The following is a 114,423-nucleotide window of genomic DNA, read 5'->3' as shown; positions in this document are numbered from 1 at the left end:
TGCGAGACAGGAAGGCGTCGCCCATCTCGATCTCGGTCACGTCACCTTCTGCACTTGCTTCGATGCCGTGGCGCTGCAGGTACTGCAGCATCTCGCGTACGAGCAGCTCCTGACCGTTGCCTTCGCCCCTGGGCCGGCACCAGTTGATCAGGGTGACCTTGGCCGCCTGCTGCAGCGCGGGCAGCGCGGCGCGAAGGGCAACGCCGGCCTCGCGCGATCCGTTCCAGGCCACCACGGCATGCCGGGTGGCACCCTCGAAGTTGCCTGCAAAGGGCACCATCAGGATGGGCCGGCCCAGTTCCATCAGCGTCCGCTGTGCCAGGTCGGCGCTTGTTGCGCCCGGGTCGTGCCGTCCATCGTGCTGGCCGAGGACGACCACGTCGCTCGTGCGGCCGTGCTGCACCACCGCGTCGATCGCCGTGCTGTCCACAAGACGCACCTCATGCGCAATTGCCTGCGCGCCCCCGATGTTCCTGTAGAACGCACGGGCGACGGCCTCCGCCCGCCGACGCAGGAACTCGGCCGACTCCGCGATGAAATCGACGTTGCGTCCGGCCAGGTCACTCGCGGGAATGACGCCGTCCTGCAGTCCGCTGGGCACCAGGCCCACCAGATGCGCCCCGTGGATGCGCGCCCATTGCGCCGCGAGCACCGTGCGTGCCTCGCAGCGCGGCGAGCTGTCCAGATGAACGAGGATGGTCTTGTAGCTCATGTCAGCGCACCAGCAGAACCGGCACGCCGCAGGCGGCCAGCACCTTGGTCGCGACCGACCCGAGGACAAGGTTCTTCAGTGCGTTGTGCCCGTGCGAACCCATCAGGACCATGTCGAAGTGCCCCTTCTCGGCCGCCTTGGCGATCTCGGCCGCCGGGCTGCCGATCCTGTGCTCGAAGCGAGCTTCGATACTGCGTGCCTTCATGAACTCGCGGATGGGATCGAGCACGATGCGCGCCTCGTCTTCGTAGTAGCCATGCACCAGGTCCGGGCCGGCGAACGCCGCCGCCCTGTGCGGCACCGGCATGACCGCATGGAAGACCGTGAAGTCGTTCCCGGGACCGAATGTCGTCTGGTGCTCGGCTATGTAGTCAAGCATTCGGCGGGTGTAGTCGCTGCCATCGACGGCAATGAGAATCTTCACGGCCTTGTCCTTTCAGTTCCTGTCGAACAGCTAGATGGTGGATGCCAGGCGCCCTGCCTGGCTTGCGCCAGATCAAGGTGCAGCCCGGCCGGGCCGGGGGCGCCCGGTCGCCGATGCGCCGGTATGGGCGTGCATGCGCGGATTGAAGCGCGGCGCGCCGCGAACTACCATCGCCGGCGTGAGCCAACCAGCCATCCACCTTGCGGTTCTCGACGACGAGGCCGACATCACCCAACTATTGGCAAGCTACCTCGGCGGCCAGGGCTTTCGCGTGAGCCAGGTGCACGGCGGCGCTGCCCTGCTGGAGCTGATGGCGGCCGATCCGCCGCAGCTGGTGCTGCTCGACCTCGGCCTGCCGGGCGAAGACGGCTTCGCCATCGCCCGCCAGTTGCGCGAGCACTGGCACTGCGGGCTGGTGATCGTCACCGGCCGCGGCGACTCGGTCGACAAGGTGGTGGGCCTGGAAGTCGGCGCCGACGACTACGTCACCAAGCCCTTCGACCTGCGCGAGCTGCTGGCGCGCATCAAGGCGGTGCTGCGCCGGCTCGCCCCCGCCACCGCCGTGGCCGCGCCGGCGCCTGCGCCTGCCACGAATGCCGTCCTGCGGTTCGACGGTTGGCGGCTCGACCCCGCGGCGCGGCGCCTCGTCGACGGCAACGCCAACGAGGTGGCGCTCACCAGCGGCGAGTTCGACCTGCTCTGCGCACTGGCCACCCATCCCGGCCGAGTGCTCTCGCGCGACTTCCTGCTCGGACACACGCGCGGGCGCGACGGCGGTCCCTTCGACCGGACCATCGACGTGCAGATCGGGCGCCTGCGCCGCAAGATCGAGCGCGACCCGAACAACCCGCAGATCATCAAGTCGGTGCGCGGTGCCGGGTACATCCTCGTGCCGAAAGTCGAGGCCTGCTGATGTCCGCCGGGCCATCGCTGCCGGGCCTGGAGGACGAAGCGGTATTCCGCTCGATCTTTGCCGCCTATCCCGATGCGCTGCTGCTGGTCGACGGCCAGGGCATCGTCCGCCTTGCCAATCCGATGGCACTTGAACTGCTCGGCTATCCGCTGCAGGAGCTGCAAGGCCTGCCTGTCGAGCAACTTGTGCCCGACACGATCAGGCCGCGCCACGCGGCCTACCGGCAGGCCTATGCCGCCGAACCCCGCCGCCGGCCCATGGGCACGCAGATGGACCTGGTGGCCCGCCGCCGGGACGGCAGCGAGGTCATGGTCGAGATCGCCCTCAGTCCTCTGGTCGAGCATGGCCTTCCCTACGTGGTCGCCGCCATCCGCAGCGTGGCCGAATACCCACGGGTGAAACAGGCGCTGCAGCGCGCACGCTACGCCGAGCACGTGGCCGAGTTCGGCCGCCTGGCGGTGGACGTTCCGGACATGGACATCCTCATGGCGAGAGCACCGGCGCTGGTAGCGCAGGCATTGCAGGTCGAGATGGCCAAGATCCTCATGCTCGAGCCCGGCGGCTCCTGGCTTCGCATCGCGGCCGGGGTAGGCCTGCTCCCCGGCGAAGCCATTGGCCACCGCCTGGCCATGGCCCCGGACTCGCCTGCCGCCCAAGTCGCGATGCGAGGCCGTCCGGTGGTCGTCAACGGCCACTCCCGCGACGGGGCCTTCGCCCTCGGAATCCCCTATCGCGATGCCGGCTTCCTGTGCGAGCTTTCGGTCCCGCTGTCCGACCGCGGCCGCACGCTCGGCGTGTTGACGGTGCGATCGCGCAACCCGCACCGCTTCGGCGAAGACGAAGTGCGCTTCCTGGAGGCGCTTTCGAACATATTGGCCACCGCCTTGCAGCGCAGCAGCAGCGAAGAGGCGCTCAAGCACGCGCAACGGCTCGAAACGGTAGGCCAGCTCACCGGCGGCGTGGCACACGACTTCAACAACCTGCTGACGGTCATCTCCGGCAACCTGCAGGTATTGGAGGATGCGCCGGTGCATGCGCATGACCCCCTGGTACGGCAGGTGGTGGGCGCGGCCTCGCGCGCCACCCGTCGAGCCGCCGAACTCACCGCCAAGCTGCTGGCATTTTCCAGGCGGCAGGTGCTGCAGCCCATGACGGTCGACACGCCGGCACTGCTGCACTCGCTGACCGACATGCTGCGCCGCACGCTCGACCAGCGCGTGACGATCACGCTCGACGCCCAGCCCGTGTATTGCCTGGCCGATCCGGGCCAACTCGAGTCGGCGCTGTTGAACATCGCCATCAACGCGCGCGACGCCATGCCCCAGGGCGGCAGCCTTGCCATCACCTGCCGCGCGGTGGATGCTCTCCCGCATGGGCCCGCGCCCGAAGGCCCGATCCCCCCGGCGGCACGGGGTTACGTGGCCATCGCGCTGGCCGACACCGGCATGGGCATGCCCGAGTCGGTCCGCGAGCGTGCCTTCGAGCCGTTCTTCACCACCAAGGAGGCCGGCCGTGGAACAGGCCTGGGCCTGTCCACCGTCTACGGTTTCGCCAGGCAATCGGGCGGAACGGTCGCGCTGGACAGCCGCCCCGGCGCCGGCACCACTGTGACCGTCTACCTTCCACGGGTCGAGCCGCCCACCGAGACCGCCACCGCGCCCGGGACCGAAAGCGCCCGCCAACTACCGCCTGGCCTGCGTGTGCTGCTCGTCGAGGACGACGGCGAAGTGCGGCAGGTGGTGGCGAATTTCCTGGGCTCGCTGGCGTGCCAGGTCGTCGCCTGCGCCAGTGCCGAGCAAGCGCTGGACGTTCTGGATTCCGACGCGCCAGTGGATCTCCTGCTCAGCGACGTCGTGCTGGGCGCCGGCATGGGCGGCACCGAACTGGCGGAAGTGGCCCGCGCCCAGTTGCCCGGGCTGCCGGTTCTTCTGATGTCCGGCTACTCCAGCGGGCTGCTCGACGGCGCCCATGAATGGGAACTGTTGCCCAAGCCCTATACGCGGGACGCGCTGCAGCAGGCCATGTTGCGGGCGCTTGCAGGCACCTAGTGAACGGCCGCCCCCAGCGGCGTGCTGCCCGACTGGATGAAACGGGTCAGCGCCTCGACCTGCGGAATGTGGATGTCGCGCCGCGCCTTGTCGGTAAAGCGGATTACGTCGCCGCGAGCGAGTCGCGACAGGGCGCGGCTGACCGATTCGAGCGTCATGCCAAGGTAGTTGCCGATCTCGGCGCGTGTCATGCGCAGCGTGAACTGGTCGGTACGCAGCCCGCGCTGGTCCAGGGCGTCGGCCCAGTAGCGCAGGAAAGCGGCCACCCGGGCATCGGCCGGCAAAGTGCACAGCGAGAGCAGGCAGTCATGGTCGCGCGTCAACGCCCGGCTCATGGCGGCGTGCAACGCCGACAGCAAGGCGGGCGTTTGCAGCCCCGCCCGCAGCAGGGCGTCGTAGCGTATCGCCCAGACTTCACCGGTGTCCATGGCCACCACGTCGCAGGCGTAGTGGCCGTCGGCAATGCCGCACAGGCCCATCCAGTCGCCCTTGAAGTGCAGCGCCACGACTTGTTCGCGTCCTTCGCCGGACAGGTTGACCTGCTTGAAGAAGCCCGAATTCACCACGTAGAGGCAGGCGAACTCCTGGCCCACCCGGTACACCGTGTCGCCGGCGTGCACCAGTCGCTTCGTGATCGGCACGGTCTGCCGGAGCAGCTCGAGCATGCCGGAAATGCTGCGAACATCGACGCCTTCGGGTGCGCTGGTCGGAATACCTTCGTTCATGGCTCGCTCCTGGTGGGGGGACTGGACGCAAGCGTAGGAAGGCACTGCAACACCCCGGCGACAGTTCCCCGGCCTTGGGTAACAGTGCGTCAATACTTTGTGACCGCAATGTGTCTTGGTGAGTGCCGCCTCGCTTGACGGCGATCAAGCGCTGCACACGGCGGCTCGCTAATGTGGCGGACGTGCTCTCCTTCCTTTCGTTCTCCGCGCTGCGACAGCCATCGCCCTGCGCGCCAGACGCGGACGCCATGCTGGGCTTGCTCGCGGCAGCGCGGCGCGTCCGCGCCGAGCTGCGCGTCCGCCCCTCCTACCAGCCATTGCGCGAGAAGAACCTGGCTGTGCTGATGAGCTGTCGTCCCGGGCCGGAATCAGCACTGCTCCAGGCAGCGGCAATCCAGCTCGGCGCCCGTGTGGCGCTGGTGACTTACGCCCACCGGGCCGACCCGCCCGAGCGCGCCATCGATTTCCTGGGCGACGCGCTGGGCCGGATGTACGACGCCATCGCCTGCGAGTGCCTGCCGCCACCGGTTCCGCTGCAGATTGCCCGCCGCGCCGGCGTTCCGGTCATGGTCGACCTGGGCAGCCAGGCGCATCAGGCGGCCATCCTGGCCGACGTCATGACATTGCTCGAGCATCCGCTGGCCGCGCATGCGCCGGCGTCGGTCAACCTGGTCGGCGGCGCCGGCAGCCCGCGCGCCGAGGCGTTCGCTGCGTCGGCGCGCGGCCTCGGTTTCGCCGTCCGGCCTGCCGACGCAGACGGCCGGTTTCCCAGCGAAGCCACATTCGAGGTCGACGCGACGAAGCCCGAACACTGGTCGCTGCGGGCCCGCGACGGCGTCCTCGATCAGGCACTGCGCGCCGACAATCACCTGCGCCTGGTCCAGGCGGTGCTGGTCGACGAGATGACCGGGTTGGGTGGCGGCTGGGCCTGAGCGGCCTGGCGTGGAAAGCCGGCGTCGCCCTGCCCGCGCCGGAGGCGAATTCATGCCGCATGCCCGTCAGCCGACGGCCGACGGCCGCGCCCAACCTGCCAGGCTGCCCATGCACCCGGCGCCGCCAGCGCAACAGCCCAGGCCGGCGGTACTGCCGCAAGCCCGAACAGCGCGCCCAGCGCCGGCACCCCGAGCAGCAGCGCGCCCACGGCACACACGCCCAGCAGCAGCGCATGAAACGCCCGGTTGTCGCGCGCATGGCCGCAAGCCCCGCGCCGGAACCACACCAGCAGCAGCAGGTTGCCCGCCACGATGGATGCCAGGCTGGCCAGGCGCAGGTGCTCCGGTTCCGCCCCCTGCCGCTGCAGCAGCCACTGAACCAGCGCGACGGCCAGGAATGCAACGCCGCCCAGCGCCACGGCGCGCAGCGCGGCGCCGCGGGTGAACAGGGTCTCGCCCGCCGCGCGCGGCGCCTGGCGCATGATGTCGTCGGGCGGTGGCTCCGCTTCGAAAACCAGCGAACAGGCGGGATCGATCAGCAGTTCCAGCAGCACCACATGCAGCGGCAGCAGCAAAGCCGGGCCGCCCAGCAACACCGGCATAAGCGCCACGCCGACGATCGGCACATGGACGGCGAAGAGGTATCCGAGCGCCTTGCGCAGGTTCACGAAGATGCGCCGCCCGGCACGCACGGCCTCCACCAGCGAGGCAAAGTTGTCGTCCAGCAGCACCAATGCCGCGGCCTCGCGCGCCACGTCGGTGCCGCGCTGGCCCATGGCAACGCCGATGTCGGCGGCGCGCAGGGCCGGCGCGTCGTTGACGCCGTCGCCGGTCATGGCGACGACCTCGCCGCTGGCCTGCAAGGCGTGCACGATGCGCAGCTTCTGCGCCGGATCCATGCGGGCAAAGACCGAGGTGCCGCGAAGGCTGGCACGCAGGGCCGCTTCATCCATGACGGCCAGCTGAGCCCCGGTCACCGGAGGGCCGCCGGAAAGTCCCGCGTGCCTGGCGATCGCCTCCGCGGTTTGCGGCGAATCCCCGGTGATCATGATCACGCGGACGCCGGCGCGGCGGCACTCTTCAACGGCCGCGGGCACCTGCTCGCGCAGCGGGTCCATGAACCCGAGCAGTCCCATCGCCTGCAGGCGCATCGGCGCAGGCAGCGCCCCATCCTCGCCCGGTGCCTGGGCAACCCCCCGGGCCACGGCCAGCACCCGCAGTCCCGTAGCGCTCCATTGCGCGGCCGTGTTCTCCAGTGCCCGCAAGAAGGACGGCTCCCCATCGCAGCGCGCCAATACCGCCTCCGGGGCGCCCTTGACGCACGCGGTCTGCGAGCCGCCCGCCCCATCTCGCCACCACCGGACCACGTAGGGCGCGCCGGCGCGCACGCCGCGCCGCGCGCCGGCGGAGCCTGCATCGGGCGGCGCCAGTCCTGCGTGCCGGGCCGCCTCGTACACCGCCCGGTCCATCGGCTCGACGCCCTCTGCCAGGCTGGCCTGCTGCGCCACCGACAGCAGTGCGCGATGCGCCGGCGACAAGGCCTCAGGCGTCCCGGGGTCGATGCCGGCCACGCCATCGTGCAGCGCCGTCAGCCGCATGCGGTTGTGGGTCAGCGTGCCCGTCTTGTCGACGCACAGCACGGTGATCGTGCCCAGGGCTTCGATGGCCTGCGGCCGGCGCGTGAGCACCTGCGCGCGCGCCAGGCGCCAGACGCCCAGTGCCAGCATCACGGTCCAGACCACCGCGAACTCCTCCGGAATCAAGGACATCGCCAAGGTCAGGCCCAGCAGCAGCCCGGCAGTCCATGAGCCTTCGCGCCAGGCGAACAGCGCCGCCGCGAAAAGGCAGGTGGCCATGGCCAGCACGGCCACGCGCTGCACCAGCCGGCGCAGGTCGTCCTGCAGCCGGCTCGGCCGCGGGCGCATCTGCGCCATTGCGCTGCCGATGCGCCCGAGCGCCGTGGCCGCGCCAGTGGCCGTCACCAGCGCAACGCCATCGCCCTGCACGACCAGGCTGCCTGCGTGCAGTCGCGCCGCGTCGGCGCAGTTGTCCGCCAGCTTGGCGACCGGCATGGACTCGCCGGTGAGTTGAGACTCGTCCACTTGCAGCGCATGGCCCGGCAGCAGGCGTGCGTCGGCCGCCAGCCGGTCTCCCTCATTGACCAGCAGGCGATCGCCCGGCACCAGCTCGCGGCTGGCCACCCTCAGGGCCCGGCCCGACCGCACCACCGTGCACCGTGGACTCGACAAGTCCTTCAGGGCCTCCAGCACGCGCTCGGTGCGCTGCTCCTGGAAGATCGACAGCGCCCCCACCAGCAGCACGGAAGCGAGCAGCATCGCGGCATCGCCGAGTTCGCCCAGGACCGCATAGACGGCCGCGGTGGCCAGCAACAGCAGGAACATCGGCTGCGTGAGCGCGTCCCAGCCGATGCGCCACAGCGGCTTGCGTCCGGCAGCCGGCAGCACGTTGGGACCGAAACTGCGCTGCCGCTGCGCAGCCTGCGCATCGCTCAGGCCATCGGCGCCGGGGTCCTCGACGGTGCCGGTCGGCGCGCTCGACGGGTTGGCAAGCCGGTTGAGCCGTTTCGACTCCTCGATGCTGTTGACGATTTCCACGCCCGCGCTCATGGTTGTGCACCGTCCGCTGTCCAGCCGCAACTCGTCCACTGAATGCCCATGATTTCTCCTTGCCGATCGCCAAGGATGGCCCCGTCATCCGTGGCCGGCTTGATCCAGCGCAAACCGCACTGGAAGCCGCACTCCTACAGTCCGTGCGCAGGCATGCATCTGCATCGCCCGCCGCGGCCCGCCTTCACCCGATCGAGGAGTTCTCCATGTCAGCCATGATGAAAGCCGCCGTCTTCGTCGAACGCCACAGGATCGAGCTTGCCGACAAGCCGGTTCCGGACGTGGGACCCAATGACGCGCTGGTGCGCATCACGACGACGACCATCTGCGGCACCGACGTGCACATACTGCGCGGCGAGTATCCGGTCGCCAGCGGCCTGACCATCGGGCACGAACCGGTCGGCGTGATCGAGAAGCTGGGCAGCGCCGTGCAGGGCTACGAGGAAGGCCAGCGCGTGGTTGCCGGCGCCATCTGCCCCAATTTCAACTCGTACGCGGCGCAGGACGGCGCACCCTCCCAGGACGGCAGCTATCTCGTGCCTTCGGGACGCTGCGGCTGCCACGGCTACAAGGCAACGGCCGGCTGGCGCTTCGGCAACCTGATCGACGGCACCCAGGCGGAGTACGTCCTGGTTCCCGATGCCCAAGCCAATCTGGCGCCGATCCCGGACGGGCTGACCGACGAGCAAGTGCTGATGTGCCCGGACATCATGTCCACCGGCTTCAAGGGCGCGGAGAACGCAAGAATCAGGATCGGCGACACCGTCGTTGTCTTCGCGCAAGGCCCGATCGGGCTGTGCGCAACCGCCGGCGCGCGCCTGCTCGGCGCCACCACGGTGATCGGCGTCGACGGCAACGAGCACCGGCTGGACATCGCCGCCAGGATGGGCGCCGACGTCACGCTGAACTTCAGGCAATGCGACGTGGTCGACGAAGTCATGAAGCTCACCGGCGGCCGGGGTGCGGACGCGGCCATCGAGGCGCTGGGCACGCAAGGCACGTTCGAGGCAGCACTGCGGGTGCTCAAGCCGGGGGGAACCTTGTCCAGCCTGGGCGTCTATTCCGAAGACCTGAGGATTCCGCTGTCGGCGTTCGCCGCCGGCCTGGGCGATCACCAGATCGCCACCGCCCTTTGTCCGGGTGGCAAGGAGCGCATGCGGCGGCTCATGAATGTGGTTGCCTCGGGCCGCGTGGACCTGGGCTTGCTGGTGACCCACCACTACCGGCTCGATGACATCGTCGCCGCCTACGACCTGTTCGCCAACCAGCGAGACGGCGTGCTGAAAGTGGCGATCAAGCCCTAGCGGGGCGCATTGCGCCGCGCTTGCCCGGCATGCCGGGCATCGTCATGCGGCGTTGCGCTTGACCGGCTTCTGCTCCGATTCGCGCAGCGCCGCGTCGATCAGCGCATCGGCCATCCAGAGCGCGGTCTTCTCGACCTCGCGGTCGCGCAGGCCCCAGATGTCCTTGAGGATCACGTAGGGCTCGATGCCGTAGACGACCGACAGGGCATGGTGCAGCCGGTCGCGAACCCCCGGCCGCATCAACGGCGCGAGCGGCTCGATGGCATGCTCGAGGATGCGCACGCGGTGCCCGCGCCGGTAGGGCTCCTCTTCGAGCAGGCCGGCGCGCTCCAGGCCCCACTGCTCCAGGGACAGCTGCGCGGCGGCGCGCAACTGCGCCTCGAATTCCTTGAAGCGCGGAAAGGTCTGCGCAAACAGCTCGTGCACCCGCTCGCGACCGTTGGGGTTGTCGGACGCCAGCTTGCGCACCGGGCCGAGCGAACTGTCGATCACCGCGGTGACCAGCGCGCTGCGGCTCGGAAAGTAGCGGTACGCGGTGGCCCGCGAGACCTTCGACCGTGCCGCGCATTCGGCAACGGACGGGATGTGGCCGCTTTCCCGGATGATGGCCATGGCCGTGTCGAGCAGCAGCCCGAAGGTGGCCGCGCGCACGCCGCGCTCGGGTGGTTTGGGGGGCTCGCTCAGCTTGTGTTTCAGTCTCGCCATCGGGTTTGTACGGAGCGCCAAAGCCCTCTGCATCTCTTGTGAATTTCGGATCCCGGGCCATATGATGCAGCCATCCCAGTTTGAGACGCAAGTCTCAAACCCGACTTCCGTATGACTTCCGAGACCTCGCGGCGGCTGGCGCAACGCAGCAAGACCGGCGGGGCGCCATGGAGACAAAGTCAATGCGTCTGGCCAGCTGGAATTGGGGTGGTCGCGATTACGTGGGCACGATCTCGCCGGATGGGCGGGAAGCCACGCCGCTGGGCGTGCGCGACGCATCGCGCGGCGTGCTGCCGCTGATCCAGGCGCTGGCGCAAGGCACGCCCCTGCCGCAGCCCTCGGGCACGCGGCTTCCGGTCGAAGTGGTCACGCTGCGCTCGCCGTTGCCGCGCCCCTTGCGCAGCCTGTTCTGCGTGGGGCGCAACTACCGCGCGCACGCGGCCGAGCTCGCCGGCACGGTGTTCCGCCAGGCCATGCCCGAAAGCGACCCCTGGCCCATCGTCTTCGGCAAGCTCGGCGAGTGCGTGATAGGCCCGCACGACGCGGTGCGCCTGCCATCGCCGGCCGTATCCGTGCAGATCGACTACGAATCGGAACTGGCCGTGGTGATCGGTCGCGGCGGCCGGGACATCCCGGCATCGCATGCGATGGACCATGTGTTCGGCTATTCCGTGCTCAACGACGTGACGGCGCGCGACGTGCAGATGCGCCACCAGCAATGGGACCTCGGCAAGAGCTTCGACACCTTCTGCCCGATGGGGCCGTGGATCGTCACCGCCGACGAGATGGACGGCCGCGCGACGCGCGTGCGCGGCTGGGTCAACGGTGCATTGCGGCAGGACGGCCTGACGCGAGACATGATCTTCGACATCCCCACCCTGATCGAGACGTGCTCGCGCGGCATCACGCTGCACCCGGGCGACGTGATCGCGACCGGCACGCCCTCGGGCGTCGGCATGGGGCTCGACCCGCCGCAGTGGCTCAGGTCCGGCGACGTGGTGCGGGTCGAGATCGACGGCATCGGCGCCATCGAGAACAGGTTCGAATCATGACGCTCCAGATCATCGATCGCATCGCGGTGGAGGATGAAGGCGAAGGCCCGGCCATCGTCTGCGTGCACGGCCTCGGCGGCAGCACCAACACCTTCACGCCGCTGATGGCCGCCATGGCACGCCACCGGGTGATCCGGGTGGACCTGCCCGGCAGCGGCCGCTCGCAGCGCGCCGAAGGCGACCTGACGATCGAGCGTTACGCCGCGACCATGCTCGACATCTGCGACCGGCTCGGCGTGGCGCGGGCGCACTGGGTCGGGCATTCGATGGGCAACATCGTGCTTCAGCACATCGCCGCGGACCATCCGAAGCGCGTGGCCGGCCTGGCGATGTTCGGCCCGCTCATCGCACCGCCGGATGCCGCACGCACGGCCATCACGGCGCGCGCCGCCAAGGCGCGCGAAGGCCCGGCCGGCATGCAGGAGATCACGCAGGCGCTGCTGCAGGCTTCCATCTCGGCCGACACGCGCGAGCGCATGCCGGTTGCCGTGGCCTACGTGCGCGAGAGCCTCATGCGGCAGGAGGGCGAGAACTACGCGCGCAGTTGCGAGGCGCTGGCCGCGGCACAGCCCGCCGCCATCGACCGGATCACCGCGCCGGTGCTGCTCGTCACCGGCGACGAGGACGGCGTGGCGCCGCCGCAGGCGGTGCGCGCCATGGCCGACAAGCTGCACCGGGCCGCCAGCACGCGGGTGGTGGTGTTCCCGCGCTGCGGGCACTGGACACCCATCGAACGGCCCGAGGAATGCCGGCGCGAGCTGCGCGAGTTCCTGCAGGCCCACGCGAGGAGCTGAACATGGCAGACGTGCTGTTCACCAACGTACGGATCTTCGACGGCGGCGGCGAGGCGCCCTTCACCGGCGACGTGCTGGTGCAAGGCAACCGGATCTCGCGCGTCGTCAAGACCGGGTACGGGCGCGGATCCACGCCCGTCAGCGGCGCGCAGGTCATCGACGGCGCCGGCGCCTTCCTGATGCCGGGCATGGTCGAGGCGCACACGCATTTCTCCTGGAACGACCAGCCCAGCCTCGACGCGATCCAGCGCATGCCGCCGGAAGAGCACATCCTGTGGTGCGCGGAGGTGGCCCGGCGCTACCTCGACATGGGCTGGACCAGCTGCGTCGGCGCCGCCACCGCCAAGCCGCGCCTGGACGTGGTGATCCGCAACGCCATCAACGACGGCACCATCGTCGGCCCGCGCTATCTGGCGGCGAGCCAGGAGATCACCGTTCCGGGCGGCCTGGGCGACACCACCCAGCCGCACCTGCCGCAGCCGGAGTTCGCCTTCGGCGCGATCGTCAGCGGCGCCGAGGAAATGCGCCGCTGCGTGCGCATGTTCTGCAAGTACGGCGTCGATTCCCTCAAGATCAACCTTTCGGGCGAATCCATCACCGGCATGCCGAGCGAGTCGAGCCAGTTCACCGCCGAGGAAGTGCGCGTCTGCGTCGAGGAAGCAAAGAACTGGGGCAAGCGCGTGGCGGCGCACGCGCGTTCGACCTGGGCGATCAAGCAATGCGTGACGCAGGGCATCGAGGTGATCTACCACGCCAGCTTCACCGACACCGAGGCGCTCGACATGCTCGAGGCGCACAAGACCGAGCATTTCATCGCGCCCGGGCTGGCCTGGCTGATCAACACCTGCCATCACGCCAGCCAATGGGGCCTGACGCCGGAGGTCACGCGCAAGATGGGCTACCACCGCGAACTCGAGGCGGCCGTGGAGAGCATGCGCGCGATGCGCAGGCGCGGCATCCGCATCCTCCCTGGCGGCGACTACGGCTTCGCGTGGACGCCGCACGGCACCAACGCCAAGGACCTGGAGTATTTCGTCAAGTACGTCGGCATGAGCACGATGGAGGCGCTGCTGTCGGCCACCGCCTGGGGCGGGCCGATGATGCGCATGGGCAAGGTGCTCGGCTACATCCGCGAGGGGTACCTGGCGGACATCCTGCTGATCGACGGCGACCCGCTGGCCGACATCACGGTGCTCCAGGACAAGTCGCGCATCCTGGCCGTGATGAAGGACGGCGAGTTCCATCGCGCGCCGCCGGTGCGGCGCCAGCAGATGACCCGGTGGGCGGCCTGACGTGGCGCACCCGCCTGTGCACAGGAGATGTCATGGCTGATGTCGTCTTCACCAACGTCCGCATCCTCGACGGCGCGGGCCAGAACCCCTACCCCGGCAGCGTGCTGGTGCGTGGCAACCGCATCCGGCAGGTCGGGCGCAGCACGGCGCCGATCTCGCCGGGCGGCGCGCAGGTCATCGACGGCGCGGGCGCCACGCTGATGCCCGGCATGTGCGAGGCCCACACGCACTTCTCCTGGAACGACGCGGCCACGCTGGCGGCCATCCAGACCATGCCGCTGGAGGAACACGTGCTGTGGTGCGCCAAGGTCGCCAGGCGCTACCTGCAGGCGGGTTTTACCTCGTGCGTCGGCGCCGCGTGCGCCAAGGCGCGGCTCGACGTGGTGATCCGCAACGCGATCAACGCCGGCCAGATCCCCGGCCCCCGCTACCTGGCCGCGAGCCAGGAGATCACCGTGCTCGGGGCCCTGGGCGACGAGACCCTGCCGCACCTGCCCTTCCCCGAGTTCAGCTTCGGCGTGAACGTCAGCGGCGCCGACGAGATGCGAAAGGCGGTGCGGCTGTTCCTGAAGTACGGCGTCGACTCGATCAAGCTCAACCTCTCGGGTGACAACTTCACGCCCCAGTCGCCCTCGGAGACCGCCTGGATGCTCGACGAGGAGGTCGCCGCCGCCATGCGCGAGGTCAAGATCCGGGGCAAGCGCGGCGTGGCGCACGCGCGTTCGTCCGAGAGCGTCAAGCAGGCGCTGCGCCATGGAATCGACCTCATCTACCACGCCAGCTTCGTCGACGAAGAGGCGCTGGACATGCTCGAGGCCGCGAAGGACCGCGTCTTCGTCGCGCCCGGCATCGCGATCCTGTACGCCATGCTGTACGAAGCCGAGCCTTGGGGCATCACCCACGCGATGGCCTGCGACATGGGCTACGAGACCGAGTGGGAGGCCGCCTGCGTGTCCCTGTCGAAAATGCACAAGCGCGGCATCCGCGTGCTGCCGGGCGGCGACTACGGCTTTGCCTTCACGCCGCACTGCCAGAACGCGCGCGACCTGGAGTTCTTCGTCAAGTACCTGGGATTCACGCCGATGGAGGCGATCCGCTGCACCACGCTGTATGGCGGGCAGGTCATGATGAAGCCGGACGAGCTCGGCGTCATCCGGGAAGGCTACCTGGCCGACATGCTGCTGGTCGACGGCGACCCGCTCGCCAACCTGTCGATCCTGCGCGACCCCAAGCGAATCCTGGCGGTGATGAAGGACGGCGAGTTCGCGAAGGCGCCCGAGATCGCGTCGCAGCGCCAATGGGAGCGTGCCGCGTGAGCAGGCGGGGGCTGGGGCTGTGGCTGCTGTTCGGCGTGCCGGTCGCCGTTTTCGTCGTGTGGGCGCTGTGGGACAACCACACGCTGTTCCTCAAGACCTTCCTCAACGGCCTCACGCTCGCGTCGCTGTACTTTCTCGTCGCGAGCGGCTTCACGCTGGTGTTCGGGCTGATGCGCAACGTCAACCTGGCGCACGGTTCGCTCTACCTGATCGGCGCCTATATCGGGTGGTACGTCGGCGAGCACACCGGCTCCTGGGTGCTGGCGGTGCTCGCGGGCTTCCTGGCCGCGGCCGTCCTGGGCCTGCTGATGCAGTTGCTGATCTTCCGCCACATGCAGGGGCAGGACCTGCGCCAGACGCTGGTGACGATCGGCCTGTCGATCGTCCTGGCCGACGTCGCGCTGTGGATCTGGGGCGCCGAGATCTACACGTTCGATCCGCCCGCGTGGATCTACGGCTCGACCACGCTGCCGCTGGTCAACAAGTTCCCGACGTACCGCCTCTTCGTGCTGGTCGCCTCGGTGGCGATCGGCGTCGGGCTGTGGCTGATGCTCGCCCGCACGCGCATCGGCATGATGATCCGCGCCGGCGTGGACGACCGGGGCATGCTCGCAGCATCCGGCGTCAACGTGCAGCGCGTGTTCGCGCTGACCTTCGCGATCGGCGCGGGCATGGCGGGGCTCGCCGGCGTGGTCGGCGGCACCGCGCTGTCCATCTCGCCGGGCGAAGACACGCGCTACCTCCTTGCATCGCTGGTGGTGGTCATCGTCGGCGGCATGGGCAGCGTGGTCGGCGCGGCCATCGGCGCGTTGCTGATCGGCCTGGCCGAGCAGTTCGGGCTGGCGTATGCGCCGACCTACAGCGTGGTGTTCACCTTCGTGATCATGGTCGTGGCGCTGGCCTTCAAGCCGCGCGGGCTGATGGGGAAGAACGCATGAGCGCGCGGACGGGTGGATGCGTGCGCGGCTTTCTTCCAGGGGCCGCCTCTTGAGCGCCGCGAAATGGCGCCGCGCCATGAACTCGCCGGGCGTGGCGACCGACCTGGCGCGTGCCGGCCGCGGCGCCGCAGCCGTGCCTGCCGCGGCCTTGCATCCGCCCGGCGCACCGGTGCAGGCGCCCGCGCCGGCCTGGTCGCGCACGCGCGCCTCGATCCGTGCCATCCGCTGGCGCCACGCGCTGGTGTTGGCCTTCGTGCTCGCCTACCCGTTCTTCGCGACGCCGTTCTTCACGTTCCAGATCGGGGCCCAGTCGCTCGCGCTCGGCCTGATCGCCCTGTCGCTGACCTTCCTCGGCGGCTATGGCGGCATGGTGTCGCTCGCACAGATGACCGTGGCCGGCTTCGCGGCCTACATGCTGGCGATCTTCGGCGCCAGCAGCAACGCGGCCATCAGCCTGGGCTGGCCGTGGTGGCTTGCGCTGGTCGTGGCCATCGGACTGGCGACGCTGGTGGCCGCCGGCATCGGCTGGCTGTCGGTGCGCACCGAGGGCATCTACACCATCATGATCACGCTGGCGGTCGGCGTGGCGTTCTTCTACCTCGCGCAGCAGAACTACACCGTCTTCAACGGCTTCCAGGGCTTCAGCAAGGTCTCGCCCCCGGTGCTCCTGGGCGTCGACCTGCGCGCGCCCATGCCCTTCTACTTCGTGGTGCTGGCCTGCTCGCTGGCGGGATACTTCTTCATCAAGCACCTGATCCGCGCACCGTTCGGCATCGCGCTGCAGGGCATCCGCGACAACCCGCGCCGCATGCAGGCGCTGGGCTTCGACGTGACGGCGCACCGGGTGGCCGCCTATGCCGTGGCGGGGTTCCTCGCGGCGGTCGGCGGCATTCTCATGGTCTGGTACAACAACCGCATCTCCCCGGGCACCGTGGGCATCGGCGCAATGATCAACATCCTCATCATTGCGGTGCTCGGCGGCATGCGGCACCCCATCGGTGCCTTCATCGGCGCGATCGTCTTCGTGCTGCTCCAGAACTTCGCCATCGACCTGGTCGACCGCGAACGCTTCAATCTCGTGATCGGCGGGGTCTTCCTCGCGATCGTGCTCTTCTCGCCCGATGGATTGCTCGGCCTGTGGCAGGCGCTGTGCAACCGCGTGGGCAACTCGATTTTCCCCAACCGCGGCGCTGGCCGCATTCATCGATGACAAGAAGGAGCGAGACATGAGCAGAGGCAATCGTTTGTCCGCACGCAGCATCGTGGCTGCGGCGGCGCTGGTGTCGATCGGCGGATTCGCGCATGCGCAGGAGGTCCTGAAGATCGGCCTGCTGGCTTCGCTGGAAGGGCCGTTCGCAGCCCCGGGCCAGGACGGCATGCGCGGCGCCGACCTGGCGCTCAAAGAAAAGAACGGGATGGCCGGCGGCAAGAAGATCGAGTTCGTCAAGGTCTCGTCGGACGCCACGCCCGACAAGGCCGTCAACTCCACGCGCAAGGCGGTGGAGCAGGACAAGGTGGCCATCATGATCGGCCCGCTGTCGGGCGACGAAGGCATCGCGGTCAAGAACTACGCCAAGACGCAGCCGAACGTCACCTTCGTCAACGGCTCTTCCGGCGCGCAGGCCGCCACCTGGGGCGACCCCGCGCCCAACTTCTACCGCTTCAACACCGAGGGCGCGCAGTGGATGGTCGGCCTGGGCGAGCACGTGCTGTCGAAGGGCTACAAGAAGACCTACCTGATCGCCGAGGACTACGGATTCCCGTACTCCCAGGTGCAGGGCTTCATGGCCAGCTACTGCGCCAAGGGCGGCAAGGTGGTCGACAAGGCGTGGGTTCCGCTGGGCACCAAGGACTACGCCTCGGTGATCGCCCGCATACCCAAGGACGTCGACGCGCTGGTCGTGGTGCTCGGCGGCGCCGACGCGGTCAACTTCCTGACGCAGTACGAGCAGGCCGGCGGCGACAAGCCCATGGTCGGCGGCTCCATCACGGTGGACCAGACGGTGCTGAACTACAAGGGCAAGCGGCGCGAGTCGCTGCTGGGCACCGCGTCGGCCGGCCCGATGGCCGATTCGATCGACACGCCCGAGTGGAAGAAGTTCGTGGCCGACTACAAGGCCAACTTCAAGGACGGCTTTCCCAGCCCGTCGCTGTTCGCCTATCTGTACTACATCAACACCAAGGCAACGCTGGATGCGCTCGACGTGGTGAAGGGCGACCTTTCGGACGGCCAGAAGGCCTACCGCGAGGCGCTGCAGAAGACCAACTTCAAGGGCCCGGCCGGCGACGTGAGGATCGACGCGAATCGCAACGGCGTCGGCACGACATACATCACCGAAGTGACCAAGGCGCCGGACGGCTCCTTCTACAACAAGGTGGTCAAGACCGTGCCCGACGTCACGCAGACGCTGGGCTTGCCGGAGGCGGAGTTCAGGAAGATGGGGCTCGGTACCCGGGACGTGCCCGACTGCAGGACCTGAAGGCATGGCGTCGGTCACCCCGCTTCGCCCGCGCGCGGCCACCGGTGCGCACGCGGCTGCGGCCGCGGCCGGCGCCGTGCAGCTGCTCTCGGGCGACGCGCTGCGGCTCGACGGGGTCACGCGGGCCTTCGGTGCGCTGCGGGCGGTCGACAACGTCTCGCTCACGGTCGCGGCCGGGCAGAAGTACGCCATCCTGGGCTCCAACGGTGCGGGGAAGACCACGCTGTTCAATGCGATCACGGGCGACTTTCCGCCGACGTCCGGCCGCATCCATTTCTTCGGCGAGGACATCACCCACCTGTCGCCGCAGGACCGCATCCGCAAGGGCATGCGGCGCACCTACCAGTCTTCGCTGCTGTTTCGCGAACTGACGGTGCGCGACAACCTGTTCCTGGCGGTGCGCGGCGTGTCCAGCGGGCGGTTCAGCTTCCTGCGCGCGCGCGCCGGCAGTGCCTCGGCGCAGGCCACCGGCGACCTGCTCGAGCGCACGCGGCTGACGCACATCGCCGACGAGCGCGTCGCCAACCTGGCGCACGGGCAGCAGCGCCAGCTGGAGATCGGCATGGCCCTGGCAGGCGCGCCGCGGCTCATCCTGTTCGACGAGCCCGCCGCGGGGCTGTCGCCGCACGAGCGGCGCGAACTGGTGGCGCTGCTGCGCTCCCTGCCGCCGCACATGAGCTTCGTGCTGATCGAGCACGACCTGGACATCGCGCTGCGCGTGGTCGACCGCGTCACGGTGATGCACAACGGCCGCGAGCTTCGCACCGGCACACCGGCCGAGATCGAAGGCGATGCGCAGGTGCAGGCGATCTACATGGGGAGCAAGCACTGATGGCCTGGTTCGGCGGCGAACGCGGCAAGAGTGCCGGCAGCGGACCGGTCTTGGCCGTCGACGGCCTCGACGTCTTCTACGGCCACGCCCATGCACTGCAGGGCGTTGGCCTGACGCTCGAGCGCGGAGTGCTCGGCATCGTCGGGCGCAACGGGATGGGCAAGACGACGCTGTGCAACGCGATCACGGGACTGGTGCCTGCCCGCGGCAGCGTCCGGCTCTGCGGCGAGGAAATCCTCGGCCTGGCGCCCAACGAGATCACCCGGCGCGGCATTGCCTACGTGCCGCAAGGCCGGCGCGTGTGGCCGTCGCTCTCGGTGGACGAGACGCTGCGCCTCGTCGCCGGCAAGCGGAGCGAGGTCGACCGCGTCTACGCCATGTTCCCGCGCCTGGCCGAGCGGCGCGGCAACGGGGGAGCCCAGTTGTCCGGCGGCGAGCAGCAGATGCTGGCGATCGGCCGCGCGCTGCTGCTCAACCCGCGCCTGCTGGTCATGGACGAGCCGACCGAAGGCCTGGCCCCGGTCATCGTCGAGCAGGTGGCGCAGGCGCTGCGCGACCTTGCCGCCGAAGGAAGCATCGCCGTGCTGCTGATCGAGCAGAACCTCGGCGTTGCCATCTCCGTGGCCGACCGCATCGGGCTGATGGTCAACGGACGCATCGCGCGGGAGATGCCGGCCGCGCAGCTCGCCGCCGACCAGGCGCTGCAAGAGCGGCTGCTGGGCGTTCGTTCCGGCGACGACGAAGAAGAATCCGAACCGGCGGCCGACGCGCGCGGCGCCGCGGACCCGCCGCCGCCCCAGGTCTTCACGGTCCGGCGCGCCCATGCGGACGGGGCCCCGTCCCTCGACGACCTGGCGCCCGGCACGGTGCGCGGCTTCACGCGCTGGAACGCCGGCAGCACCGCAGCGCCGGTCAGGGACATGGCGCGCCACGGCGGCGCGGCGCCGCAGCCGCCCGGACCGGTGGAGGATGCGCCCCAGGCCAGCGCGCCCAGGGTCTTCGAGTTCCCGGTGGCCTCCGGCACCGCCCGCTGCGCCTATGTCGCCGGCACCTTCGACACAAAGGGCCGCGAACTCGCGTTCCTGCGCCAGTGCCTGGAAAGGCTCGGCATGCGGGTCACCACGGTCGACCTGTCGACCTCCGGCAAGCCTTCGCCTGCGAGCGTGCATCCGCGCGAGGTCGCGCGGCATCACCCGCAGGGCGAATCGGCCGTCTTCGGCAGCGACCGCGGCGTCGCGATGGAGGCGATGGCGCAGGCCTTCGAGCGCTTCCTGCTCACCCGTCGCGATCTCGGCGGCATCATCTCGGCCGGCGGCTCCGGCGGGACCTCCATGGCCACGCAGGGCATGCGCGCCCTGCCCGTCGGCGTGCCGAAGATGATGGTGTCGACCATGGCCAGCGGCGACACGCGTCCCTACGTCGGGCCGAGCGACATCTGCATGATGTACTCGGTGACCGACGTGCAGGGCATCCACCGCATCAGCGAACTGGTGCTGGCCAATGCGGCGAACGCGCTCGCCGGAATGATCGCGCACCCGCCCGCCAGGTCAGGTGTTGCGCGCCCGGCCATCGGCCTGACCATGTTCGGCGTGACCACGCCGTGCGTGCAGGCCGTGACGAAGCGGCTGGAGGAAGACTGCGACTGCCTGGTCTTCCATGCCACCGGCGTCGGCGGCCAGTCGATGGAGAAGCTGGCCGATTCCGGGCTCATCGTCGGCGCCATCGACGTCTCGACCACGGAAATCGCCGACGAGATCGTCGGCGGCACGCTCTCGGCGGGGCCAACGCGGCTGGACGCCTTCGCCCGGCACGCCCTGCCCTACGTCGGCTCCTGCGGCGCGCTCGACATGGTGAACTTCGGCACCTGGGACTCGGTGCCCGAGCGCTTCAAGGGGCGCACGCTCTACCGCCACAACCCGAACGTCACGCTGATGCGCACGTCCGCCGACGAATGCCGGCGCATCGGCGAATTCATCGCCGGCAAGCTCAACGCGATGCGGGGGCCGGTGCGCTTTCTCATCCCCGAAGGCGGCGTCTCGGCCATCGACAGGCCCGGCCAGCCCTTCCATGACCCGCAGGCCGATCGCGCGCTGTTCGCCGCCATCGAGGCAGGCTTTCGCACCGGGCACGACCGCAAGCTGCAGCGCCTGCCGCTGCACATCAACGACGAGGCCTTCGCCGACGCGCTGGTCGTCGCATGGAAGGACGCAGCGTCCCGCCCCGCGGGCGGCATGCGGCAGGCCTGAACGACAAGACAAGGGAGAACCAACCACCATGCCGCGCATTGCACGCACCACGCTGCTCGAACGCTTCCGGGCCAAGATCGCCGCCGGCAGACCGATCATCGGCGGTGGCGCGGGCACGGGCCTGTCGGCCAAGTGCGAGGAAGCCGGCGGCATCGACCTGATCGTGATCTACAACTCGGGCCGCTACCGGATGGCCGGGCGCGGCTCGCTCGCGGGGCTGATGGCGTACGGCAACGCCAACGACATCGTGTGCGAGATGGCGCACGAGGTGCTGCCGGTGGTCAAGCGCACGCCGGTGCTGGCCGGCGTGAACGGCACCGACCCCTTCATGATCCCCGAGGAGTTCCTGCAGCGGCTCATCACGCTCGGCTTCTCGGGCATCCAGAACTTCCCGACCGTCGGCCTGATCGACGGCATCATGCGCGCCAACCTCGAGGAAACCGGCATGAGCTATGCGCTCGAGGTGGAGCTCATCGCGCGCGCCCACGCGCTGGACCTGCTGACGACGCCCTACGTCTTCAGCCCGGCCGAGGCCGCCGCCATGGCCGGCGCCGGCGCCGATATCGTGGTGTGCCACATGGGCCTGACCACCGGCGGCGAGATCGGCGCCGACACCGCCCTCAAGCTGCCCGACTGCGTCCCCCTCGTCAACGAATGGGCCGCGGCGGCGCGGGCCGTGAACCCCGAGGTGATCGTGCTGTGCCATGGCGGCCCGATCGCCACGCCGGCCGACGCGCAGTACATCCTGGCCAACTGCCCCGCCTGTGCCGGCTTCTACGGCGCGAGTTCGATGGAAAGGCTGCCCGCCGAGGTGGCCCTGACCGAAACGACCAGGCGCTTCGTCGAGATCACGCGGTAACGGAATCACTGGAGACGACACCTATGTCAGGCGCTCAATTCGGACAATTCATTCTCGTGCTGGTGGTGGTCGCGATCGTCGTCGCGATCGCGGTATGGCTGCTGCACTGGCTCTACCTGCGCAGCTCCAAGGAGCGGGCCTTCGTGCGCACGGGGCTCGGCGGCGAGAAGGTGGTGCTCGGCGGCGGCGCGTTCGTGCTGCCCATCGTGCACGACGTGATTCCCGTCAACATGAACACGCTGCGCCTCGAAGTCAGCCGCGGGCGCGACAAGGCGCTCATCACGCGCGACCGCATGCGCGTCGACGTGATCGCCGAGTTCTACGTCCGCGTGGCCACCAGCCAGGCGGCGGTCGCCGCGGCCGCGCAGACGCTGGGCCTGCGCACCCTGGAGCCCGAACAGCTCAAGGAACTGGTCGAAGGCAAGTTCGTCGACGCGTTGCGCACGGCGGCCGCCGAGATGACCATGGAGGAACTGCACGAGAAGCGCGGCGCCTACGTCAGGCGCGTGCGCGACGCAGTGGCCGAGGACCTGACCAAGAACGGGCTGGAACTCGAAGCCGCGTCGCTGACCCAGCTCGACCAGACCAGCATGGAGTTCTTCAACCCCAGCAACGCCTTCGACGCCGAGGGCCTGACGCGCCTGACCGAGCAGATCGAGCACCGCAAGAAGCAGCGCAACGACGTCGAGCAGGACACGTTGATCGCCATCCGGAACAAGAACCTCGAGGCCGAAAAGCTGTCGCTCGACATCGACCGGGAGAGCGAGCACGCGCGCCTGGCGCAGGAGCGCGAACTGGAAATGGCCCGCGCCCGCCAGCGCGCCGAGGTGTCGACCGAGCGGGCCCAGCGCGAACAGGAAGCCGAGAGCGCGCAGATCGTCGCCAGGCAGAGCATCGACACGGCGCGCATCCGCTCCGAGCAGACCCTCGAGGAAGGCCGCATCGGCAAGGAGCGCGCCATCCAGAGCGCGGAGATCGAGCGCCGCACCTCGCTCGAGCTGGCCGAGCAGCAGCGCGCGATCTCGGTCGCGCGCGAGAGCAAGGCCCAGAGCGAGGCGGTGGCCGAGGCGGAGGCCGCGCGCGCCCTCGCCGTCGCTGCCGAGGAGAAGGTCTTCACCGCCCGCGAAGTGGAGATGGCCGAGCGCAAGAAGGCCATCGAGCTCATTGCCGCGGCCCAGGCCGCCGAGCGTGACGCCCTGCGGCTGACGTCCTCGGCGCAGGCCGAGAGCGAAGCCAGCAGCGCGCGCGGCGCCGCCATCCGGGCCCAGGCCGAGGCGGATGCCGACGCCGAGAAGATCCGTTCGATGGCCATGCGCGTGCGCGCCGAGATCGAGGCCGATGCGGCGCGGATGATGAACGAAGCACACAACATGTTGACGCCGGAAGCCCGCATGTCGGCTCTGCGCATGAAGCTGGTGGAGAAGGCCGAGGCCATCATCCGCGAATCGGTGCGGCCGATGGAGCGCATCGACAGCATCAAGATCATGCATGTGGACGGGCTGGGCGGAACGCAGGGTGGCCAGGTCAACGGGGAAGGCGGCGGCTTCGCCGACGGGCTGGTCAACTCGGCATTGCGCTTTCGCGCGCAGGCGCCGCTGGTCGACCAGCTGCTGCGCGAGATCGGCATCGAGGGCGGCGACATCCAGCGCCTGGTCGGCGACGCCAGCGGCGCGCAGGCCACCCTGCCGGCCGGCGCAAAGAGGGAATGACGCGTGGTCAACGTCTATACGTCCAGTGTCATCGATGCCAGCGCCGACAACGTGTGGTCGCGCATCCGGGACTTCAACGGCCTGCCGCAGTGGCATCCGCTCATTGCCGACAGCCGGATCGAGAACGGCCAGCCGGCCGACCGCGTCGGGTGCATCCGCCACTTCCACCTCAAGGACGGCGGCATGATCCGCGAGCGGCTGCTGGCCTTGTCCGACTACGAATACAGCTGCACCTACGAGATTCTGGAAAGCCCGATGGGCGTGACGAACTACGTCGCCACACTCAAGCTCACGCCGGTGACCGACGGGGCGCGCTGCTTCGCGGAATGGAGCGCCGAATTCGAGTGCGAGCCGGGCCGCGAGCGCGAACTGACCGAGACGATCGGCAACGGCGTCTTCCAGGGCGGGTTCGACGCGTTGAAGCGGTCGTTGCGCTGATGCTGCACAAGCTCGTCCGCTCCACGGTCATCGACGCGCCGATCGAGCGCGTGTGGGCCGTGCTGCGCGACTTCAACAGCCACGACCGGTGGCACAGCGCCGTCGAGGCGAGCCGGATCGAAGGCAACGAGCGCAGCGACCAGGTCGGCTGCGTGCGCAGTTTCACGCTCAAGGACGGCCACCGCATCCGCGAACAGCTGCTGACGCTGGACGACGCCCAGCACAAGAGCACCTACTGCATCGTCGAGGCCACGCTGCCGTTGCAACGCTACGTGGCCACGGTGACGCTCAAGCCGGTGACCGACGGCAACCGCACCTTCTGGCATTGGGAGTCGAGCTTCGCCACCCCGGCGGGCATGGAACGCGAACTGCGCGATGCGGTGGCGAAGGGCGTCTACGAGGCCGGGTTCGAGGACCTTCGGCGTTATCTGCTGCAGGCGGGCGACCTGGGCGGCGCGTCCGGCGGCGCCATGCCGTCCGCCCTGCCCTTGCCGACCCGCCGCGTCGTTCTGGAAAGCTACGGCGGGCCGGAGGTGTTGCGCGCGGAGCACGTCGACGCTGCGCCGCCGCGCGCGGGCGAAGTCCGCCTGCGGCAGCGCGCCATCGGCATCAACTTCATCGACGTGTACCTGCGCCGCGGCTGGGTGCCGGGAATGCTGCCGGTGGCGCCGGACGCGCCAGGCGTGCCCGGCATGGAAGCGGCCGGCAGCGTGATCGACGCCGGGCCGGACGTCACCGGGTTCCTGGCCGGAGACCGCGTGGCCTACATCGGCCCCGTGCCCGGCGCGTATTGCGGCGTGCGCAGCGTGCCGGCCGAATGGCTGGTGCGCCTGCCGGCCGCGGTGGAGGACGAGGTGGCTGCCGCGCTGCTGCTCAAGGGCATCACGGCCGATTACCTCGTGCACGACCTGGGCCGGGTCCAGCCCGGCACGCGGCTGCTGGTGCACGCGGCGGCGGGCGGCGTCGGGCTGCTCGTCTGCCATTGGGCGCGCCGGCTCGGCGCCACGGTCGTGGGCACCGTGTCGAACGATGCCAAGGCGCGCGTGGCGCGCGAGCATGGTTGCGAACACGTCATCGTCACCCGGGACTACCGTTTTGCCGACGCAATGCAGCGCCTGTGCGGCGGCGCCGACGTGGTCATCGACGGGCTCGGCGACGCGGCCCGGGACGAGAACCTGGCCGCCCTCGCCCGGCGCGGCCACTGGATCAGCCTGGGCCAGGCCAGCGGCCCGTTGGCGCCGCTCGCGCCTGACGCACTGGTGGCCAAGTCGCTGAGCTTCTCGCGTCCGGTGGTGTTCGACTACGTCTCGTCGCAGGCCCAGGCGGCGCAGCGCGCGCAGCGGGTGTGGAATGCGCTGGCCGAGGGCGCGATCAGGCCGCCGCCCATCGAACGCTTTCCGCTCGACGCGGCGGCGCAGGCGCACGCCCGGCTGGAGTCGCGCACCACCACCGGCGCGCTCGTCCTGGTGCCCTGAACAAGCCCCGAAACGGAGACTGCACATGATCGTCGGCATGAACCACTTCACCATCACCGTGGAGGACGAGCAGAAAACCCTCGACTTCTACACCGGCCTGCTCGGCCTGAAGGTCGGGCACCGCCCGGACCTCGGCTTTCCCGGCGCCTGGCTTTACGGCAGCGGCCCGCAGGCGGTGCTGCACATGTACTTCGGACGCCCGGTGCCCGCGCAGCGCACCGGCGTCATCGACCACATGGCGTTCAGCGCGAAGGGCCTGCGCGAGGTCAAGGCGCGGTTCGACGCGAGCGGCACCCAGTACGAGCTGCGGCAGCAGGCCGGGGCCGGTACCTGGCAGCTTTTCTGCCTCGACCCGAACGGCGCGAAGGTGGAGCTCGATTTCGATCCGGACGAGCAGCCCTGACGGGAAGGCGCTCGCCGTTCACGCCGGGGCATTGCGGGCGCCCGCCACCGGTGGCGCCTCCGCCAGCGGTATGGACAGTTCCAGCACCGTGCCTTCGCCAGGGCTGCCATCGATGCGCAGCGTGCCGTTGCAGGCCCGAACCCGCTCGCGGATGCCCAGCAGTCCGAACGAACCGGACTTGCGCCGGTCGGCCATGGCGATTCCGCAGCCGTTGTCCCGGACCTGGAGCGACACGGCGCCACCTTCCACCGCCAGCCGCAGATGCACTGCGCTGGCGTGCGAATGCTTGGCGACATTGTTGAGCGCCTCTTGCGCGGCACGGAACACGCACAGGGCAACCGGCTGGTCGAAGGATCGGTCGTCCAATCCGGCGCCTGCTTCGAAGGTGCATTCGATGCCGGTCTGCCGGGCGTACTGGACAGCCATCGCTTCCAGTGCCGGCGTCAGGCCGAGGTCCTCGAGCATGGGCGGGCGCAGGTCGTTCACGATGCGGCGCGCCGAAGCGATCGCCTGTTCCGCGCGCCGGTCGATGCCGGCGAGCAGGGGCAGCAGATCGATGGCCTTGTCGACGCTCATTGCGGCGACCTGCAAGTCCATTCGTATCGCCGCCAGCGTCTGTTGAAGGTCGTCGTGAAGGTCGCGCGCGATGCGCTTTCGCTCCTCCTCCTGTACCTGCTCGCGCGTGGCAACCAGCTGTTGCAGGGCGAGGTGCGACGATTCGAGATCGGCCTGCACTTCCCGGATGGCGGTGACGTCCCGGGTCGTCACGATGGCACCGGCCGTACGTCCGCCGCCGGAGCGGATGGGCGCGAAGCTGTAGCTGCCGATACGTGACGCGCCGGTGTCGTTCTGGTAGATGCGGTACTCCACGTTCGTCGCCGACTCGCCACGCAATGCCATGGCCAGGGGGCGTTGGCTGGGTGGGGCGCGGCTTCCATCTGGCGCGAACATGTCCATCGCCTCCAGATGCTCGACAAGCGAACTGCCGCAGGCGGCACGCGCATAGCCGTGAAAGGCAGCGAACGCCTCGTTGTACTCGATGACGTTTCCCTCGCCGTCGGCGATGCATATGGCGTCGCCCATGCTGGCCAACGCAGCCTGCAGCTTGGATGCGCTGGCCTGGAGATCCTGTTCGGCCTGCTTGCGCTGCGAGATGTCGCGCAGTATCACGGTGTACATGGGACTGCCGGCGACGGCCGCGCGCGAGACCGATGCTTCGACCGCAAACGCCTTCCCGTCCCAGCGCAGGGCGACCGCTTCGCGTTGCAATTGGGACGGCGCTTCGTCGCCGTCGGCCTCGTGCCCCTGATGGCCCCGGGGCCACGCGGGCACGAAGCGGTCCAACGGGGCGCCGACCACCTGCTCCGGCTTGCATCGGAACATCGCGGCCGCGGCGGGATTGGCTTGCACGATGCGCCAATCCTCGTCGGCCGTCACGATGGCGTCGACCGTCGTCTCGAAGATGCCGCGGAAGCGGGCTTCGCCCAGGGCTTGCGCGTCCAGCATGTGGTTGAACTGACGCGCGACCGCCTTTATTTCCGGCGGGCCGGCGATGCGCGCACGAACCGAACGGTTGCCGCTGGCGATGGAAGCGGCCGTCTTTTCCAGATGCGCAATGGGATTGGCGACGGTCGCGCTCATGCGCCACCCGAGCATGAGCGCCAGAAGGCACAGCGCCGCGCCGATGGCGACGGTGCGCAGGACCGTGCCGCGGTACTCCGCCAGGACGGCATCGCGCGGCAGTCCGGCCACCACTTCCCAGCCCACTCCCGGCACAGTCGCGGAAGCCAGGAGTCTGGGGATGCCGTCGCGGCCGGTGCCCGCGACGAGTCGGTTGCGCGGCAGCGGCCACGGCGTGCCGCTGTCCTGTGCAGCCGTCGGCCGCGATCCGATGAATCTGGCCGGCTCGAGCGAGCGCAGCAGGATCGTGCGTTGCCGATCCAGCACCGTCACCACGGCGCCCGGGGGCGTGGCGTTCAGGAGCCTGTCGTTGAGCACGAGCAGATCGACGGCCAGCAGCAGCCATCCTTCGGTCGTTTCGTCTTCACCGCGTACCGGGTAGCTGAAGATGGCGAACTTGCCCTGGGTGCGCGCTTGCATGTACGAGCGCACCGCGAGTGCGTTGTCCTCCGCGCTCGAATCCAGGCTGGCCGCCGCTGGGCCCATCGCTGCCGCGGCGACATGGTCGCCGCCCGGGCAGATGGTCCTGCCCTGCGCATCGCGCACCTCGAGCCCGACCACGGCTGGGCTGACCCGCACGTACTCCACGGCCAACCGGTCGCATCGCAGCGGATCGAGGGCCTTGACCGCCGGCCGCACCGCCGCATGCGCCAGGGCGGACTCGAACTGGTCCAGTGCGCGCCGCAGATCCGCGGCCGTCCCGCTGGCGAGCATGCGCACCTTTTCATGCGCGGCGTCGTGCACCAGCGAAACCTCCTTCCAGACAAGCCACGCCAGGAACGCCAGCATGGGAAGCATGACGACGGCAACGCCCAGCGCGATGCGGGCGCGGATCGAAAGGCTTTCGAACCCTGAGTGCATGGGATTTACCGCCGCCTCGTGAAAAAACGGGCCGGACGACACAAGGATGCCTCAAAAGGGATCGGTTTTCTGGGCTTTCATTGATGAGGCGCATCTCGGCCTGCGATCGGAACGGGCAATATGGCTGCGGCCATCAATGGACACATCGCGGGGGCAAGACGTGAAGGTGCTGCTCGTTGACGACTCCTCGGCAATCCAGCAAAGCTTCGGGGCATTGATCGCCACCGCGCCTGGCGTCGAGGTGGTCGGCTTCGCGGTCGACGTGGCGTCCGCGCTGGAGGCTGTCGCGCAGCACCGGCCCGACCTCGTCGTCCTCGATGCCAGGCTGCGCGGACAGGACCGCGGCCTCGATGTCCTGCTGTTCGTCAGGCAGAACTACCCGGGTGTGAAGGTGATCATGTTCTCGCAGTACGCCTGGGCTTCCATGCGCGAGACTCACATGCAGGCCGGTGCCGTCGCCTACTTCGACAAGGCCATGGAGTTCCACCAGGCGCGCGACTATATCGCCGAGCTTTCCAGCGCCGCGGCCGCGCGGCCGCCCCCGGGCCTGTGAGCCCTTGCCGGTGCCCGCGTGCCTTGGGCATACCGCTGCAGTGCATCGAGGTCGCGGATATCCACGACGCGCTGCTCGACCTCGATCAGCCCTGCCTCGACCAGTGTGGCAAACGATCTGCTGATGGTCTCGTGGGCCACTCCGAGGTAGCTGCCGATGTCGCGACGGGTCATCTGCAGCCGAAGGGACCTGGCGGACTGCCCGCAGCTCGACATGCATTGCGACAGGTGCAACAGGAACCTGGCCAGCCGCACCTCGGAAGCGACCGCGGCGACCATGTCCGACAGCTGCGTCAAGTGCAGCATCGACTTGGCGACGGCCCGCATCATGCCTCTGTAGAACGAAGGCGATGAGCGTGACAGCGCGTAGAGGTCCGGCAATCCGACGGCGAACACGGTCGAATGCTCGAGCGCGACGGTTGCCATGACGTGATGGTCCGCCGACAGGGCGTCGCAGCCGAGCAGGTCGCCGCGGCGAAAGAAGCCGAACACCTGCTCGTAGCCATCCTCGGCCGTGCGAAAGACCTTGAAGGTGCCGGTGCACACGACATGGATGGAACTGGCCGGCGCCCCTTCCAGAAAGAGCAGTTCTCCAGCCCGGATGCGGCGGACCGCAGGCTGAAGCGTCGGCGCAGGCATGTCGGCGATGGAGACGCCGATCAGGTCGAGCATGGCCTGGAGGTCGGTGCGTTCGCACCGGTATGCGCCAGTACGCCGGCTGCCTGCCTCGGTCGTTGCGCCTTCCGTCTGAGCCTGGACCTGGACTTGGGGAACATTCATCGGGACTCTCCGCAACTGCGGCCATCACTGGCGTGGCGAGGAGGCAAGCATGCACGTGATGCATTCCTGGCAACAATCGGAATGCCCCGCGCCGCCTGCGTGCGGGTTTCCTCCTCGCCTCGGACATGCCCGACATGGCGCCTAGGATTATTCCTAGGCTGGACGATCCGCACCGCAGGCCGGTCGCCGCACTCCCGCCTTGTGGATTGGCCGTTTTGGCGCCATAGTGCGTGCCACTGCGGAGAATCCGAAGGCGCGCGATCGCGCCGGGTCCGAGGAGGTAACTTGTCTGCTGCCGAATTGTGCAGGCCGGCACTGCGCCTGCTTCTCGTCGACGACCACGCGATCGTCCGGGAAGGCCTGATTCGTGTGCTCGACCCGGTCGCGAACAACTGGTCCCTGACCGAGGCGGTGACGGGACACCGGGCGCTGGAGTTGCTGCGCGAGGCCGAGTTCGACCTTGCACTCGTCGACCTGTCCATGCCCGGGATGAACGGGCTCGAACTGGTGCGCCGCATCAAGACCGAGTTTCCCGGAGTGCACGTACTGGTGCTCAGCATGCACGCCGAGGAGCAGTACGCGCTGCGCGCCTTCAAGTCCGGCGCGGACGGCTATGTCACCAAGGACGCGGCCGCCACGGAACTCCTGCGCGCGGTGAGACGGGTGGCAGCAGGCCGCGCCTACGTCACCGAGGCACTGGCCGAAAGCGTGGTGCAACAGCTCAACGGAATGGCCCGCGCTCCAGGCCATGCGCATCTGACGGATCGCGAGCTGGATGTGCTGCAGCGCATCGCCGCCGGAGCGCGGGTCGTCGACATCGCGGACGCGCTCCATCTGTCGGTCAAGACGGTGAGCACGCACAAGACGCGCATCCAGGAAAAGCTGCAGGTCTCGGGTACCGCGGAACTGGTGCGGTACGCGCTCGAAAACCACATCGACGCGCCCTCCCCGCACCCCTAGCCGCTGGCGCGCTCCGGCCGCTACCCTTCCTTGCGCGTGACGACCTTGCCGGTGTCCCGCTGGAAAGCGTCAACGTAGTTGCGCGCCACGGCACGCACCGCGCGGCCGATCTTCTCGTAGACGTCTTCGTCCAGGTTGGCGAAGGATATGCGGGCCGACCAGTCGGGCGCCTCGAAGCCGCCGCCGTTGAGCAGCACGATCCCATGGTCCTCGGCCAGGCGAAAGACGATGTCCAGCGGATGGACGTTCACCTTGATCCAGTCGACCAGTTCCTCGGTGCCGTACTTGCGCAGCCAGAACTCCAGGTCGATGAGGCCGTAGTAGTTGTCGAACAGCGGATTCGGTTGCACGTCGATGCCCAGGCCCTCCAGCGTCAGCAGCGTGCGGCGGTGGCAGATCTCCATGCACGCCTTCTGGTAGTGCTTTTCCTCGTCCATGAGTTCGTACAGCGAGAAAAGACTCATCATGACCTGCTGCGGCAGCGACAGTCCCGCCGTGTGGTTGAGCGCCACGTCTCGGCTGTCGGCCACGATCCGGTCGATGAACTTGATCTCGCGCGGATGCGGCGTCAGGGTGCCGTAGCGCTTGTCCAGCTTCTCGAGCGTGGCGGCGTCGTGCTGGGCGATCTTCTCGTCGAAGATGTTGTCCTCGTGCACCGCGATCACGCCGAGGCGCCAGCCGGTGCAGCCGAAGTACTTGCTGTACGAGTACACGCCGATGGTATTGCGCGGATAGGCGCCCAGCAGCGAGCGAAAGCCCGGCACGAAGGTGCCGTACACGTCGTCGGTCAGCAGCAGCAGGTCCGGGCGCTTCTTGAGGATGTCCCCGATCTTGCCGATGACCTCCGGCGAGATCGCCATGGCGGACGGATTGCCCGGATTGACGATGAAGAAGGCCTTGATCTTCGGGTCGAGCAGCTTGTCGAGCTCGGCGTCGGTGAACTGGAAGCGGTTCTCCTGGGGCGCGTGAATGGGCACGATCTGCAGGTCGTAGTCCTCCAGGTGCGGCATCTCCAGGTAGGGCGTGAAGATCGGCACGCCGAGCGCGATGGTGTCGCCCGCATTGAGCAGGCGGTTGTTCTTCAGCGCCTTGAAGGTGTAGCACATGGCGGCGGTTCCGCCTTCGACCGCGTAGAGCTTGAACTCGCCCTTGGGGCGCGGCTCGCCCACCATGGCCCATTGCAGGTACTCGCGCACGATGATCTCGTTGTGATGCAGCATGCGGTCCGGCTCGGGATAGTGGTCGCCGATGATCGAGTCCACCAGTTCGCCGACGAAGGCATCCGGCTTGAAGCCGAACTTGTTCACCGCCCATGGCACCATGCGCGCCAGGAAGCTGGTGCCGGGCAGGTCCGGGTACCTGGCAAGCCAGGCCTTCAGCCGCTCGGCGCTGCCGTCCACGCGCGGAATGCCGCCGATGCCCGGCTCGACGTCCATCACCCGTCGGGTTTCCGTCACCGCGAAATGGCCGAGCGTGAAGAACGCCTCGCGCGCCTCGGTTGCCACCCAGTTGGGGTTTCCGCGCCCGGCATTGAGGTAGGTCAAGGCCGATTTCTTCGCGGCCTTGCTGGCCGCCTCCGCCAGGAAGTTCTTGATCTCGAACGGGCCGAGCGACTCGTAGTTGCGCAGGGTCATGATGTCCATTGCCTACTCCTTGCGTGGATGTGAACTGAAGGACCTGCAGCGGCCGGAGTGACGCGGCCGAGCGGATCAGCCGCCTGTGAGCTTCATCATCATGATGACGACGACGAGGCCCCAGATGGTCAGGAAGGTGTTGCCCACGGCATAGGGCATGCCGTAGCCGAGCGCGGGAATGTTGCTCCTGGCGGCGTCCTGCACCATGCCCAGCGCGGCGGTGGTGGTGCGGGCGCCGGCGCAGCAGCCCAGGAGGATCGCGGGGTCGAACTTGAAGACATGGCGCGCCACGAAGACGGCGATGAGCAGCGGAACCGACGTCGCCACCACGCCCCACAGGAACAGGCTCACGCCGAGCTTCTGCAATCCGCTGATGAAGTCGGGCCCGGCGTTGATGCCCACGATCGCAATGAAGACGTTGAGCCCGAGATTGTTGAGGACCCAGAGCGCCGGAGCCGGGATCTGTCCGAACTTCGGCTTGATGGTGCGGTAGTAACCCAGGAACAGACCGGCCAGCAGCGCACCGCCGGAGGTCGACAGGCTGATCGGCACCCCGCCCACCGTCACGCTCAGCACCCCGATCAGTCCGCCGACGAGGATGCCGGCGGACATGAAGGAGATGTCCGTCGCATCGGTCGGCCGGTCGGCGTAGCCCAGCACGTCCACGACCGCGTTCACATGGTGCAGCGCCCCACCGATACGCAGGACGTCGCCGCGCAGGATCTCCGTGCCGGGCAGCAGAGGAATATCGACCAGTTGGCGGGTGATCTTGGCCAGGTAGACGCCGCGCGCCGCCGGCAGTTCGGCCAACTCGGCGATCGTCTTGCCGTTGAGCGCCTTGCTGGTGACGAAGACGTCCACGACGGTGGCCGGCAGATCGAGCAGGTCGCGGTCCTCGACCTCCTCGAGGATGGACTCGACGTTCTCCACCAGCAGCTTGCGCGCTCCGGAGATGGCGACCAGATCGCCCGCCTGAAGCACGGCATCGGCATCGGCCGCGATGATCTCGCTGCCGCGCTTGATGCGCTCGAAGTACACCCGAACGCCGGGGAACGTGTCCTTGCAGCGCCTGCCGGCCAGTCCGCTGGCGTCTGTGATCCGGTAGCCACGCAGTTCGAACCGGCGATAGGCCGACAGGATGCCCGGCTGCGCAGCCTTGGCGCCGCCGCCCAGGCGCGCCTCGTAGTCCTTGCAGGCCTGGACCAGGTCGATGCCGAGCATCTTGGGCCCCAGCTTGGACAGCAGCAGTGCCGAGCCCACCGTGCCGAAGATGTAGGTGACGGCATAGCCCACCGGTATGGCGCCGAGCATGCTCTTGGCGACTTCTGGCGGCAGGCCCGACTTGTTGATCTGGTCGGTGGCGACGCCGATCGACGCCGAGATGGTCTGCGAGCCGGCATACAGCCCGACGGCGTATCCGACGTCCAGCCCCGCCACGTACGCGCAGGCGATCGGCACCACGAGGCAGGCGACCATCACGATCAGGGTGAAGGCGATCTGCTTGGGACCATCCTTGCCAAGCCCCGCGAAGAACTGTGGCCCGACGCCGTAACCCACCGCGAACAGGAAGAGCAGGAAGAACGCCGACTTGATCGGCCCGGGAATCGAAAGGCCCAGTTGCCCGATGACGACGCCGGCGATCAGGGTGGCAGTCACCGCGCCGAGATTGAAGCCGAAGAATTTCTTGGGCCCCAGCCAGAAACCGAACGCCAGCGCGGCGAACAGGCCCAGCTCGGGGTATTGCTTCAACGATTGCACGAGCCAATCCATCCTGGATCTCCTCTTCGTCGATGACGAACCTCCGAGTCGGCCGCGCAAGGGGCGCAACCGCCAGGGCGACCGGATTCTATGGCTCGCGATATCGGCGGCATGTTGATGAATATCAACCGGGCGCGCTTTGATGCTGGCCATACTGCCGATGCCCGAAGGCGGCCTCATGCCGCGCAGGGATCGGCTTTCACCCCATCGAAGGAGAAGCACATGGCTCAGCAGGCATCGACCGGCAAGGCATCCATGGTCGACTTCTTTCTCGGCTCCGAAGCCCGGCGCGATTCCTGGAGCCGCCTGCAGGCGGTCACGCAGTCGCAACTGCGCGGCGGCGGCACCAACGCGACCCTGGCGGCCGAAGTCCAGGCGCTGCTCGAGCAGCTCGAGCCGACGGAAAGCTACTGGGCCTATCCCGGCAGCGCCTTGATGCGCGCGCTGCGCGAACTGCTGTCGGCCGGCGACCTGACGGGCTTCGCGAATGCCGTGCATCGCATCAAGCTGTCGATCTTCTCGGGCTCGTATCGGCGCGACCCTGCGGCTTGGAACATCGAGGAAGAGGCCGAGGGCGACGTCGGCGAGCGGATCCCGCCCGGCCTGTCGTCCGATCCGGGCGGCCGACCCTACTTCGAAGTGCTGACCGTCTCGCCGGAAGCATCGCGTACCGCCGATATCCAGCGCGAGATGCGCAAGCTGCGCCGCACGGAGGATCCGTTCGTCTACGAGGTGGTGCAGACATTCAGCCTCGACGACGCGATCGTGGCCACCATCGTCAACTTCAACCTGCAGGCGGTGGTGATCTACGACGGATTTCGCCTGCGCTCGAAGCACCCCATGCCCAAGCTCGGCGACCTGGTCAAGCGCTTCGGCCAATTCGAGGAGGATGGTCTGCAGCACGACAACGGGCTGATGCTGGCCAGCTTCCTCAAGGCGATCCGCCCCGAGCTGGACATCTACCTGGTGACCGAGCGCAACGTCGAGGCGGTGGCCACCAGCGTCCAGGCGACGGCGCTAAGGCGCGTGTTCTACGAGGTCGAGGAACTGATGGAGATCCACCTGAGCATCCTCGGCGGTGTCGGCGACCGCTATCGCACGCCCTTCTTCGACAACCTCAAGAAGTATGCGGCGCGCCCCATCGGCACATTTCATGCCTTGCCGCTGGCGCGTGGCAAGTCGATCTTCAAGTCGAACTGGATCCGCGACATGGGACAGTTCTACGGCGCCAACCTGTTCCTGGCGGAATCCTCGGCGACCACCGGCGGCCTGGACAGCCTGCTCGACCCCGTGGGCAACATCAAGGAGGCGCAGGAACTCACGGCGCGTGCCTTCGGGGCCGACAAGGTCTTCTTCGCCACCAACGGCACGTCGACCTCGAACAAGATCGTCGTGCAGGCCCTGTGCAGGCCTGGCGACATCGTCCTGATCGACCGGAACTGCCACAAGTCGCACCACTACGGCCTGGTGCTCGCGGGCGCCCAGCCGCTGTACCTGGAAGCCTTTCCGATGGTCGAGTACTCGATGTACGGGGCCGTGCCGCTGCGCAGCATCAAGCAGGCGCTGCTCACGCTCAAGGCCGAAGGCAAGCTGCACCTGGCCCGCGTGCTGGACCTGACGAACTGCACCTTCGACGGCCACATGTACAACTGCCGGCGGGTGATGGAGGAATGCCTGGCCATCAAGCCGGACCTGATCTTCCTTTGGGACGAGGCCTGGTTCGCCTTTGCCCGCTTCTCTCCGTTCCACCGCAGGCGCACGGGCATGGGGGCAGCCCGGGCGCTGGAAGACCGGCTGCTGTCGCCGGAGTATCGCCAGGCGTACGAGCAGTGGAAGGCCTCGATGGAAGGCAAGGTCGCGGACGCGCTCGACCCGGCCGATGCTTCGCTGCTGGACAAGCGCCTCATGCCCGATCCCGACCTCGCGCGGATACGGGTCTACCAGACCAACTCCACCCACAAGTCCATGTCGGCCCTGCGCCAGGGCTCGATGATCCTCGTGCACGACCAGGATTTCGCCGAGGTGCAGGAGCAGTTCCACGAGGCCTTCTACACCCACACTTCCACCTCGCCCAACCAGCAGATCATCGCGTCGCTGGACGTGGCGCGACGCCAGATGGAGCTCGAAGGCTACGAACTGGTGATGCAGGCCATCGCCCTTTCCCTGGACTTGCGCCAGCAGGTCAACAACCATTCGCTGATCTCCAGGTACTTCCACATCCTGACGCCTGGAGAGATGGTGCCCAGGGCGTTCCGCGCTTCCGGCGTCGAGGAGTACGGGCGTCCTCATGCCGACTGGAGCGAGGTGCTCGCCGCCTGGGACGGCGACGAGTTTGCCCTCGACCCGACCCGCATCACCCTGGTCACGGGGCGCGCCGGGTACGACGGCACGGAATTCAAGGGCCTTCTGGCGGCCGACTACGACGTGCAGATCAACAAGACTTCGCGCAACTCGATCCTGGTGCAGATCAACATCAACAACACCCGCAGCGACATCGCGCACCTGCTGAAGGTGCTGGCGGACATTTCCCGCCAGGTGGACCGTCGCCTGCACGAAGGCGGCAAGGCCGTGCGCGCAGCCTTCGAGCAGCGGGTCAAGGCGCTGATGGAGGACGTGCCCGACCTGCCGAACTTCAGCCACTTCCACGACGCGTTCCGCGACGACGCGAAAAGCGGCACCACCGAGGGGCACATGCGCGCGGCGTTCTACACCGCGTATCGCGAGGAGGACTGCGAGCACGTCAAGCTCGATGCCGAGGCGATCGGCGAGCGCCTGCAGAAGGGCCCGCAGCTGGTGGCAGCGAACTTCGTGATCCCCTACCCGCCGGGCTTCCCGATCATGGTTCCCGGCCAGGTGATCGCGTCGGACACCATCGAGTTCATGCGCAAGCTCGACGTAAAGGAGATTCACGGGTACAACGCGGCCCTCGGCCTCAAGCTGCTCAAGCCGCAGGCGCTGGGCAGACGCAAGGGCCGGACCGGAACGCAGGAAGCCTGAAGTTCAACTACACGACGAGGAGCCCCCCATGCGGACACTGAAAGTGCTGGCCTTCACCGCCCTCGTTCTGAACGCGGCTGCCGCCGCGGCTCAGAACTCCCAGGTCACCAGGCCGGTCACGAGCAGCTCGGTCACGTTGTTCGGCATTGTCGACATCGGCTTGGCCTACGGCACCGGCACCGAGGCCAGCCGCACCCAGCTGGCGAGCGGACGCACGTCGGCATCGCGGTGGGGCGTGCGCGGTTTCGAGGACCTGGGCGGCGGCCTTGCCGCAGGCTTCTGGCTCGAAGCCGGCCTGAACGCCGACGACGGCACCGGCGGCACCACATCGACCAACAACCAGCCCAGCGGCACCACCAGTGCCCTGTTCAACCGCCGGTCCACGGTCAGTCTGATCAGCAACTGGGGCGAATTGCGGCTCGGCCGCGACTTCACGTCGATCTTTCGCAACCGTGACGACGTCGATCCGTTCACGACCAGCGGCGTCGGCGCCAACCTTGCCGACGCGCTGACGATTGCCGGCACGACGGCGACGCGGGCATCGAACATGGTCGCCTATTTCCTGCCGTCGAACCTGGGCGGCTTCTTCGGCGAAGCGCAGTATTTCATGGGCGAGAACGTCGACGTGTCCAATGTGCCGAGCCCGGACGACGGCGACGGCTTCGCGGGGCGCCTGGGCTGGGCCGGCGGCGGGTTTGCCGTGGCCGTGGCCGGCAGCCGCACCCAGTACGGCCAGAGCGCGACCACGGGCGACATCGAGGTGGTCAACGTCGGGGCCTCGTACGACTTCCAGTTCATGAAGATCAGTGCCGGCTACTACCACGACGAGATCAAGCAGATCTCGCCGGTGACCGCCACGGGCTATCTGGTCGGCGCCGTGTTCCCCATCGGGCCCGGCCAACTGAAGTTCTCGTTCTCGTCCTACGGCACCGACGAGCCGGACGACCCGCGCGGCGACAAGGCCGCGGTGGGCTACGTGTACAACCTGTCCAAGCGCACCTCGGTGTACGGAACCTACGCCTACCTGCACAACAGCGGCGGTGCATCGTTCACGCTCAACGGCGCCCTCACTGCGCCCGACCGGCATTCGGCGGGCTTCGACCTCGGCATCAAGCACATCTTCTAGGCGTGCCATGGACTGGCTGACGCCCATCTTCGAGAAGAACCCGGAGGTTCCGGTGTTCCTGGCCATCGGCCTGGGCTACTGGATCGGCAAGTTCAAGATCGGGGGTGTCGGCTTCGGCCCCGTCACCGGCTCGCTGCTGGCCGGCGTGCTGATCGGCAACTTCTGGCATGTGCCGGTGTCGGACACTGCTAAGTCGCTGCTTTTCCTGCTGTTCATGTACGGCATCGGCTTTTCCGCCGGGCCGGGCTTCGTGCGGGGGGTCCGGGACGGCGGCTGGCGCTGGGTGGCATTGGCCTTCTTCATGCCGGCCGTGGGGTTGCTCACCGCCTTCGCAATGGCCAGGCTGCTGTCGCTGGAGCTCGGCTACGCGGCCGGCCTGATGTCTGGCGCGCTGACCGAATCGCCGGTGATCGGCACCGCCAGCGAGGCGATCCGCTCGCTGCCGATCGCGGAAGCCGAGAAATCCCGCCTGATCGCGCAGATTCCGGTGGCGGACGCGCTGACCTACGTCTTCGGCACTTTCGGCGTCATCTTCTTCTGCGCGAACGTCGGGCCGTGGCTGCTGCGCATCGACATGAAGGCCGAGGCTCTCGAGCTGGAAAAGGAAATGGGATTCGAACGGCACAGTCCGGGCATTGCCTCGGCGTGGCGCATGTTCGAGCTTCGTGCCTACGAGATCGGGGCCGGCTCGGGCGTCATCGACAAGACGATCGCCCAGGTCGAGGCCGCCGTGTCGGACGAGCGGATCTTCATCGAACGCTTGCGCCGCGGCGGCCAGGTCATCGAGACCACCCCCGCCCTGGTGCTGGCCGAGGGCGACGTGGTCGCCGTCATCGGGCATCACGCCTCGCTGATCCGCGCGATCGGCGAGCGCAACCGCGAGGTGTTCGACCGCGAGCTGCTCGACGTGCCCGCCGCCACCTTCGACATCGTCCTGCGCAACCGGGACCTGGCCAATCGCCCGTTGCAGGAGATCCGCGACGAGGCGCCCGATGTCCGCGGCGTCTACGTGAAGGCGCTGCGCCGTGGCACCGAGCAGATTCCCGTCATGCCTGGCACCCGGCTGCTGGTGGGCGACGTCCTCACGGTGCACGGGCTCGAGCCGGCGGTGCGCCGCGTCAGCCCGCTGCTCGGCGACGTGCTCCAGACAGGCGGGAACACGAGCTACCTGGCGCTGGGCCTGGCCATCTTTGCCGGGGCCGTGCTCGGCATCGTCGTGGCGTTTCCCGCCGGTGGCGTCCACGTAGCCCTGGGCACCAGCGTGGCGACCCTGCTGGTCGGGCTGGCCATGGGCTGGCGCAATTCGATCCACCCGAACTTCGGCGCGCTGCCCGCGGATGCGGCCGACCTGATGAAGTCCATCGGCCTGGCCGCCTTCGTCGCGATGATCGGCCTCAAGGCCGGACCGGTGTTCGTCCAGGCGCTCAAGGACATCGGCCTGACCGTGTTCCTGGCCGGGATCGTGGTGACGCTCGTGCCGCTCGTCACCGGGCTGCTGCTGGGTCGCTACGTGCTCGGGCTCAATCCGCTGCTGCTGCTCGGTGCACTCGCCGGCGCGCAGACCATGACGGCCGGGCTGGCGGCGGTGCAGGAGCGTTCCCAGAGCCCCGTCGCGGTCATCGGTTATTCGAGCACCGTCGCCTTCGGCCACGTGCTGCTGTCCATCGGCGGCACGGTACTGGTCTGGATGCTTGCCTGAGGCCTTTCAATGAACGTCTACCGCTCTGCCCATTCGCCAATGCTGCCCTGCGCGGCGGCGCTCGCGCTGCTGCTCGGCGGCTGCGCCTACCCGGTGCCGGTGGCGGTACAGCCGGCGACCGTCACGACGACCACCACGACCACCTCGCAGCGCGGCGTGCCGCCACCGGCACCCCAGTCCACCGCGCCGGCGGCGGACGGCACGTTCAGCCAGGCCCAGATCGACCAGATGATGGCGCCGATCGCGCTGTACCCGGACTCGCTTCTGTCGCAGGTGCTGATGGCGTCCACCTATCCGGCCGACGTGGCGGACGCGGCCAGGTGGTCCAAGGCCCACGCCGACCAGAGCGGCGACGCCGCGGTCCGGGCCGTCGAGAGCCAGCCCTGGGATCCGAGCGTGAAGTCGCTGGTGGCATTCCCGCAGGTGCTGCAGACCATGGGCGACAAGCCGGACTGGGTGCAGAACCTGGGCGACGCCTTCCTTGCCTCGTCGAAGGACGTGCTCGATTCCGCCCAGCGGCTGCGGGCGCGGGCACGCGAGAGCGGCAACCTCAAGACCACCGAGCAGCAGACCGTCACGGTGCAGCAGCAGGCCATCACCATCGAGCCCGCCAATCCGCAGACGGTCTACGTGCCCACCTACAACCCGACCGTGGTGTACGGCACGTGGCCGTACCCGGCCTACCCGCCGTACTACTGGTATCCGCCGTCGATGTACTACCCGGGCTACTACCCCGGCGCGGCGCTGGCCACCGGCATCGCATTCGGCGTCGGCGTGGCCGCCACGGCGGCGCTGTGGGGCGGCTGCAACTGGGGCGGCGGCGACGTCAACATCAACGTCAACCGCTACAACAGCCTCAACACCAACCGCCAGCTCAACGCGGGCCAGAACCGGTTCCAGCACAACGCCCAGAACCGGCGCGGCGTGCCCTACCGCGACAGCCGCAGCCAGCAGCAGTTCGGCAAGAACGTGCCGGGAGCGGAGAACCGCGCAGACTTCCGCGGCCGCGACGCCCAGCGCCAGCAGGCGCAGTCGGCCCTGCAGCAGCGCGGCATGGATCCTGGTGCGGGCCGCGAGCAACTGCGCAACGACCCAGGCGCACGCCAGCGGGCCGATGCTGCCGCGCGCGGCCAGGGCGGACTTGGCGGCAACGACGGGCGAGCGCGTGTCGACTCGCGCGGCGGCGGCACCGCCGGCGACAGCGCGTTGCGGGGCGCCGGCAACGCCGGCCAGGCGCGCCAGCAGATGGACCGGGGCACTGCCAGCCGGCAGTCGATGTCGCAGCATTCGGGCAGCCGCGGCAGCTACGGCGGCGGCGGCTTCAGCGGCGGCGGCCGCGCAGGTGGCGGGCGCGCCGGCGGTGGCGGACGCGGTGGACGCCGGTAGACAGGAAGCACACCATGCACATCAACCAACTTTCCTGCCGCGTACGCCGTACCGCCACGGTCGCGCTGCTGACAGTCGCGGCCCTTTGCGTGCCAGCGCTCGCGCCGGCGCAGCAGGCCTATTCCAGCCCCGAGGCGGCTGCGCAGGCCTTCCACGACGCCATCGCCCGCGACGACGCGGGCGCACTGCGCACGGTGCTGGGCGCCGACTGGAAGCACTTCGTGCAGACCGACGAGATCGGTCGCAGCGAACTGCTCGCGTTCCTGGCCGCATGGGATGCGTCCCACAAGATCGTGCCCAAGGGCGCGAATACGGCGGAGCTTGCGGTAGGCGAAGGCGGCTGGACCCTGCCCATCCCGCTGGTCAGCCAGGGCGGCAGCTGGCGCTTCGACACCAGGGCCGGCGCCGACGAGATGCTCACCCGCCGCATCGGGCGCAACGAGCTGGCGGCCATGCAGGCGGTGCTCGCCTACTACGACGCCCAGAAGGAATACGCGCTGCGCGACCGCGACGGCGATGGCGTGCTGTCCTATGCACGCAAGTTCGTCAGCGCGCCAGGCCAGCATGACGGCCTGTACTGGCCAGACGACGTCCAGGGCCAGAGCCCGCTCGGGCCGGCCTTCGGCGGCATCAAGCCCGGCGAGGGATACCACGGCTACCACTTCAGGATCCTCGAGGCCCAGGGGCCGAACGCCCCCGGCGGCGCCTACGACTACGTCATCGGCGCACGCATGCGCAGCGGCTTCGCACTGGTGGCCTGGCCGATACGCTACGGCCAGACCGGCGTCACCAGCTTCATGGTGAGCCACGACGGCGTGCTCTACCAGAAGGACCTGGGCCCCCGCAGCGACGCCGAGGCACGCGCCATGCGCACCTTCGACCCCGATGCGAGCTGGGCGAAAGTGAACGCGCCCTGAGTCGGGACCGCGTCGGCCCGCCTCAGGACACCTCGACCACCACCGCCGCACCCATGTCCCCGGCGGCGCAGCCGGTGAACAGGCCGACGCCGCCGCCCTGCATGGCCAGGGCGTTCGCCAGCTCGGCAATAGCGCGCAGGCCGGTCGGCGCCTGGGGATGGCCATAGATCAGGCTGCAGCCGAGCGGGTTCATGCGCTCGAGCGCAAACCCCGTCTCGCGATGCAGCCACAGGTCGTTGACGGCGAACGGGTTGTGCGTGGTGATGGTCTTCAGGTCGGCCACGCCCTTGCCGGCATCGGCCAGCGCCCGGGCCGCGGCCAGCGCCGGTGCCTTGGGCATGCGGCCCTTCTCGGCGCGCGCGAAGGCCGCAGAGAGCAGGCGCACGACCGGCTGGCCGGCGGCCAGGCCGATGGCCTTGTCCCTGCTGGTGAGCACGGCGCCGGCCGAGCCGTCGGCCGGATGGGTCTGCGAGCCCGGGGTGATGACGCCGTCCGGCCGCGCCGGGGCGAGCCTGGCGAGGCCGGCCGCGCTGTACTCGCTGATCCCCTCGTCGGCTGCCAGCACGGTTTTCGACTTGCGTGTCTCGATGACGATGGGACGCAGGTAGCGCTTCTGTGCGGCGCGGTCGTCCTTGAGCGCATCCTGGTATTGGCCGTAGCGCAGCAGCGTGAGTTCGTCGCACTGCGCGCGCGTGAAGCCGCCGTCCACCGCCGTGCATTCGGCGGTGTAGAGCATCGACTCGCGCGTCCACGGATCGGCTGCGAACGAATCGAGCACCCAGTGCGTGGTCTGCGGCGCGCCGCCCATCGCGGCGCTGCGCGGAAACACCAGCAGCGGGCCGTTGCTGGTGCGATCGGCCGTGACGACCACCTGCGTCTCGCCCTCGCCCAGCTGCGACGCGGCGGCGGCACTGACCAGGCAGGCCACGGCGGTGGCGCAGGCCTGCGCGATGGCGGGCCCGCCGATGCCGGTCATGCCCAGTTGCGCCGCCACCCACGGCGGGGCATAGAAGCTGCCGGACTGCGGGATGGTGGTTCCGAACACGATCTGCCCGGCGTCCTTCGGGTCGAACCCGCCGCCCGCGAGCGCGTCGCGGGTGACCTGCACGGCCACGTCGAGCGCCGAGATGTCGGCGGCGGCGCCCTGCCAGCGGATGAACGGCGAGCTCCACAGCAGCGGGAGCGGGATGAAGGCATTGTCGAAGCGCATGAAGAAGTTCTCCTGGTTCAGAGCATGACCACGCGCGGGTCAGGCGAATCGGCGTAAAGGGCTTCGACGTCCGCCGCGCGGCGGGCGAGCACCGCGCGCTGGTTCACGTAGCCCTTGTCGGTGATCTCGCCGGCATCCATGGCCGGCGCGTCCTCCAGCACCAGCACGCGGCCGGGGCTCTGGGAGCTGCCGCCGCCGCCCTCGCGCAGCGCCGCCAGCGCGCTGCGCACGTGGCCGAGCACCTGCGCGCGTTCGCACTGACGGCCTTGCGGCGACAGGAACAGCAGCAGGCCGAGGTCGGCGCGATCGTGTCCGGTCACCACCGCGTCGGCGACGTACGGCGACATGGCGCTGACCGCGCGCAGGCGGACGGTGCCCACCGACACCCAGGTGCCGCTGGTGAGCTTGAAATCCTCGGCCACGCGTCCGTCGAAGGCGATGCCCTTGGCCGGATCGTCGGGGTCGACCAGCTTGCCGGCGTCGCCGATGCGATAGAAGCCCTGCTCGTCGAAGGCCGCCGCGGTCAGCTCGGGCGCGCGCCGGTAGCCGGCGAAGACCTGCGGCCCCTTGACCCGCAATTCGAGCTTCTCGCCGTTGGGCACGAACTTCACTTCCGAGCCCGGCAGCGGCAGGCCGATGCAGCCGGCGCGCTCGATTTCCCAGTGCACCGTGGTGATCGCCGGCGCCGTCTCGGTCGCCCCCCATGCGCAGGTGAACCACAGCGGCTGGTCGCGCACGCCCGCGGCCACTTTCTGGAGCCGCTGCCACGTGCTCTGCGGCAAGGCGGCGCCGGCGTAGAACAGGCCGTCCAGGCGGGCGAAGACATCGGCGGCCGCCTGTGGGTCGCTTTCCAGGTAGGGCAGCAGCATGTCGAAGCCGCGCGGCACGTTGAAATGGAAGTTGGGCTGGATCTCGCGCAGGTTCGCCAGCGTCTTCTCGATCAGCCCCGGCGCGGGCCGCCCTTCATCGATGTACAGCGCGCCGCCGTGCGCCAGCGCCATGTTGAAGTTGTGGTTGGCGCCGAAGGTGTGGCTCCATGGCAGCCATTCCACCAGCACCAGCGGCTCGCGCTCGAGGAACGGCCAGACCTGGGCGATCTGCTGCTGGTTGGCGCACAGCATCCGGTGCGTGTTGACCACCACCTTCGGATGGCCCGTCGAGCCGCTCGTCAACAGGTACTTGGCCTCCGTCTGCGGCGTCACCGCGGCGGCCAGGCGCTCGACCATCGGCCCTTCCCTGCCGGCCGCGAGCGACTCGAACGTGCGTGCGTCGGGCAACTGGCCGGCATTGCGGCTGAAGTACAACGGGGCGCTTCCCTTCCACAGGGCGAGCGCCTCGCCGTACACGCCCGCGTCCGACGCGTACACCAGGCCCGGCTCCAGCATGTCCAGGATGCCGTGCAGCTTGCTCCAGTCGCGGGTCATGCGGGTGTAGGCGCTGGAGACGGTGCAGCTCACCCGCCCGATGTACAGCGCCGCGAGCGACAGCAAGGCATGGTCGATGCCGTTGTCCGAGACGATGACGACCGGCCGGTCCGCCGGCAGGTCGGCGGAGATGAGGCCCTGGGCGATCCTGCCAACCCGTTGCCGCACCTGCTGGTAACTCAGGCGAAGCCACTCGCCGTCGCTGCCGCGCTCGGCCAGGAACACGGCGTCCGGCGTGGCGATGGCCCAGTCGTCGAGCCAGTCGCCGACGCATCGGCTGCAGGCCTGCAAGGGGTCTTCGCTTCGCAGCACGAAGGCGCCGCCGGCAAGATCCTGGCGAATGACGCGAGGGGGTGCGAGCGAATCGCCGCGGCTGGAAAGAATGGGAGTGCGCATGGGAAACGAGAAGCGGACCAGGTGCCGCGCCCGGTCCGGCGCGACCACCATCCATACAGTTGTGTATTGATGAGTTTAGGGTCGCCGCTCGGGATTGACGCTAGGGTTTCCCCGCCCTCGGGACGTCAGTGCGGGATGGCGGGCGCTAGCGGCCGGCCAGCAGGGTTTCGGCGACGAAGCGTTGCCGCCGTTGCTTGTCGTCGGTGCTGCCCTGGTTGTGGAACAAGGATTCCGACTGCATGTAGCAATAGAGCACGAAGGCGCGCGACTTCGCGTCGGGCTCGGCGAAGCCCAGCTCGCCGAAACACTCCTGCAGGTACACGAGGCGCTTGGCGTCCACCGCGTCGACGACCCTGCGCGCCATTTCGTCGCGCCGGGCCCAGGCGCGGATCGCCAGCTCGACCGATGCCCCCTTGAGCGCCGCGCGGCCGTGGAACGGCAGCTCCACCAGCTCGCGGATGAGGTCTTCGGCTTGCACGCCCTGCTTGCGGTAGCGGGCGATGATCTGTTCGGTCTGCGCATCCTGCCAGCTCAGCAGGACGCGGTTGAGCAGGTCTTCGCGGTCCTTGAAGTGCCAGTAGAAGCTGCCGCGCGTGACCTCCATGATCTTCGCCAGCACGTCCACGCGCACGGCGTCGATGCTGCGGTGGATCAGCAGTTCGGTGGCCGCGCGGATCCAGTCATTGGGCGTGAGCTGCACACGCTCGGCACTCGGGGATCGCGCGGTTTTCTTCGCGGGCGTCGTCTTTTCGGAGGCGCGGGCAGACCGGTTCGTAAGCATGGGAAGTCATGGTATCGGAACCGGTGCGGGTTCTACGTGGGCAGCGCCGGCCATCCCCACCACGACGGCAGCAGCGCCTGGATGGACGCCTCGCGGTAGCGGTCGTCCAGGAACACCAGCGTGCCGCGGTCCTGCTCGGTGCGGATCACGCGTCCGGCGGCCTGCGCCACTTTCTGCAGGCCCGGATAGAGGTAGGCATAGGCATAGCCGTCGCCGAAGCGCTCTTCCATGCGCTGGCGGATCTGCTCGTTCAGGGCGTCCGGCACGGGAATGCCCAGGCCGGCGATGAACACGCCCACGAGCCGGTCGCCCGGCAGGTCGATGCCTTCGCCGAAGGCGCCGCCGAGCACCGCCACGCCGATGCCTCGCCCTGCCGGCGCTAAGCGGTCGAGGAACGCCTGGCGCTGCCTCGCGTCCATGCCCGGCGCCTGGGTCCAGACCGGAATGTCCGGATGCCCTCGGCCGAGCGCGGACGACAACGCCTCGGCATAGGCAAGGCTTCCCACGAAGACGAGGTAGTTGCCCGGACGCGCGCGGTAGTGCGACGCGACTTCCTGCACCAGCCGCGGCAACGCCTGCGCGCGGTGCCGCGCCCGCCCGGAAAGCCGCGCGGCGACGCGCACCTGCAGCTGGTCCGCATGGAACGGAGAAGGCACGTCCAGGGTCAGCGTCGCCTGGGCGAGCCCGAGCGTGTCGCGGTAGAACTCGAACGGCGAGAGCGTGGCCGAGAAGCCCACGCTGGCGTGCGCGGCCGCCCAGCGGCGGCGCAGGTGCGCAGCGGGCACCAGGTTGTGCAGGGCCAGCACGCCGTGGCCGGCACCCGCAGCGGCGCCCGAGATTTCGAGCAGCGAGTCTCGATCGAAGGTCTCGATCAGGCGGTCGAGCTGCAGCAGCTCGAAGAAGCTGGCCAGCAGCGGGCTGCCGGTGCCGGCCGCGGGCTGCTCCGCCAGGTGCTCGGACATCGCGGTCACCGCCTGGCGCACGGCCTGCGCCAGCCTTTGCGGCACCTCGTGCCGGAACCGGCCGCCCTGCTCCGAGCCGGAGGGCGCGGGCGCCGTCTGCGCAGCGGCGTCCCGGCTTGCGGCGTGCCAGGCGCGCCGCACGTTGCGCAGCGCACCGGCGACCGCCGGCGGGGCGATGGCCAGCGCATCGTCGAGCGCCTTGCCGTCGACCGCGCAGGAATACATCGCGCGCCCGCGGTCGACCAGGTTGTGCACCTCGTCCACCAGCACCGCAACGCGCCACCCGTCCTCCTGCGCCATGGCGAACAGCAGCGCATGGGTGTCGAAATAGTGGTTGTAGTCGGCCACCACCACGTCGGCCCACCGCACCATCTCCTGCGCCAGGAAGTACGGGCAGACGGCGGCGCGCTGCGCGATGCGCGCGGTTGCCGCACGGTCGAGCCACTGTACTTCGGCCGCCTCGCTGCGTGCCGCCGGCAGGCGGTCGAAGAAGCCGCGCGCCAACGGGCAGTCGTCGCCGTGGCAGGCGCGGCCGGGATGGACGCATTCGCGCTCGCGCGCCGACAACTCGACCACCCGCAGCTCGGGCGCGCCGGCCTGCAGGCGCTGCAGCGCCTGAAGCGCCACGGCGCGGCCGGGGGTCTTGGCCGTCAGGTAGAAGATCTTGTCGAGCCGCGCCGGCGTGCGTGCCTTGAGCGCCGGGTAGATCGAGGCGATGGTCTTGCCGATGCCGGTGGGCGCCTGCGCCAGCACCGGCCGGCCGTCGCGCACGGCCTGGTAGACGGACGCGGCAAAGGCGCGCTGGCCGGGGCGGAACTGCGGCTGCGGAAACTTCAGGGCCTGCAGGCCGGCGTCCAACGCGGCGTGGCGGCGCCGCTCGCGCTCGGCCCAGCCGGCATAGGTGCGGCACAGCGCGTCGGCATGCAGCGCGAGCTCCTGCGCGGTGAACCGCGCCTCGACCACCGTCTCCTCGTCGGTCTCGATATTCAGGTAAACGATGGCGATGGACAGCGCCACGAGGCTGCGCAACTCGCACAGCATGGCGCCGTAGACCTTGGCCTGTGCCCAATGCAGGGCGCGCTGGTTCTCGCGCATGCGCGCCAGCGGCCCGCGGTGCGTCTTGATCTCGTCGAGCCGGCAGGCCGCCGCGTCGAAGCCGTCGGCGCGGCCGCGCACCAGCAGCCCGTGGCGGCTCAGGCGAAGCGCAATCTCGCTCTCGTAGCCGGCTCCGCGGCTGGCCTGCAGCATGCGGTGCCCCTCCGCGCCCTGCTGCGCCGTCGGCGCCGGCGTGAAGCGCAGATCCAGATCGCCCGAACGTGCGGCGAACGCGCACAGGGCCCGCACGGAGACGCTGAACGCCGTGTCGGGCCCGGGGTTCACGGCAGGCGGCGGGCTGGGGGAATCGGTCACGCGGCTACTCTACCCGCCAGGGCCCCGCCGCAGCGCTCACTGCGCGTCCAGATACGCCTTCAGCCGCTCGCGCAGCGTGCTGGCCAGCGCCTCCAGCCGGTTTCCGATGCGGTACGACGGCCCGGCCACCAGCAGGGCGAAGCGGCGGTCGGCCAGCTCGAACGGCAATGCCACGCCGCCCAGGTCCGGCGTGAATTCGGCGTTGCCCTCGAACCAGCCCCGCGCCCTCGAACGCTCGATCTCCGCCTCGACCTCGGCGGGCGTCAGCAAGGTGGTGGCGGTGTGCGGCTCGAAGGTGGCCTTCTTCAGCACCGCGGCGCGCTCGTCGGCGCTCATCTGCGACAGCAGCGCGCGTCCGGTGGCCGTCACGTGCAAGGGCACCCGCTTGCCCACCGGCGCGGCGTAGCGCACGGAGTTGGGCGACTCCACGGTCTCGACGAACAGCGCATGGGCGCCGCTCGCGGCGGCGAGCACGGCGGTCTCGCCGGTTTCCTCGACCAGGCTCTCGAGCAAGGCGCGCATGTCCCGCGGGATCGGCTGCGCCGCCTCGATCCGGTTGACCAGCGAGGCCCAGATCGGCGCGGGGTAGTACCCGGCCTTGGCCTTGGGCTCGTACAGGAAGCCGCGGCTCGTGAGCGTGCCCAGCAGGTTGAAGGTGCTGGAGCGAGGCCATCCGAAGTGCCGGGCGATCTCGGCCAGGCTCGCCGGCCTCTGGTGGGTGGCGAAGAACTCGAGCAGGTCCAAAACGTAGGCGGCTTGTTTGACGTTCACGATGAATGGTTCCGGGACATGGCGCCGAACGGCGCGCGCACATTAAACCGCGGCCGCGGCGCCACGGCCCGCTCAGGGAAGTCCCCAGGCTGCGATTCGTTGTCTATTTGTTCCTGTGCAAGTATGCTTTGTTCATGCACAGGAATGAAACTCCGGCCGCGCCCGGCGCTGCCGAGGAAGGGTCCGGTCCGCTGGCGGGCCTGAAGGTCGTGGACATGACATCCGTCCTCATGGGCCCGTTCGCATCGCAGATGCTGGGTGACATGGGCGCGGACGTGATCAAGGTGGAGGCGCCGCGCGGCGACCTGGTGCGCCAGATCGGGCCGGCGCGCCACGAGGACATGGGCCCGGTCTTCCTCAACGCCAACCGCAACAAGCGCAGCGTGGTGCTGGACCTGAAGAACCCCGACGGCCTGGCCGCGCTCAAGCGCATGCTCGAGGATGCGGACGTCCTCATGTACAACGTGCGCCCGCAGGCCATGGCGCGGCTGGGCCTGGCCTACGAGGACGTCGCGCGGCTCAACCCCCGCATCGTCTACGCCGGCCTGTTCGGCTTCGGGCAGAACGGGCCGTATGCCGCGCGCCCGGCCTATGACGACCTGATCCAGGGCGCGTCGACCCTGCCGCACCTGATCGCCCGCGCCTCCGGCGGGATTCCGCGCTACGTGCCGACCGCCATGGCCGATCGCATCGTCGGCCTGACCGGCGTGAGCGCCATCCTGGCAACGCTGCAGGCGCGCACGCGCACCGGGCGCGGCGACCGGGTCGACATTCCGATGTTCGAGACCATGGTGGCCTTCGTGCTGGGCGACCACATGGGCGGCCTGACCTTCGAGCCCGCGCTCGACGAAGGCGGCTATGCCCGGCAACTGTCGCCGGAACGCCGGCCCTACCAGACCCGGGACGGCTACATCTGCGCGCTGGTCTACACCGACAAGCAGTGGCAGGGCTTCCTGCGCGAGATCGGCCGCGAGTCGCTCATGCGCGAGGACGACCGCTTCGCCACCTATGGCGCCCGCTCGCGCCACATCGACCATGTCTATGGCGTGCTGGCCGGAATATTCCAGGAGCGCTCGACGGCCGAATGGATGGCGCTGCTCGAGCGCGCCGACGTGCCGTTCATGCCCATGCACAGCCTGCGCAGCGTGCTGGACGATCCGCACCTGGCGGCCACGGGCTTTTTCTCGACCGTCGAGCATCCCAGCGAGGGGCCCATCCGGACGATGCGCATGCCGGTCACCTGGGCCCACTTCAAGCCGCGCGCGCCGAGGCCCGCGCCCGGCCTGGGCGAGCACACCCGCGCCATCCTCGGCGAGCTCGGCTACGGCCCCGCGCAGGTCGAGGCCATGCTTGCAGCCGGTGCCGCCAGCGCGCCACCCGTGACTGCGGCGGCAGGGAGCGAGCAATGAGGCTGACTGACGAGGTGATCTTCGAGGTGGTGGACGGCGCGATCGCCGTCGTCACCATCGACCGGCCGGCGCAGCGCAACGCCATCAATGCGGGCGTGATCGAGGGCCTGCGCCAGGCGTGGCTGCGGCTGGAAGCCGACGACGCCCTGCGCGTGGGCATCCTCACCGCCAGCGGCGACAAGGCCTTCTGCGCCGGCATGGACCTCAAGGCCGCTGCCGCCATGGGGCTCGCCGTGCCGCCGCGCGACATGTTCCCGGTGCTGCAGGACGTGGTGCAGATCTCCAAGCCGACCATCGCCGCGGTCAACGGCGTGGCACTGGCCGGCGGCTGGCTGTTCGCGCAGATGTGCGACCTGTGCATCGCGGCCGAGCACGCCAGCTTCGGCATCACCGAGGCCAAGGTCGGCCGCGGCATGCCTTGGGCCGCCCCGCTCATCCGCATGCTGCCGCAGCGCATCATGATGGAGGTGCTGCTGACCGCGCGCCCCATCTCCGCGCAGCGCGCCCTCGCCCTGGGCTACGTCAACGACGTGGTACCGCTGGCCGACCTGCGCGAACGCGCGCTCGACATGGCGCGCGGCATTGCCGCCAACGCGCCGTTGACCGTCAAGGCCGCGCGCGAACTGGTCTACCTCTCGGCAGAAATGGGCCGCTCGGCGGCGCTGCGTGCCGCCCATCACCTGTTCGAGAGCGTCTACCTCAGCGAGGACGCGCAGGAAGGGCCGCGCGCATTCGCCGAAAAGCGTTCGCCGGTCTGGCAGGGCCGCTGACGCGGCAGGCCGCCCATCCACATCGCCGCCCTTGCACACCATGAACTTCGAACTCAGCAACGAACACCAGTCGATCCGCGAGGCCGTGCAGGACCTGTGCACGCGCTTTCCCGAAAGCTACTGGCTCGAGCGCGACGCCGACGGCGTCTTTCCGCACGACTTCTACCGCGCCATGGGCGACGCCGGCTGGCTCGGCACCGCCATACCCGAGGCCTACGGCGGCTCCGGCCTGGGCGTGCAGGAAGCGGCGGTGATGATGCAGGCCGTCGCCGAGACCGGTGCCTGCCTGAGCGGCTGCTCGAGCATCCACATCAACGTCTTCGGGCTGATGCCGGTCGCGGTGTTCGGCACCGAGGAACAGAAGCAGCGCATGCTGCCGCCGATCGCCCGCGGCGAGGTCAAGGCGTGCTTCGGCGTGACCGAGCCCAACACGGGCCTGAACACGACCATGCTCAAGACGCGCGCGGTGCGCCACGGCGACAAGTACGTTGTGCACGGCCAGAAGGTCTGGATCTCGACCGCGCAGGTGGCCGACAAGATCCTGCTGCTCGCGCGCACCACGCCGCTGGAAGACCTGCCCCCGGGCCGGCGTTCGGCCGGCCTGACGCTGTTCTACACCGACCTCGACCGCTCCCGCGTGGACGTGCGCCTGATCGAGAAGATGGGCCGCAAGTGCGTCGATTCGAACGAACTGTTCATCGACGGGCTGGAGATTCCCGTGGCCGACCGCATCGGCGAGGAAGGGCAAGGCTTCAAGTACATCCTGCACGGCATGAACCCCGAGCGCGTGCTGCTCGCCGCAGAAGCCGTCGGCGTGGGGCGGATCGCGCTGCGCAAGGCGACCGACTATGCACGCGAGCGGGTCGTGTTCGACCGCCCCATCGGCCAGAACCAGGCGATCCAGCACCCGCTGGCCGAAAGCTGGATCGAGCTGGAGGCGGCGCACCTGCTGACCATGAAGGCCGCCTGGCTGTGCGACAACGGCGGCGATTCCGGCGCCGCCGCCAATGCCGCGAAGTACTTCGCCGCCGAGGCCGGGTTCCGCGCCTGCGAGCGCGCCGTGCTTACACACGGCGGCATGGGCTACTCCAAGGAGTTCCATGTCGAGCGCTACCTGCGCGAAATCATGATCCCGCGCATCGCGCCGGTAAGCCGGGAACTGATCCTCAGCCACATCGCCGAGCGCGTGCTGCAGCTGCCCAAGTCGTACTGACCGCGCGGCCGCCAGGCCGCGCACCCGTCACGTTCCCGGTCGCCACATCCATCAAAGCAAAGGAGACTTCCCATGAACACGATTTACCGCACCTCCCGCCGGCGCCTGTTGTCGCTCGCCCTGTGCGCCGGCATCGCCGCGCCCCTGAGCGTCCACGCGCAGGACTGGCCGACCAAGCCGGTGCGCATCGTCGTGCCGGCCGGCCCCGGCGGCAGCGCGGACCCGCTCGCCCGCCTGGTCGCGGAGGAACTGGGCAAGTCGCTCAAGCAATCCTTCGTGGTGGAGAACCGGCCCGGTGCCAACGGCAACGTCGGCGCCGCCTCTGTGGTCAAGTCCACGGCCGACGGCTACACGCTGCTGTTCGGCTGGACCGGAACGCTGGTGCCGGCCATCACCCTGTACCACGCCAAGCCCTACCATCCGCAGCGCGACCTGGACCCGATCGTGCTCATCGGCTCGGTGCCCAACGTGGTCGTCGTCGATCCCTCGCTGGGCGTGAAGTCGCTGGCCGAGCTCACGGCCTATGCCAAGAGCCATCCGGGCCAGCTCAACTTCGGCTCCACCGGCTCGGGCAGCTCGTACCACTTGTCGGGCGAGCTCTACAAGAAGACGATGGGCGTGTCGATGCTGCACATTCCCTACAACTCCCCGGGCGCGGTCTTCACGGACCTGGTGGGCGGGCGGCTGCAGGTCGCCTTCCCCGGCACCGCCGCGGCCGCGCCGCTGGTCAAGGACGGTCGCCTGCGCGCCGTGGCCGTGATGGCCGACAAGCGCTCGCCCATGATGCCGGACGTGCCGACCACCAGCGAGCTCGGCTTCCCGGCGCTCGTGTCCGACACCTGGTTCGGCCTGCTCGCGCCCAAGGGCACGCCGGCGGAGATCCGCCAGAAGATCAACCAGGCGGTCAACGCGGCGCTCAAGGATCCTCAATTCAACGAGCGCCTGATCGCGCTGGGCTTCCAGCCGCTGGGCGGCAGCGCGGACGCCTTCGCCTCGGCGCTGGCCTCCGACATCGAGAAGTGGGGCGAGGTGGTCAGGTTCTCCGGCGCCAAGATCGACTGATACCCGCCATGCATCTCGCCCGACTCTTCCAGCGCAGCGTCCACAAGTTCGCCGACCGCCCGGCACTCGTGCGGGGAATGGGCGACGCCCTGCCCTACCGTGCGCTGGCGCGGCGCGTGCACGCGCTGGCGCGCCACCTGCGCGACGATCTCGGGCTGCAGGCCGGCGATCGCGTGTGCCTGGCCATGAAGAACTGCGAGGAATATGCCGAGGCCATGCTGGCCATCTGGCACGCGCGCCTGTGCGCGGTGCCGGTCAACAGCAAGCTGCACGCCGCCGAGGTGCGGTTCATCCTGCAGGACGCGGGTGCCCGCGTGTGCCTGGCGCACGGCGAGTTCCTGCGCGAACTGGCGGCGGCCGATGCGCACGCCACGGACGTCCAGTGGATCGACGTCGCGGACGCGCCCTGGCAGGCGGCACGGCATGCCGACGCGCCGGCCGAGGCCGAAGCGGCGGCCCGGGGCGCCGACGACGAGCCGGCCTGGCTCTTCTACACCAGCGGCACCACCGGCCGCCCCAAGGGCGTCGTCCTCACGCACGCGAACCTGGTGCACATGGCGCTCAACTTCCACGCGGACATGCTGGCGGTCGGCGCTGACGACGCAATCGTCCACGTGGCGCCGCTGTCGCACGGCAGCGGCCTCTACGCCATTCCCTACTGGATGCATGGCGGGTTGCAGGTCATTCCCGAAAGCGGCGGCTTCGACGAGGCCGAGCTGGCCGCGCTGCTGCGCCATCACCGCAACGCCAGCCTGTTCGCCGCCCCGACCATCATCACGCGCATGGTGCGCCACCAGGCCGCGCATCCCGGCCCGCTGCCTGGCCTGCGCTGCTTGCTGGCCGGCGGCGCGCCGTTCTACGCGCAGGACATCAAGGCAGCGGTTGCCTGCTTCGGGCCGCGCATCGCGCAGATGTACGGCCAGGGCGAGACCCCCATGACCATCTCGGCACTGCCCGCCGACTTCATCGCCAGGGCGGTCGCGCAGGACGACCAGGCCATGCTGTCGTCGGTTGGTTTCGCGCAGAGCACGGTCGAGATCGACATCCTCGGCGACGACGGCGCACGCCTGCCGGTCGGGGCGATCGGCGAGATCGTCGTGCGCAGCCCCACGGTGATGGCCGGATACTGGAACAACCCTGCGGCCAGCGCCGGCACCCTGCGCGGCGGCGCCCTCTGGACCGGCGACGTCGGCCTGGTCGACGAGCGCGGCCTCCTGCACCTGAAGGACCGGTCCAAGGACGTCATCATCAGCGGCGGCAGCAACATCTACCCGCGCGAGGTGGAAGACGTGCTGCTCGCCCACCCGGGCGTGCGAGAGGCGGCAGTCATCGGTGCGCCGGACGCCGAATGGGGCGAGGTCGTGGTGGCGATCGTGGTGGCCGACGGCCCGGTGACCGAAACCTCGCTCGATGCCCACTGCCTGGCTTCGATCGCGCGCTTCAAACGGCCCAAGCGCTATGCCTTCGTCGACGCGCTGCCCAAGAACCCGACCGGCAAGGTGCTGAAGGCGCAGCTGCGGGCCCGCCACGGCGGCGCCTCCTCCTGAGCGACTGCGGCCCGCGCGCCCGCGCCGCCGTCTTCAGGTCATGCTGGCCACGCCCGCCGTGCGCCCCAGCGCTTCGCCCGCCTCCTCGCACAGCGCCGCGATGTCGCCGGCGCCCGGCGCCACGCCGAAGACATAGTGGTCCGGCCGCACCAGTGCCGCCACGCATTCGTGCCGGCGCAACCAGCCGGTGGCCACGCCTTCGGCATCGTCGGCGTCGGTCAGCGCGACGATGGCCAGGCCCTCCATCGGGTCGACCGGCTGCCATGCAACGTCCGGCGCAAGCACCAGGCGCCAGCCATGGCCGGCCACTTCATCCATGCGCCGGCGCTGCCCGTCCGCGCCGGCCAGCCAGGGCTGCGGGAACAGGCTGCCGCGCCCCGCGCGGGCCTTGCCGGATAGCAACCCCTCCTCGAGGCGGGGCAGGATGTCCTGGCGCGGCGTGTCGGGCACGACGCCGCCACAGTCGCGCAGCAGTTGCGCGTCGCGCGCGCGCGCCTTGTCCGGGTCGCGCTCGCAGATGACCGCGCCCACCGCCTTGATCCGCCGCGTGAGTTCGCGTACGTGCGCCTGGCGCTCGGTGCCGTAGCTGTCGAGCAATGCCTGCGCGGCCGCGCCCTGCACCTCGCCCGCAAGCACCGCCGCGAGCTTCCAGGACAGGTTGGCGACGTCGCGGATGCCCTGGCACATGCCCTGCCCCAGGAACGGCGGCTGCATGTGCGCCGCGTCGCCGGCCAGGAACACGCGCCCCTGCCGCCACTGCCGGGCCACCAGCGCATGGAAGCGATAGCTCGCCTGGCGCCACAGCTCGCCATCCTGCGGCGACAGCCAGCGCGACAGCAGCTTCCAGGTGGCATCGGCCGTGGCCAGGTGCGCCGGGTCCTCGCCCGGCAGGATGGAGATCTCCCAGCGGCGATGGTTGCCCGGGCCGATCACCATCGTGCACGGCCGCTGCGGCTCGCAGTACTGCACGCTCACCTTCGGCAGCCTGGCCAGGCCGCGCTCGTTCACCCGCACGTCGACCACGAGCCAGGGCTCGTCGAAGTCCAGGTCTTCCATGCCGATGCCCAGCTGCGTGCGCACGCCGCTGGCGCCGCCGTCGCAGGCGATGGCATAGCGCGCGCGCACCACGCGGCTGTCGCCGCACGGCCCGTCGACGCGCAGCGATACGCCCCGGTCGTCCGGCACGATCTCGCGCATCTCCACGCCCAGCGCCACCGTGACGTCGGGCAGCCGCGCGACCCGTGCGCGCAGCGCCCGCTCGACCGGCGGCTGCGTGAACACGATCGACGGCGTGTAGCCCTGCGGGTGGGGCGGCGCCACCATGGTCATGCGCCGGATGAGCTGCCCGTCCACCCCGTAGTACTCGGAATTGGTGAACGGCTCGGTGAACGGCTCGATGTCCTGCACCACGCCGATCTGCTGGAACACCCGCATGATCTCGTGGTCCAGCGCGATGGCGCGCGGGATCTGGTAGACGTCCGGCAGGCGCTCGCACACGTAGACCTTCAGGCCGCGCTGCCCCAGCAGCGCGGCGGCGACCTGCCCCGCCGGCCCGTAGCCGACGATGGCCACGTCGTAGAGGGTGTCGTCCGCGCTGCTCACGCCGCCTCGTTCGCGATCGGGTTGGACAGCAGGCCCACGCGCTCGATGTCGATCTCGATCGTGTCGCCCGCCTTCATCCACACCGGCGGCGTGCGTGCCTGGCCCACGCCCGCGGGCGTGCCCATCACGATCACGTCGCCCGGCTCCAGCGTCAACACCTCGGCCAGAAGCGCGATGGTCTCGGCCACGCTGAAGATCATGTCGTCGGTGTTCGCGTCCTGCATCACCTGGCCGTTCAGGCGGCTCTGGATGCGCAGGCCGGTGGCGCCCGGCGCCAGCTCGTCGGCGGTAACCAGCACCGGGCCGAAGCCGCCGGTGCGATCGAAGTTCTTGCCGATGGTCCATTGCGGCGTGCGCTTCTGGTAGTCGCGCACGCTCATGTCGTTGAAGCAGGCGTAGCCGAACACGTGGCCGAGCGCGTCGGCCTGCGTCGTGTGGCGCGGCACGGCCGTGCCGATCACGACCGCCAGTTCTGCCTCGTAGTCGAAGCGGCTCGACACCCGCGGCAGCCAGCCGGCCTCGCCGTGCGCCACCAGCGACGACGCCGCGCGAAAGAAGAACCAGGGGTAGTCCGGCTTCTCGCGGCCGCCCTCCTTGGCATGGTCGTAGTAGTTCAGGCCCAGGCAGATGATCTTGCCCGGCTCGGGCACCAGCGGCGCCAGCTTCGTGCCGTCCAGCGCCTGGCGCTTGCCGGCCTGGATCGCGCGGCGGCCCGCCGCCTGCAAATCGGCGCCGGCGCGCAGCGCCGCGCGCATGTCCGCCGGCACCTGCGCGTCGGCGTCGTTCAGGTCGATCAGGTCGCCGCCGTCGACGACAGCCAGGCGCGGGGCGCCTTGGCGCAGGTAGGTGGTGAACTTCATGTCGGGATGCTCCGTTCTCGTGAATCAGGGTTGGGGTGCGAAGAAGACGCGCCGCTGCGCCTCCTTCAGCGTGGCGTCGGGCGCGGGCGAGATGCCCCACTGGTCCACGCGGCCGGGCGGCCACTTCCAGTGCTCGGGCCCGTGCGAGGCGTAGCTGTCGTCGATCTGCTCGACCTCGGCCGTGTACTCGATGACCACGCCGAAGGGGTCGATGAAGTAGTTGAAGAGGTTGTTGCCGGGGCCGTGGCGGCCGGGGCCCCAGCGGATCGGGAAGCCCGCGTCCTTCATGCGGCCGCCGCCGCGCATGACCGACTCGAAGTCGGGCATGAGGAACGCGATGTGGTTGAGCGCATCGTTGTCCGAGATGCCGATGGCGATGGTGTGGTGGTCGCCCGCGCAGTTCATGAAGGCCATGATCCCGGTGCGATCGGCCAGCCGGAAACCCAGCGCCTGCTCCAGGAAGGCCTGCGTCTCGTCGACCGCATGGCTGTTGAGCACCACGTGCGTCAGGCGGATCGGCCGGTCCCGGGCCGGCGGCGCGTCCGTCCGGCGCTCGTCGCCATGCACCACCTGGAACACGCGCCCATGCGGGTCCTTGAACTTCATGCCGACGCCGCCGGCGGGGTCGCGCGTGAGCGGATGCGGCGCCGCGAGCAGCGTGGCCCCGGTGCCGGCCAGGTTGGAGGCGATGGCGTCGAGCGCTTCCCGGCTGCGGGCGCGCAGCGTTACCTGGCGCACCTGCGGCAGCTCGCCGCCCTGGTGCAGTGCCAGCAGGTAGGCGTCGCCGCCGGTGCCGCGCAGGTACAGCACGCCGTCGCCGCGGTGCGCCACCTCGAGCTGCCAGGTGCCGGTGTAGAACGCCTCGGCGCGGGCCAGGTCGGGCACATGCAGGGCCACGCTGCGCAGGCCCTCGATCCATGGAGAACTCATGGTGTCGTCTCTTTCGTCGTCAGGCCGAGGAAACGCCCGGCGTTGCGGTACACGAGCGCGGCCGCCGTGTCGGCGTCGAAGCCGGCGGCCTCGATGCGCTGCACCGGCGTGCGGTCGTGGAAGTTGAACGGGTAGTCGGTGCCGACCATGAGCTGGTCCGCGCCGAAGGACGCCACCAGGTGGCGCAGTGTGGCCGTGTCGAACACCAGCGTGTCGTAGAACAGCCGCCGGGCCTGGTCGGCCGGGGCGACGTCGATGCTTTCCTTGAGCGCGGGGAATACCGCCCATCCCTGCTGCAGCCGCGGCAGCAGAGAGGCCAGCGTGCCGCCGCCGTGGCTGAACGCGATGCGCAGGCGCGGCCGGCGCCCGATCAGCCCGCCGGTGATGACCGACGCGGCGGCCAGCCCGACGTCGCCGGGGTAGCCCAGCACCTGCTGCAGCGGCGCCGGGCCGACCAGCCGGTCCATGCCGGCCGGGCGCAGCGCGTGCACGAACACCGCCGCGCCAAGCGCCTCGCAGGCCTCGAAGAACGGGTCGAACCGCGGCGCGCCGATCGGCACGCCATTGATGTTGCTGCCGACCTCCACGCCGGCGAAGCCCAGCGTCCCGACGACGTATTCCAGCTCGGCAACGGCAAGGTCGAGGTCCTGCAGCGGTACCGCGCCGAGCGCGGCGATGCGCCCGCCGCCTTCGTCCACCATCGCCGCCATCACGTCGTTGGTGTAGCGCAGCAGCTGGTGCGCATCGGCGGCGTCCATCCAGTACGACAGCAGCTCGGGCATTGGAGAGATCACCTGCAGGTCCAGCCCCATGCCAGGCAGGTCCTGCAGGCGGCGGGTGGTGCTCCAGCAGGCGTCGGACACGGTGCGGTACACCTTGCCCGAGATCATCACGTGCCGGTGGCAGGCATGCGCGGGCGCCATCGACGGCCATTCGGGCGGCAGCCGGGCGCCCAGGTGGCGCGGAAAGTTCTCGGGCACGACGTGCGAGTGCACGTCGATGCCGCCGCAGCCGTGGCAGACGCTGGCGTGCATGCGCGGCTTACTCCGGATGGATGTCCAGCTGCCTGACCAGCGCGGCCCAGCGCTCGCGCTCGCCGCGCATGAACGACTCGAACTCCGGCACGCTCATGCGCGGCTCGGGCTGCGAGCCCAGGGTCTGCAGGCGCTGCGCCACCTCGGGCTGCTGCAGCACGGCCTCCAGGTCGCGGTTCACGCGGGCGATCACGTCCGACGGCGTGCCGGCCGGTGCGAACAGGCCGTTCCATCCGGCGTACTCGAAGCCGGGGAAGGTCTCCGACAACGAGGGCACGTCGGGCATGGACGCCTGGCGCTTGCCGGTGCTCACCGCCAGTGCGCGCACCTGCCCGGCCTGCAGGTAGGCGGTCAGCGCCGCGTCGGGCAGGCACACCAGCTGCACGCGCCCGCCGAGCACGTCCTGCATGGCGTCGGTCGCCTTGGTGTAGGGCACCTGCGACAACTGCACGCCTGCCATCTTGGCGACGCTGTCGGCCAGCATGCCCGAGAAGGTCTTGGGGCCCTCGGTGGCGATGGTGATGCTCCCCGGCTGCGCCTTGGCCAACGCCAGCGCGCCCTTGAGGTCCCTGGCCGGGAAGCCGGCCGCTGCCGCAATGACGAACGGGCTGCGGCCGACCAGGCGCACCGGCGCGAAGTCCTTCGCCGGGTCGTAGGGCAGCGTCTTGAAGGTGAAGACGTTGGTCACCATCGCGGCAGTGGTGGCGTAGTAGAAGGTGTAGCCGTCCGGCGCGGCGCGGGCGGCGGCCTGTGCGCCGATCACGTTCTGGCCGCCCGGCTTGTTGTCGATGACGACCGGCTGGCCCCAGCCGCGCGCGAGCTGTTCGCCGACGTAGCGGGCCAGGATGTCCGGCCCGGAGCCCGCCGGCTGCGAAAGAATGAACCTGACCGGGCGCTGCGGCCATTGCGGCTGCGCGCGCAGCAGGGAACTGCCGGCCAGGGGGAACAACATCGCCGCCCGGGCGAAGTCTCTGCGCTGCATGGGGTGTCTCCTTCGTTCTTGGAGCCTGCATGCTAGGAACGGCATCGCCATTTGAACAGTCGATGACATGGATACATAGAATCCATGCCATGGATATTCGTTCGGTCGATCTCAACCTGCTGGTGCTGTTCGATGCGATGGCGCGGCTGCGCAGCGTCAGCCGCGCGGCGGAGGCGATCGGCCTGAGCCAGCCGGCCACCAGCGCCGCCCTGGCGCGGCTGCGCGCCGTCTTCGACGACGCCCTGTTCGTGCGCGCCGGCGCGCAGATGGAGCCGACGCCGCGCGCGCAGGCGCTGGCGCCGGCGGTGCAGCGGGTGGTTCAGGCGATCCAGTCCGAAATCCTCCAGCCGGCAGGCTTCGATCCGGCCCGGGCCGAGCGCAGCTTCACGCTGCTGATGCCCGACATCGGCGAGGTGGCCTTCCTGCCCGGCGTGCTGCGCCGCCTGCGCCAGGAGGCGCCGCAGGTCCGGCTGCGCGCGCTGTCGATGCCGCGCACGGCGGCGGCGCAGGCGCTCGAAGCCGGGGACGCCGAACTGGCGGTCGGCTTCTTCCCCGACCTGCAGAAGGCGGGCTACTTCCGCCAGGCGCTGTTTCGCACGTCCTACACCTGCATCGCGTGCGTGCGCAACGAGGCCGCGCCTTCGCGCATGACGGCACGGCAGTACCTGGCCGCCCGGCACATCCTGGTGCGACCCGACGGGCGTGCCCACATGCTCGACAGCTTCCTGGAGGCCAAGGGCTGGCACCGCCACGTGACGCTGGAGCTGTCGCACTTCATGAGCCTGCTGTCGCTGCTGCCCGGCAGCGACCTCCTCGCGACGGTGCCCGACGACATCGCCACGGTGGTGCAGCGGCACATCCCGGTCAAGACGATCGAGCTGCCCTTCAAGCCGCCGCAGCTGCAGGTGCAGCAGTACTGGCACCGGCGCATGCAGAACGACGCGTCCAACCGCTGGTTGCGCGGCATCTTCTACGAGGTGAACCGACGCGAGGCCAACGCACGCCTGCCCGACTGGCAGGCCGCCTGAGCCGCGGCGGGTGTGTCGTCAGCCGTGCGCCAGGCCGGCGGCCTGCACGCCGGCGATGCAGATGGCCTCGTCCTCGTCGCCGGTGCCGCCGCTGGCTCCGACCGCGCCGAGCAGCCCGCCGGCGGCGTCGCGAATGACCACCGCCCCGGTCTGCGGCAGGAACTTTCCGTCGGCGGTGGCGGCGAGCGCGACGAAGAAGTTCGGGTTGTCCTTGGCGCGCTCGGCCAGCTTGCGGCTGGCCACGCCCATGCCCACGGCGCCCCAGGCCTTGGCGCGTGCGACGTCGAAGCGGAACATGCTGGCGCCGTCCTCGCTGGCGAACGCCTTGAGGTTGCCGGCCGCGTCGAGCACGGCGATGCCCATGGGCTGGTAGCCGGATTCCTTCGATTTCTTCAGGGCGGCTTCGATGATGGTCTGGGCTTGCTGCAGGGTCAGGCTGGGCATGTGTGGTTCCTGTACTCGTGTCTGGTCGTGTCGTCGTTCAATGGTCGCCTTCGGAGCCGGCCAGCGCCTCGAAACCGTAGCGGTTCATGCTGCCGAAGGCGGGCATGGCCGGGTGCGGCACGAAACGGGTCTGGCAGTCGAGCACGGCCGGCAGCCCCGAGGACAGCGCGCGCCGCATCGCCGGTGCGACCTCGGCCGCCGACGTCACGCGCTCGCCGTGGCAGCCGAACCCGCGCGCGATGGCCGCGTAGTCCGTCCCGTCGAGCGCAGTGCCCAGCTCGAAGCCGAGCGCGCGGCGCTGCCCGGCGCGGATGATGCCCCAGGCGGCGTTGTTGTGCACGATGCTCAGCACCGGCAGGCGGTAGCGCCGCGCGGTGTCCAGTTCGTTCAGGGTGAAGCCGAAGGAGCCGTCCCCCGTGACGAGGGCGACGGTGCGGCCGGGCTGCTGCGCCTGCAGCGCAATGGCGTACGGCAGCCCGAAGCCCAGGTGGCTCATGCCGGGCTCGTGAAAGCGCGTACGCACCGCGTGCACCGGCGTCAGGTCGTTGCTCCAGAAGGAGGTGTGACCGCCATCGAACACCGCCAGCGCATCGGCAGGCAGCGCCTGGCCGATGGCGCGGGCCAGGGCCGCCGGGTGCATTGCCTCGCCTTGCGCACCCTCCTCGCCCGATGCGGCCAGCCGCGCCTCGTACGTCGCACGCGCCTGCCGCAGCCCGGGCAGCCAGTCGCGCTCGACGGCCTGGCCGAGGCCGTCGTCGCAGGCCTCGATCAACGCGTCCAGCGCGGCCCGGGCATCGGCCTGCAACCCGACCTCGTGCAAGGCCGGATGGCCCAGCGCCGACGGATCGACGTTGATGCTGACCAGCCGGGCGCCGCGGCACAGCGGACCGCCCTCGTCCCACATCCATGACGACCAGCGGCAGCCCAGCGCCAGCACCAGGTCGGCACCCTCGAACGCCCGGCGCACCGGCTCGCCGGCGATCAGCCCGCCGTGCCCGATGAAATGCGCGCTGTCCGAGGCCACCACGCCCAACGCCATCTGCGTCGGCACGACCGGCACGCCCCAGCGCTGCGCCAGCGCCTGCACGCGGTCCTGCGCGCCGCTCGCCACCACGCCGCCGCCGGCGACGATCACCGGCCGCCGCGCCGCGCGCAGGAGCGCCGCGGCGCGCTGCAATTCGTCCGCGTCCGGACGCACGCGTCCCAGGGCGCGATAGCGCGCCGGCGGCACTGCCAGCGCCGCATCGTCGAACGGGCACGGCTGGGCGAGCACGTCCTGCGGAATGTCCAGGTGCACCGGCCCCGGGCGGCCGCCCAGCGCCTCGCGGAAGGCCCGCCGTACCAACTCGGGCAGGCGCCGGGCGTCGTGCACGACCGCGTTCCACTTGGTGATCGGGCGCGTCACGGCCACCGTGTCCAGGTCCATGAACATGCCGCTGTGCGGGTAGCTGGCCGCGCGGTGCTGGTTGGTGGTGATGGCCACCAGCGGCAGGTTGTTGTTGAAAGCCACGCCCAGCCCGGACGCAAGATTGAGCCCGCCCGGCCCCATCTCGCCCAGGGCCACCGCGATCTGCCCCGAGCCGGCGAATGCGGCGGCGGCCATCATCGGCCCCGCGGCCTCGTGGCGCAGGCCCAGAAAGCGCAGTTGCTCGTGCTGCGAGATGGCCTGCAGCAGCGGCCCCAGCTTGCCCCCGACGATGCCGTACACGTCGCGCACCTGCTCGGCCAGCAGCAGCCGCACCAGCGCCTGCGCCCCGTTCATGCTCGATGCCGTCACGTTCTATTCCTCGGCGGTGAAGTTGGCCGCCTTGGCGATGCCGGCCCATCGCTGCTTGTCGGCGCGCACCATGGCCGCGAACTCCTCCGGGCTCTGGTGCATCGGCTGCAGCCCCGATTGCGCCAGCGCCTCGATGAAAGCGGGCTCCTGCAGGCCCTCGCGCACCAGCGCGTTGAGGCGCTGCACGGTCGCGGCGGGCGTGCGCGCGGGCAGGAACCAGCCCAGCCACTCCTGCACGACGATGTCCGCGAAGCCCTGCTCGGCGAAGGTGGGCACGTCGGGCAGGAATGGCGACCGCTGCGCGCTCGACACCGCCAGGCCGCGCAGCCTGCCGGCGCGCACGTGCGGCATCACCTCCCCGAGCACGCTGATGCTCACCGGGATCTGGCCGCCGAGCACGTCGTTGAGCAGTGGCGCCCCGCCGCGGTAGGCCACGGCGGTCAGTTCGGTGCCACCGGCCTTCTGCAGCATCATGCCCACGAAGTGCAGCGCCGAGCCGGCGGCCGGTACGCCGTAGCTGGCCTGCTGCGGGTTCGCCCGGGCCCACTTCAGGTAGTCGGCCACGGTCCTGACGTCGGCCGGCAGGCCGGGCCCGGCGGTGAGCACGAAGGCGTAGTTCACCGTGGTGGTCACCGGCGCGAAGTCCGCCAGCGGGTCGTAGTTCAGCTTCCTGTACGTGTTCGGGTAGAGCGTCATGGGCGAGCTGGGAATCTGCAGGATGGTCAGCCCGTCGGGCGCGGCGCGCTTGACGTATTCGACCGCGATGCGTCCGCCCGCCCCCGTCTTCGCCTCCACCACGAGACTGGTCGCGTACTTGCCGCGCAGCTTCTCGGCCAGGGGCCGGGCAACGTGGTCGCCCATGCCGCCGGCCGGAAACCCCGAGACGATCGACGCATTGCCGTCGAGTTGCGCGAGCGCGGCGCGAAGCGGCGCCAGCGCGGCCAGGCCGGCGGCGGCCTGCAGGAGATGAAGGAGCTGTCTGCGTTGCATGGCTTGTCTCGTGGGCATCGCGCCCTTGGTGTTGTCGTGGCCTGCATCGTCGGGCGACCCGGTGTTGCCGGGAATGGACAAATCGCACCCCGGCATGTAGTTTTCCGGCATCGCCTGCATTCGTCCCCATCGCGTGAAGTCCGCTACCCCGCCGCTGCTGCTCGTCCCGTACAAGGAGGTTCGCCATGAACAGCCGGACGACTGCCTGCACTACGAAGCGGTGGCGGTGCGTGGGCGCGAGATGAACTGGACGATTCCGGCGCACCGGCACCAGGGACTGCACCAGATCCAGCTTCTCGAGCGCGGCCGCATCAGCGGCACGGTGGACGGCCGCCCGGTGCAGGCGCAGGCGCCGGCGGTCCTGCTCATCGCACCCGGCTCGGTCCATGCCTTCCGGCATTCGCGCGATGCGGCAGGCCACCAGGCGACCATTCCCAGCGCCACGCTCGAGCAGTTGCTGGCCGGCACGCAGCTGGTGGCTTCCGGCCTGGGCCAGTCCTTCGTGCTGGCCGACCTGTCACCCGAAGACGCGGCCGAGTGCAGCGGCCTGTTCGAGATGCTCGCGCGCGAGTTTCGCGGCGCCGGCCCGGGCCGGGTGCCGGCACTGCTGGCCATCGCGACGCTGCTGGCGGTGCTGCTGCTGCGCCTGCACGGCGAGCAGGCCCGCAAGGCCCAGGCGCCCGGCGCGCGCGACGCGCTGGTGCAACGCTTCCGGGCGCTGGCCGAGGAGCATTTCAAGGCGCAGCGCCAACTGGGCTTCTATGCGCAGGCGCTGGGCGTCACGCCGGACCACCTCAGCCGCAGCTGCCGCAGCGCGACCAGCCAGTCGGCGTTGCAGCTGCTGCACGAGCGGCTGATGCTGGAGGCGCGCCGGCTGCTGGCCTACACGCCGATGCCGGTGCAGAAGGTGTCCGAGGCCATCGGCTACGAAGACCCGGCCTACTTCAGCAAGTTCTTCACCCGCGCCACCGGCCATTCGCCCACGCAGTACCGTGCGCTGGCAGCGCGGGGCGTGAAGGCGCCGCGCTAGACCTTCTTCGCGGCCGCGCTCTGTTCGCGAAACGCCGCCTCGCCCGCGTCCGAGATCTTCACCCACGTCTTGTCGGGCGGCGCATCGGGCACGTAGCTGTCGTGCCAGTTCCACCACTTGTAGGTCGGCGTCTGCGGATAGCCTTCAGGCGAGTCTTCCCAGATTTCCTGCCGGCCCAGCGGCGTGATGTCGAGGTAGTTCCAGGTCCCGCCCATCTGCTCGTCGCCGCGGTTGTTGAGGAAGTAGGTGCGAAACACCTTGTCACCATCGCGGAAGAAGACGTTCGTGCCGTGCCACTCGTCCACGCCGAAATCGGCGTCGAAGCTGTCGGTCAGCGTGAACCAGGGCATCTGCCAGCCCATGTGCGCCTTCAGGCGGTCAATGTCCGCCTGGGGCGCGCGCGAGACGAACACGAGCGTCGTGTCGCGGGCGTTCAGGTGCGCCACGTGGGCGACCTGGTCGGCCACCATGGAGCAGCCGCGGCAGGCGTGCTCGGGCCAGCCGAAGACGCCCGGCTCGAAGAACGCGCGGTACACGATGAGCTGGCGGCGGCCGTCGAACAGCCCGGGCAGGTCGACCCTGCCTGCGGGGCCTTCGAATGCATAGGCCTTGTCGACCGCCATCCACGGCATGCGCCGCCGTTCGGCCGCCAGGGCGTCGCGGGCGCGGGTGTTGGACTTTTCCTTGACCAGCAGCCGCTGGTGCGCCGCCTCCCATGCCTGGGGCGACACGACGGGCGGGGTGTGCATCGCGGCGCGCCCGCCTTCCTGACTGTTCTCTGCCGAATGGGCCATGACTCGGATCTCCTGTGTTGATGCGCCGGACGGCGCGTTGCGTCTGGGGACAGTTTGTCGCCCACAAGCGCACACAGGGGAGTAACAAGTTTGGCGGCATTCGGGGGCGTGCGGCCCAAATGCCTGCCCGGCCCGGCCCGGCCCCGGTCAGTTGACCGTGGCGGCCAGCTTCTTGAGCGACTGCGCTTCGCCCTCGTAGATCCTGCGGGCGTAGTCGGTGTAGGTGGCGTGGTCCATGTACTGCAGCGAGAGGCCCAGCTTCTTCATGGTCGACTGGAACTCGGGGTCCTTGTAGGTGTCCGAGATCACCGACTCGAGCTTCTTGACCACCGCCGGGTCCATGCCCTTGGGTCCGGCAAAGCCGACCGGCGAGGTGTGGACCACCGGGTAGCCCAGCTCCGACAGCGTGGGCACGTCGGGCATTTCGTCGGTCCGCTTGTCGCCCAGCGAGGCCAGCACGCGCAGCTGGCCCGCCTGCACGTACGGCAGCACCGTGCTGGCGCTGACGATCACCTGGATGTGGTTGCCCAGCAGCGCCGAGATGGCGTCCGCGTCACCCTTGTACGGAATGTGGGTCCAGTCGGCCTGCGCCTTGTCGCCCAGCTGCGCCATGGCGATGTGCTGGCTGCTGTAGGCGCCCGGCGTGCCGTAGCTGACGGGGCCCTTCTTGTCCTTCGCGTACTTGACCAGGTCGGCCAGCGAGTTCCAGGGCGACTTGGCGTTGACCACGATGTAGTAGTTGAAGCCCACCATGCTGCCCAGGTAGGTGAGGTCCTTCATCGGGTCGTATTGCGTGCCCATGATGTGCGGCATGCGGAAGACGCCGATCGGCGTCATGGTGATGGTGTAGCCGGCCGGATCGGTGTTGAGCATCTGCACCGCGCCCAGCGTGCCGTTGGCACCGGTCTTGTTCTCGATCACGATGCTCTGGCCAAGCCGCTTGCTGGCGAGCTCGGCGAAGGTGCGCCCGAACTGGTCGGTCACGCCGCCGGGCGAATAGGGAACGATCAGCTTGACCGGCCTTGTGGGATAGTCCGCGGCCGCGGCGGCCTGGGCCCCGAGCAGTAGGCCGACGGCCGAAAGAGCGGCTGCGATTTTCTTGAACATCTTCAGTCTCCATGTGTGCCGGCGCTGCACGCGCCGGCGTTGCTTCAAAACGATTCCAGGCCCGGCTCAGCCGCGGACCTGCCCCCTGCATTCGCCGAATCCGATCGAGGCGAATCCCTCGCGCCGGCATGTGCCGCGCAGGACGACCTCGTCGCCGTCCTCGAGGAACGAGCGCACTTCTCCGTTGGGCAGCTGCACCGGCCGCTTGCCGCCGTGGGTCATCTCCAGCAGGCAGCCGCACTCCCGCCCTTCGGGCATCGAGATCGTCCCGGTGCCGATGAGGTCGCCGGGGCGCAGGTTGCAGCCGCCGGCGGTGTGGTGCGCCACCATCTGCGCCGGTGTCCACCACAACGCGCTGGCGTCGCCGTGCGACAGGCGGTGCGGCGCCAGGCCGGCTTCGCGCATGCGGCGGGTCGACAGGTGCACTTCGAGCGCGATCGACAGGCCGCCGCAGGCGGCGTCGTCGGCGTCGTCCAGGTAGGCCAGCGGGCGCGGGTCCGAGGCATCGCGCGGCATCCGCGCGGCGCGGAACGGCGCCATCGCATCGCTGGTGACGACCCAGGGCGAGACGCTGGTCATGAAGTTCTTCCCCAGGAACGGGCCGAGCGGCGCCGATTCCCAGGCCTGGATGTCGCGCGCGGACCAGTCGTTGAGCAGCCCGAAGCCGGCCACGTGCTGCGCGGCCTGCGCGATGTCGATGCGGGTGGCCAGCGGGTTGCCGGGGCCGACCCAGATCGCCAGTTCCAGCTCGTAGTCCAGGCGCGCCGTCGGCTGGAACCGGCCCTGCGGGCCGCCGTCGCCGTCCACCCTCACCTGTCCGCTCGGCCGATGCACCGGCACGCCCGAAGGCATCAGCGTCGACGCGCGGCCGTGGTAGGCCACCGGCAGATGCTTGTAGTTGGGCTGCAGCGGCTGCTCGGGCCGGAAGATCACGCCGCAGTTGTACGCGTGGTGGATGCCGGCGTAGTAGTCGGTGTAGTCGCCCACCTGGGCCGGCAGCAGCATCCGGCAGTCCTCCTGCGCATGCAGGATGACGCCGCGGTGGCGCTGCGCGATGGCGCCGGTATGCGAGCCGGCCTCCAGCAGGCGCGACAGGTCGACGCGCAAGGTACGCCGCTGCGCCGCGTCCAGCGCCATCCAGGCATTGAGCGTCTCGCCGGTCACGGCCCGGGCCGTCCGGGTGTCGACGTCGGGCAGCAGGCCGGCCGACAGGGCCGCGGCCACGTCCAGCACCTGGTCGCCGATCGCGCAGCCGATCCGCGCGGATGCGCCCGTCGCGAACACGCCCATCGGCAGGTTCTGGATCGGGAACTGCGCATGGCCGTGCGCGGATTCGACCCAGGACGCCAGGGCGGCGCCATGGGTGCGGTCGATGTGCGTGGTCATGTCCATGGCACTACAGCGCGGTGGTGCCGCCGTCCATGGTCCAGGCGGCGCCGCGCACTTCCTGCGCGTCGTCCGAGCACAGGAACGCCACCATGCCGGCCAGCTGGCCGGTCTTGACGAAGCGGCCCGAAGGCTGCCGGAGGCTGATCAGGTCGCGCGTCGCGGTCTCGATATCGGTGCCGTCGCGCTCGGCCTTGGCCTCCACCTGCCGCTGGACCAGCGCGGTGTGCGCCCAGCCCGGGCAGATCGCGTTGCAGGTGATGTCGGTCGTGGCCGTCTCGATCGCCACCGACTTGGTCATGCCGATCAGGCCGTGCTTGGTCGCGTTGTAGGCCACCTTGCCCGCGCGTCCGCGCAGGCCGCTGATCGAGGCCACGTTGACGATGCGGCCCCAGCCGCGTGCGCGCATCAGCGGCAGTGTAAGGCGGATGGTGTGGAAGCTCGCGGACAGGTTCACCGCCAGCATGTCGTTCCAGGTGTCCACGGGAAACTGCTCGATCGTGCTGGTGTGCTGCATGCCGGCGTTGTTCACCAGGATGTCGATCGAGCCGGTGAATTCGCCGGCGGCGCGGATCAGGCCCTCGATCTGGACCGGATCGCGCAGGTCGGCCCGCAGGTAGTGCGCCTGCACGCCATGCTGCGCGGCGATGTCGGCGCATACGCGAGCGCCCTCCTCGTGGGGCACGATGCCGTTGATCACGATGCGAGCACCGTCCTGCGCCAGCCGCTGGGCGATGGCCAGGCCGATGCCGCTGTTGCCGCCCGTGACGAGGGCCAGTTTGTCTTTCAGGGGCGCCATGAGTTCCTAGTCTGCTGCGCGGGAATTGCGCGATGGAGGCAAATCCTAGGGGGGCGCTTTCATACCGTCCAATACCAATTGGACCGCCGATTTATACTGAATCGGTCTTAATCAAGCGCCAGGCCCCATGGAACTCAAGCACCTGCGCAGCTTCGTGACGGTCGCGCAGGAGCAGAGCTTCACGCGCGCGGCGCTGCGGCTGCACATCGCCCAGCCGCCGCTGAGCCAGCGCATCCGCCAACTCGAGGAAGAACTGGGCGCGCAGCTGTTCCTTCGCAGCACGCGCAAGGTCGAGCTCAGCGCGGCCGGGCAGGCCTACTACGCCGCCGTCGCCCCGCTGCTCGGGCAACTGGACCAGGCCGCCGAGGCCTGCCGCCGCGCCGCCCGGGGCGAAAGCGGCATCCTGCGGGTCGGCTACAGCGGGCGGGCCAGCCAGCGCCTGCTGCCGCGCCTGATGATGGAATTCAGGCGGCGCTTTCCCGACGTGGTGCTCGACCTCGTCGGGCCGCACCCGACCGGCACGCTGCGCGCCCGGCTGCTCGAGCGGCAGCTCGACCTGGCCCTGTGCTTCCTGCCCATTGCAGACAAGGAGATCCGCACCCACGGCATGGCGGTCACCGAGTTCTCGCTGGTGCTGCCGGCCACGCATCGCCTGGCAGCGCGCAAGCGCGTCGACCTGTCCGAGCTGGCGCACGAGCCTTTCGTGGGCTACCCGTCCAACCAGGGCTTTCACCTGCGCCGGGCGATGGACGACGAATGCCTGCGCGCGGGCTTCGATCCGAACGTGGTGCGCGAGAGCGAAACCTCGCAGGTGCTGCTGTGCCTGGTGGCCGCGGGCACGGGCGTTTCCATCGTGCCCAGCGAGCTGCAGCAGCAGGAGCCGATCGCCGGCATCGTCTTCAAGTCGCTCGGGCCCAAGGCCTGCCGGCTGCATCACGGCCTGGCCTGGCTCGACGGCAATCACAACCCGGCGCTGAGAAACCTGTTGTCGCTGGAATTCCTCCAGGGCGCCGGCGACCGGCCAGCCGGCGGCTAGCGCGGTCCGGCCGTGCGCCTCACTGGAACTTCGGCGCCCGCTTCTCGATGAACGCCGTCACCGCTTCGCGGTGGTCGGCCGTCTTGTGCGCGATGGCCTGGTAGCCGGCCGACAGCTCCAGCAGCGACTCGAGGCTGGCATGCTCGCCTTCGCGCAAGAGGCGCTTGGTCATGCGCATGACCACGCCCGGGTTGGCGGCGATCTTCGCCGCGAGCGCGCGCGCCTGCGGCAGCAGCTGGTCGGCCGGCACCACCCGGCTGACCAGGCCGCAGGCCAGCGCCTCCCGGGCGTCGATGGCCTCGCCGGTGAAGGCCATCTCCGCCGCCTTGGCGCGGCCCACGGCGCGCGGCAGCAGCCAGGCGCCGCCGTCACCCGGCACGATGCCCACGCGCACGAAGCTTTCCGCGAACGTCGCGTTCTCGGCGGCGATGCGGATGTCGCACATGCAGGTCAGGTCCAGACCGGCGCCGATGGCCGGCCCGTTGACGGCGCAGATCACCGGCACGTCGAGCTGGTGCATCGCGCGCGGGATGCGCTGGATGCCCTGGCGGTACTCCTCGCGGATGACGTCGGGCGTGAGCGCGTCGTCGAAGAACCGGCGCATGTCCTTGACGTTGCCGCCGGAGCTGAAGATGGGCCCTTCGCCGGTCAGGATGACCACCTTGACCGAGGCGTCGCGGCGGATCTGGTCGCAGACCTCGACGAACTCCTCGACCGCGGTGTTGCCGGTCAGCGCGTTGCGCGTCTCGGGCTGGCTCATGGTCAGGGTGAGGATGGCGCCGTCGCGCTGGATGTTCAGGAATGGCATGTCTGTGTCTCTCTATGCGGTGATGTCTTCGGTGACGTCGGTGGTGGTGCGCAGCAGGTCGAGCGTCAGGCCTCGGTGCTGGTCGACCAGCACCCGGCCGGCCACGTCATGCCACCAGGATTCGGAGCCCGCGGTCTGGCGCCAGGCGTGCAGGCGGCGGGTGAGCAGTTGCAGGTCGTATTCCTCGGTGAACCCGATGGCGCCGTGAATGGCGTGGCCGGCCTCGGCCACCGCCAGCGCGGCGACGCTGCAGCGCGCCTTGGCGACGGCCACGCGCAGGCGGTCGGGGAACAGCCCGTCGCCTGCGCAGCCCAGCTGCGCCGCCATGCGGGCGGCGAAGGCATGCTCGCTCATCACCGCCAGCTGGTGCTGGATCGCCTGGAACTTGCCGATCGGGCGGCCGAACTGGTTGCGCTCGTTCGCGTACTGCAGCGTGCGCTGGAACACGTCCATCAGGGCGCCGGCGAGTTGCGCGGCCGTCAGGCAGGCCTGCAGTGTGCGAAGGTCCAGCCCGGCCGGCAGCGCGATCGCCGGCGACGGCGCCGCCGCCACCTGGGCGGCGTCCCAATCCAGGCTGGCGTCCAGGCAGAAGGCGGCCGCCCCGGTCCGCGCCTGCGCCACCGGCAGCAGGTGCCAGCCGCCCTCGCGCTGCACCAGCACCGAATCGGCCACGCGGCCCAGGCGCACGGCCGGGCAGCGCAGCCCGCCGTCGGGCTGCAGCGTCCCCTCGGCCAGCGCGATCGGACCCGCGGGGCGGTCGGTGCCGGCGCCGGCGAGCAGCGCCCGCGCGACCATCGTCTCGGCCAGCGGTACCGGCATCGCATGTGCGCCGCACAGCTCCCACAGGCCGAACACCTGCGCCAGCGCCAGGCCGACGCCGCCGTCGTCCTCGGGCACCAGCGCATCTGCGAAGCCGCCCTGCTCCAGGTAGTCCCACAGCGCCTGCGACGAGCCGCCGGCCTCGATGGCGCGCACCACCTGCGGCGTGCATTGGTCGCGCAGCAGCTGGCGCGCCGCGTCTGCAAACAGATCGTCTTGCATCCGTGTTCCCTTCTTCAGCGCAGCCCGAGGCCGCGCGCAATCATGCCGCGCAGGATGTCGCGGGTGCCCCCGCGCAGCGAGAACGAGGGCGCGACCTCGGTCACGTAGGCCAGCGTGCGCAGCAGCTCCAGCGGCACCTCGCCGGCGTCGCGCGAGAACAGGTCGTCGGCAATGGCCGCCGGGATGAACTGCTCGAGCGTGGTGCCCAGTTCCTTGACCAGCGCGGCCTCGACGATGGGGCTTTCGCCGCGGGTGAGCTTTTCCTGCACCGACACCGACATCGCCCGAAGCGGCGCCAGCTCGGTGAAGATGCGCCCGGCCAGCCGCAGCGCGCTTTCGCTGCGGCCCTGCGGCGTACGCACCCAAGCCAGCCATTCGTCGAACAGCACGATGCTGGAGAACAGGCGTTCGGGCCCGCTGCGTTCGAACGCCAGCTCCGCGGTCACCTGCTCCCAGCCCTGGCCTTCGCGGCCGATCAGCGCGTCGGGCGCCAGCCGCACGTTGTCGAAGAAGACCTCGCAGAAATGGCTGTCGCCGGACAGGTCGGTGATCGGTCGCACCGTCACGCCCGGCAGCGACAGATCGACGATCACCTGCGACAGGCCCTTGTGCCGGTCTTCGGCCGCGCCGGAGGTACGCACCAGCGCGATCATGTAGTGGCAGTGGTGCGCGTTGGTGGTCCAGATCTTCTGGCCTTTGAGCACGAAGCCCTCGGCGTCGGGCACCGCGCGCGTCTTCACGCTCGCCAGGTCCGACCCGGCGTTGGGCTCGCTCATGCCGATGCAGAAGAACGCCTCGCCGCGGCAGATGCGCGGCAGGTAGAACTGCTTCTGCGCCTCGGTGCCGTACTTGAGGATCAGCGGTCCGCTCTGGCGGTCGGCGATCCAGTGCGAACCGACCGGCGCGCCGCAGGCGAGGAATTCCTCGACCAGCACGTAGCGGGCGAAGGCGCTGCGGCCGGCGCCGCCGTATTGCGGCGGCAAGGTCACGCCGATCCAGCCGCGCGCGCCGAGGCGGCGGCTGAACTCGGTGCTGTAGCCGCCCCACGAGCGGGCGCGCACGTGCGGCGGCAGCGCCTGCACCGCGTCGGCCAGGAAAGCGCGCACTTCGGCGCGCAGCGCCTCGTCCTCGGCCGGAATGCGCGAGAGCGCGAGGGTGTTCAGGGTACTCATCCCAGGACTCCTTGGCGGGTCAGTTCTTCAATGGCGTCTGCCGACATGCCGAGCCGGTCGCGCAGCACGTCGGTGTTGTGCTGGCCCAGTTGCGGCGGGCCGGCGCGGTACTGCACCGGCGTGTCCGACAGGCGGATCGGGTTGGCCACCAGCGGGACGCGGCCGGCCTGCGGATGGTCCATGCTGATCTGCATGCCGCGTGCGCGCACCTGCTCGTCGGCGAACACGTCGGCCACGGTGTTGATCGGGCCACACGGCACGGCATGCTGCTCCAGCAGCGCGATCCACTCGCGCGTGCTGCGCTGCACGGTCAGCTCGCGCAGCAGGCCCACCAGCACCTCGCGGTGCGCCAGGCGCGCGGCGTTGGTCGCGAAGCGTTCGTCGGTGGCCCACTCGGGGCGACCGGCCGCCTGGCAGAAACGCGCGAACTGCCCGTCGTTGCCCACGGCCAGGATCATGTGGCCGTCGGACGTCGGGAAGTCCTGGTAAGGCACGGTGTTGGGGTGTGCGTTGCCCATGCGCTGCGGCACGTTGCCGCCATACAGGTAGTTCATGCCCTGGTTGGCCAGGCAGGCCACCTGGACGTCGAGCAGTGCCAGGTCGATGTGCTGGCCGCGGCCGGTGTCTTCGCGCGCCTGCAGGGCGGCCAGGATGGCGGTGCTCGCGTACAGGCCGGTCAGGATGTCGGCCAGCGCCACGCCCACTTTGGCGGGGCCGCCGCCGGGCGTGCCGTCGGGCTGGCCGGTGATGCTCATGAGCCCGCCCATGCCCTGGATCAGGAAGTCGTAGCCGGCGCGGTGCGCATACGGACCGGTCTGGCCGAAGCCGGTGATCGAGCAGTACACCAGGCGCGGATTGAGCGCCGACAGGCTCTCGTAGTCGAGCCCGTAGGCAGCCAGCCCGCCGGACTTGAAGTTCTCGATCACCACGTCGCTGCCCGCCGCCAGGGCGCGCACCACCGCCTGCCCCGCCGGCCGCGTGAAGTCGATGGTGACCGACTGCTTGTTGCGGTTGGCGCACATGTAGTAGGCGGATTCGCCGGTGGGCTGGCCCTGGACGTCGGTGACGAAGGGCGGGCCCCAGGCGCGGGTGTCGTCGCCGTGGCCCGGGCGCTCGACCTTGATGACCTCGGCGCCGAGGTCGCCCAGCGTCTGGCCGGCCCACGGGCCGGCGAGCACGCGCGACAGGTCGAGCACCTTCACCCGGCTCAACGCGCCGGGCGGCATCGCGGTAGGCGCCCCGGCCAATGGGCTCATGTGGAAACCTCCGCGCTGCGCGCTGCGGTGCGAGCCATCTTCGGAGCGGCCGGGCGATGGCTCATTGCTGCGGCACCTTGGCCTGGACGACGATGCGCTTCCACAGCGCGATCTCGTTCTTCTGGAACTCGCGCATCTGCGCCGGGCCGCCGGTCATCGGGGTGGCGCCCAGCCGCTCGTAGAAGGCGCGGGTCTCGTCCATCTTCGAGATGGCGGTGAACAGCTCGGCCAGCTTCGCCGTCTCCGCGGCGGGCGTCTTGCTGCTGACCATGGCGCCGACCCAGGTGTAGGCCTCGAAGCCCGGCAGGCCGGCCTCGGCGGCGGTGGGCACGTCGGGCGAGGTGGCCACGCGCTTGTCCGCCGCCACGGCCAGCACCTTGACGCGGCCGCCCTTGGCCAGTTCCTGCACCGCGGTCACCTCGGCGAACGCGTAGTCCACCGTGCCCGCGGCCACCGCGGTGGTGGTTTCGCCGGCGCCCTTGAAGGGCACGTGCACGGTCTGCACCTTCGCCGCGTCGTTGAGCAACTCGCCCATGAGCTGGTAGCCGGCCGAGCCGGCGCCGAAGTTCACCTTGCCGGGGTTGGCGCGGGCATAGGTCAGCAGGCCCTGAAGATCCTTGTACGGCGCGTCGGGGCCGACCACCAGCATGGCGGGCGAGCGCATCATCATCGTCAGCGGCGAGAAGTCGGCCGCGGGGTCGTACGGCAGTTCCTTGAACAGCGCCGCGTTGACCGCCAGCGTGGAGTTGCTGCCGATGAAGACGGTGTAGCCGTCGGCCGGCGCCGAGAGCACCTGGCGCACCGCCAGGAAGCCGTTGCCGCCCGGCTTGTTTTCCACCACGACCGCCTGGCCCGTCAGGTCCTGCAGCCGCTTGGCGAAGAATCGGGCCGAGGTGTCGGTGCCGCTGCCGGGGCCGAACGGCACGATGAAACGGATGGTTCTCGACGGAAAGCCGTCGGCCGCCTGCGCGGCGGTCGTGAAAAGGCTGCCGAGCGCCAGCAGGCCGGCGCCGGCCAGGGCGCCCAGGGTGGTTCTGCGCGTATGCATGTTTGCTTGTCTCCGGTTGTGTGCGTCCCGCTGGGCAGGACTCGCGGCGACTGTATGGAGCAGGTCCGATGCTGTCCAATATTGAAAAGCGCATGGCTGATACGCGTTGAATATCAGACCAGCCTGCGCTAGCGCCGACGGCGAGAACCTCGATCGGCCCGCTGGCGTCTCGCCCTAACGAGCAACTCGCCGCCTGGACCCCTTTGCTTCACAACTAAGTCACAGTTTTGCGACAGTGGTGAAAACTCCGATTCAGAAATGAGTACGTATGGGTTACGCTTTCTTACATCGCTTGGAGGAGTCAAGTCGCATGAACATCTATCCCACCCGTAGCCAGGCCGAGGGCGTCGCCCGTGCCTTCAGCAAGAGCGCCAGTTGCACCATCGTGCTGTACAAGACGCCGGACGAAAAGTACGTTACCGCCCGGCCGAACGAGCACGTCAAGGGCACCATCGACACCGTGTTCCGCGACGGCTATGTCGTTCCTTCCCTCCTGAGTGCCTCGAGCGTCAAGCGCACCGAATCTCCCGCCCGCGCATGAAGTAGCCCGCCGCCGGACACGCCAAGGCGCGTGCTCTCGCGGACTGCCCCCTCCCTTCCCGCCCGGGACCGGAGGGTTTTTTCTGGCCGCATGCCGGCTGCGCGTTCTCTGAATCGCGACCCGCAGGCGCTTCCGTGACAAATGGCGCGCCGGTGTAGTTCAAAGGGTTTCACTTTACGGACTTGATTGTGTTTATTTGTAAACTTACGCGCTAAAACGTAAGTTCCAAATAAACATGAGCCAAGCCAACCGCCGCACCCCCCCTTCCTCGCAGGCCCACCCGGGCACCGCCAACGCACAGCCCCGTTGGGCCGCCACGCCGGTTCGCCTGGCATGTATCGCGCTCTTGCTTGGCGCCGCCGCCGCCCAGTCCCGGGCCGCATGCACCACCGCTGCCGGGGCGATCACCTGCAGCGCGGACACGGTGCAGACCACCCGCGTGGGCAACGGCAGCGCGACCGCTGCGGTCACGCTCGACGTGCTGGCCGATGCGGTCGTGGACGTCGGCAATGCCACCGCCATCAGCCTTGGCGACGATTCCACGCTGCACCTGCACGGCGGCGCGCTGGTGCAGAACAACGGCAGCAGTGCCAACGGCACGTACGGCACCGGCCCGAACACTATCGAATTCAACAACAACAACACGCTGACCATCGACGCCGGTGCGAGCGTGATCTCGCGCGGCTCATCGGGCCAGGGCGAAGCGATCAACCCGATCGGCAGCGGCAACACCATCCGCAACAGCGGACTGATCGAGGGGGCCGGCGGCGCCACCTCGGCGATCTGGTTCCAGGCGGGCAGCGGCAGCAACACCGTCATCAACGAGGCGGGCGGCGTGATCCGCTCGCAGAACGGCACCGGTCCCGTCCTGGGTGTGAACGGCACCATGGCGATCGACCTCACGAACCGCGGCACGCTCGCCGGGTCGGTCACTTTCGCGAACGGCGACGACACCCTGCGCATTGGCACCGGCGCGAGCATCAGCGGTGCGGTGCGCGGCGGCGGCGGCACCAACGCACTGGTGCTGCTGGGCGAAGGCACCGACACCTTCGCCAATGCTCGCGACATCAGCGGCTTCCAGAGCCTGGAGAAGCAGGAAGGCGGCAGCTGGACGTTCCAGAAGGACCTGTCGGCGGTCGGCATCGGCGCGATCGCGGTGCGCGACGGCACGCTCGTGCTCGACACCGACGCCAGCGCCTTCACCGGCCCGGTGACCGTCCATGGCGGCACGCTGCAGGTGGACGCGGCGCGCGCTCCGCAGGCCATCGAAGACAACGGCCTGGTGCGCTTTTCGCAAACGGCAAGCGGCAGCTACGGCGGCAGCCTGACCGGCAGCGGCGGCATGGAGCTGGCCGGCGGCGGCGCGCTCGTGCTGACCAGCGACCAGGGCTTCACCGGCGCCACCACCATCGCCGCGGGCACGCTGCAACTGGGCAATGGCGGCACGGCCGGCAGCGTGGCCGGCGACATCGTCGACCACGGCATGCTGCGCATCGACCGCAGCGACACCTTCACCCTGGCTGGCGCCATCAGCGGCACCGGCGCGCTGGTGCAGGCCGGCAGCGGCACCACCGTGCTGTCGGCAGACAACACCTATGCCGGGACGACCACCATCGCTCAGGGCGCCCTGCAACTGGGCAAGGGCGGCACCGCCGGCAGCGTGGCCGGCGACATCGTCGACAACGCCGTGCTGGCCATCGACCGCAGCGACACTTTCACGCTGCCGGGCGCCATCAGCGGCAGCGGCAGCCTGCGCCATCTGGGCAGCGGCACCACCGTGCTGACCGGCGACAGCAGCTATGCCGGCGGCACGACCATCGCCGCCGGCACGCTGCAGCTGGGCGACGGCGGCAACACCGGCAGCATCGCCGGCGACATCGTCAACGACGGCGTGCTGGCCATCCGCCGCGCCAACGACCTCGTGCTCGGCCAGGTGGTGAGCGGCAACGGCAGCCTGGTGCAGGCCGGCAGCGGCACGACCACGCTCGCGGGACACAACACCTATGGCGGCAGCACGTCGGTCGACGCCGGCGTGCTGCGCGCCGGTGCCGCCGGCAGCCTCAGCGCTCGCTCGGCCCACGTGGTGGCTGCCGGCGCCACGCTGGACCTGGCGGGTCACAGCCAGACCGTCGCCGCGCTGGACAACGGCGGCACCGTCTCCCTGCTCGGCGCCGCCCCGGGCACCACGCTGACGGTGACCGGCGCCTTCGTCGGCCGCGGCGGCGTGCTGCGCATGGGCACCGCGCTGGGCGACAGCGCCAGCGCGACCGATGCGCTGGTGCTGGACGGACCCGGCGCCAAGGCCAGCGGGAGCACCACGCTGTCGATCACCAACCTCGGCGGCCTGGGTGCGCTGACCAGCGGCAACGGCATCGCCGTGGTCCGGGGCATCAACGGCGCCGACACCACCGCTCAGACCACGCGCGACGCGTTCGCGCTTGCCGGTGGCCACGTGGACGCCGGCGCGTACGAGTACCACTTGTATGCCGCAGATGCGACCGGCGCCGGCGAGGACTGGTACCTGCGTTCCACCGCCGTCGTGACCGCGCCGCCGCCCGCTCCTCCCGCTCCTCCCGCTCCTCCCGCTCCTCCGGCTCCTCCGGCACCTGCCCCGTCGCCGTCACCCGCATCCGCGCCCAGTGGCCCGACCACCGTGAAGCTCGAAGCGCCCTCGAGCGCGAGCGCGCCCGCCCCGGCTGCCGTCGCGCTGCCGACGTATCGCGCAGAGGTGCCGCTCCATTCCGCGCTGCCGCAACTGCTGCGCCAGGCGGACGTGGCCATGCTGTCGAACCTGCACCAGCGAATGGGCGACGAGAACGCGCAGCCGGCCGCAAACAACGACGGCGCACGCCGCGTCTGGGGCCGGTTGCTGGGCAACCGCACGGAGCTGCAGCAAGCCACGGCTGTCGCGCCCGACGTCAGCGCCGACATGACGGGGCTGCAAGTAGGCGTCGACCTGCTGGCCGCCGCCGGTTGGAATGCTGGGTTGTATTTCGGACAGTTGCGCAGCGATGCGGACGTCGACGGCCTCTATGGCATCAACGGCACCCTCGGCATGGCCGGCCGCGCCGGCCAGCTTCGCGTGAATACCCAGTACCTTGGCGGCTACGCAACGTACGCCAATGCCGCGGGCCAGTATGTGGACCTCGTGCTGCAGCAGGGCTGGCAGGACATTTCGGCGAGCACGTCAGCCGCCCGCGCTGGCGTCGACGGAAGGAGCATCACGGCGTCTGTCGAAGCCGGCCAGCGGTTTGCATTGGGCAGCGGCTGGGGCCTGGAACCGCAGGCCCAGCTGATCTACAACCGCCAGCGCATCGACGACGCCGCGATCAGCGGCGCCATCGTGCAGCAGGACAGCGCCAACGCCGTCATCGGCCGTCTCGGTGTCCGCCTGACCGGTGACGTCACCACCGGCATCGGCCGGCTCCAGCCTTATGCGCGTGTGAATTGGTGGCATGGCTTCTCCGGATCCGACCAGACGCGCTTCGTCGGTCCGGCCGGCAGCACGACGATGTCCAGCCCGGTCGGCTACGACTCCCTGGAAACGGCCGCAGGCCTGACGCTGGCGCTGTCGCCCTCGACAAGCCTGTACGGCGAGATCGGCCGGCTGTTCCACACCGGAAGCGGCGACGCGAAGGTCGCCACCACGGTGCAAGGTTCAGTCGGCGTCAAGATTCGCTTCTGAGCGGCGCGCCCGCGCGTGAACGGCGTCAGCGTGCGGCCTTTGCCGCCTTGGCGCTGTTGCGCAGGTTGCGGATCTGGTCGTGGTTGCGCTTGGCGCCATCGGCCTGCTCCTGGACGACGGCACGCACGTCCGCCGGCAGATCTTCCTTGAGCGCCTTGCGGTAGCGTGCCACCGCGGCGTCTTCACCGCGCTCGCATTCCTCGAGCATCGAGACCGCGCCGTCGGCGCCCACGGCGCCCTTGACGTGAACCCAGCCGCGGTGCATGGCGCCGGTGGCCGTGCCGCCGTCCGCCGGCTTGCCACCGTACGCGACGATCAGCCGCTCCAGTTGGCTGGCCGCACGCTGGCAGCCCTGGGCGCGGTCGGTGAAGACCTTCTTGAGATTCGGCTCGCCTTCGATTTCATCGGCGCAGGTCCGGAAGCCGTATTCGCCATCGCGGCAGTTCTCGAGAAGATCGTTGAGCACGTCGACGACGTCCTCGTTAGAGATGGCGGCAGCCGATCCCGGCGCGAATTCCGGTTGGACCGGATCGACTCCGGCGGTAACGGCGGAAGAGGCATACGGTTTGCGATCGTCCATGGTCATGGCACTCCTTTTCTTTCGATTCGATTGACGAGGTTCCACCTTAGGGCTGCGCCGCGCCGTGGACCGTCGGCGCCGGCACGGGCATGGCGTAGGTCGACCGCGTCCGACGGGCAAGCTCTCTCCTACGCGCGGCGGCCGTCGCGCCCCGCCTGCGCAGGACGGTCCTACATGGCCTCGTGCCGACGGATGACAGCGCGCCGCCGCGTCGCCATCGCTTAATGGCGCGACAAGGTAACCCAGGGTTCCAGCCATGAACACGCAAGACCGCAAGCCTTCCGGCGCGCCTGATCCCGCCGCCAACGACACGCAGCCCGAACTCGACCGCCAGGCGCGCGACAAGGCGGCCATGGGAAAGGCGCCGCGTCGGCCGGAGCCGAACGTGCCGGTGCGCAACTACCAGGAAGGCGCATCCATCGGACGCTCGGCCCGCTCGCGCGCCGGCGGCGCCGCGGGACAGCTCACGCCGAAGGACTGAGCACGGCATGACCACCTGCATCACGACCACCGCCGCCCGGGCACGCCGTCCGCTGTCCGTCGGCGCCTGCTGCGCCCTGGCGGCCGCCGTGCTGTGCGGCTGCATGGAAACTGCGCGCCTGCCGCTGGAAGCGGGCATCGGTCCCAACCCCGAACTGCCCCCGCCTGACAAGAACCTGGTGCCGACCGTCAAGGTGGCCAAGGCGGTCGGGTGGTCCGAGGGCCGCAAGCCGCAAGCCGCCAACGGCCTGCAGGTACAGCCGTTTGCCGAGGGACTGGACCATCCGCGCTGGCTGCTGGTTCTGCCCAATGGCGACGTGCTCGTGGCCGAGACGAATGCACCGCCGAAGGAGCCGTCCGGCATCCGCGGCAGGATCATGAGCGCGGTGCAGAAGCGCGCCGGCGCAGGCACGCCCAGCGCGAACCGCATCACACTGCTGCGCGACGCGGATGGCGACGGCCGGGCCGAGGTCAAGACGCCGTTCCTCGAAGGGCTCAACTCGCCTTTCGGCATGGCAATGGTCGGGCAGGAACTGTTCGTCGCCAACACCGACGCCGTCATGCGATTCGCGTACGCCGAAGGCGAGACCAGCATCGGCACGCCGGGCCAGAAGCTGGCGGACCTGCCAGCCGGAGAGATCAATCACCACTGGACCAAGTCGCTCATCGCCAGTCCGGACGGCAGCAAGCTCTACGCGACCGTCGGCTCCAACAGCAACGTGGGCGAGAACGGGCTCGAGGCCGAACAGGGCCGCGCCGCCATCTGGGAGATCGACCGGACCACGGGCGAGAAGCGCCTGTTCGCCACCGGCCTGCGCAACCCCAACGGCATGGCCTGGGAGCCGCGCGGCAACGTGCTGTGGACCGTCGTGAACGAGCGCGACGAGATCGGCAGCGACCTCGTGCCCGACTACCTCACATCGGTGCGCCGCGACGGCTTCTACGGCTGGCCGTTCAGCTACTACGGCGGCAACGTCGACACCCGCGTGGAAGGCCAGAAGCCCGAACTGGTGGCCAAGGCGCTGATTCCTGACTATGCGCTGGGCGCGCACACCGCGTCGCTCGGCCTGGCCTGGTCGGACGGTCGCGGGCTGCCGTCGCAATATTCGTCGGGCGTGTTCATCGGCCAGCACGGCTCGTGGAACCGCCGCCCGCCGAGCGGCTACCGGGTGATCTACGTTCCTTTCCAGGACGGCAAGCCACAGGGTCGGCCGATCGAAGTGCTGACCGGCTTTCTCAATGACGACGGAGAGGCTCAGGGCCGCCCGGTCGGCGTCGCGCTCGACGGCAAGGGCGGGTTGCTGGTCGCCGACGACGTGGGCAACACCATCTGGCGCGTGAGCGCCGCGCAGTGATGAGCGGCATGCCTCCAGCCCTGGCCCTGTCCGGCACCCTGCGCCGCGTCAGCGACGACGAGCCCGGCCTGCGTCGCGCGCGCCGCGGCCGGCGTTTCGTCTACCTCGACGCGCGCGGGCGAATGGTGCGCAGCGAACCGGTGCTGGCCCGCATCCGCGCGCTGGCGATACCGCCGGCCTATGTGGACGTGTGGGTCTGCGCCAGTGCCGACGGCCATCTGCAGGCGACCGGGCGCGATGCGCGCGGCCGCAAGCAATACCGCTACCACCCCTTGTGGCAGGCCGAGCGGAGCCAGCAGAAGTTCGGCGCGCTGATGAGCTTCGGCCGCCTGTTGCCGACGCTGCGCCGCAAGGTGCAGCGCGAGCTGTGCGCCGACGGTGAACCCACGCGCGAGCGGGTGACCGCGGCACTGGTGCGGCTGATCGACAGCACCGGCATGCGGATCGGCAACGTCGAGTACGCGCGCGACAACGGCAGCTTCGGCGTGAGCACGCTGCAGTGCTCGCATGCGCGCATCACGCGCGACTCCATCCATTTCAACTTCGTCGGCAAGAGCGGCGTGCGGCACATGCTGCAGGTCGAAGACCCGTGCCTGGCGCGGGTGGTGCGCCGTTGCGCCGCATTGCCCGGACGTGCGCTGTTCCAGTATGTCGATGCCGCGGGCCGGCGCCGGCGCATCTCGTCGAACGACATCAACGCGTGGCTGTGCGAGCAAGGCGGGCCCGAGATCACGGCAAAGGTGTTCCGCACGTGGCGCGCCAGCGTCGCCGCGCTCGAACTGCTGCTCGACCCGCACGGACCGGCGCCCCGCGAGGTGGTGCGCACCGTCGCCGCCCAACTGGGCAACACGCCGGCCGTCTGCCGCAAGTCCTACATCGCGCCGGCCGTCATGGCATTGATCGAGGCCGCGCCCGAGGCAGCCACGCTGCGCGCGGAGCCGTGGGCCGCGCGCCCGCCGGCATGCCGCGGACTGCGGCTGGGCGAACGGCAACTGCTGGCCCTGCTCGAAGCCGAGGCTCGCGGCGGCCGCGTCCTGCCGGCGTAATGCTTCAGCGCCGCAACGAGGAACCATCGAATGACCGACATGTCCACCGCGCCCGAGGGCGCCCGCCTGGCCGGGCCCGCGACCGAGGTGCCGCCCCCGATGCCGGTACCACCCATGCCGGGCACCGACGTCCCGGGCATCGAGGTGCCGCCCGGGGCGCCGGCGCCGTCGCCGCCGTTGCCCGAGCCGGAGCCCGCACCGATCGACGATCCGCCGGTCCACACGCCCCCGGTCCGCGAGCCGCCCGGCGCGCCGCCGCCTGCACGGGCGCGCTGACTGCGCCGAGGGTTTCAGGCGCAGTCGTCCTACAGCGGGCCGGCCGCGCGCTCCTAGTCTAGGAACTGTGTCTTCAAAGACTCCGCGCCAGCGCCCGGCGGATTGCCGGTGGGCGCGTATCCCCACGAACGAGAGTCCAACATGCCCCCGATCTGCCCTTCCCTTTCGCTCTCGCGGCGCGAACTGCTGATTGCCACGGGTGCTTCCGCGGCGGCCAGCGCCGCGTGGTCCGCTACCGATACCAGCACCACCGGCGCCGTCGCGCCAGCGGGAGGCGCCGGTGTCGCGCCGCCGTCCGGCACCGTCAAGCTCACCGTCAATGGCCAGCAGCACAGTCTGACGCTCGACAACCGCACCACCTTGCTCGACGCGCTGCGCGAGCATCTGCATCTGACCGGCACCAAGAAAGGGTGCGACCACGGCCAGTGCGGCGCGTGCACCGTGCTGGTCGACGAGCGTCGCATCAATTCCTGCCTGACCCTCGCGGTGATGCACGAGGGCGCCAACGTCACCACCATCGAGGGGCTGGGAAGTCCCGGCCACCTGCATCCGTTGCAGGCGGCCTTCGTGCGGCACGACGGGTTCCAGTGCGGCTACTGCACGCCGGGGCAGATCTGCTCGGCGGTCGGCGCCATCGAGGAAGTGCGGCGCGGGATCCCCAGCCACGTCACGGCCGACCTGACCGCACAGCCATTGCTCAGCCCCGAAGAACTGCGCGAGCGAATGAGCGGCAACATCTGCCGGTGCGGCGCGTACTCGAACATCGCCGAGGCAATCACCGAGGTGGCCGGCCGGCGCAGCGGGAGCACCTCATGAAAGCCTTCAGTTACGAACGGGCCAGCACGCCCGAGGCAGCGGCGGCGGCCGCAGTGCAGCATCCCCAGGCTCGCTTCATCGCCGGCGGCACCAACCTGCTCGACCTGATGAAGTTGCAGATCGAGCAGCCGGGGCACCTGATCGACGTCAACGGGCTCAAGCTGGACCGCGTCGAGCCGACGCCCGAAGGCGGGCTGCGCATCGGCGCGCTGGTGCGCAACACCGACCTGGCCGGACACGAGCGCGTGCGCAGCAGCTACGCCGTGCTGTCGCGCGCATTGCTGGCGGGCGCCTCGGGACAGTTGCGCAACAAGGCGACCACCGCCGGCAACCTCCTGCAGCGCACCCGCTGCCCCTACTTCTACGACACCGACATGGCCTGCAACAAGCGCGCGCCGGGCAGCGGCTGCTCGGCCATCGGCGGCATGACGCGCCAGCTGGCGGTGATCGGCGGCAGCGAGGCCTGCATCGCCACCCACCCGAGCGACATGGCGGTGGCGATGCGCGTACTCGACGCCACGGTGGAGACCGTCAAGGCAGGCGGCGCGCAGCGGCGCATCCCGATCGCCGACTTCTACCGGCTGCCGGGTCAGACGCCGCACCTCGAGAACAACCTCGAGCGCGGCGAGCTGATCACCGCCGTCACCCTGCCCAGCCCGCCCGGCGGCAGGCACGTCTACCGCAAGGTGCGCGACCGCGCGTCGTATGCCTTCGCCCTGGTCTCGGTGGCGGCGATCGTCCAGCCCGACGGCAGCGGCCGCGTGGCGCTCGGCGGCGTGGCGCCACAGCCCTGGCGCGTGGAAGCCGCGGAGGCGCAACTGCCGCGCGGCGCCAAGGCCGCTGCCGACGCCGTGCTCGCCGGCGCCAGGCCGACGGCGGACAACGGATTCAAGCTGACACTGGCGGAGCGCACCATCGCTGCCGCCCTGGCCGAAGGGAAGGTACGCACATGAAATTCGATCAACCCGCCACGCAGAACCCGATCGACCGGCTGCGCGTCGTCGGGCAACCGGTCGATCGGATCGACGGCGCGCGCAAGGTCGGCGGCGTCGCCGGTTATGCCTACGAACGGCACGACATCGCGGCCCGGCCGGCCTACGGCTGGATCATCGGCGCGGGCGTGGCGCGCGGGCGCATCGAGTCGATGGACCTGGCCGCCGCCAAGGCCGCGCCCGGCGTGCTGGCCATCGTCACGGCAGACAACGCCGGCCCGCTCGGCAAGGGCGACAAGAACACGGTCAAGCTGCTCGGTGGCCCGGAGATCGACCACTATCACCAGGCCATTGCCGTGGTGGTGGCCGAGACCTTCGAGCAGGCGCGGGCGGCCGCGCAGCTGGTGCGCGTGCGGTACGCCGCCAGCAGCGGCAGCTTCGACCTGGAGGCCCAGCGCGACAACGCACCGGTACCCAAGGACGACGGCATGGGCAGCCCTGGCGCCACGCGCGTCGGTGACTTCGACGGCGCCTTCGCCGCCGCGCCGGTGCAGCTCGACGCCACCTACCACACGCCGGACCAGTCGCATTGCATGATGGAGCCGCACGCCACGCTGGCCGTATGGCAGGGCGATCGGCTGACGGTCTGGACCGCCAACCAGATGATCGACTGGAGCACCACCGACCTGGCCAAGACGCTCGGATTGCCCAAGGAGCGGGTGCGGCTGGTCTCGCCGTTCATCGGCGGCGGCTTCGGCGGCAAGCTGTTCCTGCGCGCCGACGCGCTGATGGCCGCGCTCGGCGCGCGCGCCGCAGGCCGCCCGGTCAAGGTGGCGCTGCAGCGGCCGCTGATGCCCAACAACACCACGCACCGGCCGGCCACGCTCCAGCGTGTGCGCATCGGCGCCGGGCGCGACGGGCGCATCACCGCCATCGCCCACGAAAGCTGGTCGGGCGACCAGCCCGGCGGCGGGCCCGAGACGGCGGTCAACCAGACCCGCCTGCTCTACGCCGGCGCCAACCGGCTGACCGCGCTGCGGCTGGCCGAACTGCATCTGCCCGAAGGCAACGCAATGCGCGCGCCGGGCGAGGCGCCCGGCATGATGGCCCTGGAAATGGCGATGGACGAGATGGCCGAGAAGCTCGGCATCGACCCGATCGAGTTCCGCGCGCTCAACGACACCCAGGTCGACCCGGAGCATCCGCAGCGGCGGTTCTCGCAGCGCCAGCTGATCGCCTGCATGCGAATGGGCGCCGAGCAGTTCGGCTGGGCGCGGCGCAGTCCCCGGCCGGCGCAGGCGCGCGAGGGCCGCTGGCTGGTCGGCATGGGCATGGCGGCGGCGTTCCGCAACAACCTGACCATGAAGTCCGCCGCGCGCGTTCGGCTTGACGGGCGCGGCACCGTGACGGTCGAGACCGACATGACCGACATCGGCACCGGCAGCTACACCATCATCGGCCAGACCGCGGCCGAGATGATGGGCGTGGGCCTGGACAAGGTGTCGGTGCGGCTGGGGGATTCGGCGCTGCCCGTCTCTTGCGGTTCGGGCGGCCAGTGGGGCGGCAACAATGCGACCGCCGGCGTGTACGCGGCATGCATGGCGCTGCGCGAGCAGGTGGCGCGCAAGCTCGGCCTCGACCCGCAGGCCGCGGTGTTCGCAGACGGGCGCGTCGGCGCACCGGGCGGCAACACCGTGCCGCTGGGCCAGGCCGCGCGCGAGTCCGAACTGGTGGCCGAGGACGGCATCGAATACGGCGACCTGGCCAAGACCTTCCAGCAATCGACCTTCGGCGCGCACTTCGCCGAGGTGGGCGTGGACATGCACACCGCGGAAATCCGGGTGCGCCGCATGCTGGCCGTGTGCGCGGCAGGCCGCATCCTCAATCCGAAGACGGCGCGCAGCCAGGTGATCGGCGCCATGACCATGGGCGTGGGCGCGGCGCTCATGGAGGAACTGGTGGTCGACAAGCGCTACGGGTTCTTCGTCAACCACGACCTGGCCAGCTACGAGGTGCCGGTGCATGCGGACATCCCGCACCAGGACGTCGTGTTCCTCGACGAGGTCGACCCGACCTCCTCGCCCATGAAGGCCAAGGGCGTCGGCGAACTCGGCATCTGCGGCGCGGCCGCGGCAGTGGCCAACGCCGTCTACAACGCCACCGGCGTGCGGGTGCGCGACTATCCGGTCACGCTGGACAAGCTGCTGGCACGGATGCCGGACGCGGCGTGAACCCCTGATCCGACCGCCTCGGCCAAGGCTGTCCACCGCGACAGTCTTGGCCGACTGCGTTCATGTTGACCATTCCTCATTATTTCGAGTATTCTCGAATAATGGAATCAAACAAAGTCGTTCAGGCATTGGCCGCGTTGGCGCATCCATTGCGACTCGATGTATTTCGAGCGCTCGTGGTAGCGGGAGACGGCGGGCTGACGCCCGGCGTCATGCAGCAGGCGTTGGGCGTCCCGCCCGCCACGCTCTCGTTCCATCTGAAGGAGTTGACGAGCTCGGGCCTGGTCACGCAGGAGCGCGCCAGCCGCCACCTCATCTACCGGGCCGCCTACGACAACATGAACGCCCTGCTTGGCTATCTCACCGACAACTGCTGCCAAGGCGCGGCCTGCGCGGTCACCGGATGCGCGGCATGACCACCAACGTATTGATCCTGTGCACTCACAACTCCGCGCGCAGCGTGCTCGCCGAAGGGATGCTCAACCATTGGGCCGGCCGCCTCGGCAAGGATGTGCGCGCCTATAGCGCCGGCAGCGCCCCCAGCGGGCGCGTCAATCCCTTGGCGGTCGAAACCCTGCAGGCCGCGGGGGTCGGCACACAGGGTTGCCGCAGCAAGAGCTGGGACGAGTTCGCCAGCGCCACTGCGCCGCGGATGCGCGTCGTCATCACCGTCTGCGACAGCGCAGCCGCGGAACAATGCCCGTACTGGCCCGGAAGCCCGGTCAAGGTCCACTGGGGTTATCCGGACCCATCCAACGCCCCAGAACCGGAAAGGGCCGCAGCATTCGAACTGACGCGACAGGCCGTCGGCTACCGGATGCTGCAGCTGTTGGCATTGCCAATGTCCGAGTTGGACGATCCGCAACTTCAGGCGGCGCTGCACGCCATATCGGCGAGCTAGCGTTCGATGAGCACTTCCTCCAACGTCGCGTCATCGTCGCCGCCGACTGCCGCCATCGGCCTCTTCGAGCGCTACCTGACCGTGTGGGTCGCCTCATGCATCGCCGTCGGCATCGCCCTGGGCCGGCTGCTGCCGGAGTTCTTCCAGTCCGTCGCCAGACTCGAGGTGGCCAAGGTGAACGTTCCCGTGGGCCTGCTCATCTGGCTCATGATCGTTCCGATGCTGCTGAAGATCGACTTTCGCGCGCTCGGGCAGGTCACCTCGCACTGGCGCGGCATCGGCGTCACGCTTTTCGTCAACTGGGCGGTCAAGCCGTTCTCGATGGCGCTCCTCGGGTGGATCTTCATCCGGCACGTATTCGCGCCATACCTTCCGGCAGATCAGCTCGACAGCTATGTGGCGGGCCTCATCCTGCTGGCAGCGGCGCCCTGCACTGCCATGGTGTTCGTATGGAGCCAGCTGTGCCGGGGTGACCCGTACTTCACGCTGTCGCAGGTGGCGCTGAACGACGCCATCATGGTCATCGCGTTCGCGCCGGTCGTGGCCATGCTCCTGGGCCTTTCCTCCATCGCGGTTCCCTGGGGCACGCTGGTGGTGTCGGTCGGTCTCTACATCGTCGTGCCGGTCATCATCGCGCAACTCGCTCGCAGGGCGCTCCTGCGTCGCGGCGCCGCGCACCTCGAAACCGCGCTCGCCAGGCTTGCGCCGCTTTCCATCGCCGCGCTGCTGCTGACGCTGGTCCTGCTGTTCGCTTTCCAGGGAGAAGCCATCCTGGCCCAACCGATCGTCATTGCGCTTCTGGCAATGCCCATCCTCATTCAGGTGATCGTCAACTCCGGACTGGCCTACGTGCTCAACCGCCGGCTTGGCGTCAAGCACTGCGTTGCCGGGCCATCCGCGCTCATCGGCGCAAGCAATTTCTTTGAGCTGGCCGTGGCCACGGCCATCGGCCTGTTCGGCTTCCAGTCCGGCGCGGCGCTCGCAACGGTCGTCGGGGTACTCATCGAGGTGCCGGTGATGCTCGCCGTGGTTTCGGTCGTGAACCGATCGCGGAACTGGTATGAAGCCGGACAAACCCCAACCTGACCGCGACATGGCGCCGAACACACCCCTCCCAGACTCCTCGGCGTTTCCCGCCCTCGACGCCGCGCTGTTCGACGTCCCGGCGCCCGAACGCCTGGGCGTGCATGAACCTTCCCCGCACAAGCCGCGCTTCCTGATGCTCTACGGCTCGCTGCGCGAGCGCTCGTACAGCCGGCTGGTGACGTTCGAGGCGGCGCGACTGCTCGAAGCGATGGGCGGCGAGGTCAAGGTGTTCGACCCCGCGGGCCTGCCCTTGCCCGACAGCGCGCCGGACACGCACCCCAAGGTTCAGGAACTGCGTGACCTCGCGCGCTGGGCCGAAGGCATGGTGTGGACTTCGCCGGAACGCCACGGCGCGATGACCGGCATCATGAAGGCGCAGATCGACTGGATTCCGCTGGCCCTGGGCGCCGTGCGGCCCACGCAGGGCAAGACGCTCGCGGTGATGCAGGTCTCGGGCGGCTCGCAGTCTTTCAACGCCGTCAACCAGCTGCGTGTGCTCGGCCGCTGGATGCGCATGATCACCATTCCGAACCAGTCCTCGGTGGCCAAGGCGTACCAGGAGTTCGACGAAGCCGGGCGCATGAAGCCGTCGAGCTACTACGACCGCATCGTCGACGTGATGGAGGAGCTGCTCAAGTTCACGCTGCTCACGCGCGGCGTCAGCGGCTACCTGGTCGACCGGTACAGCGAACGCAAGGAAAGCGCGGCGGCGCTGTCCGGCAGGGTCGACCAGCAGTCGATCTGAGCCGTGGCCCCGCCCGGCGGCCCCGTGGCGGCCCGGCGAGCCGGCACGTCAGGACGCCGCCGCGCTGGTGGGTGCCGGCACGGCATCGACGGCCGGCGCGGCGCCCGCGGCCGGCTGGACGCTGTAGCGCAGCCGGCGCCCTTCGCGGCGCAGCCGCAGCCCGCGGTACTTGACCATGTAGCGCAAGCCGATCAGCGCCGAGCCGAGCCCGGCCGCCGCGGCCACGCCGAGCGCCCAGCGCGGGCCGAAGGTGTCGGCCACCCAGCCCACCACCGGCGCGCCCACCGGCGTGCTGCCCAGCAGGATCGCCAGCAGGATGGCGATGACGCGTCCGCGCAGGGCCGGATCGGTCGACAGCTGCACCAGGCTGTTGGTGGACGTGGTCAGCGTCTGCGCCGCCACGCCGGTGATGATCAGCGCCAACCCGAAGCCCAGCACATGCGGCATCAGCGCGGCCGCCAGGCAGCCGAAGCCGAACACGGCGCTGCCGATCACCAGCAACCCGAGCCGGGGCTGCGCCCGGCGCGCCGCCATCAGCGCGCCGGTGACCGAGCCGATGGCCATGGTCGACGACAGCAGGCCGTACTGGCTGGCCCCGCCATGGAAGGCGCTGACCGACATGGTCGAGATGAAGATCGGGAAGTTCAGGCCGAAGGTGGCGACCAGGAACAGCATGGCGAGCACCGCGCGCAGGTCCGGGCGGTTCCAGACATAGCGGAAGCCCTCCATCAGCGAGCCCTTGCGGCGGCTGGCGACGCCTTCGCGCGCGAACAATTCCTGCTTGCGCAGGCTCGCCAGACCCGCCAGCACGGCGACGTAGGACAGCGCGTTGAACAGAAAGGCCTGCCCCGGTCCGGTGGCGGCGATGACCATGCCCGCCACGGCCGGCCCGACCATGCGCGCCGCATTGAACGAGGTCGAGTTGAGCGCCACCGCGTTCGACAGGTCGGCCTCCGACACCAGTTCGGCCACGAAGGTCTGGCGCGCCGGCGCGTCGAAGGCGGCCACGCAGCCGAGCAGCAGCGCGAACACGTAGACGTGCCACAGCTGCGCCAGCCCGCTGATGGTCAGCAGGCCCAGCCCGAGCGCCAGAAGGCCCATCGCCGTCTGCGTCGCCATCAGCAGCTTGCGCCGGTCGAGCCGGTCGGCGGCCAGGCCGGTCAGCGGCAGCAGCGCCAGTTGCGGGCCGAACTGCAGGGCCATGACGATGCCGACGGCGGTCGCGTTGTGGTCGGTCAGGTGCGTCAGCACCAGCCAGTCCTGCGCCGTGCGCTGCATCCAGGTGCCCACGTTGGACACCACCGCACCGGCCGCCCACAGGCGATAGTTGCGTACCTTCAGCGAGCGGAAGGTGCTGCTCACCTGCCCTCCAGCAGCGCCAGGATGTCCTGCGTGCGTCCGGTCTCGCCCAGCCGCGGGAAGATGCGCGTCACGCTGTTGGTGTGCGCCTCGAGATTGCGGTCGGTCATCGCGTCCACCGCCAGCGTGACGTTCAAGCCCAGTTCGACGGCATGGCGCGCGGTCGATTCGACGCCGGCGCTGGTGGAGATGCCGGCCACCACGACCTGCGTGACGCCGCGCTCGCGCAGCGCCGCCTCCAGGCCGGTTCTGGTGAACGCGCCCCAGGTCTTCTTGGTGATCCGGATGTCCTGCGGCTGAGCGCCGAGCGCGGGCACCAGTTCGGCCCAGTCGGCCGGTGGCGCAGGCCGCGCCGGCTGCGGTTCGGTGCGGCCGGGTGCGAACCCGTCGACGTTGACCAGCACCACCGGCAGGCCGTGGCGGCGAAAGGCGGCAGCGAGTTCGGCCGCGCGCGCCACCACGTCGGCGGCGGGGTGCACCGCCGGCATGGCGACGATGCCTTTCTGAAGATCGATGAGCACCAGGGCGGTCCGGGTGTCGAGGGTTGTGACTGGCATGGGTTCGTTTTCCTTGAATTCGTCGATGGCGTTGCGGCCGGGCGTCAGTCCAGCAAGCGCCGCATGAGCCGCATCGCCGCGGCCAGCTGCTTCTGCTCGGCCGGCGTGTAGCGGTCCTCGATGGCGTGCTGCAGCCAGTCCTCGCGCGCGGCGCGGACCTGGCGGAAGACCTGGCGGGTGTGCGGCGTGAGCGACAGCAGCGTGCGCCGGCCGTCGGCCGGATCGGGGCTGCCCTTGACGAAGCCGGCCTCGACCAAGCCCGCCACGGTGGCGCCCATCGACTGGGAGCGCACGCCTTCGGCCAGCGCCAGTTCGGTCACGGTGGCGCCGTCGTGGCGTTCCAGGCGCAGCAGCACGGCGCGCTGCGACTCGCTCCAGTCGGCCCCCGAGGCCTCCTGGCGCAGACGCCGGCGCAACTGCGAGGCGACCGTGCGCAGGTCCACCGCGAGCGCATGGACGGCGTCGGATTCTGTGGCGGGCGTGGCTTCGGCGAGGTGGGCGGGCATGCGGACAGGTTCCTCCGTGGCGCCTGCCCGCGGCTGGTGGGCAGGATAACTACGAAGTTTAACTGTCTATTAACATTCTTGCAGAGGGACGGGAATTGCCCTCGACGGGCCTGCTACCCCACCGGCCACCACTTCCTGTCGCTCGCCGAGGACGCCACCGCCGCTTCGATGAAGCGCACGCCGCGCGCGCCGTCGCTCACGTCGGCGTAGCCGCGCTGCGTGCCCTCCGCGCGCGCCGCGGGATCGGCGCAGATCGCGTCCGCCACCGCCAGGTAGATGTTCGCGAATGCCTCGATGAACGCCTCCGGATGGCCGCTGGGCAGGCGCGTGGCGCGGCGCGCGGGCTCGGCCAGCCAGGGCGAGCCGCGCGTGAGCAACTGGCGTGGGCCGTCCAGCGGCAGGAACTCCAGTTCGTTCGGCGATTCCTGCCGCCAGCTGATCGAGCCCTGGCTGCCGAACACGCGCAGCCGCAGGTCGTTCTCGCAGCCGGTGGCCACCTGCGAGCACATGAGCACGCCGCGCGCGCCGCCGGCGAAGCGAAGCAGCAGGCTGGCGTCGTCGTCCAGCCGGCGCCCGGGCATGAAGGTGTGCAGGTCGGCGCTGATGGCCTCGACGGCCAGCCCGGTCACCGTGGCCGCGAGGTTCTCGGCATGCGAGCCGATGTCGCCCATGGCCCCGGCAATGCCGCTGCGCGCCGGGTCGGTGCGCCAGTCGGCCTGTTTGTTGCCCTCGGCCTCGGCGCGGGTGGCCAGCCAGCCCTGGTGGTACTCGACCACCACGCGGCGGATGTCGCCCAGCTGCCCGGCGCGCACCATCTCGCGCGCCTGGATCACCATCGGGTAGCCGATGTAGTTGTAGGTGACGGCAAAGACGATGCCCCTGGCGCGCGCGATGCGCTCGAGCTCGGCGGCCTGGGCGGCCGTGTGCACCAGCGGCTTGTCGCACACGACGTGCAGGCCGGCCTCGGCGAAGGCCTTGGCGACTTCGTAGTGCACGTGGTTGGGCGTGACGATCACCACCAGCTCGGCGCGTTCGGCCGCCGGCAGCGTCAGCTCGTGCGCCAGCAGCGCCTGCCAGCTGCCATGGGTGCGCGATTCGGCCATGCCGAGCTCGCGACCCGAGGCGATGGCCCGCGCCGGGTCGGACGACAGGGCGCCCGCCACCAGCGCATAACGCCCGTCGAGCGCCATCGCATGGCGGTGCACCGCACCGATGAAGGCGCCCTGCCCGCCGCCCACCATGGCCGCGCGCAGCCGCCGCGGCCCGGCACCCGCCTTGGCGGCGGCGATCATCCCGCCATCCCTCCCGTGGCCTGCCGGTCACGGTCGAACACCGCATCGAAGGCACCGGCCGCCGCGGGAAAATCCAGCCGCTTGCAGAAGGCCGCGCTCTCGGTCGCGCCGTGCACGCGGTCCATGCGGCTGTCCTCCCACTCCACGCTCAGCGGGCCGGCGTAGCCGATGTCGTTGAAGGCGACGATGAGCGACTCGAAGTCGATCATCCCGCGCCCGACGCTGCGGAAGTCCCAGTTGCGCCGCGCGTCGCCGAAGGCCGTGTGGCCGCCGAACACGCCCACCGTGCCGTCGCCCTTGCCCCACCAGACGTCCTTCATGTGGACGTTGTAGATGCGGTCGGCGAACCGGCGCACGAAGCCCACGTAGTCCACGCCCTGGTAGCCCAGGTGGCTGGGGTCGAAGTTGAAGCCGAACCGGCGATGCCCGCCGACCGCCTCGATCGCGCGCTGCGCCGAGGCGGCGTCGAAGGCGATCTCGGTCGGATGCACCTCGAGCGCGAAATCGACACCTTCGGCCTCGAATGTGTCGAGAATCGGACGCCAGCGCGTCGCGAAGTCCTCGAACCCCTTGTCGATGAACGCCTGCGAGGTGGGCGGGAAGGCGTAGACCGCGTGCCAGATCGACGAGCCGGTGAAGCCGGTGACGGTCTTCACGCCCATGCGCGCGGCCGCCCGCGCCGTGTCCTGCATCTCCCTGGCCGCGCGCTGGCGCACGCCCTCGGGGTCGCCGTCTCCCCAGATGCGCTCCGGCAGGATCGCCTTGTGGCGTTCGTCGATCAGGTCGCACACCGCCTGCCCCACCAGGTGGTTGCCGACGGCGAAGCACTGCAGCCCCGCCGCCTCCAGCACCGCCCGCTGCGAGCGGGCGTAGCTGTCCGAGCGCAGCGCCTCCCGGACGTCGAAGTGGTCGCCCCAGCACGCCAGCTCCAGCCCGTCGTAGCCCATGCTGCGCGCCAGCGGCGCCAACTCCTTCAACGGCAGATCGGCCCACTGGCCGGTGAACAAGGTAACGGGTCTGGCCATCTCTGAACCTCCGTCAGAAGGGTGAATCCGGGAAGTAGAAGTCCTTGGCGTTATCCTTGGTGATCAGCACCGACGGAATGATCGTCTTCTCGGGCAGCTTCTGCCCCTTCAGGCGCGCCTCGGCGGTGATCTTGATGGCGTCGTAGATGAACTTGGGCGAATACGACACGTTGGCCTGGATGCGCGGGTCGGTGCCGTCCATCAGCGTCTTGACCATCTCCTTCATGCCGGCGCCGCCGAACACGATCTTGATGTCGGTGCGCTTGGCCTGCTCGATGGCCTTGAGCACGCCAACGGCCATGTCGTCGTCCGCAGCCCAGACCGCATCGATCTCCTTGAAGCGGGTCAGGTAGTCCTGCATCACCTTGAAGGCGTCGTCGCGGTTCCAGTTCCCGTGCTTGGCGTCCAGCAGCTTCATGCCCGGGTGCTGCTTGAGCACCGCCGTGAAGGCGTCCATGCGCTCGTTGTCGATGGTGGTGGGGATGCCGCGCAGCGCGACGATGTTGCCCTTGCCGCCGAGGGCCTTGACCAGGTACTCGGCCGGGATGCGGCCGAAGGCGGTGTTGTCGCCCGACACGTAGGCGTCCTGCGCGCTCGGGTCGGTCAGCCCGCGGTCGACCACGGTGACGTAGACGCCTTTCTGCTTGATGCGCGCGACCGGCTGCGTCAGCGCCGCCGACTCGAACGGGAAAACGACCAGCGTGTCGATCTTGTTGGCCGTCACCAGGTCCTGCAGCTGGTTGGCCTGCTCGGACGCATTGGCGGCCGTCTTGACCGTCACCTTCATGCCCGGGTGGGCCTTCTCCAGGTCCTTCTTTGCCTGGTTGGCCCAGTACACGATGCCGGCGGTAAAGGCATGCGTCGCGGCCGGAATCGCCACGCCCACGTTGGGCGCCTTCTGCTGGGCGGCGGCGCCGCCGCTGCCGACGGCGGCCAGGGCCGCGACGGCCAGGCCGAGCATGTGGTTGCGGAACTTCATGGTCTGTCTCCTCAGGGGTCGTTGGTGGAACGGAAGGAACCGGGCGGCCGCCCGGGCGGAAAAAACTTGTTGCCGGGTCAGCGCCGCTTCTTTCTCTGGGTGAAGGCCACCGCGATGATCACGAAGCCCTGCACCGCGGCATTGAGGTACACGCTGATGATGTTGGTCAGGTTGAGGATGTTGCCGATCACCGACAGCAGCACCGCGCCGACCACGGTGCCGCCGACGCTGCCGGCGCCGCCGCGCAGCGCGGTGCCGCCGACGATCACGGCGGCGATGGCCTCGAGCTCCCACAGCAGCCCGGTGGTGGGCGACGCCGAGCCCAGCCGCGGCACGTACAGCAGCGTGGCCACGCCCACGCACAGCCCGAGCAGCACGTAGGTCAGCACCTTGACGCGGTCCACCTCGACCGCGGCGTAGCGCGCCACCTGCTCGTTGGAGCCGATCGCCTTGACGTAGCGGCCGAACGCGGTGCGGTCGAGCAGCAGCACGCCGGCCAGCGCAACCGCCACGAACACCCAGACCGGCACCGGCACGCCCAGCGCGCTTGCGTAGTACACGGGCGCGTAGGTGTCCGCCAGGTTGTTGGCCAGGGTGATGGCGCCGCCGTCGGCGAAATAGGTTAGGTAGGCGCGGAAGATGCCCAGCGTGCCAAGCGTGACGATGAACGGCTCGATGCCGCCGCGCGTGATGAGCAGCCCGTGCGCCAGCCCGAACAGGCTGCCGAGCACGAGCGCGAACACCATGCCGACCAGCACGCAGGCCAGCGGCGACAGGCCCGACGCCGCCAGCCAGTTCATCAGCAGGATCATGCAGCCGGCGATGAGCGCCGCCATCGAGCCGACCGACAGGTCGATGCCGCCCGAGATGATGACGAAGCACATGCCCACCGCGATGATGCCGATGAACGCCGTGCGGGTCAGCACGTTCATCGCGTTGTCGATGCTGGCGAAGTCGGGGTTCAGCGCCCAGCCGGCCAGGCACACCACCAGCAGCCCGATGACCGGGCCCAGTGCATGCAAGCGCCCGCGCCACGTGGTGCTGCGCGGCACTCCGGCGCGGGTGGCGCCGGGCGTTGTTTCAGTGGGTGCCTGTGGCATGGGCGATCAATTCCTCTTCGGTCAGGGCCTCGTTGGGCAGCACGGCCTGCAGCCGTCCGCCGCGCATCACCGCGACGCGGTGCGCCAGGCCGATCAGTTCCATCAGTTCGGACGAGACGACGATCACGCCCCGGCCCTGCTCGGCCAGGCGGCGGATCAGCAGGTAGATCTCGCGCTTGGCGCCGATGTCGACGCCGCGCGTGGGCTCGTCGAGCACCACCACGCGCGGCTCGGGCTGAAGCACCTTGGCCAGAGCCAGCTTCTGCTGGTTGCCGCCCGACAGCGAGCCGGCGCGCACGTCGAGCGCACCGGTGCGGATGCCGTATTCGGCCACCGCGGCGCCGAGCGCGGCGCGCTCCCGGGCGCGGTCCAGCCAGGGCGCGGCATAGCGATCGAGGTCCATCAGCGTCAGGTTCTCGGCCAGGCCGAAATCGACGTGCAGGCCCTTGCCCTTGCGGTCTTCGCTGAGGTAGACCAGGCCCAGGCGCGCCGCCTGGCCGGGGCTCGCGATGCGTACCGCCCGGCCATCGATCGCCACCCGGCGCGCGCTCGATGGACGCAGGCCCAGCAGGCCTTCGAACAGCTCGGTCCGCCCGGCGCCGACCAGCCCGGCGAAGCCAAGCACCTCGCCCGGGCGCAGCGTGAAGCTCACGTCCTGGGCCCAGCCGGGCACGCTCAGCCCCTCGACCTCTAGCAGTGGCGGCACCTCGGCGCCAGCCGGCGGCGTGCGCGGCGGGTACAGGTCGGACAGCTCGCGGCCGACCATCAGCTGCGCCATCTGCAGCCGCGTCAGTGCCGCGGTGGCGTCGCGCGCGACGAATCGTCCATCGCGCAGGACGATCACCTCGTCGCAGATGCGCTCGACCTCGTCGAGCTTGTGCGAGATGTAGACGATGGTCACGCCCTCGGCCTGCAGCCGCTTCATCAGTGCGAACAGCCGCTGCGTCTCGCCCGGCGTGAGCGTGGCCGTGGGCTCGTCCATGATCAGGATGCGCGCTTTCTTCGACAGCGCCTTGGCGATCTCCACCAGCTGCTTCTCGGCCACGATCAGCTGGCGCACGGGCGTGTCGGGGTGCACCGCCAGGCCGACCTCGTCCAGCACCTGCGCCGCGCTGCGGCGCATGGCCGCATCGTCGAGCAGGAAGCGGCCGCGCTTCTCGTGGCCCAGGTGGATGTTCTGCGCCACCGTGAGGTCCTCGGCCAGGTTGAACTCCTGGTGGATGAGCACGATGCCGTGGTTCTCCGCCGCGCGCGGCCCGGCGAACTGCACCGCCTCGCCGTCCACGCGCAGCTGCCCGGCGCTGGGCGACTCGTAGCCCGAGGCGATCTTCATCAGCGTGGACTTGCCCGCTCCGTTCTCGCCCAGCAGGCCGACGATGCGTCCCGGCGCGAGGTCGAAGCTCACCCCGTGCAGCACCTGCACCGGGCCGAATCGCTTGACGATGCCGTCGAAGGCCAGTGCGGGCACGGGCTGCGCTGCGGCGTTCATCGCTGGGCCCTGCGCAGGCTTTCCTGCATGGCGAGGGTGGCGGCGCCGATGATGCCGGCGCGCTCGGCCAGCGGCGTGTACTGGATCTCCAGCTGGCGCGTCGACAACGGCAGCGAGCGCTGGTAGACGCTCTGGCGCACGGCGGCCAGGAAGGACGGGCCGAAGCGCTGCACGCTGCCGCCGATGAACACGTGCGACGGGTTGTAGAAGTTCACCACCGAGGCCAGCATCTGGCCCACCTGCAGTCCGGCGCGCTGCACGATGGCGTTGGCCGCCACGTCGCCCGCGCGGCTGGCCTGCGCGACGTCGGCCAGGCGCAGCGTGCCCTGCTCGTCGAGCAACGAGCGCAGCATCTGGCTCTGGCCCGCGCGCGCGGCCTCCTCCGCCAGGCGGGCGATGGCACGGCCGCCGGCCATGGCCTCGACGCAGCCGACGTTGCCGCAATGGCAGCGTGGGCCATGCGGGTCGACGCAGATGTGGCCGACGTCGCCGGCCGACCCGCTGGCGCCGCGGTAGACCTCGCCGTGGCAGACGATGCCGCAGCCGATACCGGTGCCGACCTTGATGACGACGAAGTTGGCCATCTGCCGCTGCATGCGCCACAGCTCGCCCAGGGCCATCACGTTGACGTCGTTGTCCACCCACACCGGGGCGGCGAAGTCGGCGCGCAGGTCATCGCGGATGGCGTACGAATCCCATTCGGGCATCAGCGGCGGATTGACCAGCTGGGCACGCTCGAAATGCACCGGCCCCGGTACGCCGATGCCGATGCCGATCACCTCGTGCGGCTTGCGCCCGCAGCGCGCCAGCAGCTCGCGCATCAGGACCCGAACCCGGGCGAGCACCCGCGCCGGGCCGTCGCGCACGTCGGCCGGCTCGCTGTGGTGAGCCAGCATCTCCATGTCCGGCGCCAGCACGCCGACCTCGAGCCCGGTCGCGCCCATGGCCACCCCGACCAGCACGCCGAGCGACGGGGACAGGCGCAGCGTCTCTGCGCGGCGCCCGCCCGTGTCCTGGCGCGCCGCCGCGGTCTCGATCAGGCCCTGCTCGAGCAGCGCAGCCACGGCGGCATTGGCCCGGCTCTTGGACACGGCCGCGCCCTGCGCGAGCCCCGTGCGCGAGATGCCGCTGGACCAGAACACGCGGTCCAGGAGAGTGGCTTCCTTGTTGCTGAGTTGTCTCCAGGCTTCCATTGTCTTGAACGCCTTGTTGCGGCGCGTGGCGGATCGTAGGAGGCCGAGTTTGAATCAGCAAGAGCGAATATCGACCCGAAACGGGCCAAAGTGCCGAACGCTTGCGGAGACGACAGCACGCGGGGGGAGTGGTCCGGAATCGCTCGTTAGGGCACAATGCGTTCACATATTATAAAACTCGTGTTCCATTTTATGGAATTGCATTCAACCACCGGAACGTCGATCCGAAGGGTCGACCCGTCTCAGGCATCGACTTCATGACACCTTCCGAGACCCCTGTCCTGCCCTTGTCCGGTGTACGCGTCGTCGAGTTCTGCTCGACCGCCTCCGGCCCGTTCTCGACCATGCTGCTGTCCGACATGGGGGCAGAGGTCGTGAAGATCGAGCCGCCCGCCGGCGACGGCCTGCGCCATTGGCCGCCGCTCAACGAGGGCTACAGCGAGAACTTCGCATCGCTCAACCGCAACAAGCGCTCGGCCGTGCTCGACCTCAAGGATCCGGGCGACGCTGCCCTGGCGCGCCGGCTCATCCTGCAGGCCGATGTGGTGGTCGAGAACAACCGCCCCGGCGTGATGGACCGGCTGGGCCTGGGCTACGCCAGCCTGTCGGCCGAGCATCCCCGGTTGCTGTTCTGCTCGATCTCGGCCTATGGCCAGAGCGGCCCGCGCTCGGGCGAAGGCGGCTTCGACCTCACGATCCAGGCGGCAGCCGGCGTAATGAGCGTCACCGGCGAGGCCGAGGGCGCGCCCGTCAAGTGCGGCGTGCCGCTGTCGGATTTCGCCTCCGGCCTCTACGCCGCGTTCTCCATCGCCTCGATGCTGGCGCACGTGCGTGCGGGCGGCCGCGGCGCGCACATCGACATCCCGATGTTCGGCTGCACGCTGGGCATCGCCGCGCTGCAGACCAGCGAGTACTTCGGCAACGGGCGCAGCCCCGTGAAGCTGGGCTCGGCGCATCCGCGCAATGCGCCATACCAGGCCTTCCGGGCCCAGGACGGGTACTTCGCCATCGCCGCGGGCAATCACAAGCTCTGGCTGTCGGTCCTCGCCGTGGTGGACATGCCGCAACTGGCCGACGACGCACGCTTTTCCAGCACCATCGGCCGCGCCGCCGATCAGGCCGCGCTCAAGGAGATCCTGGAATCGGTCTTCACGCGCCGCCCGGTGGCGCACTGGATCGAAGCCTTTCACGAAGCCGGCGTTCCCCACGCCCGCATCAACGACTATGCGGACGCGCTGGCCGATCCGCAGACCGCGCACATGGGCTGGGTGCAGCCGATGGACTTGCCCAATGGCCGGAGCACGCAGACCTTCGCCTCGCCGGTGCGGCTCAACGGCCAGGGCTTCCCGATCCGCCGCATGCCGCCCGCCCTCGGGCAGCACACCGACGAGATCCGCGCGCAGTACGCGGCGAAGGCGCAAACCTAGCGCCGCCCCGAACCCAAGGCGCGACCGCGCCGGCCGCGCGGCCCGGCGCATGGGCCGAAGCCGCTCTCCAAGTTTCCTGCAGGAGTTCAACGTGACCCCAACCTCATCCAGCGCGTCCATCAAGACCTTGCTCAACCCTCGTTCGGTGGCGGTGATCGGCGCCTCCGAAGACCAGACCAAGTTCGGCGGCCGGCTCTACAAGACCTTGCTGCAGCACAAGTACGACGGCGAGGTCTACCCGATCAACCCGGGCCGCGACACACTGTTCGGCCTCAAGACCTTTCCAAGCGTCGATGCCACGCCGCGTCCGCCCGAGATGGTCGTGATGGCGCTGCCACGCGACAAGGTCAAGGCCGAGATCGCCGCCTGCGCCGCGCGTGGGGCCAGGGCCGGGATCATCATCACCTCGAAGTTCTCCGACGCCGGCGCCGAAGGCCTGGCGCTCGAGCGCGAAGTGGTGGCCGTTGCCGCCGCGCACGGCATGCGCCTGATCGGCCCCAACTGCCTGGGCCTGATCAGCCCGGCCAACAGGCTGGTGCTGTGTTCCTCTCCCGCGCTCGACGTGGACCGCCTGATCGAGGCACCCATCGGCTTCGTGAGCCAGAGCGGCGCGCTGATGGGCACGCTGTTCGATCGCTCCCACGGCATGGGCATCGGCTTCTCGCATTGCGTCTCGGTTGGCAATCAGGCCGACCTGGAACTGTGCGACTTCGTCGAGTTCCTCATCGAGGACGATCGCACGCAGGTGATCTGCAGCTACGTCGAAGGCATCAAGTCGCCGCAGCGCTTCGTCGACCTCGCCCGGCGCGCGCGCGCCGTCGGCAAACCCTGGCTGATGGTCAAGGCCGGCGCCACCGACGACGGCAGCCGCGCGGCCTACTCGCACACCGCCAGCCTGGCCGGCGATTTCGCCGCCCTGCAGGCGATCTGCGCGCGCGAGAACGTCGTCATGCTGGACGATCCGCTGGACATGCTGAGCCTGGCGCGCGCCATGGTGCGCTACCCAGGTCGCCGCGTGCGCGACGTCGCGGTCGTCACCACCTCGGGCGGCGGCGGGGCGATCTCTGCGGACCAGCTATCGCACGCGGAAATCGGCCTGGCGCGCTTCGGCGAGGCCACTCGCGCCGGCCTGGCCGAACACTATTCCGACGGCCAGGCCGGCAACCCCATCGACATCGGCGGCCGCAAGCACGAGGGCACGGCCGAGCTTGGCGTGGTGACGGCCGAACTCGCGCTGGCCGATCCGGCCACGGACCTCGGTCTGATGGTCCTGACCACGGCGCCGGACGTACCCGGGCTGACGCGCCAGCTGGCCGATGGCGCCGAGCGTCCGGCCGCCGGCGGCAAGCCCACGCTGTACGTGATGCTGCCCGGCCGCGTGGCCACGCCCGCACGCCAGATGCTGGCCCAGCGCGGCCTGCCTTACGTGGACACCATGGCCGAGGCAATGGCGGTCCTGCGCGGGTGGAAATCCTGGTCGGTCCATCGCGAGCCGGACGCCCCCGTGCGCCCGCAAGGCATGGCGCACACCGCCGCTCCGGCCGAGGGCACGCTGGGCGAGGCCGACTCCAAGGCATTGCTGCTCGCCGCAGGCATTCCGGTCAACCAGGAACGCCTCGTGCGCAACGCCGACGAGGCGGTGGATGCCGCCGGCGCGCTGGGTTTCCCGCTGGTGCTCAAGGTGGCGTCGCCCGACATCGCGCACAAATCCGACGTGGGCGGCGTGGCGCTCGACATTGCGGACGCCGACGACCTGCGCGCGCGCCTGGCCGCGATGCAGGCCAGCGTCGCCCGCCGCGCTCCCCAGGCGCGCATCGCGGGCTATTCACTGCAGAAGCAGGAAAGCGGCGAGCTGGAGCTGATCGTCGGCGCGCGGCGCGACCCGCAGTTCGGCGCGCAGGTGGTGGTCGGCGCGGGCGGGGTGCTGGTCGAGCTGCTCAAGGACCTGGTCGTGCTGCCCGCGCCAGTGGATGTCGCCAGCGCGCGTCGCGCCATCGAACGGCTGAAGGTAGCGCCGCTTCTGGGTGCCTATCGCGGGCGCGGCGCACTGGACGTGGAGGCGGTGGTCGACACCGTCGTCCGGCTGGGCTGGCTGGCCCACGACCTCGACGCCGTGGGCCGCGACTTCGAGATCGAAGTCAACCCGCTCAAGGTTCGCCTGCAGGGCCATGGCGCGGTGGCGGTCGACGCCCGTGCGCGCATCGGCCGGGCCTGATTCATCCAACCGACTTTTTCAAGGAGACACGCATGTCGCAAATCACGATCGAACGCCACGGCAAGGTCACGCTGTTCACCATCAACCGCCCGGGGCGCAAGAACGCCATCTGCAAGGACACCGCGCTCGAACTGCAGGCGGGCTTCACCGAGTTCGATGCGTCGGAACAGCGCGTGGCCGTCATCACCGGCGCGGGCGAGGATGCGTTTTCCTCCGGGGCCGACGTGAGCAATCTGCCCGAGTTGTGGCGGTGCATTCCGGGCGCCGGCTTCACCACCGACAAGCCGATCATCGCGGCGACCGCCGGCTGGGTGGTCGGCGGCGCCATGGTGCTGACCATGATGTGCGACCTGGTGGTCGCCGCCGAAAGCACCCGCTTCTCGTACCCCGAGGCGCGCCTGGGCTTCACCGGCGGCATGATCGCCGGCCTGGCCGCGCGTATCCCGCACAAGGCGGCCATGGACCTGATGCTGCTGGGCCGCACCATGGACGCGCGGCGCGCCTACGACATCGGCCTCGTCAGCGACCTGGTCGCCACCGGCAAGCACCTGGAAGTCGCCATGGAGCAGGCCGGCACGCTGGCCGAGTCCGCGCCGCTGGTGCTCACGACCATCAAGCGCTTCGTCAACCAGCACGTGCTGCCCAAGAGCCCGGCCGAGTCGATGTCCGAGACGATGCGCCAGCTCAACGCAGTGCGCGAGAGCGCCGACACCCGCGAAGGCATGGCGGCCTTCCGCGACAAGCGCACGCCCCAGTACACGGGACGCTGACCGCGCCTTCCGCATTCGAGCGCGACTGCATCGAGACACGGCACGAGGAGACACCGATGACCGACGTACAAAGATCCCGCCTGCTGGCTCCGCTGGCGCTGCTGCTGCCGGTGCTGGCTGCCCCGCGGATGGCATGGGCGGACGCGGCCTGGCCAGCGCGACCCATCCGCATGGTGGTGCCCTTCCCGCCCGGCGGCTCGTCCGACATCCTCGGGCGGCTGGTGGCCGAACACCTGGGCCGCGCGCTGGACGCCAGCTTCGTCGTGGACAACAAGCCCGGCGCGACCACCCAGATCGGCACCGAACTGGCGGCCAACGCCCAGCCGGACGGGTACACGCTGCTGCTGGGCGCAGCGTCCAGCTTTACCGTACTGCCCAATCTTCGCAAGCTCAGCTACAGCCTGGACAGCTTCGAGGCCGTCGGCGGCGTGGCCGACTACGTGGCCGTGATGGCGGTGCGCAAGTCGCTGCCGGCGACCACCTTGCGCGAGTTCGTCGACTACGCCCGCAAGAACCCGGGCAAGCTGTCCTTCGGCTCGGCCGGCGAAGCGTCGGCCGGCCATGTCTATGGCGCCACGCTGGCGCGCGCCACCCGCATCGAGGTGCTGCACGTTCCGTTCCGAGGCTCGGCCGACGCGGCCAACGCACTGGTGGCCGGCGAGGTCGACTTCGTCATCGACGGCGCCATCACCCCGATGGTCAAGGCCGGCCGGGTGCGCCCGCTGGCCACCTTCTACGGCAAGCGCCATCCGGAACTGCCGCAAGTGCCGACGCTGGCCGAGGCCGGATTCGACATCGAGACTTCCAAGGGCTCGGGCTGGGGCGTGCTGGCGCCCAAGGGCACGCCGCGCCAGGTCGTGGCCCGGCTGTCCGATGCGCTGCATGCCGTGCTCGCACGCAAGGAGGTCCAGGACACGCTGGTGCGCGCCAATTCCATCGCCGCATGGCAGACCCCCGAGATCTTCCGGGCCGGGCTTGCCGCGGACGAAAAGATGTATGCGCAACTCCTGCCCGCCATCGGCGTGCGCGGGAACTGAGACGACTCGCTTGTTCCACACGGAGACTGTCATGAAACTCCATCGACGCAGCTTCTGCGCATCCGCCGCCGCGGTAGTCGCGCTGCCCTTTTTCTCGCAGCGCTCGCGGGCGCAGCCTGGACGATGGCCGGACAAGCCGGTGCATTTCATCACGCCCTATCCGCCGGGCGGGCTGTCCGACCAGATCACGCGCTTCGTGGCCAACGGCGTGTCCACCGAACTGGGACAGCCGGTGATCGTGGACAACAAGCCCGGCGCCGGCGCGACGCTGGGCACGGAGTTCGCCGCACGCGCGGCGGCCGACGGCTACGGCTTCTTCGTCGGTCCCACGGCCACGGTGGCGGTGGCGCCGTGGCTGCGCAAGGTGCGCTTCACCGTGGATGACTTCGCGCCGGTGGCCAAGCTCGCCTCCAGCTATGGCCTGGTCAGCGCGCGCAAGGACGCACCGTGGCGAAACTACCGAGACTTCGTCGACGCCGCCAAGGCTGCGCCGGGCAAGTACACCTTCGCCTCCAACGGCGTGGGTTCCATCGTGCACCTGACCGGCGTGCTGCTGCACAAGCAGGCAGGCATCGACGTGGTGCACGTGCCCTACAAGGGCTCGGTGGAGTCCATGACCGACCTGATCGGCGGACGCGTGGACGTGATGTACGACCCGGTGACGCTGCCGCGCGTCAAGGACGGCTCGCTCAAGGGCCTGGCGTCGACCACGCCGGCGCGCAATCCCGAGTTGCCGGACGTCCCGACGCTCAAGGAGCTCGGCTTCGACATCGACACGCGCAGTTGGTTCGGCCTGTTCGCACCCAAGGGCACACCGCCCGAGATCGTCGCGCGCATGAGCGAGGCGGCTCGCAAGGCGATGGGCGCGCCCGGCGCCAGGGAGCAGCTCCTGCTGTCGGCGATGTTCCCGGACTTCGAAAGCCACGACGCCTTCAGCCGGCGCGTGCACGACGACAGCATCTTCTTCCGCGACGTCATCCGGAAGGAGCACATCCAGGCGGACACCTGAACCGCCGCCCCCGTCGCGTCAGGGTGCCGGCGCCCAGGTCAGCAGCCCGGCGTCCGCCGCCAGCGACATGAACAGCTGCCCGTTGCGCACCAGGTAGCCGCGCACCTGCGGCAGCGCCGCCGCCACGCGAGGGCCGAGCGGCGACGGGCCGCAGGTGGCCTCGGTGAGTTGCAGGCCGGTGAATTGCAGCGGCCCGGTGTGGCCATCACCCATGGGCTGCACGCGCCACATGCCCTGCCCCTTGTTGCAGTCGAGCTGGAACGACACACGTCCTTCCGCGCCGAACTGCACCGTATAGCGCGAAGGATTGGCCGGCCGGGCCGGCGACTGGTTGTCCTCGCCCTGGATCTCGACCAGTTGCCAACGGGTGCCGGTCAGGCCGTAGCCGGCGGACGGGTCGGCCGCCGTGCCGGGCGCCGGTGCGGCAGCCGCGCCGGCGGGCATGCCGGCCGGCGTGCCTTGCGGCGGGGTGGTTGCGGCGCAGGCCGCCAGCAGCGACGCGGCAGCGAGCGCAAGGAGTCGGAACGAGGCAGGACGCGGAATGTTCATGAAGCACGCCGGGTGGCAAGGCAAGAATGGCAAAACCTCGATGATGCCCCCGAATCGGTGCGCGTCCGACACCCGGCGTGTCGGCACCGCAACAGCGTCAGGCCGGCCGGTCGCCGGCTGCGCGCCGCAGCACGAAGAAGAACGGCCTGGCCATGCCGCGCGCGTCCATCAGGCCGAGCACGCTGTCCGCGTCGAGGCGGCGGAACACGTCCAGGATCGGCCACTGGTCATACACCATCGTCGCACTGCACTTGCCGCGATGGACCATCATGCGCAGCCTGGCCCGCGGCCGCGTGGTGCGTAGGAGGCCCGGCACCGCCAGCAGCGACTGGAACACGCGGCCGGCCGCGTCCGAGCGCGGCACCGGCACGCGGCCGACCAGGCCAAGGCCGGCGCCGAGCCATGCCGGGTTGACGGGCACGACCTTGCCGTCCCGGCCCGAGAACAGCAACGGATGCACGGCGTCGCGACTGTCGAACTGCTTGCCCCACCAGCGATACGCCTCGAGCAGGCCGTCCATCGGATGTCCCGTGGCCAGGCCCTCGCCACGCCAGCGGCCGAGCATGAACGCCTCGTCGACGCCGTCCAGGCTGTCGAACAGGATCAGCGCGTCTTCTGTCGTGGTGGCGAGCGGCGGCTGGGTCATGGGTCTGTGCGCCGAGCATGCCATCCAACGGCCCGCCGCCCCGTAGGAGCGCGCCGTAAGACGGACACTGCCTTCGGCCTGTGCGATCCGCCTACTTCCTCTTGAGCTTGAAAGAAGTACCCCTTCAGTCGTTTCATCGGCATAAACGAAGCCATGGCGGCGACGCCAGTCGTTTCAACCCTGGCGCGGGTCACGGCGCCGAAGGAGATGGTCATGCAAGCAATCACCGCTTCATTTCCGGATGCCGGCACCGGCTGGGAACTTCGCTTCCCCTCCCTGTTCACCGGCCGTCGCGGCTACGCGTTTCCCTGCGACGCCCAAGGCTGCGTGGACATGGATCACCTGACCGATTCGGCCCGCCGCAACTACCTCTATGCGCGCGCCATGATGGGCCGCGAAACCGGCTGGCCCAGCGTTCGGGCCTGCGGGCTGCATTCCTGAGCGCCCTGCGCCGCGGGCCGGTGCCCTGGCAAGCCAAGCCCCTCGCGCCACCGGTGCCTTGACGCGCGCGCGCTGCGCGACGCCGCTGGCGCGGCACACTGGAGACTTCTTTTGCAAGGGCTCCAGTCATGTCCGCTCCCTACCAGCACATCCTCGTTCCCATCGACGGCAGCGACACCTCCTCCTTCGGGCTCGATGAAGCCATCCGCCTGGCGCGCGTGACCGGCGGCCAGGTCCGGCTTTTCCATGTCGTCGACGACCTTTCGTTCTCCATGGCGGTCGACGCCTACGCGGGCCAGGCCGGCGACTGGATCCAGACCCTGCGCGAAGCCGGCACGCGCCTGCTGGAGTCGGCGCGCGCCAAGGCGGCGCAGGCCGGCGTGCAGGTGGAGGTCGTGCTGCATGAGGGATTCGACGCCAGACTGGCCGATGCCGTGGCGGCACAGGCGCAGCAATGGCCCGCCGACCTGATCGTGCTCGGCACGCACGGACGCCGCGGCATCGGGCGCGTCGTGATGGGCAGCGGCGCCGAGAGCATCCTGCGCGCCGCGCCGGTGCCGACGCTGCTGGTGCGGCCGCCCCAGTCCGAGGACCGGGCGCGCACCGGCGGGGACGACGAAAAGGTGCATGTCAGTACGCCGACCTCGGGCCTGCGTTTCGAGCACCTGGAATAGGGCCGCCCACCGGCCCGCGTCGCCTCAGCGGACGATCAGCAGCGGCACTTCGCAGCCGCCCAGCACCTTCGACACGACCGAACCGAGCACCAGGTTCTTGAGGGCGTTGTGGCCATGCGAGCCCATGACCACCATGTCGTAGCCGCCCTCGCGGGCCGCGGTGGAGATCTCGCTGGCAGGGTCGCCGGCGCGGTGTTCCGTGCGGGCGCGCAGCCCTTTCTCCGCCAGAAATTCGCCCAGCGCGTCGAGCACCGCACGGGCCTCCTGGTCGTAATACTCGCGCACCGTCTCCGCATTCGAAAAGGCCTTCGCCCGCGGCGGCAGCGCAGGCACGACGGTCAGGGCCGTGTAGTCGGGCGAGTCGCCGAAGATGTTGGCGTGGCTCGCGATGTAGTCGAGCATGCGGCGGGTGAATTCGCTGCCGTCCACGGCCAGAAGAATCTTCATGGTCAATCCTTTATCTTGAGTCCTGGATCGAATGCTAAGCCCTCCGGCCGGACAGGCGGCAGCGTTCACCAGACAGGACGCTGAAGGCGATCCGAAGGATCTACCGGATTCGCCGTTCGGCCCTATCTTCGGTCCATCGGCCAATACCATCGTGTTGGCGATGCAAGGAAATGAGCATGAAAAACGTTCTCGGTGTCTACAGCGCCCCACGTCCGCACTGGGTGGGCGACGGCTTTCCGGTGCGATCGCTGTTCGGCTATGACGGCCTGGGCAAGCACCTGAGCCCGTTCCTGCTGCTCGACCACGCGGCGCCGACATCCTTCGAGCCGGCCTCCAGGCCACGCGGCGTCGGACAGCATCCGCACCGCGGCTTCGAGACCGTGACCATCGTCTACCAGGGCGAGGTGGAACACAAGGATTCCACCGGCGCCGGCGGCCTGATCGGGCCGGGCGACGTGCAATGGATGACGGCAGCCGGCGGCATCCTGCACGAGGAGTTCCATTCGCGGGCCTTCACCGAGCGCGGCGGCACCATGGAGATGGTGCAGCTGTGGGTCAACCTGCCTGCGAAGGACAAGATGGCCAGCCCGGGCTACCAGACCCTCCTGGACGCGGACATCCCGTCGGTCGATCTGCCCCAAGGCGCCGGCCGGGTGCGGGTCATTGCCGGTGAGTTCGACGGCAGGCGCGGGCCGGCGCGCACCTTCACGCCCATGGACGTGTGGGACGTGCGCATCGGCCAGGGCCGCACTGGCCGCTTCGCCGCCAGGGAGGGCGACACGCTGGCGCTGGTGGTGCTGCACGGCACGGTGCTGGTCAACGGCAGCGCGGTGGCGCGAGAGGGGCAACTGGTGCACTTCGACCGCACCGGCAGCGCGGTCGAGATCGAGGCCAACAGCGATGCGACGGTACTGTGGCTCGCGGGCGAGCCGATCGACGAGCCGGTCGTGGGCTACGGCCCGTTCGTGATGAACAGCGAAGCCGAGATCCGCCAGGCCGTGGCCGATTTCAACAGCGGCCGCTTCGGCCGCATGGCGGCCTGACCGGGGCCCTGGCGTGGCGGTGCAAGCCGCCCGCACGGGCTCGCGAGTCGGCTAGCCGCAGCTGCCGACGTGCCCGCAGGCGGTGCAGAAATCGCACCCATCGCGCCGGATCAGCGTGGCGTTGCCGCATTCGGGGCAGCGCATGCCCGCCATGGGGGCCGCCGTCGTTGCGCCGCCGGCGGTGCCTTCCGCCGGCGCCTGCAGAATGCCCATCGGCGCGATGGGGTAGCCGGCCTCGTCCAGCACACCCAGCATGGCGTAGCGGTGGATCACCAGCCGGGCCAGGTAAGCCACGGTGGACGGCCACACCTGCTGGCGTTGCTGCCCGGCCGGCAGGCCCGGCACGAAGGCCATGAAGTGGCCCAGCGGCTCGGCGTAGTTGAGCAGCTTGCGCAGCTTCATGCCGATCCATGCCGGATCGAGCACCCGCATGTCCAGCGACAGGATGCGCGCGAGGCCATCCAGCGCGCGCGGATGGTTGCCGGACAGGCCGAGCGCGCAGGGCCGCGCGACGCGTCCGCCCTGGCCGTCGGGCAGCAGCACTTCCTTGAGCGTGAGCGTGAAGGCTTCGTCGCTGGCCGGGTTGTGAATGTCCACCGCCCAGGCCAGCGTGCCGTTGGGGCCGGTGCGCGGCTCCTCGCGCGAGAAGAGCGCATCGATGACCGGCTTGGGGGCCTGCGCCTCGTCCTGCCAGAGCCCGAGCTGCTCGCAGCGCCAGCGGATGACCGCGGCGGTGGCCGCCACGACGCCGGGGAAGCGGCGCGGCTCGCCATGCGGCGGAAACGGCATCTCGAAATCGCGCTCTTCGAGCACGGTGGCCAGCAGATCGAGCTTCAGGCGCATCCAGGTCGGGTCCTTGGCGCGCAGGTCCATCGACAGCGTCTTGGCCAGCGCACCGAGTCCGCGCGGCTGCTCCGCGCCGTTGAACCAGACCTCGAACGGCGCCGCGCGCGGCCCGTCGGGCAGCTCGCCCACGAACAGCGCGAACTCGCCGAAGGGGTGCCGGATCATGAAGCTCCAGGCCGCGTTTCCCGCCGGCAGTTCGGGCCGGCCCGGCCAGCGCAGCGACGCCAGCACCGGCTGCGGCGCGCGCTCGAGCATCAGCCGACCGTCCGGCGCCGCGGACGCCCCGTCGAGCATGAGCGCGCCGACACGACCGCTCGCCGACGCGGCGTCTCCGGCGGTGCCGGCCGCCGGCTCGGCCACCAGCACCGACCCCAGCACCGCGTTCGGCCGGTAGGTCGACAGGCCCTTGAGGCCCGAGCGCCAGGCGCGCAGGTACAGGTCCTTGAAATCCTCGTACGGATAGTCGGCCGGCACGTTGACCGTCTTGGAGATCGAGGTGTCGACGTAGGGCGCGACGGCTGCAACCATCTGTTCGTGGGCCGACGTGCTCAGCTCCAGCGCGGTGACGAACGCCGGCGTGAGCGGCGCGTCCTCGCCGCGCAGGTGCCGGTACAGGCGCCATGCGTGGTCCTGCACCGCAAACTCCTCGACCTCGCCCTGCGCGCCACGCTTGCGCCGCGTGTAGCGCCATGAGAAGGCCGGCTCGATGCCGTTGCTGGCGTTGTCCGCGAACGCCAGGCTGATGGTCCCCGTGGGCGCGATCGACAGCAGGTGCGAATTGCGGATGCCCGCGCTGCGAATGCGCTCCTTGAGCGCCGCCGGCAGGCGCGACGCGAAGGTGCCGCGGCTGAGGTAGAGGTCGGCGTTGAACAGGCCGAAGGCGCCCTTCTCGCCGGCCAGGTCCACCGAGGCGCCGTAGGCGGCGTCGCGCATGCGCTCGGCGATGCGCCGGGCCATGGCGCGGGCGGCATCGCTGTCGTAGTGCAGGCCGAGCATGACCAGCGCGTCGCCCAGCCCGGTGAAGCCCAGGCCGATGCGGCGCTTGCGCTGCGCTTCCTCGCGCTGCTGCGACAGCGGCCAGGGGCTCAGGTCGAGCACGTTGTCGAGCATGCGCACGGCCACCGCCACCAGCGCGGCAAAGCCTTCTTCGTCGAACCCGGCGCTCGTCTCGAAGGGCTCGCGCACGAAGCGCGTGAGGTCGATCGAGCCCAGGCAGCAGCATCCGTACGGCGGCAGCGGCTGCTCGCCGCAGGGATTGGTGGCCGTGATGTGCTCGCAGTAGGACAGGTTGTTGTCGGTGTTGATCCGGTCCAGGAACAGCACGCCCGGCTCGGCATGGTCGTACGTGGCCCGCATGATCTGGTCCCACAGCGAGCGCGCCGGCAGCGTGCGGTACACCCACAGGCCGTCCTCGCGCTGGAACGCGCCCTGCGCCGCCAGCCGCGGCCCGGGCGCGGCGCGGTGCACGAGCTGCACCGCGCGGTCGTCCTGCACCGCCTGCATGAAGGCGTCCGTCAAGGCGACCGAGATGTTGAAGTTGCTCAGGTCGCCGGTGTCCTTGGCGTGGATGAACTCCTCCACGTCCGGATGATCGCAGCGCAGCACGCCCATCTGCGCGCCGCGCCGCGCACCGGCCGACTCCACCGTCTCGCAGGAGCGGTCGAACACGCGCATGTACGACACCGGCCCCGATGCGCTGGACTGGGTGCTGGCCACCGCCGCCCCGCGCGGCCGGATGCGCGAGAAGTCGTAGCCCACACCGCCGCCGCGGCGCATGGTTTCGGCCGCCTCGGTCAGCGCGCTGTAGATGCCCGGATAGCCCTCCTCCTCGGCCGAGATCGAGTCGCCCACCGGCTGCACGAAGCAGTTGATGAGCGTCGCGCTCAGGTCGGTCCCGGCGGCGGACTGAATGCGCCCTGCCGGCAGGAAGCCCTGCGCCAGCGCCTCGGCGAAGCGCGCTTCCCAGGCGATGCGCTGGTCGGGCGCCTCGGCCTGTGCCAGCGCATGCGCCACGCGCCGGCGCACGTCGTCGATGCTGCGCTCCGCGCCCTTGGCGTACTTCTCGGCCAGCACCGCCTGGCTGATGGCCTGCGGCGGCAGCGGCCGGCCCGAAGGCGCGGTGCGGGGGTGGCGGGATGGGCTGCGGGACTCGGTCGGCATGGGCAATCCTTCGCGGCGTGGCTCCGGCAGGAGCACCGCGGTCCATGATGCGACAGGTGCCCTGTCCCTGTCGGGCCGGGGTTTTCCTGGGGCGACGACGGCCGGCCGCCCCGGGGCGCAAGGCTTGCGGCCCCGAGGCATGCAGGGCAGCATTCGTCGTCGCCAGTGACCTGTGGAGCCTGCCTTGACCGTCCGCCACCTCGACCAACTCTTCACGCCCGAGCGCGTGGCCGTCTTCGGCGCCTCGACCCGGCCCGGGAGCGTCGGCGCGACGGTCTGGAAGAACCTGCGCGCGGGCGGGTTCCGGGGCACGCTGTGGGGCGTCAACCCCA

General features: G+C 69.8%; 100 protein-coding genes and 1 pseudogene (2 of these 101 running past the window's edge). 56 read left to right on the top strand and 45 right to left on the bottom strand.

Annotated elements, in window-relative coordinates; translation table 11 throughout:
* Both VES41_RS21630 and VES41_RS21625 read right to left on the bottom strand, forming a co-directional pair.
* On the bottom strand, positions 1-712 hold the 5' portion of the coding sequence (locus VES41_RS21630) for a universal stress protein (protein ID WP_324821358.1). Its footprint begins 131 nt before the window's first position; 712 of the gene's 843 nt are visible here — the first part of the coding sequence; the start codon lies at positions 710-712; the stop codon falls past the left edge of the window.
* Position 713: 1 nt separating this feature from the next.
* Positions 714-1,136, bottom strand: a complete 423-nt coding sequence (locus VES41_RS21625) for a universal stress protein (protein ID WP_324821356.1) — start codon at positions 1,134-1,136, stop codon at positions 714-716.
* 178 nt (positions 1,137-1,314) lie between these two features.
* Here VES41_RS21625 and VES41_RS21620 point away from each other — a divergent pair, with 178 nt between their 5' ends.
* Both VES41_RS21620 and VES41_RS21615 read left to right on the top strand, forming a co-directional pair.
* Entirely contained in the window at positions 1,315-2,049 is a 735-nt protein-coding gene (locus tag VES41_RS21620) for a response regulator transcription factor (protein WP_324821354.1), read from the top strand.
* The gene (locus tag VES41_RS21615; RefSeq protein WP_324821352.1) at positions 2,049-4,097 is read left to right on the top strand and encodes a PAS domain S-box protein; all 2,049 of its coding nucleotides are present in this window, start codon (positions 2,049-2,051) and stop codon (positions 4,095-4,097) included. Before VES41_RS21620 ends, VES41_RS21615 begins: the two co-directional genes overlap by 1 nt.
* On the opposite strand, the gene VES41_RS21610 is transcribed toward VES41_RS21615, so the two are convergent.
* Positions 4,094-4,822 (bottom strand): Crp/Fnr family transcriptional regulator, encoded by a 729-nt coding sequence (locus VES41_RS21610; protein WP_324821350.1) that lies wholly within the window; start codon positions 4,820-4,822, stop codon positions 4,094-4,096. The two genes, VES41_RS21615 and VES41_RS21610, sit on opposite strands and share 4 nt — an antisense overlap.
* Before the next feature lie 248 nt (positions 4,823-5,070).
* Between VES41_RS21610 and VES41_RS21605 the strand changes: the two genes are divergently transcribed.
* Positions 5,071-5,754: a hypothetical protein gene (locus VES41_RS21605; protein ID WP_324821348.1), complete on the top strand. Its 684-nt coding sequence runs from the start codon at positions 5,071-5,073 to the stop codon at positions 5,752-5,754.
* Positions 5,755-5,804: 50 nt separating this feature from the next.
* On the opposite strand, the gene VES41_RS21600 is transcribed toward VES41_RS21605, so the two are convergent.
* Positions 5,805-8,381, bottom strand: coding sequence for a cation-translocating P-type ATPase (locus VES41_RS21600; RefSeq protein WP_324821346.1), 2,577 nt, complete (start codon positions 8,379-8,381; stop codon positions 5,805-5,807).
* A gap of 206 nt (positions 8,382-8,587) precedes the next feature.
* Here VES41_RS21600 and VES41_RS21595 point away from each other — a divergent pair, with 206 nt between their 5' ends.
* On the top strand, positions 8,588-9,685 hold the full coding sequence (locus VES41_RS21595) for an NAD(P)-dependent alcohol dehydrogenase (protein ID WP_324821344.1): 1,098 nt from the start codon (positions 8,588-8,590) through the stop codon (positions 9,683-9,685).
* Positions 9,686-9,727: 42 nt separating this feature from the next.
* Here the strand turns inward: VES41_RS21595 and VES41_RS21590 are convergent, their stop codons facing one another.
* On the bottom strand, positions 9,728-10,390 hold the full coding sequence (locus VES41_RS21590) for a TetR/AcrR family transcriptional regulator (protein WP_324821342.1): 663 nt from the start codon (positions 10,388-10,390) through the stop codon (positions 9,728-9,730).
* 182 nt (positions 10,391-10,572) lie between these two features.
* Between VES41_RS21590 and VES41_RS21585 the strand changes: the two genes are divergently transcribed.
* The 15 genes and pseudogenes from VES41_RS21585 to VES41_RS21515 all read left to right on the top strand — a co-directional run bounded on the left by VES41_RS21585 (position 10,573) and on the right by VES41_RS21515 (position 26,224).
* Positions 10,573-11,442, top strand: coding sequence for a fumarylacetoacetate hydrolase family protein (locus VES41_RS21585; protein WP_324821762.1), 870 nt, complete (start codon positions 10,573-10,575; stop codon positions 11,440-11,442).
* A complete protein-coding gene (locus VES41_RS21580; protein ID WP_324821340.1) occupies positions 11,439-12,236 on the top strand; it encodes an alpha/beta hydrolase in 798 nt (265 codons plus the stop codon). Before VES41_RS21585 ends, VES41_RS21580 begins: the two co-directional genes overlap by 4 nt.
* A gap of 2 nt (positions 12,237-12,238) precedes the next feature.
* Entirely contained in the window at positions 12,239-13,528 is a 1,290-nt protein-coding gene (locus VES41_RS21575) for an amidohydrolase family protein (protein ID WP_324821338.1), read from the top strand.
* A gap of 32 nt (positions 13,529-13,560) precedes the next feature.
* Positions 13,561-14,844: an amidohydrolase family protein gene (locus VES41_RS21570; protein ID WP_324821336.1), complete on the top strand. Its 1,284-nt coding sequence runs from the start codon at positions 13,561-13,563 to the stop codon at positions 14,842-14,844.
* Positions 14,841-15,782, top strand: coding sequence for a branched-chain amino acid ABC transporter permease (locus tag VES41_RS21565; RefSeq protein ID WP_324821334.1), 942 nt, complete (start codon positions 14,841-14,843; stop codon positions 15,780-15,782). Before VES41_RS21570 ends, VES41_RS21565 begins: the two co-directional genes overlap by 4 nt.
* Positions 15,783-15,831: 49 nt before the next feature.
* Complete coding sequence (locus VES41_RS21560) at positions 15,832-16,992, top strand: branched-chain amino acid ABC transporter permease (protein WP_324821333.1); 1,161 nt, start codon at positions 15,832-15,834, stop codon at positions 16,990-16,992.
* 16 nt (positions 16,993-17,008) lie between these two features.
* Complete coding sequence (locus tag VES41_RS21555) at positions 17,009-18,262, top strand: ABC transporter substrate-binding protein (protein WP_324821331.1); 1,254 nt, start codon at positions 17,009-17,011, stop codon at positions 18,260-18,262.
* 4 nt (positions 18,263-18,266) lie between these two features.
* Complete coding sequence (locus VES41_RS21550; RefSeq protein WP_324821329.1) at positions 18,267-19,094, top strand: ABC transporter ATP-binding protein; 828 nt, start codon at positions 18,267-18,269, stop codon at positions 19,092-19,094.
* Positions 19,094-19,588: pseudogene (locus tag VES41_RS21545) on the top strand (ABC transporter ATP-binding protein); the annotation flags it as partial. The gene VES41_RS21550 and the pseudogene VES41_RS21545, both read left to right, overlap by 1 nt.
* A gap of 516 nt (positions 19,589-20,104) precedes the next feature.
* A complete protein-coding gene (locus VES41_RS21540; RefSeq protein ID WP_324821760.1) occupies positions 20,105-21,340 on the top strand; it encodes a Tm-1-like ATP-binding domain-containing protein in 1,236 nt (411 codons plus the stop codon).
* A gap of 28 nt (positions 21,341-21,368) precedes the next feature.
* Complete coding sequence (locus VES41_RS21535) at positions 21,369-22,199, top strand: phosphoenolpyruvate hydrolase family protein (RefSeq protein ID WP_324821327.1); 831 nt, start codon at positions 21,369-21,371, stop codon at positions 22,197-22,199.
* A gap of 23 nt (positions 22,200-22,222) precedes the next feature.
* On the top strand, positions 22,223-23,908 hold the full coding sequence (locus VES41_RS21530) for a flotillin family protein (protein WP_324821325.1): 1,686 nt from the start codon (positions 22,223-22,225) through the stop codon (positions 23,906-23,908).
* Positions 23,909-23,911: 3 nt separating this feature from the next.
* Positions 23,912-24,346, top strand: coding sequence for an SRPBCC family protein (locus VES41_RS21525; protein WP_324821323.1), 435 nt, complete (start codon positions 23,912-23,914; stop codon positions 24,344-24,346).
* Positions 24,346-25,821: an SRPBCC family protein gene (locus tag VES41_RS21520; protein WP_324821321.1), complete on the top strand. Its 1,476-nt coding sequence runs from the start codon at positions 24,346-24,348 to the stop codon at positions 25,819-25,821. The genes VES41_RS21525 and VES41_RS21520 overlap by 1 nt, the downstream gene beginning before the upstream one ends.
* A gap of 25 nt (positions 25,822-25,846) precedes the next feature.
* Positions 25,847-26,224: a VOC family protein gene (locus VES41_RS21515; protein ID WP_324821319.1), complete on the top strand. Its 378-nt coding sequence runs from the start codon at positions 25,847-25,849 to the stop codon at positions 26,222-26,224.
* A gap of 18 nt (positions 26,225-26,242) precedes the next feature.
* On the opposite strand, the gene VES41_RS21510 is transcribed toward VES41_RS21515, so the two are convergent.
* Positions 26,243-28,765 (bottom strand): PAS domain S-box protein, encoded by a 2,523-nt coding sequence (locus tag VES41_RS21510; protein ID WP_324821317.1) that lies wholly within the window; start codon positions 28,763-28,765, stop codon positions 26,243-26,245.
* Between the two features lie 160 nt (positions 28,766-28,925).
* Here VES41_RS21510 and VES41_RS21505 point away from each other — a divergent pair, with 160 nt between their 5' ends.
* Positions 28,926-29,318, top strand: a complete 393-nt coding sequence (locus VES41_RS21505; RefSeq protein WP_324821316.1) for a response regulator transcription factor — start codon at positions 28,926-28,928, stop codon at positions 29,316-29,318.
* Here the strand turns inward: VES41_RS21505 and VES41_RS21500 are convergent.
* On the bottom strand, positions 29,264-30,097 hold the full coding sequence (locus VES41_RS21500) for a Crp/Fnr family transcriptional regulator (RefSeq protein WP_324821314.1): 834 nt from the start codon (positions 30,095-30,097) through the stop codon (positions 29,264-29,266). The two genes, VES41_RS21505 and VES41_RS21500, sit on opposite strands and share 55 nt — an antisense overlap.
* 285 nt (positions 30,098-30,382) lie before the next feature.
* On the opposite strand from VES41_RS21500, the gene VES41_RS21495 reads away from it, so the two are divergent.
* Positions 30,383-31,057 (top strand): response regulator transcription factor, encoded by a 675-nt coding sequence (locus VES41_RS21495; protein WP_324821312.1) that lies wholly within the window; start codon positions 30,383-30,385, stop codon positions 31,055-31,057.
* Between the two features lie 20 nt (positions 31,058-31,077).
* Here the strand turns inward: VES41_RS21495 and VES41_RS21490 are convergent, their stop codons facing one another.
* Both VES41_RS21490 and aspT (VES41_RS21485) read right to left on the bottom strand, forming a co-directional pair.
* Positions 31,078-32,700, bottom strand: coding sequence for a bifunctional aspartate transaminase/aspartate 4-decarboxylase (locus VES41_RS21490; protein WP_324821310.1), 1,623 nt, complete (start codon positions 32,698-32,700; stop codon positions 31,078-31,080).
* Between the two features lie 66 nt (positions 32,701-32,766).
* Positions 32,767-34,449: an aspartate-alanine antiporter gene (gene aspT, locus VES41_RS21485; protein WP_324821308.1), complete on the bottom strand. Its 1,683-nt coding sequence runs from the start codon at positions 34,447-34,449 to the stop codon at positions 32,767-32,769.
* Positions 34,450-34,671: 222 nt separating this feature from the next.
* On the opposite strand from aspT (VES41_RS21485), the gene VES41_RS21480 reads away from it, so the two are divergent.
* The 5 genes from VES41_RS21480 to VES41_RS21460 are packed head-to-tail and all read left to right on the top strand — an operon-like array spanning position 34,672 to position 42,574.
* A complete protein-coding gene (locus VES41_RS21480; protein ID WP_324821306.1) occupies positions 34,672-37,446 on the top strand; it encodes an aminotransferase class I/II-fold pyridoxal phosphate-dependent enzyme in 2,775 nt (924 codons plus the stop codon).
* A gap of 28 nt (positions 37,447-37,474) precedes the next feature.
* Positions 37,475-38,572, top strand: a complete 1,098-nt coding sequence (locus VES41_RS21475; protein ID WP_324821304.1) for a porin — start codon at positions 37,475-37,477, stop codon at positions 38,570-38,572.
* Between the two features lie 7 nt (positions 38,573-38,579).
* Positions 38,580-40,271, top strand: a complete 1,692-nt coding sequence (gene aspT, locus VES41_RS21470; RefSeq protein ID WP_324821302.1) for an aspartate-alanine antiporter — start codon at positions 38,580-38,582, stop codon at positions 40,269-40,271.
* Positions 40,272-40,280: 9 nt separating this feature from the next.
* The gene (locus VES41_RS21465) at positions 40,281-41,657 is read left to right on the top strand and encodes a DUF3300 domain-containing protein (RefSeq protein ID WP_324821299.1); all 1,377 of its coding nucleotides are present in this window, start codon (positions 40,281-40,283) and stop codon (positions 41,655-41,657) included.
* 14 nt (positions 41,658-41,671) lie between these two features.
* Positions 41,672-42,574: a DUF2950 domain-containing protein gene (locus tag VES41_RS21460; RefSeq protein WP_324821297.1), complete on the top strand. Its 903-nt coding sequence runs from the start codon at positions 41,672-41,674 to the stop codon at positions 42,572-42,574.
* A 22-nt stretch (positions 42,575-42,596) separates the two neighbouring features.
* On the opposite strand, the gene VES41_RS21455 is transcribed toward VES41_RS21460, so the two are convergent.
* The 5 genes from VES41_RS21455 to VES41_RS21435 form a co-directional block, all read right to left on the bottom strand.
* Positions 42,597-43,784 carry a thiolase family protein gene (locus VES41_RS21455; protein WP_324821294.1) on the bottom strand — a complete coding sequence of 396 codons (1,188 nt, stop codon included), beginning with the start codon at positions 43,782-43,784 and terminating at the stop codon, positions 42,597-42,599.
* A 17-nt stretch (positions 43,785-43,801) separates the two neighbouring features.
* The gene (locus tag VES41_RS21450) at positions 43,802-45,604 is read right to left on the bottom strand and encodes a feruloyl-CoA synthase (protein WP_324821292.1); all 1,803 of its coding nucleotides are present in this window, start codon (positions 45,602-45,604) and stop codon (positions 43,802-43,804) included.
* A 145-nt stretch (positions 45,605-45,749) separates the two neighbouring features.
* On the bottom strand, positions 45,750-46,304 hold the full coding sequence (locus VES41_RS21445) for a TetR/AcrR family transcriptional regulator (RefSeq protein ID WP_324821290.1): 555 nt from the start codon (positions 46,302-46,304) through the stop codon (positions 45,750-45,752).
* 113 nt (positions 46,305-46,417) lie between these two features.
* Positions 46,418-48,757, bottom strand: coding sequence for an ATP-dependent DNA helicase (locus tag VES41_RS21440; protein ID WP_324821288.1), 2,340 nt, complete (start codon positions 48,755-48,757; stop codon positions 46,418-46,420).
* A gap of 36 nt (positions 48,758-48,793) precedes the next feature.
* The gene (locus VES41_RS21435) at positions 48,794-49,528 is read right to left on the bottom strand and encodes an IclR family transcriptional regulator (protein WP_324821286.1); all 735 of its coding nucleotides are present in this window, start codon (positions 49,526-49,528) and stop codon (positions 48,794-48,796) included.
* A gap of 134 nt (positions 49,529-49,662) precedes the next feature.
* Between VES41_RS21435 and VES41_RS21430 the strand changes: the two genes are divergently transcribed.
* From VES41_RS21430 to VES41_RS21410, 5 genes are all read left to right on the top strand, one after another.
* Positions 49,663-50,937, top strand: a complete 1,275-nt coding sequence (locus VES41_RS21430; protein WP_324821284.1) for a CoA transferase — start codon at positions 49,663-49,665, stop codon at positions 50,935-50,937.
* The gene (locus VES41_RS21425; RefSeq protein ID WP_324821282.1) at positions 50,934-51,707 is read left to right on the top strand and encodes an enoyl-CoA hydratase/isomerase family protein; all 774 of its coding nucleotides are present in this window, start codon (positions 50,934-50,936) and stop codon (positions 51,705-51,707) included. The genes VES41_RS21430 and VES41_RS21425 overlap by 4 nt, the downstream gene beginning before the upstream one ends.
* A 40-nt stretch (positions 51,708-51,747) precedes the next feature.
* Positions 51,748-52,920: an acyl-CoA dehydrogenase family protein gene (locus VES41_RS21420; protein ID WP_324821280.1), complete on the top strand. Its 1,173-nt coding sequence runs from the start codon at positions 51,748-51,750 to the stop codon at positions 52,918-52,920.
* A gap of 72 nt (positions 52,921-52,992) precedes the next feature.
* Complete coding sequence (locus VES41_RS21415) at positions 52,993-53,982, top strand: tripartite tricarboxylate transporter substrate binding protein (RefSeq protein ID WP_324821278.1); 990 nt, start codon at positions 52,993-52,995, stop codon at positions 53,980-53,982.
* Positions 53,983-53,990: 8 nt separating this feature from the next.
* Positions 53,991-55,529: an AMP-binding protein gene (locus VES41_RS21410; protein ID WP_324821276.1), complete on the top strand. Its 1,539-nt coding sequence runs from the start codon at positions 53,991-53,993 to the stop codon at positions 55,527-55,529.
* Between the two features lie 33 nt (positions 55,530-55,562).
* Here the strand turns inward: VES41_RS21410 and VES41_RS21405 are convergent, their stop codons facing one another.
* The 5 genes from VES41_RS21405 to VES41_RS21385 are packed head-to-tail and all read right to left on the bottom strand — an operon-like array spanning position 55,563 to position 60,937.
* Entirely contained in the window at positions 55,563-57,131 is a 1,569-nt protein-coding gene (locus tag VES41_RS21405; RefSeq protein ID WP_324821274.1) for a bifunctional 3-(3-hydroxy-phenyl)propionate/3-hydroxycinnamic acid hydroxylase, read from the bottom strand.
* A complete protein-coding gene (locus VES41_RS21400; protein ID WP_324821272.1) occupies positions 57,128-57,991 on the bottom strand; it encodes a fumarylacetoacetate hydrolase family protein in 864 nt (287 codons plus the stop codon). The genes VES41_RS21405 and VES41_RS21400 overlap by 4 nt, the downstream gene beginning before the upstream one ends.
* Before the next feature lie 24 nt (positions 57,992-58,015).
* Entirely contained in the window at positions 58,016-58,921 is a 906-nt protein-coding gene (locus tag VES41_RS21395) for a VOC family protein (protein ID WP_324821271.1), read from the bottom strand.
* Positions 58,918-59,955 carry an amidohydrolase family protein gene (locus tag VES41_RS21390; protein ID WP_324821269.1) on the bottom strand — a complete coding sequence of 346 codons (1,038 nt, stop codon included), beginning with the start codon at positions 59,953-59,955 and terminating at the stop codon, positions 58,918-58,920. Before VES41_RS21390 ends, VES41_RS21395 begins: the two co-directional genes overlap by 4 nt.
* Positions 59,956-59,962: 7 nt before the next feature.
* Positions 59,963-60,937 carry a tripartite tricarboxylate transporter substrate binding protein gene (locus tag VES41_RS21385; RefSeq protein ID WP_324821267.1) on the bottom strand — a complete coding sequence of 325 codons (975 nt, stop codon included), beginning with the start codon at positions 60,935-60,937 and terminating at the stop codon, positions 59,963-59,965.
* Between the two features lie 89 nt (positions 60,938-61,026).
* Here VES41_RS21385 and VES41_RS21380 point away from each other — a divergent pair, with 89 nt between their 5' ends.
* Positions 61,027-61,965, top strand: a complete 939-nt coding sequence (locus tag VES41_RS21380; RefSeq protein WP_324821265.1) for a LysR family transcriptional regulator — start codon at positions 61,027-61,029, stop codon at positions 61,963-61,965.
* 18 nt (positions 61,966-61,983) lie between these two features.
* On the opposite strand, the gene VES41_RS21375 is transcribed toward VES41_RS21380, so the two are convergent.
* Genes VES41_RS21375 through VES41_RS21365 form a run of 3 tightly spaced genes read right to left on the bottom strand, consistent with a single transcriptional unit; the run spans position 61,984 to position 65,176 of the window.
* Entirely contained in the window at positions 61,984-62,409 is a 426-nt protein-coding gene (locus tag VES41_RS21375; protein WP_324821263.1) for a GlcG/HbpS family heme-binding protein, read from the bottom strand.
* 37 nt (positions 62,410-62,446) lie between these two features.
* Positions 62,447-64,186, bottom strand: coding sequence for a thiamine pyrophosphate-binding protein (locus tag VES41_RS21370; RefSeq protein ID WP_324821261.1), 1,740 nt, complete (start codon positions 64,184-64,186; stop codon positions 62,447-62,449).
* A 3-nt stretch (positions 64,187-64,189) separates the two neighbouring features.
* Positions 64,190-65,176, bottom strand: coding sequence for a Bug family tripartite tricarboxylate transporter substrate binding protein (locus VES41_RS21365; protein WP_324821259.1), 987 nt, complete (start codon positions 65,174-65,176; stop codon positions 64,190-64,192).
* A 133-nt stretch (positions 65,177-65,309) separates the two neighbouring features.
* Here VES41_RS21365 and VES41_RS21360 point away from each other — a divergent pair, with 133 nt between their 5' ends.
* The gene (locus tag VES41_RS21360) at positions 65,310-66,206 is read left to right on the top strand and encodes a helix-turn-helix domain-containing protein (protein ID WP_324821257.1); all 897 of its coding nucleotides are present in this window, start codon (positions 65,310-65,312) and stop codon (positions 66,204-66,206) included.
* On the opposite strand, the gene VES41_RS21355 is transcribed toward VES41_RS21360, so the two are convergent.
* The 4 genes from VES41_RS21355 to VES41_RS21340 all read right to left on the bottom strand — a co-directional run bounded on the left by VES41_RS21355 (position 66,203) and on the right by VES41_RS21340 (position 70,292).
* Positions 66,203-67,000 (bottom strand): DUF899 domain-containing protein, encoded by a 798-nt coding sequence (locus tag VES41_RS21355; protein ID WP_324821255.1) that lies wholly within the window; start codon positions 66,998-67,000, stop codon positions 66,203-66,205. The two genes, VES41_RS21360 and VES41_RS21355, sit on opposite strands and share 4 nt — an antisense overlap.
* 147 nt (positions 67,001-67,147) lie before the next feature.
* Complete coding sequence (locus VES41_RS21350; RefSeq protein ID WP_324821253.1) at positions 67,148-68,107, bottom strand: tripartite tricarboxylate transporter substrate binding protein; 960 nt, start codon at positions 68,105-68,107, stop codon at positions 67,148-67,150.
* A gap of 66 nt (positions 68,108-68,173) precedes the next feature.
* Positions 68,174-69,493 (bottom strand): fumarylacetoacetase, encoded by a 1,320-nt coding sequence (gene fahA / locus VES41_RS21345; RefSeq protein WP_324821251.1) that lies wholly within the window; start codon positions 69,491-69,493, stop codon positions 68,174-68,176.
* Between the two features lie 10 nt (positions 69,494-69,503).
* The gene (locus VES41_RS21340) at positions 69,504-70,292 is read right to left on the bottom strand and encodes a 3-hydroxybutyrate dehydrogenase (protein WP_324821249.1); all 789 of its coding nucleotides are present in this window, start codon (positions 70,290-70,292) and stop codon (positions 69,504-69,506) included.
* A 127-nt stretch (positions 70,293-70,419) separates the two neighbouring features.
* On the opposite strand from VES41_RS21340, the gene VES41_RS21335 reads away from it, so the two are divergent.
* A complete protein-coding gene (locus tag VES41_RS21335; protein WP_324821247.1) occupies positions 70,420-71,328 on the top strand; it encodes a LysR family transcriptional regulator in 909 nt (302 codons plus the stop codon).
* A gap of 19 nt (positions 71,329-71,347) precedes the next feature.
* On the opposite strand, the gene VES41_RS21330 is transcribed toward VES41_RS21335, so the two are convergent.
* The 5 genes from VES41_RS21330 to VES41_RS21310 form a co-directional block, all read right to left on the bottom strand.
* Positions 71,348-72,136: a crotonase/enoyl-CoA hydratase family protein gene (locus tag VES41_RS21330; protein WP_324821245.1), complete on the bottom strand. Its 789-nt coding sequence runs from the start codon at positions 72,134-72,136 to the stop codon at positions 71,348-71,350.
* A gap of 12 nt (positions 72,137-72,148) precedes the next feature.
* Positions 72,149-73,177, bottom strand: a complete 1,029-nt coding sequence (locus VES41_RS21325; RefSeq protein ID WP_324821243.1) for an acyl-CoA dehydrogenase — start codon at positions 73,175-73,177, stop codon at positions 72,149-72,151.
* A gap of 14 nt (positions 73,178-73,191) precedes the next feature.
* Entirely contained in the window at positions 73,192-74,349 is a 1,158-nt protein-coding gene (locus VES41_RS21320) for an acyl-CoA dehydrogenase family protein (protein ID WP_324821241.1), read from the bottom strand.
* Positions 74,346-75,605 (bottom strand): CaiB/BaiF CoA-transferase family protein, encoded by a 1,260-nt coding sequence (locus VES41_RS21315; protein ID WP_324821239.1) that lies wholly within the window; start codon positions 75,603-75,605, stop codon positions 74,346-74,348. Before VES41_RS21315 ends, VES41_RS21320 begins: the two co-directional genes overlap by 4 nt.
* A 61-nt stretch (positions 75,606-75,666) precedes the next feature.
* Positions 75,667-76,653 (bottom strand): tripartite tricarboxylate transporter substrate binding protein, encoded by a 987-nt coding sequence (locus VES41_RS21310; RefSeq protein WP_324821238.1) that lies wholly within the window; start codon positions 76,651-76,653, stop codon positions 75,667-75,669.
* A 310-nt stretch (positions 76,654-76,963) separates the two neighbouring features.
* Here VES41_RS21310 and VES41_RS21305 point away from each other — a divergent pair, with 310 nt between their 5' ends.
* On the top strand, positions 76,964-77,194 hold the full coding sequence (locus tag VES41_RS21305; protein ID WP_324821236.1) for a hypothetical protein: 231 nt from the start codon (positions 76,964-76,966) through the stop codon (positions 77,192-77,194).
* Positions 77,195-77,429: 235 nt separating this feature from the next.
* Entirely contained in the window at positions 77,430-80,879 is a 3,450-nt protein-coding gene (locus VES41_RS21300) for an autotransporter outer membrane beta-barrel domain-containing protein (RefSeq protein ID WP_324821235.1), read from the top strand.
* Between the two features lie 25 nt (positions 80,880-80,904).
* Here the strand turns inward: VES41_RS21300 and VES41_RS21295 are convergent, their stop codons facing one another.
* Positions 80,905-81,459, bottom strand: coding sequence for a PA2169 family four-helix-bundle protein (locus VES41_RS21295; protein WP_324821233.1), 555 nt, complete (start codon positions 81,457-81,459; stop codon positions 80,905-80,907).
* Positions 81,460-81,715: 256 nt separating this feature from the next.
* On the opposite strand from VES41_RS21295, the gene VES41_RS21290 reads away from it, so the two are divergent.
* From VES41_RS21290 to arsH, 11 genes are all read left to right on the top strand, one after another.
* Positions 81,716-81,940, top strand: a complete 225-nt coding sequence (locus VES41_RS21290) for a hypothetical protein (RefSeq protein WP_324821231.1) — start codon at positions 81,716-81,718, stop codon at positions 81,938-81,940.
* A 7-nt stretch (positions 81,941-81,947) separates the two neighbouring features.
* A complete protein-coding gene (locus VES41_RS21285; protein WP_414719204.1) occupies positions 81,948-83,294 on the top strand; it encodes a PQQ-dependent sugar dehydrogenase in 1,347 nt (448 codons plus the stop codon).
* An 8-nt stretch (positions 83,295-83,302) separates the two neighbouring features.
* Positions 83,303-84,340, top strand: a complete 1,038-nt coding sequence (locus tag VES41_RS21280) for a DNA topoisomerase IB (RefSeq protein WP_324821229.1) — start codon at positions 83,303-83,305, stop codon at positions 84,338-84,340.
* 30 nt (positions 84,341-84,370) lie between these two features.
* Positions 84,371-84,616, top strand: a complete 246-nt coding sequence (locus VES41_RS21275; protein WP_324821227.1) for a hypothetical protein — start codon at positions 84,371-84,373, stop codon at positions 84,614-84,616.
* Positions 84,617-84,757: 141 nt separating this feature from the next.
* A complete protein-coding gene (gene paoA, locus VES41_RS21270; protein WP_324821225.1) occupies positions 84,758-85,432 on the top strand; it encodes an aldehyde dehydrogenase iron-sulfur subunit PaoA in 675 nt (224 codons plus the stop codon).
* Complete coding sequence (locus tag VES41_RS21265; protein ID WP_324821223.1) at positions 85,429-86,385, top strand: xanthine dehydrogenase family protein subunit M; 957 nt, start codon at positions 85,429-85,431, stop codon at positions 86,383-86,385. Before paoA ends, VES41_RS21265 begins: the two co-directional genes overlap by 4 nt.
* Positions 86,382-88,595: an aldehyde oxidoreductase molybdenum-binding subunit PaoC gene (gene paoC / locus VES41_RS21260; RefSeq protein WP_324821221.1), complete on the top strand. Its 2,214-nt coding sequence runs from the start codon at positions 86,382-86,384 to the stop codon at positions 88,593-88,595. The genes VES41_RS21265 and paoC overlap by 4 nt, the downstream gene beginning before the upstream one ends.
* Before the next feature lie 101 nt (positions 88,596-88,696).
* A complete protein-coding gene (locus VES41_RS21255) occupies positions 88,697-89,011 on the top strand; it encodes a metalloregulator ArsR/SmtB family transcription factor (protein WP_324821757.1) in 315 nt (104 codons plus the stop codon).
* Positions 89,008-89,496, top strand: coding sequence for an arsenate reductase ArsC (locus VES41_RS21250; protein ID WP_324821219.1), 489 nt, complete (start codon positions 89,008-89,010; stop codon positions 89,494-89,496). The genes VES41_RS21255 and VES41_RS21250 overlap by 4 nt, the downstream gene beginning before the upstream one ends.
* A 6-nt stretch (positions 89,497-89,502) precedes the next feature.
* Positions 89,503-90,582, top strand: coding sequence for an ACR3 family arsenite efflux transporter (arsB, locus tag VES41_RS21245; protein WP_324821217.1), 1,080 nt, complete (start codon positions 89,503-89,505; stop codon positions 90,580-90,582).
* 7 nt (positions 90,583-90,589) lie between these two features.
* A complete protein-coding gene (arsH, locus tag VES41_RS21240; protein ID WP_324821215.1) occupies positions 90,590-91,327 on the top strand; it encodes an arsenical resistance protein ArsH in 738 nt (245 codons plus the stop codon).
* 48 nt (positions 91,328-91,375) lie between these two features.
* Here arsH and VES41_RS21235 read toward each other — a convergent pair whose 3' ends face one another.
* From VES41_RS21235 to VES41_RS21195, 9 genes are all read right to left on the bottom strand, one after another.
* Entirely contained in the window at positions 91,376-92,689 is a 1,314-nt protein-coding gene (locus VES41_RS21235; RefSeq protein WP_324821213.1) for an MFS transporter, read from the bottom strand.
* The gene (locus VES41_RS21230) at positions 92,686-93,243 is read right to left on the bottom strand and encodes an isochorismatase family protein (protein WP_324821211.1); all 558 of its coding nucleotides are present in this window, start codon (positions 93,241-93,243) and stop codon (positions 92,686-92,688) included. The genes VES41_RS21235 and VES41_RS21230 overlap by 4 nt, the downstream gene beginning before the upstream one ends.
* A gap of 44 nt (positions 93,244-93,287) precedes the next feature.
* Positions 93,288-93,749 carry a MarR family winged helix-turn-helix transcriptional regulator gene (locus VES41_RS21225; RefSeq protein WP_324821209.1) on the bottom strand — a complete coding sequence of 154 codons (462 nt, stop codon included), beginning with the start codon at positions 93,747-93,749 and terminating at the stop codon, positions 93,288-93,290.
* Positions 93,750-93,862: 113 nt separating this feature from the next.
* Entirely contained in the window at positions 93,863-95,041 is a 1,179-nt protein-coding gene (locus VES41_RS21220) for a Gfo/Idh/MocA family oxidoreductase (protein ID WP_324821208.1), read from the bottom strand.
* The gene (locus VES41_RS21215; RefSeq protein WP_324821206.1) at positions 95,038-96,066 is read right to left on the bottom strand and encodes a sugar phosphate isomerase/epimerase; all 1,029 of its coding nucleotides are present in this window, start codon (positions 96,064-96,066) and stop codon (positions 95,038-95,040) included. Before VES41_RS21215 ends, VES41_RS21220 begins: the two co-directional genes overlap by 4 nt.
* 13 nt (positions 96,067-96,079) lie before the next feature.
* A complete protein-coding gene (locus tag VES41_RS21210) occupies positions 96,080-97,045 on the bottom strand; it encodes a substrate-binding domain-containing protein (RefSeq protein ID WP_324821204.1) in 966 nt (321 codons plus the stop codon).
* Between the two features lie 77 nt (positions 97,046-97,122).
* Entirely contained in the window at positions 97,123-98,145 is a 1,023-nt protein-coding gene (locus tag VES41_RS21205) for an ABC transporter permease (protein WP_324821202.1), read from the bottom strand.
* A complete protein-coding gene (locus tag VES41_RS21200; protein WP_324821200.1) occupies positions 98,126-99,634 on the bottom strand; it encodes a sugar ABC transporter ATP-binding protein in 1,509 nt (502 codons plus the stop codon). The genes VES41_RS21205 and VES41_RS21200 overlap by 20 nt, the downstream gene beginning before the upstream one ends.
* Positions 99,631-100,827: an ROK family protein gene (locus VES41_RS21195; RefSeq protein ID WP_324821198.1), complete on the bottom strand. Its 1,197-nt coding sequence runs from the start codon at positions 100,825-100,827 to the stop codon at positions 99,631-99,633. The genes VES41_RS21200 and VES41_RS21195 overlap by 4 nt, the downstream gene beginning before the upstream one ends.
* A 257-nt stretch (positions 100,828-101,084) precedes the next feature.
* Between VES41_RS21195 and VES41_RS21190 the strand changes: the two genes are divergently transcribed.
* The 5 genes from VES41_RS21190 (at position 101,085) to VES41_RS21170 (ending at position 107,285) form a co-directional block, all read left to right on the top strand.
* Positions 101,085-102,254, top strand: a complete 1,170-nt coding sequence (locus VES41_RS21190; RefSeq protein ID WP_324821196.1) for a CoA transferase — start codon at positions 101,085-101,087, stop codon at positions 102,252-102,254.
* A 91-nt stretch (positions 102,255-102,345) separates the two neighbouring features.
* Complete coding sequence (locus VES41_RS21185; RefSeq protein ID WP_324821194.1) at positions 102,346-104,469, top strand: acetate--CoA ligase family protein; 2,124 nt, start codon at positions 102,346-102,348, stop codon at positions 104,467-104,469.
* Positions 104,470-104,501: 32 nt separating this feature from the next.
* Entirely contained in the window at positions 104,502-105,239 is a 738-nt protein-coding gene (locus VES41_RS21180) for an enoyl-CoA hydratase/isomerase family protein (RefSeq protein WP_324821192.1), read from the top strand.
* Positions 105,240-105,295: 56 nt separating this feature from the next.
* Positions 105,296-106,276: a tripartite tricarboxylate transporter substrate binding protein gene (locus tag VES41_RS21175; RefSeq protein ID WP_324821190.1), complete on the top strand. Its 981-nt coding sequence runs from the start codon at positions 105,296-105,298 to the stop codon at positions 106,274-106,276.
* Between the two features lie 31 nt (positions 106,277-106,307).
* A complete protein-coding gene (locus tag VES41_RS21170) occupies positions 106,308-107,285 on the top strand; it encodes a tripartite tricarboxylate transporter substrate binding protein (protein ID WP_324821188.1) in 978 nt (325 codons plus the stop codon).
* A gap of 18 nt (positions 107,286-107,303) precedes the next feature.
* On the opposite strand, the gene VES41_RS21165 is transcribed toward VES41_RS21170, so the two are convergent.
* Positions 107,304-107,834: an META domain-containing protein gene (locus VES41_RS21165; protein ID WP_324821186.1), complete on the bottom strand. Its 531-nt coding sequence runs from the start codon at positions 107,832-107,834 to the stop codon at positions 107,304-107,306.
* Between the two features lie 97 nt (positions 107,835-107,931).
* On the bottom strand, positions 107,932-108,480 hold the full coding sequence (locus VES41_RS21160; protein ID WP_324821184.1) for a DUF4334 domain-containing protein: 549 nt from the start codon (positions 108,478-108,480) through the stop codon (positions 107,932-107,934).
* A gap of 213 nt (positions 108,481-108,693) precedes the next feature.
* On the opposite strand from VES41_RS21160, the gene VES41_RS21155 reads away from it, so the two are divergent.
* Together VES41_RS21155 and VES41_RS21150 are read left to right on the top strand one after the other, a co-directional pair.
* The gene (locus VES41_RS21155; protein ID WP_324821182.1) at positions 108,694-108,921 is read left to right on the top strand and encodes a hypothetical protein; all 228 of its coding nucleotides are present in this window, start codon (positions 108,694-108,696) and stop codon (positions 108,919-108,921) included.
* A 128-nt stretch (positions 108,922-109,049) separates the two neighbouring features.
* Entirely contained in the window at positions 109,050-109,595 is a 546-nt protein-coding gene (locus VES41_RS21150) for a universal stress protein (protein ID WP_324821180.1), read from the top strand.
* Between the two features lie 24 nt (positions 109,596-109,619).
* Here the strand turns inward: VES41_RS21150 and VES41_RS21145 are convergent, their stop codons facing one another.
* Positions 109,620-110,042 carry a universal stress protein gene (locus VES41_RS21145; protein ID WP_324821178.1) on the bottom strand — a complete coding sequence of 141 codons (423 nt, stop codon included), beginning with the start codon at positions 110,040-110,042 and terminating at the stop codon, positions 109,620-109,622.
* A 176-nt stretch (positions 110,043-110,218) separates the two neighbouring features.
* Here VES41_RS21145 and VES41_RS21140 point away from each other — a divergent pair, with 176 nt between their 5' ends.
* On the top strand, positions 110,219-111,085 hold the full coding sequence (locus VES41_RS21140; protein WP_324821176.1) for a pirin family protein: 867 nt from the start codon (positions 110,219-110,221) through the stop codon (positions 111,083-111,085).
* Between the two features lie 51 nt (positions 111,086-111,136).
* Here the strand turns inward: VES41_RS21140 and VES41_RS21135 are convergent, their stop codons facing one another.
* Positions 111,137-114,091 (bottom strand): adenosylcobalamin-dependent ribonucleoside-diphosphate reductase, encoded by a 2,955-nt coding sequence (locus tag VES41_RS21135; protein WP_324821174.1) that lies wholly within the window; start codon positions 114,089-114,091, stop codon positions 111,137-111,139.
* Between the two features lie 184 nt (positions 114,092-114,275).
* Between VES41_RS21135 and VES41_RS21130 the strand changes: the two genes are divergently transcribed.
* Positions 114,276-114,423, top strand: partial view of a GNAT family N-acetyltransferase gene (locus tag VES41_RS21130; RefSeq protein WP_324821172.1) — the 5' portion only. It continues 2,327 nt past the right edge of the window; the window shows 148 of its 2,475 coding nt (coding positions 1-148); its start codon is at positions 114,276-114,278; its stop codon lies beyond the right edge, outside the window.

This window comes from Variovorax sp. (genome assembly GCF_035634955.1).
GTDB lineage: Bacteria > Pseudomonadota > Gammaproteobacteria > Burkholderiales > Burkholderiaceae_C > Variovorax.
The sequence above is the reverse complement of the archived record's forward strand: the minus strand, read 5'-3'. Positions and strand labels throughout refer to the sequence as shown.

Excerpts from the sequence above, each read along its gene's own strand:
- VES41_RS21615 (WP_324821352.1), top strand. The coding sequence starts at position 2,049 with ATGTCCGCCGGGCCATCGCTGCCGGGCCTGGAGGACGAAGCGGTATTC.
- VES41_RS21610 (WP_324821350.1), bottom strand. The coding sequence starts at position 4,822 with ATGAACGAAGGTATTCCGACCAGCGCACCCGAAGGCGTCGATGTTCGC.
- VES41_RS21605 (WP_324821348.1), top strand. The coding sequence starts at position 5,071 with ATGCTGGGCTTGCTCGCGGCAGCGCGGCGCGTCCGCGCCGAGCTGCGC.
- VES41_RS21600 (WP_324821346.1), bottom strand. The coding sequence starts at position 8,381 with ATGAGCGCGGGCGTGGAAATCGTCAACAGCATCGAGGAGTCGAAACGG.
- VES41_RS21595 (WP_324821344.1), top strand. The coding sequence starts at position 8,588 with ATGTCAGCCATGATGAAAGCCGCCGTCTTCGTCGAACGCCACAGGATC.
- VES41_RS21590 (WP_324821342.1), bottom strand. The coding sequence starts at position 10,390 with ATGGCGAGACTGAAACACAAGCTGAGCGAGCCCCCCAAACCACCCGAG.
- VES41_RS21585 (WP_324821762.1), top strand. The coding sequence starts at position 10,573 with ATGCGTCTGGCCAGCTGGAATTGGGGTGGTCGCGATTACGTGGGCACG.
- VES41_RS21580 (WP_324821340.1), top strand. The coding sequence starts at position 11,439 with ATGACGCTCCAGATCATCGATCGCATCGCGGTGGAGGATGAAGGCGAA.
- VES41_RS21575 (WP_324821338.1), top strand. The coding sequence starts at position 12,239 with ATGGCAGACGTGCTGTTCACCAACGTACGGATCTTCGACGGCGGCGGC.
- VES41_RS21570 (WP_324821336.1), top strand. The coding sequence starts at position 13,561 with ATGGCTGATGTCGTCTTCACCAACGTCCGCATCCTCGACGGCGCGGGC.
- VES41_RS21555 (WP_324821331.1), top strand. The coding sequence starts at position 17,009 with ATGAGCAGAGGCAATCGTTTGTCCGCACGCAGCATCGTGGCTGCGGCG.
- VES41_RS21550 (WP_324821329.1), top strand. The coding sequence starts at position 18,267 with ATGGCGTCGGTCACCCCGCTTCGCCCGCGCGCGGCCACCGGTGCGCAC.
- VES41_RS21535 (WP_324821327.1), top strand. The coding sequence starts at position 21,369 with ATGCCGCGCATTGCACGCACCACGCTGCTCGAACGCTTCCGGGCCAAG.
- VES41_RS21530 (WP_324821325.1), top strand. The coding sequence starts at position 22,223 with ATGTCAGGCGCTCAATTCGGACAATTCATTCTCGTGCTGGTGGTGGTC.
- VES41_RS21520 (WP_324821321.1), top strand. The coding sequence starts at position 24,346 with ATGCTGCACAAGCTCGTCCGCTCCACGGTCATCGACGCGCCGATCGAG.
- VES41_RS21515 (WP_324821319.1), top strand. The coding sequence starts at position 25,847 with ATGATCGTCGGCATGAACCACTTCACCATCACCGTGGAGGACGAGCAG.
- VES41_RS21510 (WP_324821317.1), bottom strand. The coding sequence starts at position 28,765 with ATGCACTCAGGGTTCGAAAGCCTTTCGATCCGCGCCCGCATCGCGCTG.
- VES41_RS21500 (WP_324821314.1), bottom strand. The coding sequence starts at position 30,097 with ATGAATGTTCCCCAAGTCCAGGTCCAGGCTCAGACGGAAGGCGCAACG.
- VES41_RS21490 (WP_324821310.1), bottom strand. The coding sequence starts at position 32,700 with ATGGACATCATGACCCTGCGCAACTACGAGTCGCTCGGCCCGTTCGAG.
- VES41_RS21480 (WP_324821306.1), top strand. The coding sequence starts at position 34,672 with ATGGCTCAGCAGGCATCGACCGGCAAGGCATCCATGGTCGACTTCTTT.
- VES41_RS21475 (WP_324821304.1), top strand. The coding sequence starts at position 37,475 with ATGCGGACACTGAAAGTGCTGGCCTTCACCGCCCTCGTTCTGAACGCG.
- aspT (WP_324821302.1), top strand. The coding sequence starts at position 38,580 with ATGGACTGGCTGACGCCCATCTTCGAGAAGAACCCGGAGGTTCCGGTG.
- VES41_RS21465 (WP_324821299.1), top strand. The coding sequence starts at position 40,281 with ATGAACGTCTACCGCTCTGCCCATTCGCCAATGCTGCCCTGCGCGGCG.
- VES41_RS21460 (WP_324821297.1), top strand. The coding sequence starts at position 41,672 with ATGCACATCAACCAACTTTCCTGCCGCGTACGCCGTACCGCCACGGTC.
- VES41_RS21455 (WP_324821294.1), bottom strand. The coding sequence starts at position 43,784 with ATGCGCTTCGACAATGCCTTCATCCCGCTCCCGCTGCTGTGGAGCTCG.
- VES41_RS21450 (WP_324821292.1), bottom strand. The coding sequence starts at position 45,604 with ATGCGCACTCCCATTCTTTCCAGCCGCGGCGATTCGCTCGCACCCCCT.
- VES41_RS21430 (WP_324821284.1), top strand. The coding sequence starts at position 49,663 with ATGCACAGGAATGAAACTCCGGCCGCGCCCGGCGCTGCCGAGGAAGGG.
- VES41_RS21425 (WP_324821282.1), top strand. The coding sequence starts at position 50,934 with ATGAGGCTGACTGACGAGGTGATCTTCGAGGTGGTGGACGGCGCGATC.
- VES41_RS21420 (WP_324821280.1), top strand. The coding sequence starts at position 51,748 with ATGAACTTCGAACTCAGCAACGAACACCAGTCGATCCGCGAGGCCGTG.
- VES41_RS21415 (WP_324821278.1), top strand. The coding sequence starts at position 52,993 with ATGAACACGATTTACCGCACCTCCCGCCGGCGCCTGTTGTCGCTCGCC.
- VES41_RS21410 (WP_324821276.1), top strand. The coding sequence starts at position 53,991 with ATGCATCTCGCCCGACTCTTCCAGCGCAGCGTCCACAAGTTCGCCGAC.
- VES41_RS21400 (WP_324821272.1), bottom strand. The coding sequence starts at position 57,991 with ATGAAGTTCACCACCTACCTGCGCCAAGGCGCCCCGCGCCTGGCTGTC.
- VES41_RS21395 (WP_324821271.1), bottom strand. The coding sequence starts at position 58,921 with ATGAGTTCTCCATGGATCGAGGGCCTGCGCAGCGTGGCCCTGCATGTG.
- VES41_RS21390 (WP_324821269.1), bottom strand. The coding sequence starts at position 59,955 with ATGCACGCCAGCGTCTGCCACGGCTGCGGCGGCATCGACGTGCACTCG.
- VES41_RS21385 (WP_324821267.1), bottom strand. The coding sequence starts at position 60,937 with ATGCAGCGCAGAGACTTCGCCCGGGCGGCGATGTTGTTCCCCCTGGCC.
- VES41_RS21380 (WP_324821265.1), top strand. The coding sequence starts at position 61,027 with ATGGATATTCGTTCGGTCGATCTCAACCTGCTGGTGCTGTTCGATGCG.
- VES41_RS21375 (WP_324821263.1), bottom strand. The coding sequence starts at position 62,409 with ATGCCCAGCCTGACCCTGCAGCAAGCCCAGACCATCATCGAAGCCGCC.
- VES41_RS21365 (WP_324821259.1), bottom strand. The coding sequence starts at position 65,176 with ATGCAACGCAGACAGCTCCTTCATCTCCTGCAGGCCGCCGCCGGCCTG.
- VES41_RS21355 (WP_324821255.1), bottom strand. The coding sequence starts at position 67,000 with ATGGCCCATTCGGCAGAGAACAGTCAGGAAGGCGGGCGCGCCGCGATG.
- VES41_RS21350 (WP_324821253.1), bottom strand. The coding sequence starts at position 68,107 with ATGTTCAAGAAAATCGCAGCCGCTCTTTCGGCCGTCGGCCTACTGCTC.
- fahA (WP_324821251.1), bottom strand. The coding sequence starts at position 69,493 with ATGACCACGCACATCGACCGCACCCATGGCGCCGCCCTGGCGTCCTGG.
- VES41_RS21340 (WP_324821249.1), bottom strand. The coding sequence starts at position 70,292 with ATGGCGCCCCTGAAAGACAAACTGGCCCTCGTCACGGGCGGCAACAGC.
- VES41_RS21335 (WP_324821247.1), top strand. The coding sequence starts at position 70,420 with ATGGAACTCAAGCACCTGCGCAGCTTCGTGACGGTCGCGCAGGAGCAG.
- VES41_RS21330 (WP_324821245.1), bottom strand. The coding sequence starts at position 72,136 with ATGCCATTCCTGAACATCCAGCGCGACGGCGCCATCCTCACCCTGACC.
- VES41_RS21325 (WP_324821243.1), bottom strand. The coding sequence starts at position 73,177 with ATGCAAGACGATCTGTTTGCAGACGCGGCGCGCCAGCTGCTGCGCGAC.
- VES41_RS21320 (WP_324821241.1), bottom strand. The coding sequence starts at position 74,349 with ATGAGTACCCTGAACACCCTCGCGCTCTCGCGCATTCCGGCCGAGGAC.
- VES41_RS21315 (WP_324821239.1), bottom strand. The coding sequence starts at position 75,605 with ATGAGCCCATTGGCCGGGGCGCCTACCGCGATGCCGCCCGGCGCGTTG.
- VES41_RS21310 (WP_324821238.1), bottom strand. The coding sequence starts at position 76,653 with ATGCATACGCGCAGAACCACCCTGGGCGCCCTGGCCGGCGCCGGCCTG.
- VES41_RS21305 (WP_324821236.1), top strand. The coding sequence starts at position 76,964 with ATGAACATCTATCCCACCCGTAGCCAGGCCGAGGGCGTCGCCCGTGCC.
- VES41_RS21300 (WP_324821235.1), top strand. The coding sequence starts at position 77,430 with ATGAGCCAAGCCAACCGCCGCACCCCCCCTTCCTCGCAGGCCCACCCG.
- VES41_RS21295 (WP_324821233.1), bottom strand. The coding sequence starts at position 81,459 with ATGGACGATCGCAAACCGTATGCCTCTTCCGCCGTTACCGCCGGAGTC.
- VES41_RS21290 (WP_324821231.1), top strand. The coding sequence starts at position 81,716 with ATGAACACGCAAGACCGCAAGCCTTCCGGCGCGCCTGATCCCGCCGCC.
- VES41_RS21285 (WP_414719204.1), top strand. The coding sequence starts at position 81,948 with ATGACCACCTGCATCACGACCACCGCCGCCCGGGCACGCCGTCCGCTG.
- VES41_RS21280 (WP_324821229.1), top strand. The coding sequence starts at position 83,303 with ATGCCTCCAGCCCTGGCCCTGTCCGGCACCCTGCGCCGCGTCAGCGAC.
- VES41_RS21275 (WP_324821227.1), top strand. The coding sequence starts at position 84,371 with ATGACCGACATGTCCACCGCGCCCGAGGGCGCCCGCCTGGCCGGGCCC.
- paoA (WP_324821225.1), top strand. The coding sequence starts at position 84,758 with ATGCCCCCGATCTGCCCTTCCCTTTCGCTCTCGCGGCGCGAACTGCTG.
- VES41_RS21265 (WP_324821223.1), top strand. The coding sequence starts at position 85,429 with ATGAAAGCCTTCAGTTACGAACGGGCCAGCACGCCCGAGGCAGCGGCG.
- paoC (WP_324821221.1), top strand. The coding sequence starts at position 86,382 with ATGAAATTCGATCAACCCGCCACGCAGAACCCGATCGACCGGCTGCGC.
- VES41_RS21255 (WP_324821757.1), top strand. The coding sequence starts at position 88,697 with ATGGAATCAAACAAAGTCGTTCAGGCATTGGCCGCGTTGGCGCATCCA.
- VES41_RS21250 (WP_324821219.1), top strand. The coding sequence starts at position 89,008 with ATGACCACCAACGTATTGATCCTGTGCACTCACAACTCCGCGCGCAGC.
- arsB (WP_324821217.1), top strand. The coding sequence starts at position 89,503 with ATGAGCACTTCCTCCAACGTCGCGTCATCGTCGCCGCCGACTGCCGCC.
- arsH (WP_324821215.1), top strand. The coding sequence starts at position 90,590 with ATGGCGCCGAACACACCCCTCCCAGACTCCTCGGCGTTTCCCGCCCTC.
- VES41_RS21230 (WP_324821211.1), bottom strand. The coding sequence starts at position 93,243 with ATGCCAGTCACAACCCTCGACACCCGGACCGCCCTGGTGCTCATCGAT.
- VES41_RS21225 (WP_324821209.1), bottom strand. The coding sequence starts at position 93,749 with ATGCCCGCCCACCTCGCCGAAGCCACGCCCGCCACAGAATCCGACGCC.
- VES41_RS21220 (WP_324821208.1), bottom strand. The coding sequence starts at position 95,041 with ATGATCGCCGCCGCCAAGGCGGGTGCCGGGCCGCGGCGGCTGCGCGCG.
- VES41_RS21215 (WP_324821206.1), bottom strand. The coding sequence starts at position 96,066 with ATGGCCAGACCCGTTACCTTGTTCACCGGCCAGTGGGCCGATCTGCCG.
- VES41_RS21210 (WP_324821204.1), bottom strand. The coding sequence starts at position 97,045 with ATGAAGTTCCGCAACCACATGCTCGGCCTGGCCGTCGCGGCCCTGGCC.
- VES41_RS21205 (WP_324821202.1), bottom strand. The coding sequence starts at position 98,145 with ATGCCACAGGCACCCACTGAAACAACGCCCGGCGCCACCCGCGCCGGA.
- VES41_RS21200 (WP_324821200.1), bottom strand. The coding sequence starts at position 99,634 with ATGAACGCCGCAGCGCAGCCCGTGCCCGCACTGGCCTTCGACGGCATC.
- VES41_RS21195 (WP_324821198.1), bottom strand. The coding sequence starts at position 100,827 with ATGGAAGCCTGGAGACAACTCAGCAACAAGGAAGCCACTCTCCTGGAC.
- VES41_RS21190 (WP_324821196.1), top strand. The coding sequence starts at position 101,085 with ATGACACCTTCCGAGACCCCTGTCCTGCCCTTGTCCGGTGTACGCGTC.
- VES41_RS21180 (WP_324821192.1), top strand. The coding sequence starts at position 104,502 with ATGTCGCAAATCACGATCGAACGCCACGGCAAGGTCACGCTGTTCACC.
- VES41_RS21175 (WP_324821190.1), top strand. The coding sequence starts at position 105,296 with ATGACCGACGTACAAAGATCCCGCCTGCTGGCTCCGCTGGCGCTGCTG.
- VES41_RS21170 (WP_324821188.1), top strand. The coding sequence starts at position 106,308 with ATGAAACTCCATCGACGCAGCTTCTGCGCATCCGCCGCCGCGGTAGTC.
- VES41_RS21165 (WP_324821186.1), bottom strand. The coding sequence starts at position 107,834 with ATGAACATTCCGCGTCCTGCCTCGTTCCGACTCCTTGCGCTCGCTGCC.
- VES41_RS21160 (WP_324821184.1), bottom strand. The coding sequence starts at position 108,480 with ATGACCCAGCCGCCGCTCGCCACCACGACAGAAGACGCGCTGATCCTG.
- VES41_RS21155 (WP_324821182.1), top strand. The coding sequence starts at position 108,694 with ATGCAAGCAATCACCGCTTCATTTCCGGATGCCGGCACCGGCTGGGAA.
- VES41_RS21150 (WP_324821180.1), top strand. The coding sequence starts at position 109,050 with ATGTCCGCTCCCTACCAGCACATCCTCGTTCCCATCGACGGCAGCGAC.
- VES41_RS21145 (WP_324821178.1), bottom strand. The coding sequence starts at position 110,042 with ATGAAGATTCTTCTGGCCGTGGACGGCAGCGAATTCACCCGCCGCATG.
- VES41_RS21140 (WP_324821176.1), top strand. The coding sequence starts at position 110,219 with ATGAAAAACGTTCTCGGTGTCTACAGCGCCCCACGTCCGCACTGGGTG.
- VES41_RS21135 (WP_324821174.1), bottom strand. The coding sequence starts at position 114,091 with ATGCCGACCGAGTCCCGCAGCCCATCCCGCCACCCCCGCACCGCGCCT.